Origin of the sequence: Halobaculum sp. D14 (genome assembly GCF_051195135.1) — an archaeon.
In the GTDB taxonomy this organism is placed as follows: domain Archaea; phylum Halobacteriota; class Halobacteria; order Halobacteriales; family Haloferacaceae; genus JBNTKA01.
This window is the reverse complement of record NZ_JBNTKA010000004.1, coordinates 54,562-154,152: the sequence shown is the minus strand read 5'-3', so window position 1 is coordinate 154,152 and position 99,591 is coordinate 54,562. Positions and strand designations below refer to the sequence as shown.

General features: G+C 69.7%; 95 protein-coding genes, 3 tRNA genes, 1 other RNA gene and 2 pseudogenes (1 of these 101 only partly in view). 64 read left to right on the top strand and 37 right to left on the bottom strand.

The window, feature by feature from the left end; translation table 11 throughout:
* Positions 1–330: 330 nt before the first annotated feature.
* Both ACQUST_RS13870 and ACQUST_RS13865 read right to left on the bottom strand, forming a co-directional pair.
* Complete coding sequence (locus ACQUST_RS13870; RefSeq protein ID WP_435129781.1) at positions 331–1,428, bottom strand: tyrosine-type recombinase/integrase; 1,098 nt, start codon at positions 1,426–1,428, stop codon at positions 331–333.
* 61 nt (positions 1,429–1,489) lie between these two features.
* Positions 1,490–1,572, bottom strand: a tRNA-Leu gene (locus ACQUST_RS13865).
* 83 nt (positions 1,573–1,655) lie between these two features.
* Between ACQUST_RS13865 and ACQUST_RS13860 the strand changes: the two genes are divergently transcribed.
* On the top strand, positions 1,656–1,964 hold the full coding sequence (locus ACQUST_RS13860; RefSeq protein WP_435129778.1) for a transcription initiation factor IIB family protein: 309 nt from the start codon (positions 1,656–1,658) through the stop codon (positions 1,962–1,964).
* Positions 1,965–2,012: 48 nt separating this feature from the next.
* Here ACQUST_RS13860 and ACQUST_RS13855 read toward each other — a convergent pair whose 3' ends face one another.
* From ACQUST_RS13855 to ACQUST_RS13830, 6 genes are all read right to left on the bottom strand, one after another.
* On the bottom strand, positions 2,013–2,243 hold the full coding sequence (locus ACQUST_RS13855; protein ID WP_435129775.1) for a hypothetical protein: 231 nt from the start codon (positions 2,241–2,243) through the stop codon (positions 2,013–2,015).
* A complete protein-coding gene (locus ACQUST_RS13850; RefSeq protein WP_435129773.1) occupies positions 2,244–2,738 on the bottom strand; it encodes a phosphopantetheine adenylyltransferase in 495 nt (164 codons plus the stop codon).
* Positions 2,739–2,812: 74 nt separating this feature from the next.
* On the bottom strand, positions 2,813–3,529 hold the full coding sequence (locus tag ACQUST_RS13845; protein ID WP_435129770.1) for a helix-turn-helix domain-containing protein: 717 nt from the start codon (positions 3,527–3,529) through the stop codon (positions 2,813–2,815).
* Between the two features lie 105 nt (positions 3,530–3,634).
* A complete protein-coding gene (locus tag ACQUST_RS13840; protein ID WP_435129768.1) occupies positions 3,635–4,723 on the bottom strand; it encodes a glutamate--cysteine ligase in 1,089 nt (362 codons plus the stop codon).
* A gap of 63 nt (positions 4,724–4,786) precedes the next feature.
* Entirely contained in the window at positions 4,787–5,446 is a 660-nt protein-coding gene (locus ACQUST_RS13835; protein ID WP_435129765.1) for a fibrillarin-like rRNA/tRNA 2'-O-methyltransferase, read from the bottom strand.
* The gene (locus ACQUST_RS13830; RefSeq protein ID WP_435129762.1) at positions 5,443–6,405 is read right to left on the bottom strand and encodes an NOP5/NOP56 family protein; all 963 of its coding nucleotides are present in this window, start codon (positions 6,403–6,405) and stop codon (positions 5,443–5,445) included. The genes ACQUST_RS13835 and ACQUST_RS13830 overlap by 4 nt, the downstream gene beginning before the upstream one ends.
* Positions 6,406–6,516: 111 nt before the next feature.
* Between ACQUST_RS13830 and ACQUST_RS13825 the strand changes: the two genes are divergently transcribed.
* Positions 6,517–7,695, top strand: a complete 1,179-nt coding sequence (locus ACQUST_RS13825; protein WP_435129759.1) for a pyridoxal-phosphate-dependent aminotransferase family protein — start codon at positions 6,517–6,519, stop codon at positions 7,693–7,695.
* Between the two features lie 147 nt (positions 7,696–7,842).
* A complete protein-coding gene (locus ACQUST_RS13820; protein WP_435129756.1) occupies positions 7,843–8,313 on the top strand; it encodes a universal stress protein in 471 nt (156 codons plus the stop codon).
* 52 nt (positions 8,314–8,365) lie between these two features.
* On the opposite strand, the gene ACQUST_RS13815 is transcribed toward ACQUST_RS13820, so the two are convergent.
* Entirely contained in the window at positions 8,366–9,631 is a 1,266-nt protein-coding gene (locus ACQUST_RS13815; protein ID WP_435129753.1) for an MFS transporter, read from the bottom strand.
* A 257-nt stretch (positions 9,632–9,888) separates the two neighbouring features.
* Here ACQUST_RS13815 and ACQUST_RS13810 point away from each other — a divergent pair, with 257 nt between their 5' ends.
* Positions 9,889–10,185 carry a hypothetical protein gene (locus ACQUST_RS13810; RefSeq protein ID WP_435129750.1) on the top strand — a complete coding sequence of 99 codons (297 nt, stop codon included), beginning with the start codon at positions 9,889–9,891 and terminating at the stop codon, positions 10,183–10,185.
* 114 nt (positions 10,186–10,299) lie between these two features.
* On the opposite strand, the gene ACQUST_RS13805 is transcribed toward ACQUST_RS13810, so the two are convergent.
* Positions 10,300–10,373: transfer RNA gene (locus ACQUST_RS13805), tRNA-Lys, on the bottom strand.
* 123 nt (positions 10,374–10,496) lie between these two features.
* On the opposite strand from ACQUST_RS13805, the gene ACQUST_RS13800 reads away from it, so the two are divergent.
* Positions 10,497–11,960, top strand: a complete 1,464-nt coding sequence (locus tag ACQUST_RS13800) for a DHH family phosphoesterase (protein ID WP_435129747.1) — start codon at positions 10,497–10,499, stop codon at positions 11,958–11,960.
* Positions 11,961–12,707: 747 nt separating this feature from the next.
* On the opposite strand, the gene ACQUST_RS13795 is transcribed toward ACQUST_RS13800, so the two are convergent.
* Entirely contained in the window at positions 12,708–13,004 is a 297-nt protein-coding gene (locus ACQUST_RS13795) for a PRC-barrel domain-containing protein (protein ID WP_435129744.1), read from the bottom strand.
* 216 nt (positions 13,005–13,220) lie between these two features.
* Here ACQUST_RS13795 and ACQUST_RS13790 point away from each other — a divergent pair, with 216 nt between their 5' ends.
* From ACQUST_RS13790 to ACQUST_RS13770, 5 genes are all read left to right on the top strand, one after another.
* Positions 13,221–16,301, top strand: coding sequence for an FAD-binding and (Fe-S)-binding domain-containing protein (locus ACQUST_RS13790; RefSeq protein WP_435129742.1), 3,081 nt, complete (start codon positions 13,221–13,223; stop codon positions 16,299–16,301).
* A gap of 197 nt (positions 16,302–16,498) precedes the next feature.
* Positions 16,499–17,206, top strand: coding sequence for a fumarylacetoacetate hydrolase family protein (locus ACQUST_RS13785; protein WP_435129739.1), 708 nt, complete (start codon positions 16,499–16,501; stop codon positions 17,204–17,206).
* Positions 17,207–17,265: 59 nt separating this feature from the next.
* Entirely contained in the window at positions 17,266–18,153 is an 888-nt protein-coding gene (locus ACQUST_RS13780; protein WP_435129736.1) for a GAF domain-containing protein, read from the top strand.
* An 81-nt stretch (positions 18,154–18,234) separates the two neighbouring features.
* Entirely contained in the window at positions 18,235–19,185 is a 951-nt protein-coding gene (locus ACQUST_RS13775) for a D-2-hydroxyacid dehydrogenase (RefSeq protein WP_435129733.1), read from the top strand.
* A gap of 98 nt (positions 19,186–19,283) precedes the next feature.
* Positions 19,284–20,978 carry a histidine kinase N-terminal 7TM domain-containing protein gene (locus tag ACQUST_RS13770; RefSeq protein ID WP_435129730.1) on the top strand — a complete coding sequence of 565 codons (1,695 nt, stop codon included), beginning with the start codon at positions 19,284–19,286 and terminating at the stop codon, positions 20,976–20,978.
* Between the two features lie 407 nt (positions 20,979–21,385).
* On the opposite strand, the gene ACQUST_RS13765 is transcribed toward ACQUST_RS13770, so the two are convergent.
* A complete protein-coding gene (locus tag ACQUST_RS13765; RefSeq protein ID WP_435129727.1) occupies positions 21,386–21,874 on the bottom strand; it encodes a GNAT family N-acetyltransferase in 489 nt (162 codons plus the stop codon).
* A gap of 174 nt (positions 21,875–22,048) precedes the next feature.
* On the opposite strand from ACQUST_RS13765, the gene ACQUST_RS13760 reads away from it, so the two are divergent.
* The 3 genes from ACQUST_RS13760 to ACQUST_RS13750 all read left to right on the top strand — a co-directional run bounded on the left by ACQUST_RS13760 (position 22,049) and on the right by ACQUST_RS13750 (position 25,390).
* Positions 22,049–23,344, top strand: coding sequence for a DUF502 domain-containing protein (locus ACQUST_RS13760; RefSeq protein ID WP_435129725.1), 1,296 nt, complete (start codon positions 22,049–22,051; stop codon positions 23,342–23,344).
* A complete protein-coding gene (locus tag ACQUST_RS13755; RefSeq protein ID WP_435129723.1) occupies positions 23,341–23,772 on the top strand; it encodes an archease in 432 nt (143 codons plus the stop codon). Before ACQUST_RS13760 ends, ACQUST_RS13755 begins: the two co-directional genes overlap by 4 nt.
* Positions 23,773–23,926: 154 nt before the next feature.
* Positions 23,927–25,390 carry an RtcB family protein gene (locus ACQUST_RS13750; protein ID WP_435129721.1) on the top strand — a complete coding sequence of 488 codons (1,464 nt, stop codon included), beginning with the start codon at positions 23,927–23,929 and terminating at the stop codon, positions 25,388–25,390.
* Between the two features lie 46 nt (positions 25,391–25,436).
* On the opposite strand, the gene ACQUST_RS13745 is transcribed toward ACQUST_RS13750, so the two are convergent.
* On the bottom strand, positions 25,437–26,210 hold the full coding sequence (locus ACQUST_RS13745; RefSeq protein WP_435129718.1) for a hypothetical protein: 774 nt from the start codon (positions 26,208–26,210) through the stop codon (positions 25,437–25,439).
* 230 nt (positions 26,211–26,440) lie between these two features.
* On the opposite strand from ACQUST_RS13745, the gene ACQUST_RS13740 reads away from it, so the two are divergent.
* From ACQUST_RS13740 to ACQUST_RS13730, 3 genes are all read left to right on the top strand, one after another.
* Complete coding sequence (locus tag ACQUST_RS13740) at positions 26,441–26,854, top strand: DUF7548 family protein (protein ID WP_435129715.1); 414 nt, start codon at positions 26,441–26,443, stop codon at positions 26,852–26,854.
* A 130-nt stretch (positions 26,855–26,984) separates the two neighbouring features.
* An RNA gene (gene ffs, locus ACQUST_RS13735) (signal recognition particle sRNA) lies at positions 26,985–27,298 on the top strand.
* A 116-nt stretch (positions 27,299–27,414) separates the two neighbouring features.
* Positions 27,415–27,684, top strand: a complete 270-nt coding sequence (locus ACQUST_RS13730; protein WP_435129712.1) for a DUF7111 family protein — start codon at positions 27,415–27,417, stop codon at positions 27,682–27,684.
* Positions 27,685–27,757: 73 nt separating this feature from the next.
* On the opposite strand, the gene ACQUST_RS13725 is transcribed toward ACQUST_RS13730, so the two are convergent.
* Entirely contained in the window at positions 27,758–29,152 is a 1,395-nt protein-coding gene (locus ACQUST_RS13725) for an NAD(P)/FAD-dependent oxidoreductase (protein WP_435129709.1), read from the bottom strand.
* A gap of 185 nt (positions 29,153–29,337) precedes the next feature.
* On the opposite strand from ACQUST_RS13725, the gene ACQUST_RS13720 reads away from it, so the two are divergent.
* Positions 29,338–30,297: a zinc-dependent metalloprotease gene (locus tag ACQUST_RS13720; protein ID WP_435129707.1), complete on the top strand. Its 960-nt coding sequence runs from the start codon at positions 29,338–29,340 to the stop codon at positions 30,295–30,297.
* Between the two features lie 39 nt (positions 30,298–30,336).
* Here ACQUST_RS13720 and ACQUST_RS13715 read toward each other — a convergent pair whose 3' ends face one another.
* The 3 genes from ACQUST_RS13715 to ACQUST_RS13705 all read right to left on the bottom strand — a co-directional run bounded on the left by ACQUST_RS13715 (position 30,337) and on the right by ACQUST_RS13705 (position 35,424).
* On the bottom strand, positions 30,337–33,564 hold the full coding sequence (locus tag ACQUST_RS13715) for a glucodextranase DOMON-like domain-containing protein (protein WP_435129704.1): 3,228 nt from the start codon (positions 33,562–33,564) through the stop codon (positions 30,337–30,339).
* A gap of 72 nt (positions 33,565–33,636) precedes the next feature.
* Positions 33,637–33,885: a hypothetical protein gene (locus ACQUST_RS13710; RefSeq protein WP_435129701.1), complete on the bottom strand. Its 249-nt coding sequence runs from the start codon at positions 33,883–33,885 to the stop codon at positions 33,637–33,639.
* A 438-nt stretch (positions 33,886–34,323) separates the two neighbouring features.
* Positions 34,324–35,424 (bottom strand): NADH:flavin oxidoreductase/NADH oxidase, encoded by a 1,101-nt coding sequence (locus ACQUST_RS13705; protein WP_435129698.1) that lies wholly within the window; start codon positions 35,422–35,424, stop codon positions 34,324–34,326.
* Positions 35,425–35,589: 165 nt separating this feature from the next.
* Between ACQUST_RS13705 and ACQUST_RS13700 the strand changes: the two genes are divergently transcribed.
* Entirely contained in the window at positions 35,590–35,763 is a 174-nt protein-coding gene (locus tag ACQUST_RS13700; RefSeq protein WP_435129695.1) for a hypothetical protein, read from the top strand.
* Between the two features lie 209 nt (positions 35,764–35,972).
* Here ACQUST_RS13700 and dpsA read toward each other — a convergent pair whose 3' ends face one another.
* Entirely contained in the window at positions 35,973–36,521 is a 549-nt protein-coding gene (dpsA, locus tag ACQUST_RS13695) for a DNA starvation/stationary phase protection protein DpsA (protein WP_435129692.1), read from the bottom strand.
* Positions 36,522–36,720: 199 nt separating this feature from the next.
* Here dpsA and ACQUST_RS13690 point away from each other — a divergent pair, with 199 nt between their 5' ends.
* Positions 36,721–38,034, top strand: coding sequence for a HEAT repeat domain-containing protein (locus tag ACQUST_RS13690; RefSeq protein ID WP_435129689.1), 1,314 nt, complete (start codon positions 36,721–36,723; stop codon positions 38,032–38,034).
* A gap of 179 nt (positions 38,035–38,213) precedes the next feature.
* On the opposite strand, the gene ACQUST_RS13685 is transcribed toward ACQUST_RS13690, so the two are convergent.
* Complete coding sequence (locus tag ACQUST_RS13685) at positions 38,214–38,453, bottom strand: hypothetical protein (RefSeq protein ID WP_435129686.1); 240 nt, start codon at positions 38,451–38,453, stop codon at positions 38,214–38,216.
* 80 nt (positions 38,454–38,533) lie between these two features.
* Here ACQUST_RS13685 and ACQUST_RS13680 point away from each other — a divergent pair, with 80 nt between their 5' ends.
* Positions 38,534–40,465: a phospholipase D-like domain-containing protein gene (locus ACQUST_RS13680; RefSeq protein WP_435129684.1), complete on the top strand. Its 1,932-nt coding sequence runs from the start codon at positions 38,534–38,536 to the stop codon at positions 40,463–40,465.
* Between the two features lie 33 nt (positions 40,466–40,498).
* Here ACQUST_RS13680 and ACQUST_RS13675 read toward each other — a convergent pair whose 3' ends face one another.
* Complete coding sequence (locus ACQUST_RS13675) at positions 40,499–42,406, bottom strand: DHH family phosphoesterase (RefSeq protein WP_435129681.1); 1,908 nt, start codon at positions 42,404–42,406, stop codon at positions 40,499–40,501.
* A 307-nt stretch (positions 42,407–42,713) separates the two neighbouring features.
* On the opposite strand from ACQUST_RS13675, the gene ACQUST_RS13670 reads away from it, so the two are divergent.
* Entirely contained in the window at positions 42,714–43,199 is a 486-nt protein-coding gene (locus ACQUST_RS13670) for a Mov34/MPN/PAD-1 family protein (protein WP_435129679.1), read from the top strand.
* Positions 43,196–43,690 (top strand): adenylyltransferase/cytidyltransferase family protein, encoded by a 495-nt coding sequence (locus ACQUST_RS13665; RefSeq protein ID WP_435129677.1) that lies wholly within the window; start codon positions 43,196–43,198, stop codon positions 43,688–43,690. The genes ACQUST_RS13670 and ACQUST_RS13665 overlap by 4 nt, the downstream gene beginning before the upstream one ends.
* Before the next feature lie 61 nt (positions 43,691–43,751).
* Here ACQUST_RS13665 and ACQUST_RS13660 read toward each other — a convergent pair whose 3' ends face one another.
* Positions 43,752–44,150 carry a DUF7528 family protein gene (locus tag ACQUST_RS13660; protein WP_435129790.1) on the bottom strand — a complete coding sequence of 133 codons (399 nt, stop codon included), beginning with the start codon at positions 44,148–44,150 and terminating at the stop codon, positions 43,752–43,754.
* Between the two features lie 270 nt (positions 44,151–44,420).
* Here ACQUST_RS13660 and ACQUST_RS13655 point away from each other — a divergent pair, with 270 nt between their 5' ends.
* The 5 genes from ACQUST_RS13655 to ACQUST_RS13635 all read left to right on the top strand — a co-directional run bounded on the left by ACQUST_RS13655 (position 44,421) and on the right by ACQUST_RS13635 (position 49,845).
* Positions 44,421–45,170 carry a DUF7117 family protein gene (locus tag ACQUST_RS13655; RefSeq protein ID WP_435129674.1) on the top strand — a complete coding sequence of 250 codons (750 nt, stop codon included), beginning with the start codon at positions 44,421–44,423 and terminating at the stop codon, positions 45,168–45,170.
* A gap of 249 nt (positions 45,171–45,419) precedes the next feature.
* A complete protein-coding gene (locus tag ACQUST_RS13650) occupies positions 45,420–46,802 on the top strand; it encodes an ABC transporter substrate-binding protein (RefSeq protein ID WP_435129671.1) in 1,383 nt (460 codons plus the stop codon).
* 33 nt (positions 46,803–46,835) lie between these two features.
* The gene (locus ACQUST_RS13645) at positions 46,836–47,726 is read left to right on the top strand and encodes a carbohydrate ABC transporter permease (RefSeq protein ID WP_435129668.1); all 891 of its coding nucleotides are present in this window, start codon (positions 46,836–46,838) and stop codon (positions 47,724–47,726) included.
* A gap of 125 nt (positions 47,727–47,851) precedes the next feature.
* Positions 47,852–48,613 carry a carbohydrate ABC transporter permease gene (locus tag ACQUST_RS13640; protein WP_435129787.1) on the top strand — a complete coding sequence of 254 codons (762 nt, stop codon included), beginning with the start codon at positions 47,852–47,854 and terminating at the stop codon, positions 48,611–48,613.
* Entirely contained in the window at positions 48,610–49,845 is a 1,236-nt protein-coding gene (locus ACQUST_RS13635; RefSeq protein WP_435129665.1) for an ABC transporter ATP-binding protein, read from the top strand. The genes ACQUST_RS13640 and ACQUST_RS13635 overlap by 4 nt, the downstream gene beginning before the upstream one ends.
* A 75-nt stretch (positions 49,846–49,920) precedes the next feature.
* On the opposite strand, the pseudogene ACQUST_RS13630 reads toward ACQUST_RS13635, so the two are convergent.
* Positions 49,921–50,181, bottom strand: a pseudogene (locus ACQUST_RS13630) (aldehyde dehydrogenase family protein); the annotation flags it as partial.
* A gap of 42 nt (positions 50,182–50,223) precedes the next feature.
* On the opposite strand from ACQUST_RS13630, the gene ACQUST_RS13625 reads away from it, so the two are divergent.
* Positions 50,224–50,928: a DMT family transporter gene (locus ACQUST_RS13625; RefSeq protein WP_435129662.1), complete on the top strand. Its 705-nt coding sequence runs from the start codon at positions 50,224–50,226 to the stop codon at positions 50,926–50,928.
* A 72-nt stretch (positions 50,929–51,000) separates the two neighbouring features.
* Here ACQUST_RS13625 and ACQUST_RS13620 read toward each other — a convergent pair whose 3' ends face one another.
* Entirely contained in the window at positions 51,001–51,888 is an 888-nt protein-coding gene (locus tag ACQUST_RS13620; protein WP_435129659.1) for a tetrahydrofolate dehydrogenase/cyclohydrolase catalytic domain-containing protein, read from the bottom strand.
* Positions 51,889–52,167: 279 nt separating this feature from the next.
* Entirely contained in the window at positions 52,168–53,415 is a 1,248-nt protein-coding gene (glyA, locus tag ACQUST_RS13615; protein WP_435129656.1) for a serine hydroxymethyltransferase, read from the bottom strand.
* Positions 53,416–53,515: 100 nt separating this feature from the next.
* Between glyA and ACQUST_RS13610 the strand changes: the two genes are divergently transcribed.
* Positions 53,516–55,597, top strand: a complete 2,082-nt coding sequence (locus ACQUST_RS13610; protein ID WP_435129653.1) for a hypothetical protein — start codon at positions 53,516–53,518, stop codon at positions 55,595–55,597.
* Positions 55,598–55,601: 4 nt separating this feature from the next.
* Here the strand turns inward: ACQUST_RS13610 and ACQUST_RS13605 are convergent, their stop codons facing one another.
* The gene (locus ACQUST_RS13605) at positions 55,602–55,784 is read right to left on the bottom strand and encodes a hypothetical protein (RefSeq protein ID WP_435129650.1); all 183 of its coding nucleotides are present in this window, start codon (positions 55,782–55,784) and stop codon (positions 55,602–55,604) included.
* A gap of 179 nt (positions 55,785–55,963) precedes the next feature.
* Here ACQUST_RS13605 and tbsP point away from each other — a divergent pair, with 179 nt between their 5' ends.
* The 5 genes from tbsP to ACQUST_RS13580 all read left to right on the top strand — a co-directional run bounded on the left by tbsP (position 55,964) and on the right by ACQUST_RS13580 (position 61,767).
* Complete coding sequence (gene tbsP / locus ACQUST_RS13600; protein ID WP_435129647.1) at positions 55,964–56,788, top strand: transcriptional regulator TbsP; 825 nt, start codon at positions 55,964–55,966, stop codon at positions 56,786–56,788.
* A 111-nt stretch (positions 56,789–56,899) separates the two neighbouring features.
* Entirely contained in the window at positions 56,900–58,591 is a 1,692-nt protein-coding gene (locus ACQUST_RS13595; protein WP_435129644.1) for a YcaO-like family protein, read from the top strand.
* Positions 58,592–58,761: 170 nt separating this feature from the next.
* Positions 58,762–60,270, top strand: coding sequence for a bifunctional metallophosphatase/5'-nucleotidase (locus ACQUST_RS13590; protein ID WP_435129641.1), 1,509 nt, complete (start codon positions 58,762–58,764; stop codon positions 60,268–60,270).
* Between the two features lie 79 nt (positions 60,271–60,349).
* Positions 60,350–60,769 (top strand): universal stress protein, encoded by a 420-nt coding sequence (locus ACQUST_RS13585; RefSeq protein WP_435129638.1) that lies wholly within the window; start codon positions 60,350–60,352, stop codon positions 60,767–60,769.
* Complete coding sequence (locus ACQUST_RS13580; protein WP_435129635.1) at positions 60,766–61,767, top strand: biotin--[acetyl-CoA-carboxylase] ligase; 1,002 nt, start codon at positions 60,766–60,768, stop codon at positions 61,765–61,767. Before ACQUST_RS13585 ends, ACQUST_RS13580 begins: the two co-directional genes overlap by 4 nt.
* A gap of 50 nt (positions 61,768–61,817) precedes the next feature.
* Here the strand turns inward: ACQUST_RS13580 and ACQUST_RS13575 are convergent, their stop codons facing one another.
* A complete protein-coding gene (locus ACQUST_RS13575) occupies positions 61,818–62,264 on the bottom strand; it encodes a universal stress protein (RefSeq protein ID WP_435129632.1) in 447 nt (148 codons plus the stop codon).
* A gap of 183 nt (positions 62,265–62,447) precedes the next feature.
* Between ACQUST_RS13575 and ACQUST_RS13570 the strand changes: the two genes are divergently transcribed.
* The 9 genes and pseudogenes from ACQUST_RS13570 (at position 62,448) to ACQUST_RS13530 (ending at position 69,291) form a co-directional block, all read left to right on the top strand.
* Positions 62,448–62,936 carry a 50S ribosomal protein L11 gene (locus ACQUST_RS13570; protein WP_435129629.1) on the top strand — a complete coding sequence of 163 codons (489 nt, stop codon included), beginning with the start codon at positions 62,448–62,450 and terminating at the stop codon, positions 62,934–62,936.
* A 222-nt stretch (positions 62,937–63,158) separates the two neighbouring features.
* Positions 63,159–63,797, top strand: a complete 639-nt coding sequence (locus tag ACQUST_RS13565; RefSeq protein ID WP_435129626.1) for a 50S ribosomal protein L1 — start codon at positions 63,159–63,161, stop codon at positions 63,795–63,797.
* Positions 63,797–64,843 carry a 50S ribosomal protein L10 gene (locus ACQUST_RS13560; RefSeq protein WP_435129623.1) on the top strand — a complete coding sequence of 349 codons (1,047 nt, stop codon included), beginning with the start codon at positions 63,797–63,799 and terminating at the stop codon, positions 64,841–64,843. The genes ACQUST_RS13565 and ACQUST_RS13560 overlap by 1 nt, the downstream gene beginning before the upstream one ends.
* Positions 64,844–64,864: 21 nt before the next feature.
* A complete protein-coding gene (gene rpl12p, locus ACQUST_RS13555) occupies positions 64,865–65,200 on the top strand; it encodes a 50S ribosomal protein P1 (RefSeq protein WP_435129620.1) in 336 nt (111 codons plus the stop codon).
* Between the two features lie 110 nt (positions 65,201–65,310).
* Positions 65,311–66,564: a tripartite tricarboxylate transporter permease gene (locus tag ACQUST_RS13550; RefSeq protein WP_435129617.1), complete on the top strand. Its 1,254-nt coding sequence runs from the start codon at positions 65,311–65,313 to the stop codon at positions 66,562–66,564.
* A 39-nt stretch (positions 66,565–66,603) separates the two neighbouring features.
* Complete coding sequence (locus ACQUST_RS13545) at positions 66,604–66,783, top strand: HVO_2753 family zinc finger protein (protein WP_435129614.1); 180 nt, start codon at positions 66,604–66,606, stop codon at positions 66,781–66,783.
* 2 nt (positions 66,784–66,785) lie between these two features.
* Positions 66,786–67,052, top strand: a complete 267-nt coding sequence (locus tag ACQUST_RS13540; protein ID WP_435129612.1) for an elongation factor 1-beta — start codon at positions 66,786–66,788, stop codon at positions 67,050–67,052.
* A 123-nt stretch (positions 67,053–67,175) separates the two neighbouring features.
* The gene (locus ACQUST_RS13535; RefSeq protein WP_435129609.1) at positions 67,176–68,153 is read left to right on the top strand and encodes an aldo/keto reductase; all 978 of its coding nucleotides are present in this window, start codon (positions 67,176–67,178) and stop codon (positions 68,151–68,153) included.
* Positions 68,154–68,238: 85 nt separating this feature from the next.
* A pseudogene (locus tag ACQUST_RS13530) lies at positions 68,239–69,291 on the top strand (hemolysin family protein).
* A 24-nt stretch (positions 69,292–69,315) separates the two neighbouring features.
* Here ACQUST_RS13530 and ACQUST_RS13525 read toward each other — a convergent pair.
* A complete protein-coding gene (locus ACQUST_RS13525; RefSeq protein ID WP_435129606.1) occupies positions 69,316–70,164 on the bottom strand; it encodes a translation initiation factor eIF-2B in 849 nt (282 codons plus the stop codon).
* Between the two features lie 185 nt (positions 70,165–70,349).
* Between ACQUST_RS13525 and priS the strand changes: the two genes are divergently transcribed.
* The 3 genes from priS to bcp are packed head-to-tail and all read left to right on the top strand — an operon-like array spanning position 70,350 to position 73,019.
* Positions 70,350–71,516 carry a DNA primase small subunit PriS gene (gene priS, locus ACQUST_RS13520; RefSeq protein WP_435129603.1) on the top strand — a complete coding sequence of 389 codons (1,167 nt, stop codon included), beginning with the start codon at positions 70,350–70,352 and terminating at the stop codon, positions 71,514–71,516.
* A gap of 3 nt (positions 71,517–71,519) precedes the next feature.
* Positions 71,520–72,497 (top strand): DNA replication complex subunit Gins51, encoded by a 978-nt coding sequence (locus ACQUST_RS13515; protein WP_435129600.1) that lies wholly within the window; start codon positions 71,520–71,522, stop codon positions 72,495–72,497.
* 54 nt (positions 72,498–72,551) lie between these two features.
* Positions 72,552–73,019, top strand: a complete 468-nt coding sequence (gene bcp / locus ACQUST_RS13510) for a thioredoxin-dependent thiol peroxidase (RefSeq protein ID WP_435129597.1) — start codon at positions 72,552–72,554, stop codon at positions 73,017–73,019.
* Here the strand turns inward: bcp and ACQUST_RS13505 are convergent.
* The 3 genes from ACQUST_RS13505 to ACQUST_RS13495 form a co-directional block, all read right to left on the bottom strand.
* A complete protein-coding gene (locus ACQUST_RS13505) occupies positions 73,010–73,918 on the bottom strand; it encodes a DMT family transporter (RefSeq protein ID WP_435129594.1) in 909 nt (302 codons plus the stop codon). The genes bcp and ACQUST_RS13505 overlap by 10 nt on opposite strands.
* 219 nt (positions 73,919–74,137) lie before the next feature.
* Positions 74,138–75,184 carry a geranylfarnesyl diphosphate synthase gene (gene idsA3 / locus ACQUST_RS13500; RefSeq protein WP_435129591.1) on the bottom strand — a complete coding sequence of 349 codons (1,047 nt, stop codon included), beginning with the start codon at positions 75,182–75,184 and terminating at the stop codon, positions 74,138–74,140.
* 1 nt (position 75,185) lies between these two features.
* Complete coding sequence (locus tag ACQUST_RS13495) at positions 75,186–76,538, bottom strand: RNase J family beta-CASP ribonuclease (protein WP_435129588.1); 1,353 nt, start codon at positions 76,536–76,538, stop codon at positions 75,186–75,188.
* Between the two features lie 461 nt (positions 76,539–76,999).
* Between ACQUST_RS13495 and ACQUST_RS13490 the strand changes: the two genes are divergently transcribed.
* From ACQUST_RS13490 to purF, 3 genes are all read left to right on the top strand, one after another.
* On the top strand, positions 77,000–77,221 hold the full coding sequence (locus tag ACQUST_RS13490) for an LSM domain-containing protein (RefSeq protein ID WP_435129585.1): 222 nt from the start codon (positions 77,000–77,002) through the stop codon (positions 77,219–77,221).
* The gene (locus ACQUST_RS13485; RefSeq protein ID WP_435129583.1) at positions 77,218–77,394 is read left to right on the top strand and encodes a 50S ribosomal protein L37e; all 177 of its coding nucleotides are present in this window, start codon (positions 77,218–77,220) and stop codon (positions 77,392–77,394) included. The genes ACQUST_RS13490 and ACQUST_RS13485 overlap by 4 nt, the downstream gene beginning before the upstream one ends.
* A 223-nt stretch (positions 77,395–77,617) precedes the next feature.
* Complete coding sequence (gene purF, locus ACQUST_RS13480; protein WP_435129580.1) at positions 77,618–79,168, top strand: amidophosphoribosyltransferase; 1,551 nt, start codon at positions 77,618–77,620, stop codon at positions 79,166–79,168.
* Between the two features lie 99 nt (positions 79,169–79,267).
* Here the strand turns inward: purF and ACQUST_RS13475 are convergent, their stop codons facing one another.
* On the bottom strand, positions 79,268–79,867 hold the full coding sequence (locus ACQUST_RS13475; RefSeq protein ID WP_435129577.1) for a DUF420 domain-containing protein: 600 nt from the start codon (positions 79,865–79,867) through the stop codon (positions 79,268–79,270).
* Between the two features lie 173 nt (positions 79,868–80,040).
* Between ACQUST_RS13475 and ACQUST_RS13470 the strand changes: the two genes are divergently transcribed.
* The 7 genes from ACQUST_RS13470 (at position 80,041) to ACQUST_RS13440 (ending at position 88,712) form a co-directional block, all read left to right on the top strand.
* A tRNA-Leu gene (locus ACQUST_RS13470) sits at positions 80,041–80,125 on the top strand.
* Positions 80,126–80,306: 181 nt separating this feature from the next.
* Positions 80,307–80,894, top strand: coding sequence for a thymidine kinase (locus tag ACQUST_RS13465; protein ID WP_435129575.1), 588 nt, complete (start codon positions 80,307–80,309; stop codon positions 80,892–80,894).
* 87 nt (positions 80,895–80,981) lie between these two features.
* Positions 80,982–81,617 carry a YIP1 family protein gene (locus ACQUST_RS13460; protein WP_435129572.1) on the top strand — a complete coding sequence of 212 codons (636 nt, stop codon included), beginning with the start codon at positions 80,982–80,984 and terminating at the stop codon, positions 81,615–81,617.
* Between the two features lie 77 nt (positions 81,618–81,694).
* Positions 81,695–83,875 carry a DHH family phosphoesterase gene (locus ACQUST_RS13455; RefSeq protein WP_435129569.1) on the top strand — a complete coding sequence of 727 codons (2,181 nt, stop codon included), beginning with the start codon at positions 81,695–81,697 and terminating at the stop codon, positions 83,873–83,875.
* Positions 83,876–84,058: 183 nt separating this feature from the next.
* The gene (locus ACQUST_RS13450; protein ID WP_435129566.1) at positions 84,059–85,693 is read left to right on the top strand and encodes an ATP-binding protein; all 1,635 of its coding nucleotides are present in this window, start codon (positions 84,059–84,061) and stop codon (positions 85,691–85,693) included.
* 96 nt (positions 85,694–85,789) lie between these two features.
* Positions 85,790–87,508, top strand: coding sequence for a tRNA uridine(34) 5-carboxymethylaminomethyl modification radical SAM/GNAT enzyme Elp3 (locus tag ACQUST_RS13445; RefSeq protein ID WP_435129563.1), 1,719 nt, complete (start codon positions 85,790–85,792; stop codon positions 87,506–87,508).
* 364 nt (positions 87,509–87,872) lie between these two features.
* Positions 87,873–88,712, top strand: coding sequence for a ZIP family metal transporter (locus ACQUST_RS13440; protein ID WP_435129560.1), 840 nt, complete (start codon positions 87,873–87,875; stop codon positions 88,710–88,712).
* Positions 88,713–88,741: 29 nt separating this feature from the next.
* Here the strand turns inward: ACQUST_RS13440 and ACQUST_RS13435 are convergent, their stop codons facing one another.
* A complete protein-coding gene (locus ACQUST_RS13435; RefSeq protein WP_435129558.1) occupies positions 88,742–90,016 on the bottom strand; it encodes a M20 family metallo-hydrolase in 1,275 nt (424 codons plus the stop codon).
* A 117-nt stretch (positions 90,017–90,133) separates the two neighbouring features.
* On the opposite strand from ACQUST_RS13435, the gene ACQUST_RS13430 reads away from it, so the two are divergent.
* The 3 genes from ACQUST_RS13430 to ACQUST_RS13420 all read left to right on the top strand — a co-directional run bounded on the left by ACQUST_RS13430 (position 90,134) and on the right by ACQUST_RS13420 (position 92,023).
* Entirely contained in the window at positions 90,134–90,727 is a 594-nt protein-coding gene (locus tag ACQUST_RS13430; RefSeq protein WP_435129555.1) for an SRPBCC family protein, read from the top strand.
* A gap of 97 nt (positions 90,728–90,824) precedes the next feature.
* Positions 90,825–91,052 carry a hypothetical protein gene (locus ACQUST_RS13425; RefSeq protein ID WP_435129552.1) on the top strand — a complete coding sequence of 76 codons (228 nt, stop codon included), beginning with the start codon at positions 90,825–90,827 and terminating at the stop codon, positions 91,050–91,052.
* A 50-nt stretch (positions 91,053–91,102) separates the two neighbouring features.
* Positions 91,103–92,023 (top strand): DNA-3-methyladenine glycosylase family protein, encoded by a 921-nt coding sequence (locus ACQUST_RS13420; RefSeq protein WP_435129549.1) that lies wholly within the window; start codon positions 91,103–91,105, stop codon positions 92,021–92,023.
* Positions 92,024–92,071: 48 nt separating this feature from the next.
* Here the strand turns inward: ACQUST_RS13420 and ACQUST_RS13415 are convergent, their stop codons facing one another.
* Positions 92,072–93,001: a sulfide-dependent adenosine diphosphate thiazole synthase gene (locus ACQUST_RS13415; protein ID WP_435129546.1), complete on the bottom strand. Its 930-nt coding sequence runs from the start codon at positions 92,999–93,001 to the stop codon at positions 92,072–92,074.
* 92 nt (positions 93,002–93,093) lie between these two features.
* On the opposite strand from ACQUST_RS13415, the gene ACQUST_RS13410 reads away from it, so the two are divergent.
* Positions 93,094–93,618 carry a DUF555 domain-containing protein gene (locus tag ACQUST_RS13410; RefSeq protein WP_435129543.1) on the top strand — a complete coding sequence of 175 codons (525 nt, stop codon included), beginning with the start codon at positions 93,094–93,096 and terminating at the stop codon, positions 93,616–93,618.
* A 126-nt stretch (positions 93,619–93,744) separates the two neighbouring features.
* Here ACQUST_RS13410 and ACQUST_RS13405 read toward each other — a convergent pair whose 3' ends face one another.
* Positions 93,745–93,978, bottom strand: coding sequence for a UPF0058 family protein (locus ACQUST_RS13405; protein ID WP_435129540.1), 234 nt, complete (start codon positions 93,976–93,978; stop codon positions 93,745–93,747).
* 165 nt (positions 93,979–94,143) lie between these two features.
* Here ACQUST_RS13405 and ACQUST_RS13400 point away from each other — a divergent pair, with 165 nt between their 5' ends.
* Positions 94,144–94,548, top strand: coding sequence for a translation initiation factor IF-2 subunit beta (locus ACQUST_RS13400; RefSeq protein WP_435129537.1), 405 nt, complete (start codon positions 94,144–94,146; stop codon positions 94,546–94,548).
* 14 nt (positions 94,549–94,562) lie between these two features.
* Here the strand turns inward: ACQUST_RS13400 and ACQUST_RS13395 are convergent, their stop codons facing one another.
* Positions 94,563–94,742, bottom strand: a complete 180-nt coding sequence (locus ACQUST_RS13395) for a hypothetical protein (RefSeq protein ID WP_435129534.1) — start codon at positions 94,740–94,742, stop codon at positions 94,563–94,565.
* 188 nt (positions 94,743–94,930) lie between these two features.
* Entirely contained in the window at positions 94,931–95,914 is a 984-nt protein-coding gene (locus ACQUST_RS13390; RefSeq protein ID WP_435129531.1) for a transcription initiation factor IIB, read from the bottom strand.
* Between the two features lie 298 nt (positions 95,915–96,212).
* On the opposite strand from ACQUST_RS13390, the gene ACQUST_RS13385 reads away from it, so the two are divergent.
* Together ACQUST_RS13385 and ACQUST_RS13380 are read left to right on the top strand one after the other, a co-directional pair.
* Positions 96,213–96,839, top strand: a complete 627-nt coding sequence (locus tag ACQUST_RS13385) for a DUF6517 family protein (RefSeq protein WP_435129528.1) — start codon at positions 96,213–96,215, stop codon at positions 96,837–96,839.
* 51 nt (positions 96,840–96,890) lie between these two features.
* Positions 96,891–97,085 carry a cold-shock protein gene (locus ACQUST_RS13380; RefSeq protein ID WP_435129525.1) on the top strand — a complete coding sequence of 65 codons (195 nt, stop codon included), beginning with the start codon at positions 96,891–96,893 and terminating at the stop codon, positions 97,083–97,085.
* Positions 97,086–97,493: 408 nt separating this feature from the next.
* Here the strand turns inward: ACQUST_RS13380 and thrS are convergent, their stop codons facing one another.
* Complete coding sequence (gene thrS / locus ACQUST_RS13375) at positions 97,494–99,422, bottom strand: threonine--tRNA ligase (protein WP_435129522.1); 1,929 nt, start codon at positions 99,420–99,422, stop codon at positions 97,494–97,496.
* Between the two features lie 113 nt (positions 99,423–99,535).
* Here thrS and ACQUST_RS13370 point away from each other — a divergent pair, with 113 nt between their 5' ends.
* On the top strand, positions 99,536–99,591 hold the beginning of the coding sequence (locus ACQUST_RS13370; protein ID WP_435129519.1) for a DEAD/DEAH box helicase. Its footprint extends 1,888 nt past the window's final position; only the first 56 of its 1,944 coding nucleotides appear in the window; its start codon is at positions 99,536–99,538; its stop codon lies beyond the right edge, outside the window.

Here is a 99,591-nt window from a genome sequence, read left to right as displayed (position 1 = left end):
CCGATTAGATCGCTATTCAACACAGCAGTCTGTGAGCCACTCTAATCGTGACTTAGCATCTATTCAACACGGCAGAACCAACTGATTGATACACCGTATTATAGAAAGCCGAACGAATCGGAGCGAGATGAGGTACTCATAGCCAGTATACAGATTGCTGCGGAGGCTATCAATCTGGCACATTATGGGATGCCGAGGTTGGCTTTCGTATATGAGGTACTCTCTTACAGCATTAACTTCCGGGCCCATGGACAATAACCCATATTAATAAATAGTTGCCTCAGTCAATATTATTGCAAGACATCTTGGTATACTGCCCTTCACGCTGTGTCAGCCCATCCGGTCAAGTGCGTCTCGCCGGTCTTCGACGGGAACTTGGTCGTACTTCATCGTAGTCTGTGCATTCCGGTGACGGAGTTGGGCTTTCGCCGCGGCCAAATCCCGTTCCTTCGTCATGTACGTCCCGACAGAGTGCCGAATCGTGTACCACGACATACTCCGGTTTTCTGTGTCAATCCCTGCCTGTTCACACAGTCTATGAAGTAGTTGGCGTAGTGCCTTCGCGCTGTACGGGTTCCCTCGTCGCGTTAACCACAGACGGTCCGACTCTTCGTACCGGGGATGGGTTTCTCGCTCTCGTATCCACCGCTCAAGTCCGGTCGAGGTTCGGTCCGTTAGCCCGACGGTCCAGTTTCCCTCGTTCTTTGCCGAGTCTTCCCGGGGGATGCGAAGAACCCCGTTTTCCGTATCAACCCAACTACACCGTGCCCGACGTACTTCGACGGGGCGAAGTCCGGCATCGAGGCTGGTCCAAACGAGGGATGTGACTTTCCAGCTACCGTCTTCGAAGTCGGTGTCCTCCAGTGACTCAACGCCGTGTTTCGGGCTTCCTTCTGCGTTGAGTGCTGCCTGCCGAATCTGTCGACGTTCACGAACAGATAAGAAATCGCGGGGCTGATTGTTTCCGCCGCCGCTTTTGAACTTCCACGCGAACTCCCATTCGTCTTCTCCGTGGTAGTCCTGAAGCCACCCCGAATACCGTCGGAGTGCTTCGAGCTTCTTGCCTTTCGTGGAGTCCGCAACGTCGGAGAGAGCGACTTCTTCCATGAACCCGGTGACGTCTGCCTGTGTGGGAGGAACGTCGTAGCGGCCGTTCTGCTTCCATGACCAGAGGTCGAATTCGGCTGTTCGGTAGCCGGTGTTGTATACGGTATATGGGGAGTAGCCCTTTGCTCGCTGCTTGTTCTTGCCGAAGTTGAGTAACCACGTGAGGAACGCCTTCCGGTGTTCGTAGTAGTCGACGGCCTGTTTTTCGGTGAGATACTGCTGGTGGGATTGTGGGACGATGATGATGTGTCGGCCGTTGTCCCATTCGTGGTCTCGGAATATGGTACAGCGCGATAGCCGATTTGGTCCGTTTAGAGACATGTTGTGAGTTGCGTTCTGTTGGCAAACCCACGAGAATAATGCGACGGGGCCGGGTTCGAGATGCGCGGGACAGGATTCGAACCTGCGGACCCCTATGGGACAGCGTCCTAAGCGCTGCGCCGTTGGCCACTTGGCTACCCGCGCGCACCTCCGTATAACGAAATTCGCGGTAAGTAGCTGTCGGACGCGGCCGATGACTTATGTGCGGTGGCGACGAAGCCAGCGGTGTGTACCGGGCGAGCGACGAGGTGCAAAACGAGGAGTGGCTCGGCGAGCTTCGCCGCGCGGCGGAGTCGCTGGAGCTGTCCGGCGAGGCGCGGTCGAACGCCACCGACCTGTTTCTGTCGCACGTCCCGGAGTCGGAGCGGTCGAAGCCGGCGATGGCGGCGGCGGCGCTGTACGCCGGCGCGCTCATCGCGGGCGACGAGCGCAGCCAGACGGCGGTCGCCGAGGCGATGGACGTGACGCGGCTGTCGGTGCAGCAACACTGGAAGGACGTCCTCGAAGACGCCGGGTTCAGGCCGCCGACGTGGTAGCGGGCGCAGGGAGTCCGCTGTCGACGCAGCCGGGACCTGACCGTCGCGTCACTCAGCGAGGAGCAGCCACGCGACGCCGACCGCGCCGGCGACGACGCCGAGTTGGCCGACGAGCAGCAGCGCGGCGCCGACGTACGCGACGAGGCTTCCGGGGTCGCGGCTGCCGAGTTCGACGAACTGGTAGCCGGCGATAGCGGCGGCGGCGCCGCCGAGCAGGAGGCGCGTCGCGAGCGACCGCCGGGCGAGCCACGCTGCGGCGGCGTCGACGGCGTTCGGCATCTACTCGGGTCGCGTCGGGCCGCGTCCCTCCCGTTTGGGCGTGAGGTTGCCGTGCTCGTCGATTTCGCCGTTGACGATGCGGGTCGACGAGATGCGGTTTCCGTCCTCGGCTTCGACGTGGTCGACGACTTCGATGCGGAGCGGGTCGAGCCCGCGCTCCTCGCGGATGTCGTTGATGCGTTCGGCGCCGGCGCGGGTCTCCGGCGAGACGACCAGCGCGTCGAACTCCGGCTCGACGGCGATGCCGGTCGGCTCGTCGAGCCTCCGAATCTCGTAGTCGCGGTCGTACTCGTCGGCGAGTTCGGACAGCACCGATTCGAGGTCATCCTTCCGGTCCTCGTACGACCGGACGTACCGTTCGGTGTGTCTGGTCTCCGGTGCGAGGTCGTCGGAGGTGAGCCCGACCGTGACGTCCCCGAGCTCGAACGCGCGGCGGAACAGCGCGCGGTGCCCGTCGTGGACCGGGTCGAATGTCCCGCCAAGCGCGACGTTCATACCCGTGCGTCGGGACCGCCGAACGTAAAAGCGACGTTACTCCTCGTTCGTGACGGACCGCCGAAGCGACGCGGCTACGCCGACTCGTCGCCGTCTCCGTCGGCGTCTCTACCGTCGGCTCCGGCGTCGGCCTCGCCGCCGTCGACGTCGTCGCCGTCGGACCCGGATTCGGCGTCGTCGCCGCCGGTTTCAGCGTCGTCGTCTGCGGGTGCGCCCTGCCCTGATTCGACGGTGATGGTGACCGGCTCCGCGGTGTCGCCGTCGGCGTCGCCGCCGCGGCCGAGCAGGTCGTCGAGGTTGAACACGGTGTTCAGTTCGGCCTGCACCTGCTCGACGACGCCCTCGACGAGTTCGGAGGGCGCGATGGCGTCGTACTCGTAGGGGTTGTTGCCGGCGCCGACGGACTCGCGTTTGTCGCGCGTCACGTGGCCCTCCTCGTGGAGTTCCGCGAGCGCCTCCCGGACCGTGCTCGGGTACAGCCCGGTGCCTTCGGCGACCTCTTCGCTCGTGGACTCCGGGTGTTCCCGGAGGAAGACGTAGATGCGGGCGCGGGTCTCGGTGTCGAGCAGCCACGACAGCAGGTCGACGAGGCGCTCGTCGAAGCCCTCGGCGACGTCGCTCGCCTCCGCTTCGAGGCGGGCCCTGGCGCTGTCGAACTCCTCGCGCGCCGACCCGGCGTCCGCGTCGGCGCCGTCCGGTCCGCCGTCGGTGGCGTCGCCGGCGCCGTCCGGTCCGCCGTCGGTGGCGTCGCCGGCGTCGTCCGCGTCGTCGGTGGCGTCGTCGGAAGCCATGTGTCCTGCTCCGCAGGTCAGAACTCCGCGCGTAAAACGTCGTCGCCGCTGACTGTCTCGGCCCGCGCCGACCCGCCGCGAGCGGCGCCGACCGACGACGCCGGTCTACGCCGACAGCAGCAGGTCCGTACACAGCGCGTCCAGCCCGTCCCGCTGCCGGATGCGTCGCTGGCGTTCCGCGCCGGACTCCCGGTCGAGGACGTCGCGCAGGCCGTCGACGCCGACGCGGTCGCAGACGCGGTCGACGGCGTCAGCGAGCGACACGACCGAGTCGCCGTCCCGGTCGACGAACGACGCGTCGTGGCCGTGCCGCATCGCCCGCCACTTGTTCTCGTCGAGCGTCTCCCGCCGCAGCGCCGTCGACGTCGGCGCCGCCTCGTCCTCGTACCGCTCGGCGAGGTCGACGACCAGCGCGTGGACGAACTCGACGAACGCGCAGACGACGTCCGGGTCGGACTGGCCGTCGGGCGTCCGCACCTCGACGGTGCCGTGGCCGGTGTGCGGCCGGACGTCGTACCAGAGTTCGCCGCGGTCCTCGATGGAGCCGAGCTCCACCATTCGGCGCTCGAACGACTGGTACGCCTCGAAGCTCTCGAACGACCCGGGCATCCCGGTGTTCGGCAGCGCCTCAAACACCTTCGCGCGCGCCGACGCGAGGCCGGTGTCGAAGCCGTTCCAGAACGGCGAGTTCGCCGACAGCGCCAGCAGCGGCGGGAGGTACCACCGGAGTTCGTTCGCGACCCACGTCGCCTTGTCGGGGTCGTCGACGCCGACGTGGACGTGCAGCCCCGCGGTCGTGTTCCGGTGCTGCGGGTACTGGATTCGGTCGAGCTGCGACCGGTACCGCGGCTTCTCGGCGTGGTCGAGTTCGCGCCACTTCGCCGCCGGATGCAGCCCAGCGGCGGCGACGCGGTAGCCGTACGAATCGGCGTGGTCGACGAGCGCGTCGCGGGCCGCCGTGACGTGGTCGCGGACGTCGGCGGGCGACTCGATGAGCGGCGTCTGCGTCTCGACCGTGCACTTGAACAGTTCGTGGTCGACGCGGTCGACGAGCGGCTCGGGCGGCTCGCGGTCGCCGTACACCAGGTCGTCGGTCCCCGAGACGGGGCGTCCCTCGTCGTCGACGACGTAGAACTCCTCTTCGACTCCGAGAGTACCCATCCGCGCGAACGACTCCGGCGAGCCTGTCTCCATCGAACCGGGGTTGGGTGTGCGGTGATTTATATTTCGGGAAAGCGGCGCCGGCGGCCGGCCGCGCTACCTGCTCGGCGTCGCGACGATGCCGAGGTGGTCCGTGTGGTACCGGTCGAGCCGCCGCGTCTCGAGGACGTCGTACTGCTCGGCGAGTTCGGCGCGGACGTCGTCGAACACCGACGCCGGGTCGGCGGCGACGTCCTCAGAGCGCGCCTTCACGGCGAGCAGCAGCCGGCCGTCGTCCGCGAGGAACTGCGCGTTCCGGTTCGCCACCGCGGCCTGCCCGCGCGTCGCGACGTCCTGCACGACGACGTCACAGCCGGACTCGACGACGTGCGCGTACGTCTCCGGCTTCCGCGCGTCCTTCAAAAGCGGGAACAGGTTCGGCCGCGGGTCGCAGGCGTCGAGCAGGTCGCGGACCGGACGCGCCGCGAACTCGACGGCGTACGTCGGGCCGGCGAAGTCGGCGACGTGGCTCACCGTCGTCCCGTTCGCCGCGCCGAGGTACAGCACCGTCTCGCCGCCGTCCAGCCCGGTGTCCATCCCGAGTTCGAGCATCGCGCCGAGCTTCGACCGGCCGGCGTCCCAGACGCGCCAGTCGCCGTCGGTCGGCTCGCCGTACACCGGCTCGCCCCGGGTCGACAGCCGCTCCTCGCCCGCGATGGGTCGCCGCTGGACGCCCGCGGGAAGCCCGTCGCCGCCGCTGTCGTCCGCGCCGCTCATTCGTCCGCCCCCGCGCCGGCAGCGTTGCCTGCGGCGGTCCCGCCGCTCGCGCCGTCGGTGTCGTCGTCGCCGGCGTCTGCCCGCGCCCTGATGGTTCGGATGCGTTCGTCGAGCTCCTCGTCGAGCGCCGGTTTCCGGTCGCCGCTGTAGTAGTCGACGCGGGCGGCGATGGTGAGCTTCCCGGCGAGCGCCCGCGCCGCCGACCCGCGGTCCTCCGGCCGCGTCCCGCGGACGTACTCGTGGGTGTAGATGACGCCGTGTTTCGGCGACGAGGCGTGCCCGCGGAGGTGCGCGAACAGCGCGTCCTCGGCGCCGAGCACCTGCAGCGTCCCCGACGGCTTCTTCGCCAGCGTCTCCAGCCCGCCGGCCAGCGAGATGAGCCGCGCGGCGAGCACCGGCCCCGCCAGCGCGGCGAGGTTCGGCGCCGCCTCCGGCGCTCTCGCCTCGATGAACGCCTCCAGCTGCTCGGACTCGTCGGCCAGGTCGGCGACGCGACGCGCCAGCGACACGACGCGCTCCTCGGTCGGGCCGTCCGGGTCGCGGCCGGCGACCTCCCGGCAGAACTCGACGCCGGAGCCGGACTCGTCGTACAGGCTGCCGGCCCACTCCGCCGCGCGCTCGGCGAGTTCGTTCGCGACGCGGTCGGCGTCGTCCACCGCCCGGACGGCGTGCAGTAACTGCCTGTCGTCGGCGCGTTCGCGCTCTCTGACCTCGGCGCGGGTCGCCGCCACCGTGGCCTCGCGCAGCATCGCGTAGTAGTCGGATTCGTCGTCGGCGACGTCGGCGTCGACCGCGAGCGACGGCCAGTCGGCCGGCTCGGCGGCGGCGCCCTCGCGGATTCGGTCCACGCGTGCCGCCTCGTCGTCGGGCGCGAACCACGCCGACTCCGACGGCGCGCCGCCGGCGCTGTCCGCGCCGTCCGCGTCGCCGCCGGCGTCGCCGGCGTCAGTGTTGGTCATGGCTCCAGTTTCCCGGTCGGCGCCCCTAAGCGTTCCCCGTCGCGGCCGGCGTCACCGGCCGTACCGCCCGCAACCGAACGGCCTTTGACGGCAGCGGCGACACCGGACGGCATGGACAGACCTGACGTCGGCGAACTCACGCCGCCGGACCGAACGCTGATGGGGCCAGGGCCGAGCGACGTCCACCCGCGCGTCCTCCGCGCGATGGCGACGCCGCTCGTCGGCCACCTCGACCCGTCGTTCGTCGAGATCATGGACGAGACGCAGGAGCTGCTCCGGTACGCCTTCCGCACCGACAACGAGTGGACGATTCCGGTGTCCGGCACCGGCTCCGCGTCGATGGAGGCCGCCATCGGGAACCTCGTCGAGCCCGGCGAGACGATGCTCGTCCCGACGAACGGCTACTTCGGCGGCCGGATGGCCGAGATGGCACGCCGCGCCGGCGGCGACGTCGTCACCGTCGACGCGCCGTGGGGCGAACCGCTCGACCCGGCGGACGTCGCGGACGCGTTCGCGACCCACCAGCCCGACGTGTTCGGCTTCGTCCACGCCGAAACGTCCACCGGGGCGCTCCAGCAGAACGTCCGCGACCTCACGAGCATCGCGCACGAACACGACGCCTACGTCGTCGCCGACTGCGTCACGTCGCTCGGCGGCGTCGAACTCAAGGTGGACGACTGGGGCATCGACGTCGCCTACAGCGGCCCGCAGAAGTGCCTGTCGTGCCCGCCGGGCGCCTCCCCGCTCACCCTGAACGACCGCGCGATGGACAAGGTGCTCTCCCGCGAGGAGTCGCCGCGGTCGTGGTACCTCGACCTGTCGCTGCTCGAAGGCTACTGGGGCGACGAGCGCGCGTACCACCACACCGCGCCGGTCACGAACGTCTACGCGCTCCGCGAGGCGCTGCGGCTCGTCGCCGAGGAGGGAATCACGGACCGGTGGCGCCGCCACCGCGAGGTCGCCGGCGCGCTCAAGGCCGGCGTCGAAGCGATGGGGCTCGAACTGAACCCGACGGACGACTACTGGCTCCCGAGCCTGAACGCCGTCCGCGTCCCGGACGCCGTCGACGACGACGCGGTCATCTCGGCGCTGCTCGACGAGTACGACCTCGAAATCGCGTCGGGGCTCGGCGACCTCGCCGGCGACATCTTCCGAATCGGCTGCATGGGCTACTCCGCGTCCCCCCGCAACGTCTCGTTCCTCGTCTCCGCGCTCGGCGACACGCTCGCCGAGCAGGGCGCCGACGTCGACGTCGCCGCTGGCACCGCCGCCGTCGCCGAACGGCTGTAGCGCCCCGCGCGCGATTCGGCGGGAAGTCAGCGGTCCCGGACCGACCCCTTTCCATCCGCACTGCCGGCCGACCGGCTTCCGGTCCGCGTCGCTCGGTGAGAAGAGGCCCGTTCCTTTTTCATCGCGTCCGGCGAACCACCGACCGACATGTACGACGACATTCTCATCGCCACCAACGGCGGCGTCGCCTCCGAGCGCGCCGTCGGGCACGCGATCGACCTCGCCGCCGAACGCGACGCGACGCTGCACGCGCTGTTCGTCGTCGACGAGGACGCCTACTCGGCGTACAGCGGCGACGAGTACGTCGACGGCCACGAGGGCCCGGAGTACGGCTTCCAGGAACTCGGCGAGGACACGCTCGCCGAGGTGAAGCGCCGCTGCGCCGACGCCGGCGTCGACTTCGAGAGCCACCTCGTCCACGGCGTCCCGTACGAAACCATCGTCGACGTCGCCGACGACCTCTCGGTCGACCTCGTCATCGCGGGCAGCAAGCGCCGCCCGGACGCCTACCGGAGCCTGCTCGGCAGCGTCACCGAGCGCGTCGTCCGGCTCATCGACCGCCCGGTGATGGTCGTGAAGACCCCGGTCGACGAGGAAGGCGAGCCGCTCGACGCCTGACCGGCCGCAGAACCGAACCCGCGTTTTCGTCACCGCAGCCGAAGCCGCGCCGTCACCACTCGGTGAGGGCGCCGGCGCCGTGGAAACGCCACAGCACGCCGAGGAACGTCACGGCGCCGAGGACCGCGAAGCCGCCGCCGACGTAGAACACGGCGGCCATGCCGACGCTGCCCATGAGCCAGCCGCCGAACACCGGCGCGACGACGGAGCCGGGCCGCCAGACGAGTTCGCGGACGCCGAAACTGGACGCGACGCCGGCACCGTCGCTGCCCTCGTCGGCGAACAGCGCCATGCTCGCCGGCTCGCGGAAGCTGTCGGCGACGCCGAGCGCGCCGTTCAGCGCGAGCAGCGGCAGGAACGCCGCGGAGACGTCACCGACCACCGGGTAGGTCTCCGGGAGGCCGAGCGCGGCGCCGACGGCCGGCGTGAACGGGACCGCGACGGCGACGAGGCCGTACGCGCCGCCGCCGGCGAAGACGAACAGGCTCCGCCCGGCGGCGTCCGAAAGCCGCCCGGTGAACGGCTGCAGCAGCATGTTGGTGAACTTCTCGGACACGGTCACGACGGCGATGGCGAGGCCGCCGTAGCCGAGGCCGGCCGACGCGCCGCCGGTGGCTGCGACGCCGGCGAACAGCGGCACCCACGACCGGACGAGCGTGACCGCGACGGCGTACTGCGCCCGGAACGACGTGAGCGTGAGGATGCGGCGGTTCACCGCGAGGTCTGAGAACGGGAACCCGGAGATGCGGGTGTCGTCGGGGTCGAGAAGCAGCGCGGTCGCGCCGAGCGAGACGACGAACAGCCCGGTGATGAGCGTGAACACCTCGTCGAAGCCGTCGAAGTAGTCGTACATCGCGCCGGCGGAGAGACCGCCGAGGATGGAGGCGGCGAACCGCGCCGCGTTCGATTTCCCGATGGCGTTCGCGCGGGTGCCGCGGGTCGCCAGTTCGCCGACGAGCGACAGCGACATCAGGCCCATCCCGGTCGCGACGACGCCCTGCAGCGCCCGGACCGCCATCAACTGGTTCCCGGAGCCGACGGAGCCGAACGCGGCGTACGTCACGACGCCGAGGCCGAGACAGCCGAGCAGCACGACCCGCTTGTCGTACCGGTCGCCCGCCCACGACAGCGGGACGACCGCCGCGGTCTGCGCGGCCGTGAACGCCGTGTACAGCAGGCCGACGCGGATGCCGGTGATGCCGAACGTGTTGACGTACTTCGCGAGCAGCGTCGTCAGCGTGATGAGCCCGAAGCCGCCGGCGAACCGGACGAGATAGAGCGTCCAAAACTGGAGCCGAGGAGACGAGTCGCTGGTCACGACTCGGAATACCGCCTCCCGGTGATATGGGCGTCGAATCCGTCCGCGCCGACTCAGACCGGGTCGGGCCGCCGCCGGGTCGGCACGCCTCCTGGTCTGTCCGCCACTCGGTCGGTTTCACCACCGGGTCGACAGGGCCGGCAGCGGCGGTCCGAACGCGCCGGAGTCGACGGAGCGTCGCTGTCCGGCGACGGAACGGTGAAACCATGATTTCAGTTTACTCAGCAGTTTAGGCGTTCGAGACGGACACTGGATACATGTCTAGCTCCACGACCACGATACGGATGACCGACAGACGCGAATCGGTGTACGACGCGCTCAAGGACGCCACCGGCGAGACGACGAAGTCCGGCGCCCTCGACGTCGCCGCCGAGTACTACATCCGGATGCGCGGCGAGAACCGACTCCAGCCCGGAACCGGCCGCGTCCAGCGACTCCTCACCCGCGCCGTCGAACAGGGCAGCCTCACCGCCCCCGAAATCGCCGAACTGCTCGACTGCGAGGAGTTCGCGGTCGACTGCGACGTCGACATCTCCTGCGGCAACGACGAGTAGCGACCGCTCCGTCACTGTGCCGAAAGAATCGAGCCTCGGCCGCTGCGCTCCGCTCTCCTCGCTGCTTCGTCTCCCGCTGCGCTCTCCGGCGGTTTCACTGCTCGGTTGAGAACACGGGCCGGGAGGGAATTGAACCCCCGACCGACGGATTAAGAGTCCGTCGCTCTGCCTGACTGAGCTACCGGCCCGCTACATCCAACCGAAGCGGAGGCGCCCTAAAAGGCCTTCCGTTTCCCGGCCACGGAGCCGGGGGTCGCTTCGGATGAACGAACATCACCGCTTAAGTGTCGCGCAACCCGAGTCGTCACGTAATGAGTACTGGGGTTACGGTCTCCTCGATGTCGACCTACGCGATTCTCGGCTGTGGCAGCGTCGGCCACGCCGTCGCGGACGAACTCACCGAGGAGGGGAAAGACGTCCTCATCCTCGACAAGGACGAGTCGCGGGTGGAGGCGCTCCGCGACCAGGACCTGAACGCGCAGGTCCAAGACATCGCGGAGGAGGGCGTCGCCGACGCAGTCGCCGAACGCGACGTCATCCTGATTCTGTCCTCGGACGTCGACGCGAACAAGGCGGCCGTCCGCGCGATTCGGGAGTCCGGCCACGAACAGTACGTCGTCGTCCGCGCCTCCGACCCGGTGAGCGAGGACGAACTCGTCGAACTCGGCGCCGACGTCGTCATCAATCCGTCGACGGTCATCGCCGACTCGGCGCTGCGCGCGCTCGAATCCGGCGAACTGGAGTACAAGGCGCGCCAGCTCGCGGACATTCTCCGGTCCGCCGACGGGAAGCTCGCGGTGCTCGCTCACGACAACCCGGACCCGGACTCCATCGCGTCGGCCGTCGCGCTGCGCGCCATCGCCGAGGAGTTCGACGTCGACGCGGACATCATCTACGACGGCGAAATCGGGCATCAGGAGAACCGCGCGTTCGTGAATACGCTCGGCATCGACCTGCACGCGCGCGACGAGGTGCAGCCGTTGTCGGAGTACGGCGCGGTCGCGCTCATCCACTACGGCGACTCCGGCGGCATGGACCTCGGCGTCGACGTCGACATCTACATCGACCACGAGGAGGCCGACGAGGAGCTGGAAGCCGACTTCGTCGACATCCGGAAGAACGTCTCCGCGACGTCGACGATCCTCACGAAGTACATCCAGGAGTTCGACCTGTCACCGAGCGACACCGTCGCGACCGCGCTGCTGTACGGCATCCGCGCGGAGACCGTCGACTTCAAGCGCGATACGACCCCCGCGGACCTGACCGCGGCCGCCTACCTCCACCCGTTCGCCGACCACGACAAACTGGAGGAGGTGGAGTCGCCGAGCATGAGCCCGGAGACGCTGGACGTGCTCGCGGAGGCGATTCAGAACCGGGAGGTGCAGGGGAGCCACCTGCTGTCGAACGCCGGGTTCGTCCGCGACCGCGAGGCGCTGGCGCAGGCCGCCCAGCAGCTCCTCGACCTGGAGGGCATCACGACCTCCACCGTGTTCGGCATCGCCGACGACAACATCTACCTCGCCGCCCGGTCGAAGGACATCCGCATCAACATCGGGAGCGTCCTCCACGACGCCTTCTCCGACATCGGCGAGGCGGCCGGTCACTCGACGCAGGGGAACGCCGAGATTCCGCTCGGCCTGTTCACCGGCATCGAGACGAGCGAGGAGAACCGCGATACGCTCCGGCAGCTCTCCGAGGAGGCGGTTCGGAAGAAGCTGTTCGACGCGATGGGCGTCGAAAGCTCCAGCGGAAGCGAGTCCGGGAACGGCACCTGAGCACTCGGGCAGACGCCGCCTGTCCGACAGGCTCCGCACGCTGCCCGAGCGCGCCTCGACCCGTAACTGACGCTGTCGCTTCTCTCACGGCTATTTGACCACGTCCAGTCGCTGGTTTCCCGGCCGCTTGCCACTCCGGCCAGTCTCACCGAAACGTACAAGTGTGGTGTGCTACAACGTAGCATACGAGGTGGTTTCCGTCACAGGCTATCGACCGACCCCACGCGGCAGACGCGGCGCACCGACGTGACCCGCACGTGAACGCTCTCGGCCGACTTCAGCCGGAACGAAACCACGAAATCGCGAATCGACACGAGACACCACGCATCGACCACGAACACGGCGGAACCGACCGACGAATCACTCGCTCACACGGAATCGGCGCGAAACCGAGAATCGGCACGCGAACTGGACCGAACGGACGACCGGAACCGCACGAACCAACAGAATCGCACGAACGACCGGTGTCGGGCGGGACACGGACCCGGCGCTTCGACGCGCACCGACTCACGACCACGAATCGTCGCGGGAAACCGCGAACCGTCGCGGAACAGGGCGGCGACCGCCTGCATCGTCACGACGAATCCGTACCGCCGGACGACCACCCGACACCTCGTCGGGCTTCATTCCTGAGGGAGCATCGACGTCGACGCCGAACAGCGGTCCGTCCGTCTCACACGGGCCGCCGAACGCGGTGGCTCGGCGGGCGGCGAGGACCGCGAACTGATTCGGCGGGAAAACGGGCGGTTACGCGAGCGCTTCTTCCTGGTCGGAGTCGTCTTTCAGGCGCTCGACGACGTCGTTGATGAGGATGACGTCGCCGACGGCGCGGACCCACCGGTAGGGGACCAAGACGCCCTTTCCGGGGTCGACCCGGCCGGTGAACAGGTCGTGGTTCAGTTCCGCGAGTGCGAGCCCCGTCACGGTCTCGGCGTCGAGGTCGAGTCTGACGTCTTCGACCTCGCCGACGAAGACCCCGTTGTTGGAGTACACCTCCCGCCCGACGAGCGTCGTGATCTCCTGGGGTGTCCCGTCTGCGTTCATACCGCTGGAGAGGGACGGATGGGTCTTAAAAGCGTCCCCCGGCGCCGACGTCCGTCTGACGAAGCCGCGCGTCCGCGACGCGACGGGTCGAACGCCTGACGTGACAGGGGGCGAATCCGACTCTGTCTTGACGTTTTCCGGTCTCGGCTGGGCCGCACGTCCTGTCGAAGCCCACGCGTTTATGTGACGCCACGACACAGTCGCACACACTACTGCATGTCCTCAGACGCGCCTCATTCGCGGCACGGCGACCCGGATCTTCCGGGCGCCGACTTCGACTTCACGTCCGACGACGTCGCCCGCCCCGGACTCGTCTCCGACCTCGACGACCTCGTCGACGGCGACGTCCGGTTCGACAGCTACAGCCGGCAGCTGTACGCCACCGACGCCTCCGCCTTTCAGGAGACCCCTATCGGCGTCGTCCTCCCGAAATCCACCGACGACGTCGCCGCCGTCATGTCCTACTGCGCGGACCGCGAGATTCCGGTGCTGCCGCGCGGCGGCGGCACATCCCTCGCCGGTCAGACCGTCAACGAGGCGGTCGTCCTCGACTTCACCCGGTACATGGACGGCATCGTCGACCTCGACCCGGAGGCTGCCGAAGCAACCGTCGACGCGGGCTGTATCGTCGGCGACCTGAACGCCGCCGCGGCCGACCACGGCCTCAAGTTCGCGCCCGACCCGGCGTGGCGCGACAAGTCCGCCGTCGCCGGCGCCATCGGCAACAACTCCACCGGCGCGCACTCGCTCAAGTACGGGAAGACGGACGCCTACGTCGAGTCCTGCGAAGTGGTGCTCGCCGACGGCAGCGTCGAGACGTTCGGCGACGTCGAAGTCGACACGCTCCGGGAGGAGGCCGACCCGGAGGGGGACCTGCTCGAACGCATCTACGCCGAGGTCGTCCGGGTCCTCGACGAGGACGCCGACGAGGTGACCGAGCGCTACCCGGACCTGAAGCGGAACGTCTCCGGGTACAACCTCGACGTGCTCGTCGAGGAGGCGCGCGGCGAGTGGGCGGACGGCCCCGGCACCGGCGAACCCGGCACCGTGAACCTCGCGCGCCTGCTCGCGGGCAGCGAAGGGACGCTCGCGACCGTCACCGAGGCGACCGTCTCGCTCGTCGACATCCCGGAGACGAAGGCGGTCGCGCTGTTCACCTACGACGACATCGTCTCCGCGATGGAGGACGTCGGCCCGATACTCGAACACGACCCGGCGGCCGTCGAGGTGATGGACGACACGCTCCTCGACCTCGCGCGGGACACCCCGGAGTTCAGCGAGGTCGTCGGCATGCTGCCCGACGGCACGAACTCGGTGCTGCTCGTCGAGTTCTACGCCGACAGCGACGAGGAGGGCCAAGAGAAGGTCGCAGACATCATCGCGGACCGCTGTCCGAACACGGAGACCGTCGCGGCGCCGACCGACGGGCGCGTCCGGACCGACGAGCCGATTCACGCCGCCGCCGCGATGGAGGCGCACGACGAGGAGCGCCGCGCGAAGTTCTGGAAGATGCGGAAGTCCGGCCTCCCCATCCTGCTCGGCCGCACCACCGACGAGAAACACATCTCGTTCATCGAAGACTGCGCCGTGCCGCCGGAGCACCTCGCCGACTACGTCTCCGAGTTCCAGGACCTGCTCGACGAGACCGGGGCGTTCGCGTCCGTGTACGCGCACGCCGGCCCCGGCGTCCTCCACATCCGGCCGCTCGTCAACACGAAGACCATCGACGGCCTCGAACAGATGGAGGCCATCGCCGAGGGCGTCACCGACCTCGTCGTGAAGTACGGCGGCTCCGTCTCCGGCGAGCACGGCGACGGCCGCGCCCGAACCCAGTGGAACCGGAAGCTGTACGGCGACGACCTCTGGCAGACGTTCCGCGACCTCAAGACCGCGTTCGACCCCGACTGGCTGTTGAACCCGGGGAACGTCTGCGGCGATCACTCGCTCACCGAGCACCTCCGGTTCGACCCGGAGTACGCGTTCGACGCCGGCTTCGACCCCGAACTGAACTGGGACAACGAAAACGGGATGCAGGGCATGGTCGAGCTGTGTCACGGCTGCGGCGGCTGCCGCGGCAAACAGGAGACGACCGGCGGCGTCATGTGCCCGACGTTCCGCGCCGCCGAAGAGGAAATCCAGTCCACGCGCGGCCGCGCGAACCTGCTCCGCGGCGCCATGTCCGGCGACCTCCCTGCGGACCCGACGGAGGAGGAGTTCGCCGACGAGGTGCTCGACCTCTGTGTCGGCTGTAAGGGCTGTAAGGTGGACTGCCCGAGCGGCGTCGACATGGCGAAGCTGAAAGCCGAGGTCACCCACGAGCGCCACCAGGAAGCCGGCGCGAGCCTCCGCGACAAACTGTTCGCGGACGTGAACCTCGTGAGCCGGCTCGGCTCGACGTTCGCGCCGGTGTCGAACTGGGCGGCGAAGCTCCCCGGCGCCCGGTTCGTCGGCGAGAAGGTGCTCGGCATCGCCGCCGACCGCGACCTGCCGACGTTCCACCGCGAGACGCTCCGCGACTGGTACGGCGACCGCGGCGGCTCCATCCCGGATGCCGACGCCGACCGCGTCGCCGTTCTGGTCCCGGACACCTACACGAACTACAACCACCCGGACGCCGGGAAGGCCGCGGTCCGCGCGCTCGAAGCAGCCGGCGTCCGCGTCGAACTCGCGGACGTCGAAGACACCGGCCGGCCCGCCCACAGCATGGGCTTTCTCGACCGCGCGCGGAGCCGGAGCCGCGCCGCCGTCGACGACCTCGCGCCGCGCATCCGCGAGGACCGCGACGTCGTCGTCGTCGAGCCGAGCGAGGCCGTGATGCTCCAGTCGGACCTGCTGGACTTCCACGACGACGAGGACGCCGCGCTGGTCGCCGCGAACAGCTACGGCGTCCTGGAGTACGTCGACACGTTCCGGCTCGACGACGACATGTCGTTCCGCGACGCCGACGCCGCCGGCGGCGACGCCGACGACTTCCGGCCGCTCACCTACCACGGCCACTGCCACCAGAAGGCGACGAAGAAGGACCACCACGCGGTCGGCGTGCTGCGCCGCGCCGGCTACGAGGTCGACCCGCTCGACTCGACGTGCTGCGGCATGGCGGGGAGCTTCGGCTACGAGGCCGAACACCACTCGCTCAGCAAGTCCATCGCCAGCATCCTCTACGACCAGGTGGACGAGAGCCGCGGCGAGGAGGTCGTCGCGCCGGGCGCCTCCTGCCGGTCGCAGCTCGGCGACCGCGACGGCGAAACCGAGGAGCCGCCCCACCCGGTCGAGAAACTGGCCGCCGCACTCGACTGAGGCCCGCTCGCTACTCTCCGTTCGCGGTTCGCTGGTCGCGGTTCGCGGTTCGCGGTTCGCTGGTCGCGGTTCGCGGTTCGCGGTTCGCGGTTCGCCGCTCCCGTTCGTCGCTCGCCGTTCGTCGATGCGGAGCCGGTCGGCACGGTCGGCCGTGTAGAACCGTGAACTACTTGCGGTCGCCGCCACGTCTCCTCCGCATGCGACTGGCACGCGCGGCGACGCCGGACGGGGTCCGGGCCGGCGAGTACCGAGACGGGACGCTCGTCGCCGACGACGCCGAGTACGACGTCGACGAGTCGGAGCTGTTGGCTCCGTGCGACCCGGACGCGGTGTTCTGCGTCGGCCGGAACTTCGCGGCGACGCTCGACCAGATGGAGTACGAGCGGCCCGACGAGCCGGACTTCTTCATCAAGCCGCCGCACAGCGTCGTCGGGCACCGCGACCCGATTCCGTACCCGGAGTGGACGGACGAACTCACGTACGCCGGCGAGCTCGTCGCCGTCATCGACGAGGCCTGCGAGGACGTCCCGGCCGCCGACGTCCCGGACGTCGTCCGCGGCTACACCGTCATGAACGACGTCGACGCGCTCGACCAGCAGGGACGGACGGCGCGGAAGGCGTTCACGGCGTCCGGGCCGCTCGGGCCGTGGCTCGAAACCGACGTCGACCCGACCGGCATCGACATGCACACCGACGTCGCCGGCGAGCGCCGACAGGAGTCGAACACCGAACTGATGCTGTTCGACCCGCACGAAATCGTGTCGTACCTCTCGCGTCGCTTCCGGCTGCGCGCCGGCGACGCCGTCGCGTTCGGGTCGCCCGCGAACCCCGGGCTGGTCGAGCGCGGCGACACCGTCGAAATCACGTACGAAGGCGTCGGCACCCTCGTCAATCAGGTCGTCTGACACCGGCGACGATTCCCCGAGCCCGAACTCCTATCTGACTGGATTCATTTACAGGAGCCATGCGACTCTCGGCCGGTGACGCACTCGTCGTCTCGGACGACGACGCGTGGAGTCGACGGTTCACGGCCGCGGCCGACTTCGAGGTGACCCGAACCGACTCCGTCTCCGAGGCCGTTCAGGCGGCGAGCGACGCCGACGGCTACGTGAACTGCGTCGTCGTCGACTCCGCCGGCACCTGGGCGGACCCGTCGCTCGTGTTCGCCGCCGTCACCGCCCGCTTCCCGGACGCGGCCTGCATCGTCGCCGGCACCGACCACCCAGTCGACCCGCCCGCCTGCGAGGACATCCGCGTCGAAGTCGCCGCCGACCGCGACTCGCCGGGGCTGGTCGCGGCGGCCGCCGAACGCGCCGTCGAGTCCGGCCGGCACCTCCGCTACCCGGTCCCGGACGGCGAGGCGGACCGCGCCGCCGCGGTCCGCGCGTGCAACGTCGACGGACTCGCCGCCGGGGACGACCTCGACGCCGTCGTCGCGGAAGTCGCGGACGCGCTCGCCGTCGACGTCGCGTTCGTCGGCCTCGTCGACACGCACGTCGAACACTTCGTCGCGACGCACGGCTGGGACCCGCCCGCGAACCTCGACCGCTCCGCCGTCGTCTGCGCACACACCGTCCTCGACGAGGGGCCGTTCGTCGTCCCGGACCTCGCCGCCGACCCCGAGTTCGCCGACGCCCCGAGCATCGAGCCGCGAGCGTATCCGTCCTACGCCGGCGTCCCGGTCCACGCGGACGGGCACCGCGTCGGGTCGCTGTGCGTCCGACACGGCGAACCCCGCTCGTACAGCGCCGAGGAACTGGAGACCCTGAAGCGGTACAGCGCCGCCGTCGACGACCTACTGGAAGCCGCTGCGGCGACGGCCGACGACGACCAGCCGTCGGCCGCCGACTGACGGCGACGGCGGTGGCGTGGTGGAACCGCGCCGGACGTCGTCGTCGCGGCGACTAAGTAGGGGGCAGTCGACGCGGTAGGTATGCGAATCGTCGTGACGCGACAGAAGATTCACGGCCTCCCGGCCGGCGACCTCGCCGCGGAGCTACGCGACCGCCTCCCCGACCACGACGTCGTGCTCGCGGAGACGCCGGCCGCCGAACGCGACGTGATTCCGTCGGCGGACGTCGTCGTCGGGCCGGGCCACTCCATCAGCGACCTGCTGGACCGCGCCGAGGAGCTGTCGCTGTTCGCCGGCGTCTACGCCGGCACCGGCCACCTCGACCTCGACGCGTTCCGCGACCGCGGCGTCGCCGTGACGAACGCGGCCGGCGTCCACGCGCCCAACATCTCCGAGTACGTCGTCGGCGCGCTCGTGTCGATGACCCGGGGATTCCGCCGCGCCACCCGTCAGCAGGACCGCCGCGAGTGGCGTCCGTACCCGACCGAGGAGCTGTACGACTCGACCGTCACGATCGTCGGGCTCGGCGCTATCGGCACCGCCATCGCAGAGCGGCTGGAGCCGTTCGGCGTCCACACCATCGGCGTCCGGTACACGCCGGAGAAGGGCGGCCCAACCGACGAAGTGCTGGGGTTCGACGACCTGCCCGAGCCGCTGGCCCGCACCGACCACCTCGTGTTGGCGTGCCCGCTCACCGACGAGACCGAGCGGCTCATCGACACCGAGGCGTTCCGGACGCTGCCGCCCCAGGCGACGCTCGTCAACATCGCGCGCGGCAAAGTCGTCGACACCGACGCGCTCCTCCGGTCGCTCCGCCGCGGCGACCTCCGCGGGGCGTTCCTCGACGTCACCGACCCCGAGCCGCTCCCGCAGGACCACCCGCTGTGGCGGTTCGACGACGTCCACGTCACGCCGCACAACGCCGGGAACACGCCGCGGTACTTCGAGCGCGTCGTCGACATCCTCTCGGAGAACGTCGACCGGCTCGCCGAGGACGGGGCCGACGCGGACCTGAAGAATCAGGTCGTCTGAGTCGGCCGCCGGCCAACCGACGGACGCCTCGCCAGCCGCCGTCGTCTCGCGCGTCGGCGTCAGCGCCTTTTTACACCGGAGCGCCGTGTGACGGTAGTATGTCTTCGGCCGTTCCGTGGCTGGCGGTCGGGTCGCTGCTGTCCGGCGCCATCTCCGTCGGATTCGTTCGGTACCTCTGGCCGTACCGCGGGAAGCTCGGCAGCCGGTTTTTCATCGCGACCATCGCCTGCGAGGCGCTGTGGTCGCTGTCGTACGGCGCGGCGCTGCTCGTGTTCGACCCGGCGCTCAGGCGGCTGTTCGAACTGCCGATCTGGTTCGCGATAAACTTCATCGGCGTGTTCTTCCTGGCGTTCGCGCTCGAGTACACGGGCCGCGGTCGGCTGCTGCGCTCGAAGCTCATGGGCGGTGTCGTCCTGCTGCAGACGGCGCACACGCTCGTCGTCGCCACGAACCCGCTGCACCACGTCGCGTGGAGCAACTACCACATCGAACCGGTGTACGGCGTCGCCACGGTCGCGTACACCCATCAGCCGTGGCTGTTCGTCAACGCCGCCGGCTTCATCCTCATGATCGCCGCCGCGTCGTTCCTGCTCGTGGACACTGTCATCAGCTACGGGCCGCTCTACCGCACGCAGGCCGCCGCAATCGCTGTTTCCCCCATCTTCCCCGGGCTCCCGTTCCTCCTCTGGCTCGTCCAGGTCGGCGGGTCGCCGCCGCTCAACCTCACGCCGCTCGTCTTCCCGGTTCACCTCGCGTTCGACATGTACGCGTTCTTCTCGCGGGACATGTTCGAACTGGTGCCGGCGTCCCGCCGAGTCGCGGACCGCGCCGCCATCGAGAACCTCGGGTCGCCGGTCGTCATCGTCGACGACGGCGGGCGAATCATCGAGTTCAACGGCGAGGCGAGACGCGTTCTCGGACTCGACTCGGGCTCTGCGCTGGGCCGCCCGCTCGACGACGTCCTCCCCGAGGTCGACCTCCGGGGCGACGACCAGACCGTGACGCGAGTCGTCGACGGCCGCAGACGCGTGTACGCGGTCACGACGGCGTCGCTGAACGACTCCTCGGGCGCCGCGGTCGGCGACACCGTCGTGCTGCAGGACATCACCGCCGAGCGTCGGCGCGAACAGCGGCTCTCCGTGCTCAACCGCGTCCTCAGACACAACCTCCGGAACGACCTGAACGTCGTGAGCGGCAACGTCCAGCTCGCCGCCGACCGCGTCGACGACGAGGAGACCCGGCGGTTTCTGGAGACCGCCGAGTCGAAGACGGCGGACCTGATGGCGCTCGGCGAGAAGGCGCGGCGCATCGAGCAGGTCGTCGCCGCCGACGGCGAACCGCCCACGGCGGTCTCGATTCGCGAGACGGCCGAGCGAATCCGCGACGACCTGTCCGAGCAGTACCCCGCGGCGTCCATCGACGTCGACGTCCCGGAGGACCGCGAAGTCTTGGCGGACAGCGAGCTTCTCGACCAACTGTTCCGGAACCTCGTCGAGAACGCACTGGAACACAATCCCGCGGACCGTCCGTCCGTCCAGGTGGAACTGGTGGCCGACGACGAATCGACGCTCACCGTCGCGGTCCGCGACGACGGCGCCGGCATCCCCGAGCACGAACTCGCGGTGCTCGACACCGAGACGGAGTCCGCGCTCGAACACGGCAGCGGCCTCGGCCTCTGGCTCGTGAAGTGGGGCGTCACCTCACTCGGCGGGTCGGTCCGGTTCGAACCGTCCGGGGAGGGAACCACGGTCTACGTGGAGTTACCGGCGGCCGATGATGACCAGGAAGCGTGAGGCTGCACAGAGGGACCCGTCACGGTGTTTCTGCCGCTGAACAAATCGAGTGTCGCGTCAGAAGGCGCCGCGATACCGGCGATACCGGTGCGGCGGGTGCGTGAGTCAGTCGTCCGTAACCGAATCGACGCGGCGGTCACAGCGGCGGCTGGCGGCGCGTGAAATGTCGCCCGGAACACTAACGAACCGGCGTCATCCCGTGGCGGTGTGCCGCGTCGGCCGGTAAACCCTCGTGCCGGGCAGGCGGGGTGACGTGCCGCCGGTCGGGTCGCGTCTGCGACCGGTGTCGCGCGCCTGGGTTCTCCGAGCCGTCATCGCACCCTGGTGGGTGTACTGGGCCGGGGACTAGGGCGCGCGCTTCGGCGTTGGCGCCGGCGACACATACGGCTACCGGATGCGTCGTGCGACTACCGGAGGAACTCGGAGAGCCGTTCGGCGAACCCTTTGCCGTCGCCGAGTTTCAGGTAGTAGGCGTCGCCACCGTCTTCGTAGTAGTTGTCGATGCGGCGGACGCGCTCGAAGCCGATGTGTTCGTAGAAGTCGAGCGCCTGCCGGTTCGTGGTTCGGGCGTGACACGTCACCGACCGGTTGTCGTCGGCGACTTTCGCGACGAGCCGCTTCCCGTGGCCGTGGCCGCGGGCGTCCGGCGAGACGGCGAGAAACAGGACGTAGCCGTCGCGGCGGGCCGAGGCGAACGCGACGAGTTCGTCGTCGCCGTCGGCGGTCTCCTCGAACAGTAGGTAGCAGGTCGCGCGGCGGTACGCGTCCATGAAGAAGCCGCGTCGCTGCTTGAGGACGCCTTCGTCCTCGCGGATGCGCTCTTTCAGCGCCCAGGCGGTCTCCGCGTGGGTCGCATCGCCCGGCCGGTCCACGCGGCAGTCGACGTTGACGCTCACTGACGTAGAGTACGTCTGTCCCCGGATTTAACTCCACCGTCGGCGGCGGCCCCTGCACGGTCGAGCGGAGTGCGGCCGCAGCCGATGGCGGGACCGATGGCAGAATTGTTTTCACGTCCCTGCACGTCTCATGGAGTAATGCCGGACCTGTCGCCGCGGAGTGTCGGAGTCTCCATGCGGCAGCTCATCCGCGGCGCGTTCATCACCGGGCTCGCCGTCATCGTCCCGCTTCTCATCACGGTCATCGTCCTCGCGATCGCCGTCCAGTACGTCTACCGGTACCTCGACGCGTTCTCCACGCTCGTGTTGGACTTCTCCGCGGCGACCCGGTTCACCATCCCGGGCGTCGGCGTCGTCGGCAAAGAGCAGCTCATCGAACTCATCGCGCCGGTGGTGCTGCTGTACCTGATTTTCGTCGTCGGGCTGTTCGTGAACTCGACGCGGTTCGGCTCCATCGCCATCGACTACTTCGACTCCGCCATCGCGACCGTCCCGGGCGTCGGCTCGGTGTACGAGTCGTTCAGGCAGATGTCCGACGTCATGCTGGAGGAGGACGCACAGAACTTCCGCGAAGTGAAACTCGTCGAGTTCCCGCACGAAGGCGCGTACACGCTCGGCTTCCTGACGACGGAGACGCCGGACGCGCTCCGCGAGCCGACCGGTCACGCGGAGATGCAGACGCTGTTCCTGCCGCTCGCGCCGAACCCGGTGATGGGCGGCCACCTCGTCCACATGCCCGCCGAGAAAGTGATGGACGTCGACATGACCGTCGAGGAGGGGATTCGGGCGGTCGTGACGAGCGGCGTCGCCGTCTCCGGCGGGACCGGCGGCGCCGGCGGCGTCTCCGAGGAGACGCTCCGCGAACTCGCGAGCGTCGAACACGCTGACCAGCAGTTCGACCCGTCGGCCGACTCGCCGTCCGTCCGCCGCGCCGACGACGTCGACGTGGAGCGCGACGACGAGTGGGACCGCCAGGTCGCCCCCGAGCGGTCGAAGACGCCGACCGACATCGCCCGCCGGACGCGCGCCCAGCGCGACACCTTCGAGGACCAGTCGTCGGCGCTCGACGACGAGCAGCCGTACTCGCTGTACGGCCAGCGGGAGTCGACGGTGACGCCGGCGACGGAGGCCGGCCGGTACGAGCCCGAGACCGCCGACACCGACGAGCGGCCGGCGGAGAAGGCCGACCGGCCGAAAGCCGAACGGACGACCGAGAAGGAACGGCCCGCGGAGAAGGCGGACCGCGACCCGTCGCTCCGCGAGGACACCGACACGCGGCCCGAGGAGGCGGGCGACCGCCCCGGCGCGAAGCGCGAACACACCGACGGCCGGCCGGCCGAGGTTCACGACCAGAGCGAACTGACCGCGGACCCGGACGAATCCGGGACCGACCCGGCTGCCGACACGGCAGCGGACGCGGCGGACCGCGGCGGTGCGGACGGCGACGACTCGGAGGAGGGCGACCGGTGACCGCGGCCGACGCCCCCGAGTTCGCGCTCCGAGAGCACACCGCCGACGTCGCGGTCGAGGCGACCGCGCCGACGATTTCCGGCGTGTTCGCCGCGGTCGCCGACGGACTCGCCGCGGCGATGTGCGACGACGTCCCGGAGACGGGCGGCGACCGGTTCTCGGTGGACGTGACGGCGGAGGGCGCCGAAGCCGCGCTGTTCGACTACCTCGACGAACTCATCTACGAGCGGGACGTCCGCGGCGTCCTCCCGGTCGACAACGACGCGACCGTCACCGAATCCGGCGGCGAGTGGACGGTCTCCGCGTCCGCCCGCGGCGTCCCGCTCGCCGACGTCGTCGCCCGCGACGTGAAAGCCGTGACGTACTCCGAGATGGACCTCACGGAGACGGACGACGGCTGGCACGCCTACGTCGTCTTCGACGTGTAGCCGAGTTCGCGGAGGTGTCAGGCCGCCCGTCACCGGACGGACCGCCGCCGCGACGCGGCCCGCACAGCGGGGCTCTTCCGTTCGACAGCGACGTGGACGGGCGGTCGCCGCGGGGAACGTAACCGTATTCCGTCGGGGGAGCGGAGGGACGCACATGACCGAGACCCGCGAATACGACGGAATCCGGCTGAAGCGGGTGCGAGAGCACGTCTGGGAAATCCCGAAGGAGGGCGACATGAACGTCCCGGCGCGCGTCCTCGCGAGCGAGCCGCTGCTCGAACAGATTTCGGACGACGACACGCTCCAGCAGCTCAAGAACGCGACGCACCTCCCCGGCATGACGAAGCACGCGCTCTGCATGCCCGACGGCCACCAGGGGTACGGCTTCCCGGTCGGCGGCGTCGGCGCGACGGACGCCGAATCCGGCTGCATCTCGCCGGGCGCCGTCGGCTACGACATCAACTGCGGCGTCCGCATGATGAAGACGAACCTCACCTACGACGACGTCGCGGGCCACGAGGAGGAGCTCGTCGAGTCGCTGTTCGCGAACGTCCCGTCCGGGCTCGGCGGCGGCGGCGTCGTCTCCGGCGACAGCGACACCATCGAAGCCGTCCTGGAGCGCGGCATGGACTGGGCGCTCGAGGAGGGGTACGCCACCGAAGCCGACCTTCGCCACTGCGAGGACGAGGGCCGCCGGCCGGACGCCGAGCCGTCGTTCGTCTCCCAGAAGGCGAAAGACCGCGGGAAGAACCAGCTCGGCAGCCTCGGCTCGGGCAACCACTTCCTCGAAGTCCAGCGCGTCACCGACACCTACGACGACGACGTCGCCGCCGCGTTCGGGCTCGAAGAGGACCAAATCGTCGTCCTCATCCACTGCGGGTCGCGCGGCCTCGGCCACCAGGTGTGCTCGGACTACCTCCGCCGCATCGAGTCGAATCACGGCGACCTCCTCGACCGGCTTCCGGACAAGGAGCTGGCCGCCGCGCCGGCCGGGTCGGCGCTCGCCGAGGAGTACTACGGCGCCATGTGCGCCGCCATCAACTTCGCGTGGGTGAACCGGCAGCTCATCATGCACCGGACCCGCCGCGTGTTCGAGCGGGTGTTCGGCGCCGACCACGACGACCTCGGCATGGAGCTGCTGTACGACGTCGCCCACAACATCGCGAAGCGGGAGACCCACGACGTCGACGGCGAACAGCGCGACCTGTTCGTCCACCGGAAGGGCGCCACGCGGGCGTTCCCGGCCGGCCGGTCGGAGGTGCCGGCGGCGTACCGCGACGTCGGCCAGCCCGTCATCATTCCGGGCAGCATGGGCGCCGGCAGCTACGTCCTCGTCGGCGGCGAGCGGTCGCTCTCGGAGACGTTCGGGTCGACGGCGCACGGCGCCGGCCGCGTCATGTCGCGGACGCAGGCGAAACAGGAGTACTGGGGCGAGACCGTCCGGGACGAGCTCCGCGACCAGGAGAAGATTTACGTGAAAGCGCAGTCGGGCGCCACGGTCGCCGAGGAGGCGCCGGGCGTCTACAAGGACGTCGACGAGGTCGTCCGCGTCAGCGACGAACTCGGTATCGGCGACAAGGTCGCCCGAACCTTCCCGGTCTGCAACATCAAGGGGTAGGGCGGCGCACCGCAGTTCCACGCCGAGCCGCTCGATTTCGACTGTTCTACTCTGCCGGGCCGTCGCGACCTCCACCGTTCCCGTCGATCCCGCCGTCCCCGCCGTCTCCACCGCGCCCACCGTCTCCGACATCCGCGTCGGCGACCCGGTGCACCTGCACCTGCACCGTCTCGCCCGCGTCGAGTCCGAGGACGGACCGCTCCGGTTCGGGGACCGACACGCTGCCGTCCTCCCGGAGCGTCGCTTTGAACACCGCCTCGGATTCGTGGTCGACGCCGGCGACACCCGGCGACGTATCGGTCTCACCGCCGCCCCGACGGTGCCGCCTCGGCGCCGACGCTCCGCGCGGCCGCCCGCCCGCGGCTTCGTCGCCTCCGGCGGAGGCTGGTCGCCCGTGGCTTCCCGACGCGGCCGCCTCTGACTCCGCCGCCGGCGCAGATTCGGGCCTGACGGCGCGGTGGAGCGGCTCGGTCGGACCGGGCGGTGACTCGTCGACCGGGCCGTCCGACAGCGGCGATTCCGCGGTCCTGTCGTCGACCGGTGGCGCGTCGAGCGCCGACGCCGGGTCGTCGGTCGGGGCCTCCGCGTCGAGGGTGGGTGCGTCGCGCGTCCGGTCCGTGAGTTCGGCCGCGAGCGCCTCCCGCGCAGCGGTCTCGGTGAGCGCGCTGCGGAGCGCGACCGCTCGCGCGACCGCCTCGATTTCGTCGCCGGTGACGTCCGACAGGTCCACCTCGGCGTCGTCGCCGGATTCGAGCGCGTCCGCGAGCGCCGACAGCTCCGACCCGGTGAGCGGGACGTCGTCCGCTGGGCTCGTCTCCATGTCCGGCCGATTGTCCCGGCCGACTGAAAAGCGGTCGGCCGAGCGGCAACGCACAGCGCAGCAGGACGCGGGCTGTCCGCAGCCTCCGCCGGGTCGCTTCCCCCGCGTTGCCTCCGCGTCGCCCCTGGGTCACCTCTGCGCCGCCTCTGCCCGTCGTCTCTGGCGCGTCGCCTCCGGCGCTCCGCCGCAACGAGAACCGATTAAGTGCCCGCCGGCCCGACACCCGGAACATGGACCGTGTTGACGCTGCGTTGACCGCGGGGATGGTCGGCTGTCTCGCCGTGCTGGCTGCGCTCGCCGCGCCGTTCGCGCTCATCTCGGAGCCCGGAACCGGCCTCGGCGTCTACTACGCGTCCGGCCCGGTCGGCGTCGGCGCCGTCGTCTTCCTGGCCGTCCTGCTGCTCGTCGTGTTCCTCTCCGGGCGGCAGTCGCACACCGACGACGTGATGGTCGCCGGCGTCGCCGTCGTCGCCGCCGTCGCGCTGCTCGCCGCCGCCGCCGGCTGGGCGCTCGCGGTCGACCAGCAGAACCTGTTTTCGTTCCCGGCGTCGGCGCAGTGGATTACGATGCACCGCTGGGTCGTCGTCGCCCTCGCGGCGACCGTGCCCGTGAGCGCCGCGGCCTACGCGTCGGAGGCGCTGTAACCGGGCGTCGCAGCCGCGTCGGCGCCGCGTCTGTGCCGCGTGACCGTCGCGCGACCGCCGCGTCGACCCGGCGGTTTCGCGTGACTGCGTCGGGACCGCAAGGCCCTTAAGTCGGAGTCGCCTACCGAAGTCGTGGACTAGGCCGGGCAGTTAGGCCCTGCTCGAAACCCGCGATAGAGTCTTTAGCGGGGGCCGAACGTCGGCGGCGTCCGGGACACCCGTCGTGGGCCCCGGAAGCCGACGTCGAAGCCTCGTCCGCCGGGGACAGCGGTCCGCCGGGACGCACCCGCAGGGGTGCGGTTCCGGGGTTCGTCGGCGGCACTGGGTCAGGCGCGGAAGCGAGCAGCCCACCGCCGGACGTATGTCGCTCGTCGGGTCGCGGGGCGGAGGAGGCGACCGGGATTCCCCACGGCGGACTCCCGGGCAACGCCGACCCGTCCGCTATTCATACCGACTTCACCTTCGCAAGCCGCGGCGCCGTCCGGCGCGTTCGACCCGGCTCGGCGCCGGGGCGACTCGCCACCGGAACCGTCGAATACCGGGCGGCCGAACGGCCACGCATGAGCGACGCGGACGGAGTCGACGTCGAGGCGACGTACAGAGAGACCGACACGGAGCGGCTGCTGGAGTTCGACGCGGACGGCCGCACCGCCGCCATCGCCCAGAACACGGAGGGGTACGCGATGTTGAAGGTTCGGCGGTCGGCCGACGGCGACGAACTGGAGCGGTACTACGGCTTCGACATGGCGCTCGACCACGCCGCCGAACTGCTCGGCGTCGCGCCGACGGACCTCCCGATTCCCGACGAGGCGGCCGACATGGGGATGTGAACGGCCTTCGAGAACGAGCGGGACGGAACCAGAGATTCGCGCCGAGGAGCCGAAGGGGACGCGGCCCAGCGGGTCAGTAGACGTACTCGTCTTCGGTGAGCTGAACGTAGCCGCGGTTCCGGAACCCCCACTTGTGCCAGCGGTACTGCAACAGGAGCTTCGCGGCGCCGAAGCCGGCGGCGAACCGCTGGTCGAACATTTCGTAGCCGTCGGCGTCAGCCAGCATCTTCCGGCCGGTTCGGAACGCGCTGTCCCAGTCGCTCGGCCCGTAGTTCCGGCACATCTTCGCCATCGTCACGTTCCGCAGCACCTCGTCGCCGATGGCGTCGTGCCAGCGGTCGTTGTAGTCGGTCATGTCGCCGCGCGCTGCGAGTTCGCCGGCGATGGCGCCGGTCCGGACCGCGACGTGGTCGCCGCCCTCGTGGAACGCTGAGGTCGCGCCCATCGCGCCGCCGGCGACGGCGATGCCGGCCCGAGCCGGGGACTCGATGGGGCGCGTCGACGAAATCGGGTACGTCTCGGTGCCCTTCGACTTCCCGGCGTCCTCCACGACCGGGAAGTCCTCCTCGACGTCGTACTCGTCGCCGTATTCGCGTTCGAGGAGCCGCCTGACGTACTCCTTGCCGGACGGGATTCGGTCGTCGTCCTCGCGGATGAGCGCGTACGCCTCGCGGTCGTCGACGTCGTCGAGGTCCATCCCGATGGGCATCGTGAGCCCGACGCGGCAGACGCGGTCCGCGTTCGGGAACACCCACGGGTAGGCGGTGTGGCCCGGCATCACTCCCCACCAGAACGTGATGCCGCCCGACACCTCCTCGTACACCTCCTCGGGGAACCGCCGGTACTCCTGGTAGGCGATGTGGTTGTTCTTCGTGGACGCGAGGCGGTCGGAGGCGGCCTGGTCGTCGGGAAGCAGCCCGTCGAGCACCCGGTTCGTGACTGTGCGCTGCGGGCCGTCGGCGAGCACCAGGAAGTCGGCGCCGATTTCGTCGCCGCCGCCGACCTTCAGGAGGTGCCGCGGCTGGTCGCCGCCGACGCCGGCGTCCAGCGCCGTCTCGACGTCCTTGACGGAGGCGCCGGTGCGGTACCCGGCGCCCGCCTGCTCCGCGCGGTCGCGCATGAAGTCGTCGAAGCGGGCGCGGTGCATCGTGAAGCCGAAGCTGTCGTAACTGGAGTCGATACCGGTCGACCGGAGCGTGCACGACTCGGTCGGCCCGACGAACTCGGCGCGGTCGAGCCGCTGCTGAAAGACGCCCTCCGGGAAGTCGTCCGGGTGTATCCCCATGATGTCGACCCAGTAGTCGAGGATGCCGGCGGCGTCCGTGGAGTCCGGTCCGAGGCGGTCGCGGTCCGCGCGCGGAACACCCTTCTCCAGGACGAGCGCGTCCGCGTCGCGGGAGGCCGCCGCGTGCGCCGCCGCCGACCCGGCCGGGCCGCCGCCGACGACGGCGACGTCGACTCGTTCCATGCTTCCAACGGCGGCCGCAGTCGATATTAAACCCCCCGAACTGCGCGCCCGGCCACGGACTGCACCGCTCCGAGTGCGGACTGCACCGCCCAGGCCGCACCCCCGTCGCGCCGCGGACGCGTCGCTCTGACTGCGCGGAGCCGGCGCCGCAGAAGACCTATCCCGGCTCCACCCCGAGGGCCGGTATGGATATCTCACGGAGCGTCCGCGCGCTGGCGGGCGCCGCCGACGAGCCGGACGGCGTCATCGACTGGGACGCCGTCGCGGAGGCCGCGAAAGGCGGCTGCGAGCCGGGCGACCTGTCGATGGGCGAGGCGGAGCTGAACGGCTACGCCGACGACGTCCGGGCGGCCCGCGACGGCCTCCGGTCGGCGAGCGGCGTCGACTTCGACCTCCCGGACTCCGTCGAGGTGCAGAGCCGGCACCACTGGATCGACGCGAACGTCGAGACGTTCGAGCGCGTCCTCCGACCGCTCGAATCGCAGCGCTCGTCGGTCCTCCCCGGGGTCGCGCGGTCGGTGAACAGCGGGACGATGGCGGTGACGCTCGCGTTCCTCGCGCGGAACGTCCTCGGCCAGTACGACCCGCTGCTGCTCGCCGACGGCGCCGACGACCACGGCCTCTACTTCGTCCGGCCGAACATCCGGGCGGCGGCCGTCGAACTCGGTGTCGGCTATCCGCGGTTCCGGCGCTGGATCGCGTTCCACGAGGTGGCGCACGCCGCCGAGTTCGGCGCGGCGCCGTGGCTGTCGGACTACCTGGAGGCGCGCGTCGAGGAGGGCGTCGAAGACCTCGCGAACGGGACGCTGAGCCGGGCGTCGTTCGACGACCTCAACACGGCGATGACGGCGGTCGAGGGGTACGCGGAGCTGCTGATGGACCGCGCGTTCGACGAGGAGTACGCCGACCTCCGCGAGAAACTCGACGAGCGGCGCGGCGGCGGCGACCCGCTGACGCGGCTCATCAAGCGGCTGCTCGGCCTCGACGTCAAGCGACAGCAGTACGAGCGCGGCGCCGACTTCTTCGCGGCCGTCGCCGACAGAACCGACCTCGCAACGGCGTCGCTCGTCTGGGAGCGCCCCGAGAACCTCCCGCGCGAAGCCGAACTGGACGACCCGGAGCGCTGGCTCAGCCGGGTCGGGTGAGCGGCGGGCCGCGTCCGTGGCTGCGGCCCGGACCCCGATTCACAGCGAGACGTACGGGATGGTCGCCTGGCGGTCGGCCGTGTAGCTGAGCGCGTCGGCGTTGTCGACGCCGTCCGGCGTCACGAGGTCGATGACGTTCGGGTCCGCGGTGTCGTCGCGGCCGCCGCCGAACGCGTAGCCGCCGTTGTCGGCGTAGACGTGCCGAATCCGCCCCGTGTTGTAGCCGTCCTGACCGAGCAGCAGCGGCGAGAACTCCGCGGCCGTCACGTCCGGCACGGCGGTCTTCGGCACCGCGATTTTCACCGCGTCGACCGCGCCGTACCCGGTGACTTCGACGTCCGTCGTCACCGTCGTTCCGTCGGCGGCCTCGACTCGGGGCTGGACGAATCCCTCGACGACGACGCGCCGGTGGTACGGCGCCTCGAAGTCCGCGTAGACGCCTTCGCGGGCGGCGGTCGCCCCGCCCGACTGCTCCGGGTTCCGCAGGTAGACGTGGAAGGTCTGGAGGCTCACCTGGTCGCCGCCCCACGGGTTCGTGAGCGGCCCGGCGAGCCGATAGAGGAACTGCCACTCGTCGTCCGTCTCGTAGACGTCGAACGACTCGATGTCGAAGACGCCGTCTCGGAACACGGACGCGGTCGGGTAGGTGTAGCCGCCGGGGCCGGCGTCGTCGCCGACCGGGTCCGCGAACGACCCGACGGCGTCGCCGACGTCGATGCCGGTGACGGTCTCTCTGGCGACCGTGGTTCCGAGCGACGAGACGTCGCCGCCGGTGCCGGCGACCACCGTGACGTCGAGCGCGCCGTCGGGCACCGAGACGTCGACGGAGAACTCGCCGCCGCCGTCGACGTACTGCGTGCCGTCGGCGGTCTTCACGACGACCTCCTCGCCGTCGGTCCGCCCGGAGACGGTCGCCGTCCCGGCCGCCGTCACGTCCGCCGGGAACTGGACGTCGAGCGACGGCCCGTCCGGCACCGCGCCCTCGGCGTAGCGGCTCCGAGTGATTCCGGGGGTCTCGACCGGCTCGCCGGCGTCGACGCCGTGTGCGAGCCGGACGTACTGCGCCATCGACCACGAGAGCGGCGTGGCGCTCCCGGTGCCTTCACCGAACGTCCACCCGTAGTCGGTCGGCTCGGGCCGGTCCCACACCTGCTCGGGAATCATGCGGCCGTCGTTGGCGAACGACGACATGGCGTCGAGCAGCGCGGCCGCGTCGCCGCCGGCGAGCAGTTCGTACTCGCCGCGTTCTCCGGTGAAGATGGGCCAGAGGCGGCCGCGGCCCGCGTTGTCGCCGTCGGCGCCCCACGGCGCTCCTGCGGGCAGGCTATCGCTCTCGTCGCGGCCCTGTTCGCCGTAGCCGTCCCCCGTGTACCGGTAGAACGCCGGGCCGTTCGGCGTCTCCACGCGGATTTGGTCGTCGACGACGTCGACGGAGTTCTCCACGACGGCGTCGTCTGCGGGGAGCACTCCGAGCCGGACGAGTTCGAGGAACCCGGCGTCGACGATTGCGCGTTCGTCGAGCGTCGGCCCGCCGTTCGCGAGGCCGCGCTGGGCGCCGTCGTCCGGGTCCGCGTCGTCGCTGATACGGACGAAGTACGGGTCGTCCGACAGCGAGCCGGTGGTCGTGGCGGTCCAGTCGGTGACGCCGGCCCGCCACTCGTCGGCGACGCCGAGGTACGCCAGCACGTCGCCGCGCTCCCCCTCGTCGTCGGCGAGCGCGGCGGCGCAGGCGAGCCCGGCGATTTCGGCGGCGATGGTCGACGGCGAGTAGCCGGACTCCTCCTCCCAGCGTTCCTGCCCGGACTCGGGGCCGTTCGCGGCGACGTAGTCCGCGGACCGGGCGACGTCGTCGTAGCCGAACGACAGGTCGTCGAATCCGACGCCGGCCTCGGCGAGCGCGTACGTCATGACCGCCGGGAACGAGATGTTGTCCATCTGCTCGCCGCCCCACCGCGTCCGGCCGTCCACGTACGTGTTCTGCGGGATGAACCCGGAGTCGTCCTGCTGTCTCTCGTAGATGTACTCGACGGCCTCGCGGGCGCTGTGCCGGTCACCCGCGCCGAGCATCGCCGTGAACGCCTGGTACAGGTCGCGCGCCCAGACGAAGTTGTAGCCGTAGTCAGACGGCCGGTTCGCCGCCGTCGCGTCGCCCCACGGCACCGACGGGCTGGCGAGTCCGGCGCCCGGGAACTGCTTGGAGTCCGCCGCCTTCAGCGTCATCGCCGCGGCGTCGTACTGGGCGTCGTCGCCGACGCTGTCGGGCCGGTCGAGCGTCCGGAGGTAGTCGCGCCACGACTTCCGGTACTTCGCGCGGACGCCGCCGAAGCCGCGGTCGAGCGCCGCAGCGGCCGTCTCGGCCGCGGCGTCGTCGTCGCCCTCCTCGGCGAAGCCGACGGCGACGGTGTCCGAGAGCCGTCGGGTGTCGGCTCCGAGTCGCCCCACGAGCGCGACGTTGCCTTCGGCGGCGTCGTATCGCGCGTCGGCGGCGCCGTCGACGAGGAGCGGCGAGAGCGCGTCGCCGCCGACCACGTCTGCGGTCGCCCACTCGAAGCCGCGGTCGGCGACGGCGGCGAGCGCCACGGTGTACGGCTCACCGTCGTCGTGAAGCACGACCGCCTCGTCGTCGAACGCGCCGGTGTCGAACGCCCGAAGCTCGAAGCCGCGCGCACCCCTCCCGTGCGCCTTGCCGTTCCCGGTCGGCTCCGACCCGGCGACGCGGGCCGCGTCGCCGCGGGCGGACATCGAACACGCCGGGTCTACTACGGTGTAGACGTCGTAGCGGCCGCCGTCGGACTCGAACGTCACGTCCGCGAGAACCGCGTCGCCGTCGGGGTCGGCGGCGTACTCGGCGGTCAGCGTCCAGGCGCGCTCGTCCGCGGTCTCGGTGACCACGTGCCGGAACAGCAGCGCGTCGTCGGCCGTCGGCTCCACGCGTCGGCGCACCGTGTCCTCGTCGTCGTCGGTCCGGCTGACGTTGTGCGTCCGCGCCGCGTAGCCCGTGTCGGGGTCCGCGACGAGGAAGTCCACCGTCCGAACGTTGATGAGGTCGATTCGAGGGAAGCGGAGACCGGCCAGCGCGCCCTCGGTGAGCGCGAACCACGCCCGCGAGTCCGGGTCGTCGTGGTCGGCGACGGTCCCCACACCGTACTGTTCGCCGGTCGTCCACGTCGCGTCGCTCCCCCCTGACGGCGCGCCCGCCGCCGGTGCCGCACCAAGCGACACCACGCCGGCCGCGCCGATTCCTTTCATGAAGGTTCGTCGTCGCACGGAGAGGTGGAACGGCCGAACCTCAATGATTGTTTTGGGATGTTAATTCGGTTACGAGTACCTGTACGTCCGTCACCGCTCTCGCCGTCTCCGGTCGCGGCTCCGGTCCGGGGTCAGTTCGCCGAGGGTCCGGAGGGTGAACCACAGCAGGAACAGGCCGGCGACGAGGCCGACAGCGACGCTCGCCGCGATTTCGGTGGCCGAGCCGCCCGCCTGGAACGCGACCAGGCCGGTCGACCCGCCGACGAACAGGACGGAGAGCGCCTTGATGCGCCGGTTCGCGTCGCGCTGCTCGTCGTCCGAGATGCTCGGGCCGACCATCACTCCGCCACCGACACGTGCATCCCGGCGACTCGCCAGCCGTCGTCGGTGTCGGCGAGCGTCCCGCCCACCGGGTGTCGTGGGCGTGCTCCTCGAACGACTCGGTGTCGTACCACTCCAGTCGGACGTCGTCGCTGAACGCCGCGAACCCGTCGCGGTCGACGGTCCGAAGGTCGCGGCTCTCGACCACCCAGTCGTCGGTCGTCCGCGTCTGTTCGCGCAGCCCGCGGGCGATTTCCGCGTAGCCGACGAGCCGCTCGGTGACGCCGACTTTCACGACGGTCGGCGATTCCAGGAAGAACGGTGCGAGCGCCTCGCCCGCCCGGAGCGCGTCGTAGTACGCACGGACCGCCTCTGCAGGAGTCATGCGTCACGGCAGGGCCGCGGAGGGCTTCAAGACGGCGCTTCTCCGCACGCGGCCGAGTAACCGACCGGCGATTACCGCGGCTTCGCGCGGCGGTACTGCACCGGCCACTCGACGTCCTCGCCGAGTTCGCGGGCGGCGTGCAGCGGCCAGTACGGCGACCGCAGGAACTCGCGGGCCATCAGCACGGCGTCGGCGCGCTCGTTCGCGACGATGGCCTCCGCCTGCTCGGGGCTGGTGATGCCGCCGACGGACGCGACCGCGATGTCGGCGCCCTCGTCGTGGACGTGTTCACGGATGGTCTCGGCGAACGGGAGCTGGTAGTTCGGCCCGGTGTACGTGATGTTCTGCGCCGGCGAGATGCCGCCGGAGCTGACGTCGACGAGGTCGGCGCCGGCGTCGGCGAGCAGCGGGGCGAGCCGCGCGGACTGCTCGACGTCCCACGACGCCTCCTCGTCCAGCCAGTCGGTCGCGGAGATGCGGACGAACACGGGCTCGTCGTCGGGCCACGCCGCCCTGACCGCGCCGACGACTTCCCGGAGCAGCCGGGTCCGGTTCTCGAAGCTGCCGCCGTAGTCGTCGTCGCGGTCGTTCGCGACCGGCGAGAGGAACTCGTGGAGCAGGTAGCCGTGTGCGGCGTGCACCTCGACGACCTCGAAGCCGGCGTCGGACGCGCGCTCGGCGGCGGCGGCGAAGTCGTCGACGACGCCGGCGATTTCGTCCGTCGAGAGTCGCCGCGTCGGATGCTCGTCGCCGTCGCGCGGATACGGCTTCTCGCTCGGAGCCACGACCTCCCAGCCGCCCTCGTCGAGCGGCACCGGGTCGCCGCCCTCCCACGGCTGCGCGGTCGACGCTTTCCGGCCGGCGTGTGCGAGCTGAATCCCGGGGACGGACCCCTGTGACCGCACGAACTCCGTCACGCGGGACCAGGCGTCACGCTGTTCGTCCGTCCAGATGCCGACGTCGTTCGGCGTGATTCGGCCCTCGGGGGAGACGGCGGTCGCCTCCGAGAGCACGAGCCCGGCGCCGCCGACGGCGCGGCTGCCGAGGTGGACCAGGTGCCAGTCGTTCGGCATGCCGTCCGTCGCGGAGTACTGGCACATCGGCGAGACGAACACGCGGTTCGGAATCTCGGTGCCCCGGAGCGTCAGCGGTGAGAACAGGCGCTCGACCATGCCGCCGGTTCGGCCGCCGGGTTGAAACTGCTGCCGGCGACAGACGGGCTTGCCGCCACCCCGGAGCCGAAACCGTCCCTCGGTGGCGCCGGCCGGGCCGCGGCCGCGCCGAGGGATTTAGGCAGACCAAAATGTATATGTCCGTCCGGCTGCGACGGGGAGGTAATGGGAGCACGCGAGCCGGAGCACCTCGCTGAAGACGCCGAGCAGACGCCGGAAGCGGACGAATCAGGTGCCGTCTCGGCACACCAGTCCAGCCCGGACAGAACCGTGTTCACCGAGGACGGGAACCGCGACGGCTGGATTTCGACCGACTTCACCGTTCAGGCGCGTCGCTGACGCGGCGCCTCGCCGACTGCACGGACCCCGATCACGGAACGGCTCAGCGACCACGGGTCGGCCGTCGGTCGGTTCGACGGAGTCGTCTGCCACTGACGAGGGATCGACAGCCGCGCCGGTCTCGTGGCGGCGGATGCGTCGAGCGCGAAAAACGGACTCTTCGGAGAGAATAGGACAAAAGCGGCGTTTCGGCCGGTTCGTCGGCGCGGTTACTTGGTGGCGCCGTCGAGGACCAGCGTGTCGTCTTCGAGGTAGTGTTCGATGTGGTGGGCGGCGTCTTCGACGTCCACGAGGTTCTCGCGGAGCAGTTCCGCGGTCGTCGGGTCGCCGAGGTTCTCGGCGAGTTCGACGTGTTCGCGGAGCGTCTCGATGATGTCGCCGTACATCTCCATGTCGTGTTCGAGCGACGTCCGGATGTCGTAGACGTCCTCGTCTTCGGGGGTCACGGGCGCCTTCTCTTCGAGCGTCGCGCCGGAGGCGTGCGGGACGCCGCCGAGCGCCTGCGCCCGCTCTGCGAGTTCGTCCGCGAACTCCTCGGCCTCCTCGGCGGCCTCGCCGAGGAACAGGTGGAGGTCGCGGAACTCCGCGCCCTCGACGTTCCAGTGGTGCTTTTTGAGCTGGTGGTACAGGACGTACGTCGCCGCGAGGTCGGTGTTCAGCGCGTCGACGAGCTGAGACGCGCGGTCGGCGTCGACTCGGAGGGCCTCGGAGCCGGTCACTTCGCCTTCGGATTTCACGACGTTCTTCTGGGTGCTCATTGCACTCCCTACTTCCATCTGAATCCACATAAAGATTCACTTCCGGAAACAGAGGTTTGTGAATCAAAAACATCGGTTGCCGGTCGCGCGGATTCGGGATAGTTCCCTGACGGCTTCGGCGCCGCCGCGGCCCGAGGCGGGGCGGCTCCCAGCGGCGGGAAGGGAAACGCCCTTGTAGCCGTCACGCCGACCCACGAGTATGAGTGACGACGAGTCCGCCGAGGAGCAGTCCGAGGAGGCGGGGGAGGACGTCCCGGCACCCGACGTGTCCGCCGAGGACCTCGACGCGCGGCTCGACGAGGCCGCCGACGCGCTCGAGGCAGCCGAAACCGAGGCAGACCTCGACGACGTCGAGGAAACGCTCGACGACGTCGAAGCCGACCTCGAAGCCGCGTCCCTCCCCGAACCGGACGAGGAGGACGAGGACGCGGAGGACCCGCGCGAGCAACTGGAGTCGCGGCTGTCGGACCTGCGCGACGACGTCGACGCCCAGCGCGGCCCGTACGCCGAAGACGTCGTCTCCGCCATCGAGGACGCGCAGTCGACGCTGCGGGACACGCGGTGGACCGAGGACGGCGAGGCCGACCTGCCCAGCGTCGTCTCCGAGTTCGCCGACGCCGCCGGCGACGCGCTCGACGCCGACCTCACCGTCGCCCCCGGGACGACCGACTCCGACGAACTGGCCGAGAGCCTCGACGCGGCCGTCGACGCCGTCGAAGACGCCGGCCTGGACGCCGACGACGACGCCGACACCATCGCGGCGCTCATCGAGGCGACCGACGCGCTCGCCGACGGGCTGGAGGCCGCCGAGGAGTGGGACGACCTCGAAACGCACGAGCAGCTCCGCGCACAGGGCTTTTACGACCCGCTCGGCCACTACAAGGACTTCCCGGTCGAGCTCGCTGCGCTGAAAGAGTGGGAGACGCGCGGGAACGTCGAGATGGTGCTGCTCGCGCTCGACTCCCTCCAGTCGGAGTTCATGGAGGAGCACTGCCTGAACGCGCTCATCCGGATGAACGACGACGACGCGTTCGAGGCGATGCACGAGCGTGCCCAGAAGCGCGACCAGCCCGCAATCGAAGCGCTCGGAACGATGGCGGCGGACGACGCCGTCGAGACGCTCGTCGAGTACGTCGACTCCGACTCGAACCCGCAGCTCCAGAAAGTCGTGTTCAAGGCGCTCGGCCGAATCGGCCACTCCGACGCCGTCCAGCCGCTCGCGAACAAGCTCGTCATGGAGAACGACGAGGTCCGGCCGTTCGCCGCCCGCGCGCTCGGCCTCATCGGCGACACCCGCGCCGTCGACCCGCTCGCCGACGCCGCCGCTGACGACGACAGCGACTCGGTCCGCGCGGCCGCGCTGTGGGCGCTCAGACAGATCGGTACCGAGGCGGCGCTCGAAGCCGCCGCGGAGTACACCGACGAGTCCGTGTTCATCGTCCAGACCGAGGCGCAGAAGGCCTGCGACGCCCTCGACGCCGGCTCCGACGCCGAGCCCGAAGCAGCAGCGTAACGCTCCTCGCCCCGTTCGCGTCCCCTTCCGGCTCGGTCGCTCCGACCGGTTCTCGTTTTCAGTTCCGTCGCTGGGCCCTTACCGCCGGTTCGGCTACAGGCACGGGTGGACGACGGTCACGAAAACGGCGCAGAACCGGCGCGGAACCGGCCGAAGCCGCCACCAGATTCGCCTTCGTGTCAGGCGAGTTCGCCGAGGAACAGCAGCGTGAAGCCGACGGAGATGAGCAGCGCGCCGGCGCGGCCGAGGTTCGTGTGTTCGGTGAGTTCGTTCGGCGCGATGTCGATGTCGTAGCTGCCGAACTCCTCGTTGTACCGGACGTACGACGGCACCTGAAACAGTTCGAGAAACAGGAGCGTACCGCCGACCGCGCCCAGCGCGGCGCCGGCGAGCCGCAGCACTTCGGCGAGCGTGACCATGCAGGAACGGCGCGGCCGCGACGCAAAAACGCTCCGGAGGTCGGCGAAGATTCAAACCAGAAGGCGCGGCCAGACCGACCGTGTCATCCGCGTCAGTCTCCGCGGCCGAGTCCGTCGTCGCCGTCGCGGTGCTACTCGTCGCCGTCTGCGGTCCCGGAGCCGTTGCCGCCTCGGGACCCCCCGCGACCGCAGGAACAGCCGCGACGCAACCCTCCACGGATGCCAGCGCGGCCGCGGTGCGGCCGCGAATCATCGAGCTGTACCCGAACCCGGTGGCCGACGGCGACGCCGGCGAATACGTGCTCGTCCGCCTGCCGCCGGGGAACTGGAGCGTCACCGACGGAGAGACGACGGCGACCGTCACCACGGAGACGGCCGAGGCCGTGGTTCTCACCGCGAACCGGAGTAGCCTCCTCGGCGCCCCGGACGGCAGAGTCGTCGACGGCGGGCTGGACCTGTCGAACAGCGGCGAACGAATCACGGTGCGTCGGCAGACGAACCGCTCCCGCGACAGCGGGCCGAGCGGAGCGAAGTCAGCGGCCGTCGACGCGGTTCGGTACCGCGACGCCCCGGAGGGAGAGCGGTGGCTCCGGAGCGGCAAACGTCACTGGCGACCGGTCGGCCTCGACCACCGCGCCCCCGCCGTCGTCGGTCGAGCGGACGCGACCGCGTTCGTTCTGCCGGACGCGCCGTCCGCCGCGGTCGACTCGCTCCGCGGCGCCGACGACCGGCTGCTGCTGGCCGCGTACACCTTCGAATCCGAGCGGACGGCCGCCGTGCTCGCGGACGCCGCCGAACGCGGAGCGACCGTCCGGGTGCTGGTCGAGGGCGCCCCGGTCGGCGGCGTAACGAAGACGCAGGCGCGGCTGCTCGACGACCTCGTCGCCGCCGGCGTCGACGTGCGGGCCGTCTCCGGCCCGTACGCGCGGGTCCGGTTCCACCACGCGAAGTACGCCGTCGCCGACGACACCGCTGTCGTCCTCACCGAGAACTGGAAGCCGGCCGGCGTCGGCGGCCGCAGCAGCCGCGGCTGGGGAGTGCGGCTCGACTCCGCCGCGGCCGCCGACGAACTCGCCGCGGTGTTCGCCGCCGACGCAGAGTGGCGCGACGCGGTTCCGTGGCGGCAATACCGTCGCGGACGGACGTTCAGCGACGCCGACGCCGCCACCGGTCGGTTCCCGGCTCGGTTCGAGCCCTCCCGCGTCGGGCGGCCGAACGCCACGGTGTTGACTGCGCCGGGGAACGCCGAGGCGGCGGTCGTGAACGTCGTCGACGACGCCGACAGCCGGGTCGACGTGATTCAGCCGACCGTCGAGCCGGGGCCGCTGCTCGCCGCCTGTCGACGCGCCGCGGGGCGCGGCGTCCGCGTCAGGCTCCTGCTGTCGAGCGCGTGGTACGTCCAGGAGACGAACGCGGCGCTCGTCGACCAACTAAACCGGTGGGCAGACCGGGCCGGCGTCCCGTTCGAGGCGCGCCTCGCGTCGCCAGCGGGCCGGTACCAGAAGGTGCACGCGAAAGGCGTCGTCGCCGACGACGTCGCCGTCGTCGGGTCGCTCAACTGGAACCCGACGAGCGCTCGCGAGAACAGGGAGGTGCTCGTCTCGCTTCGCGGCGAGGCCGCCGCGGCCTACTACCGGCAGGTGTTCACCGCTGACTGGACGGCGAGCGCCGACGGCGGCGTCGGTGGCTGGACGGCCGGCCGGCCCGTTCCGCCGCTGCTCGTCGTCGTGGCGGTCGCCGCGGTCGCCGGCGCCGTGCTGTACGCCCGCCGCCGAATCGAACTCGGCGGCCGAGACCGTCGGTCAGGCGTGGAATCGGAACTGGCCGCGGATGACCCGGGGTGGACCGGTGGACGGTCCGGCACCAGCCAGCCCGGCACCGGCCAATCCGACACCGGCCGGTCAGGATTCGGGGTTGACGCCGACGGCGCCGTCGGCACCAACAGCGCTGGCGACGCTGACGGTGGACGTGCCGGTCCGAATCGGGAGAGAAGTGGAGGCGAAACGGACTGAGTTTACCGCACGGCTCGTCGCGCGGCTCGCGGGTCAGTCCAGCGTCGCGGTGCTCGACAGCTCCTCGTCGAGTTCCGCTTCGCCCATCTTCTCGACGAGCGCGTCGATGACGTCCTCGCGGCGGCCCTTCACGAACTTGATGGAGCCGACGACGAGGTGGCCGCCGCCGGAGACGCCGCCGCCCGTGACCTCCTCGTTCAGTTCGGTCACCATCTGCGGGATGTCGAGCCGGACGCCGTCACTGCGGAGCACGGCGAAGTCCGGGCCGTAGCCGATGGTGATGACCGGTTCGCCGTGCTCGCGGACCTTCCGGTCGTGGAGTTCGCCGGTCGTGTTCCCCGGCGCCGGGTACGTGAACCGCTGCGCGAAGTTCTCCAGGTCGGCGGTGTACAGGTGCGCGCCGGACTCGAGCGTCTCGTGTTCGACGTGCGGCTCGACCATTTCGAGCTGCTCGTTGACGTCGCGGGCGGCGCGCGTCGCGAGGAACTCCACGAGTTCGTGGTGACGGCTCTCGTCGTCGCAGCCGACGTTCAACACGTCGTTCACGAGCGTCTTCCCCTCGCTGTAGCGGAGCCAGTGGGCGGCGTAGTCGAGCGCTTCGCCGATGTCGCCGAGTTCGTCGCGGTCGTAGCCCGCGGTGCCGGCGAGCTCGACGAACTCGTCCATCACCTCGGCTTTCGACCGGTCCGAGAGCCCGGCGACCGCCGGGACGTGCCGGAGTTCGTCGGTGAGGCCCGGGTCGATCATCCGGGCGAGTTCGACGCACATCATCCCGGTCGTGATGCGGTAGTCCTCGCCGTGCAGGTACGGATTGACGTGGGCGTCGAGCAGGTCGTTCACCGCTTCCGGGTCCGGGTGGTGGTGGTCGACGACGGCGATGGGGACGTCGTAGTGCGTGAGGTTCTTGTACGCCGGAACGTCCTCCTCCGTGGAGCCGTTGTCGAGCATCAGGAGGAACGGGAGCTTCTGGCCGTGGCGGGCGCGCCCCTCCAGCGCGAAGTTCAGGTCGCGGGTGACGTCCTCCATCTCGTAGAACGGCGCCTTGCTCGGCAGCCGCTTCAGGTGGTGCCGCGCGGCGTCGTCGTCCGCGTGCACCTCGTCGATGAAGTTCTCCAGGGCGAGCTGTACCGGAATCGACGCGCACATCCCGTCGCCGTCGGCGTGGTGCCGAATCCGAATCGGTCGGCCCTCGAGCACGGTGCGTCGGAGCAGCCGCGCGACCTCCGCGAGCTCCTCGCGCAGCGACTCGAACGCCTCCCACTCCACGTGCGGCTCCACCGACGCCGGCTCTGCGCGCTCGGCCGTCGCTTCGTCCAGCCGCTCGCGGGCGGTCGCGGCCGTGTCGCCTTCGAGCACCGTGATGCCCTCGACTTCGAGCTGCGTCTCGCCTTCGTGCTCCTCGACGGTCCCGTTCAGCCGGACGAGGTCGCCGACCTCGACGGCGGGGTACGCGCGGACGCCGGCCTCCTCGAACGCCGCGGCGCCGATGATGCCGGTCTCGTCGGCGACGTGGAAGATGGTCGGGCCGCCGGTCTGCTTGATCTGCGTGATTTCGCCCTCGACGGTGACGGTTTCGCCGACGCGGGCGTCGTCGACCGCCGTGATTTCCGGCTCGTGTTCGACGTCGAGCGTCCGGTAGTCGTCGACGTCGGCGAGCGCGAACGACACGTCGCCGTTCTCCTTGATCTCCTCGAGTTTCACGACGACGTCGTCGCCGACGTCGTACTCCTCGCCGTTCAGGTTCGACTCGTGGAGCAGCCCCGAAACGTTCTCGGAGAGGTCGACGAACACGCCGTACTCCACGACGCCGTTCACGGTCGCGTGGTAGCGCGCGCCGACGTCGACGTCGGTCAGCGTGCAGTCGGGCGCGAGGTCGTAGACGATGGGACGCGAATCCGCGTCCCCCGCATCGCCGGAATCCCCGGCGGATGAGTCAGTCATAGCTACCGGTAGGGCGACGAGCCGTGAAAAGGTTGTTAATCGTCCGCGCCGCCGACTGGCGGTGTTCTGTTTCGCTCGATTCACGTGCCGGCTCGGCCCAGAGACCTCACCGGCGACCGTCGATGCCTCGCTCCGCTCGGTTCAAGTGCCGCCTCGGCCCAGAGACCTCACCGGCGACCGTCGATGCCTCGCTCCGCTCGGTTCAAGTGCCGCCTCGGCCCCGGGACCTCGCCGGCGACCGTCGATGCCTCGCTTCGCTCGGCATCGCAGTCGACACGCTTAGAAGGCGACCGACCGGAGTACGGGTATGCGATTGTTCCGGTCGGACCAGGTGCTCGGCATCGCAGCCGACACCCTGGAGTTCGCGCTGGAAGCGTCCCGCGAGACGCACCCGAACGAGTACATGGGCTTCCTGCGCGGGACGAACGCGGCCGACCTCGGGCTCGACCGGGACGGCGTCGTCGTCACCGACGTCCTCGTCATCCCGGGGACGTCGTCGACGCCGGAGAGCGCGACGGTCCAAGAGCAGCTGATTCCGAACGGCGCGAAAGCCGTCGGGTCGATTCACTCCCACCCGAACGGCGTCCTCCAGCCGTCCAGCGCCGACCTCGCGACGTTCCACGCCGGCGACGTCCACATCATCGTCGGCGCGCCGTACGAGCGGGAGACGTGGCGGGCGTTCGACGCCGACGGCGAGCCGCGCGACCTCGACGTCATCGACGTGGCGCTCCCCGACGAGGACGAGTTCTTCGACTTCACGCAGGACGACATCGACGCGGAGCTCCGAGAATGACCGGCGACGACACAGCGGCCGGAGCGGACGACGCCGCGGACGAGTCGGCACCGACGAAGGCGCTGGCGCAGGGGACGTTCGACCTGCTGCACCCCGGCCACCTCCACTACCTCTCGGAGGCCGCTTCCCGCGCCGACGAACTCCACGTCATCGTCGCCCGCGACCGCAACGTCACCCACAAGCCGTCGCCGGTGTGCCCGGACCGCCAGCGCCGCGACATGGTCGCGGCGCTCGAAGTCGTCGATGAGGCCCACCTCGGCCACGAGGAGGACTTCTTCGTCCCGGTCCGCGAAATCGACCCGGACGTCGTCGTACTCGGCTTCGACCAGCACCACGACGTCGACGACATCCGGCGGTCGCTGCGCGCCAACGACATCGGCGCCGAGGTCGTGCGCGCCTCCGGCCGCGAACCGCGGTACGACGGCGAACTGCTCTCCACGAACCGGATTATCGACAAGCTCATCGAGGAGCGCGTCGACGCCGACGACTGAGCCGCAGCCCTCCCGATTACTCTCGACCGCTCTCTCCGCTCGGTAGCCGGCGGTTCCTGGATTAGTCTCCCTCCTCGTCGCCTTCGGCGGGCCGGTCGCGTTTCCGCACGGTGAGCGGCTGGCGCGAGACGAGTTCGCAGTCGAACGCGGGGTGCTCCGCGAGGTGCCGAACCACGAGGTGTCGCCGGCCGCCGGTCAGCCCGGTGCGTCCGACGTCCTCCGCCGTGAACGCGTCCGGGAGTCTGCCGTACAGCCGTTCGAGCGCGTCGTACCGCTCGAACACCTTGCTGTGGCCGGCGGAGTCCGCGCCGCGCCGCTCCACGACGTAGCTGCCGTCCTCGCGGTGCGTCCCGGCGGTGTACAGGAACTCCCGGCGCTGCGTCAGCGCGTCGCCCAGCGAATCCCTGAGCCGCCGCGCCTCCGCTCTGGAGAGCCGGTGCTCGTCGCCGTCGAGTTCCAGGAGAACGCCGCGTCCGTCGTCGCTGCCAGCGGCTGTGAGCGTGTTACCGTCCGATTTCACAGCCAGCCGCCTTGCGGCGACTTCGTCTATCCTCGTCGAGGGTCGGATGAACCGACATAGTGACCGATAGTTCGAGCCGGCCTGGATAAATCAGGCGGTCGTACAGATGCCCGGTGCGACCCGGCACGACCCGGTGCCGCCGGCGCGTTCGGCCGTCGGTGCGTCGCGCCGTGCGAGCCCTTTTTCTCTCGCGCCGACCAACGACGCGCCATGGAGGTTCGCGGCGAGCGCGAGTGCACGGACTGCGGCGCCCGGTGGTCGTACTTCGAGACGGGCAGCGTCGCCTGCCCGGAGTGCGGCAGCATGCACAGCGTCGGCACCGGCGAACGGAAACGCCACACCGACGCGCCCGCCGAACTGAATCTGGACCCGATTCTCTCCCGCCTCGACGACGCGCCGCTCGCGGACCTGACCGACGACGTCAAATCCGCGTGCAGAGCCTACCTGCGGAAGCGCGGATTCATCCGCGGCGGCGACCTCCTCCCGCTGGACGACGCCTACCTCGTCGCCGCCGAACTCGTCCACGCCGCCGACGTCTACGCGCGGCTCGGCGACCGCACCGACGACGAGGAGTGGTACGTGACCGCGCTGCTCCGCGCCGCCGACACCGGCGACCGGCCCGCCGCTGACGAGGTTCCCCCGCGGATGCGGGAGGCGCGCGGACTCGCGGCCGCACAGGCCACCCTGGAGTACCGCCGCGACGCCGCGACCTCCCTCGACGACGCAGGCGACGCTGACGACGACTCCGGCACCGGCTCCGCCGGCGACCCCGACGGCGAGGCGCGGACGACGCTCGGCGCGCTCCGCGACCGCGCGAAACAGCTCGAAGCCGTCCACGGCGACGTCGACCCGGCGGTGGCGGACGCGCTCGTCGAGGCGACGCGGGCGCTCGGCCGCTACCTCGTCACCGGCGACGACGACTCGCTGGACGCGGCCCGCGACCGCATCGACACGGTCTGACAGTCGTCGCAGAACATCCGAAATTCGAGCGACAGCCAAACCGGCGCCCGTTGGCTCTTCACGCCGATCAGTCGTCGTCGAGCGACGCGAGGAGTCGCCGTCTCAGACTCATCCGGTTGCTGCTACTATCACTATATATTCCTCAGAGTGTGGCGTACTGAACCGGAGAGGAAGTCACTAGATATACTACAGCATACCAAAAATATCAATTTACTATACCCCTCGCGGGGTCGACCCAGACGAGTTTCAATGGATCGGATCAACTCTCGACGGACGTTTCTGAAGAGCGCAGGTGTGGGAGCGGTCGCTGGACTTGCCGGCTGTTCAGGGCAGAACTCCCAGGGCGATAGCGGTGGAACGGCGGGCACCACCGTCGGGTCTGCTTCCGAAAACGCGGTCAGCATCAAGTTCTGGCACGCGATGGGCGGCGACCTGGGGAAACTGGTCGACTCGCTCGTCAGCGACTTCGTGAGCCAGGCTGACGGGATCGAGATGACCGCGACGCAGAAAGGGAGCTACCGCGAGACGCTGAACGCAACGACTTCGGCGGTGCAGGCGGGGAATCCGCCCGCGATCGCGCAGATCTTCGAGATCGGGACGCAACTGGCGATCGACAGCGGAGTGTTCACGCCGGTCGAGAACATCGTCCCTGACTCTGTCAACTTCGACAACTACCTCGATTCGGTGATGAGCTACTACCGGATCGACGGAAAGCTCCACTCGATGCCGTTCAACTCCTCGAACGCGATCTTCTACTACAACAAGAACGCCTTCGAGGAGGCAGGTCTCGACCCGGAGAACCCGCCGACGACGTTCCAGGGGATCACTGACGCGGCGAACACCCTCACCGACGCGGGCGTCGTCGACAAGGGGACGACCTGGCCGAACCACTCCTGGCTCGTCGAGCAGTGGTTCGCGGAGCAGGGCGAGGTGTTCGTCAACCACGAGAACGGCCGCGCAGACCGCGCCACCGAGCTCTTCTTGCAGAGCGACGCCTCGAAGAAGATCTTCAACTGGTGGGTGGACCTCTACGAACAGGGGCAGTACCTGAACCCCGGCATCGAGGCGTGGTCGGAGGCGCAGCAGGCATTCTTGACCCAGAAAACAGGGATTCTCGGCTACTCGACGTCGAGTATCGCGCCGATGAAGCAGGGCGCGAAACAGAACGGGTTCGAGCTCGGGACGATGCGGCTTCCGACGCCCGGCGGCGTCCGGAACGGCGTCGTCATCGGCGGGGCGTCGCTGTGGACGCCCGCGAGCCTCTCAGACGCGAAAAAGGAGGCCGCAGGAGAGTTCCTGGCGTGGCTGACGAAGCCGGCACAGCAGAAGCGGTGGCACAAAGGGACGGGCTACTTCCCCGTCCGCGAGGAGGCCATCTCTCAGCTGAAGAGCGAGGGATTCTACGAGCAGAACCCCAACTTCCTGACGGCGATCGAACAACTCCGAGCGACGGAGGACATGCCGGCGACGCGCGGTGCTCTGATGGGGCCGTTCACGGAGGTCCGGACCATCGTCGAGGAGGGGTACGTGAGCATGATCCAGAACGAGAACCAGAACGTCACCGAAGTGCTCAAGAAAGTCGACAGCGACGCCGAGAGCGCGCTCAAGTCGTACAATCAGAAGGCGACCTGACGCGGCCTCCAAGCACACAGAAGTTCCTATCCGATGGCCGAATTCACGAAACCGTACGATTCGACGCTGCAGGCCGGACTGCTCCTCCTCCCCACAGCCGTGGTGCTCGTCGCGTTCCTCTACTACCCCGCACTCCAGACAGTGCGGCTGAGCTTCTTCCAGACGCTGCTGCTCGGGACGAAACAGACGTTCGTCGGGCTGGAGAACTACGTCACGCTCGCGACCTCGGAGGCGTACCGGACCAGCGTCGTGGTCAGCTTCGCCTTCGCCGCCGTCGTCGTGGTCGGGACGCTCGCCGCATCGCTGTTCGTCTCGTACCTGCTCTTCGAGGTCGAGGCCGGCGAGTCCAGCTACCTCCTGATCGCGATCTGGCCGTACGCGCTCCCGACGGCAGTGGCTGCGACGATTCTGATGTTCATGCTTCATCCGAATCTGGGCGTCATCACCAGCGCCGTCGAGTCGACGACCGGGCTGTCGGTCGACTGGTTCACGAGCGGTCCGCAGGCGTTTTTCGTCGTCTCGATCGTCGCGATCTGGAAGCAACTCGGCTACAACATCATCTTCTTGACCGCGGCGCTGAACAACGTCCCCGAGACGCTCACCGAGTCCGCGAAGATCGACGGAGTCGGTCGACTACGGATGCTCTACCGCGTGTACGTTCCGCTGATCTCGCCGACGCTCGTCTTCTTGGTCGTGATGAACACGATCTACGCGTTCTTCAGTACGTTCCCGATTGTGGACCTGATGACGAGCGGCGGCCCGAACAACGCCACGAACCTCCTCATCTTCAAACTGTACCGCGACGCGTTCGCCTACAGTAGCCTCGGGAAGGCGTCGGCCGAGTCGGTCGTACTGTTCGCGATCGTCTCGATCCTGATGTACCTCCAGCTTCGGTACACCGACAATCACACCCACTACGCCTAACGATGTCAACGGAATCCACGCGGACGGCCGACGCGAACGACGCGACGACGACGCGGATCGGCGTCACGAATCTCTTCGACGACCAGCTGTTCATCCACCTCGGACTTCTCGTCTCGGTGTTCCTGATGGCGCTCCCGCTCATCCTGGCAATCTTCATGAGCACGCAGACGCCGACGGAAGTGTACGACATCTCGAAGATCGGTTTCGGTAGCGCCGGACTCTCGAACTACCGAACCGCCCTCACCGACTACAACTTGATGCGGTACATGGTGAACTCGTTCGTGATGTCGGCGGTGATCGTCGTCGGTAAGGTGACGCTGTCGCTGCTCGCCGCGCTCGCACTCGTCTACTACCGGCTGCCGTACGAACGAGCGATCTTCATGTTCATCCTGCTCACGCTTCTCATCCCGGTTCCGGTTCGGATCGTCCCGCTGTTTCAGTTGATGGCCGACCTCGGCTGGGCGAACACGTTGCTGGCCATCACCGGCCCGTACATCGCGAGTGCGACCGCGGTGTTCCTGTTCAGACAGCACTTCCTCTCGATTCCGGAGTCGCTGGTCGAAAACGCTCGACTCGACGGCGTCGGGCCGCTCAGCTTTCTCGTTCGCGTCCTCATCCCGATGTCGAAGGGGATGATCGCGGGCGTGTCCGTCATCACGTTCATCTACGCGTGGAACCAGTATCTCTGGCCGCTCATCGTCATCAGCGCCCAGAAGAAGCAGGTGATTCAGGTCGGCATCAAGTACCTGCAGGGCGCGAGCCAGTCCGGACTGACTCAGTGGGGGCTCATAATGGCCGGCGCGGTCATCGCGCTGCTTCCGCCGCTGTTCGTCCTGTACGCCCTGCACCGCCCGCTGCTCGAAACATTCGCGATTCAACAAAAATGACACACATCCAGCTGAACGACCTCACGAAGCGCTTCGGATCGGTCACGGCCGTGAACGGGATCGACCTGACCATCGAGGAGGGCGAGTTCCTCGTGCTGGTCGGGCCGTCAGGCTGCGGGAAGTCCACGACGCTCCGGACGATCGCCGGTCTCGAAGACGTCACCGACGGGACGATCGAGATCGGCGGACGCGTCGTCAACGACGTTCCGCCGAAGGGCCGGGAGATCGCGATGGTCTTCCAGAACTACGCGCTGTACCCGCACATGACCGCGGCGGAGAACATGAAGTTCGGGATGCGCTCGGTCAGCGACTACACGCGCGACCAGATCGACGACCGCGTCGTCGACGCCGCCGAGACGCTCGACATCGAGGAGCTACTCGAACGGAAGCCCAAGAACCTCTCGGGCGGCGAGCGACAGCGCGTCGCGATCGGTCGGGCGCTCGTCCGCGAACCGCAGGTGTTCCTGCTGGACGAGCCGCTGTCGAACCTCGACGCGAAACTCCGGGTGCAGATGCGCGCAGAACTGCTCAAACTCCACCGGACGCTGGAGACGACGACGGTGTACGTGACGCACGACCAGACGGAGGCGATGACGCTCGGCGACCGCGTCGCCGTCCTGAACGACGGCGAGCTCCAGCAGATCGCCGCGCCGCAGACGCTGTACGACTTCCCCCGAAACCGTTTCGTCGCCGAGTTCATCGGTGAGCCGGCGATGAACGTTCTCCCGGTCGAGGTGCAGCGCGACGGCGAGGGGGCCACTGCCGTCCACGACGGATTCGCCGTGGCGCTCCCGGGCGTCGACCGCGCAGCCGCCGACTTCGACGTCGACTCCGACATGCAGGCGTTCTTCGGCGTCCGCCCCGAGGACGTCGGCCTCGCGTCGAAACTCCCCGACGGAACCGGCGCGTTCCACGCCGAAGTGACCGTGACAGAACCACTCGGCGAGCAGTTACTGCTCCACTGCCGGGTCGGCGGCGACGAACTCCAGGTGAAGGTCGAGCCCCGCAGCGACATCTCGGTCGGCGAGTCGGTGACGTTGGGGTTCGATCCCGACCGACTCCACCTGTTCGACCGATCTTCGGGGGCGGCAGTGTACCACTCCACGACCCGAGACGACGAAGGCCGCCCGCCGACCGACGCTGCGCCACCCGTCGAATCCGACGCGGACGCGAGCACTTACTCCGACCGCGACAGCGGAGCCGCGGTGAACGCTCCGTCGGAGCAGCGATGACTGGCGAGTAGTGCCGCGCAACGGTCTGCTGCCCACCCGAACGTCCGTGAGAGCGGCGGGCGGGGGTCGTCCGCCTCAGTCGTATTCAGTGAGGATGTCTGCGGAGAGCCCCTGTGCCATCTGGATGTCCTTGTCGTTGTTGACCCTCCAGGCGGTGCGGTCCGTGACGGCCTCGATGATCTCGCGGGCCGAGGGGTAGCCGTTCCCGGATTTCTTCACGCCGCCGGAGGGCAACTGGACTTCCGCGCCGATGCAGGGGAGGTTCGCGTACGCCAGTCCGAGTTCCGCGTGGTCGCGGTAGTAGTTGATCTGCCGGTAGTCCTCTGAGACGACGGCGACGTCCACAGGGGAATCGACCGGCAGGACTGGCCGGCGTTCGTGGTGCTCGGCGCCTGGGTGGCCGTCACCATCGCCACGCAGTTCCTCGGGACCGAGCTCACGAACGCCAGTCAGGGCTCGCTGCTGACGGTGCTGACGCCGATCTTCGCGGTGGTGCTCGGCGCGAGCGTGCTCGGCGAGCGCGTCACGCGGGCCAAGGCGGCGGGAGTCGTCCTCGCGGCGGTCGGAACCGTCGTCGTCTTCGCCGGCCAGTACGACCTGACCGGCATCGCAGCGGGCAACGCCGCCGGCGTCGCTCTGCTCGTCCTCGCTAGTCTCGCCTGGGCGGGCTACACCGTCTGGGGCGTGGCGGTCGTCCGGAAGTACGGGGCGCTGACCGCCGCAACCTACTCCGCCATCGCGGCCACGCCGATGCTGTTCGTGTTGGCGGTCGTCGAACTCGCCGTCGTCGGCCGGGGTGTCGGCTCCATCCCGCTGTCGGCCGGGTTCCTCTTCGCCGTCGCGTATCTCGGGCTCGCTTCGACCGCCGCGGCGTGGTATCTCTGGTACAAGGGCCTGGAGCACGTTCCCGCCGGAACCGTCGCGGTCTTCTTCTTCTTCCTCCACCCGGTCGTCGGCATATCGCTCGGCTCGGTGCTGCTCGGCGAACAGGTCGGCTCCGCGTTCGCCGTCGGGAGCCTCATCATCGGAGTCGGCGTCTGGATCGTCAGCCGAGAACGCGCCGGTGACGCCGGGAGCAACTGACCACGTACGAACGGAGCCGGGCCGCTGCTGTGCCGCTCGACGTCGACGGTTCCGGTTTCCGTGCCGCCGAGTTCAGGGGAGTGGGACGTCGACGTCGGCTTTCTCGGCGGCGGATTTCACTGTGTTGTACAGCAGCATGGCGCGGGTCATCGGGCCGACGCCGCCGGGGACGGGCGTGATGGCGCCGGCGACGTCTTTCGCGGAGTCGTAGTCGACGTCGCCGACGAGGACGGAGTCGCCGTCGCGTTCGACGCGGTTGATGCCGACGTCGATGACGGTGGCGCCCTCCCGGAGCATGTCGCCGGTGATGAACTCGGGGATGCCGGCGGCGGCGACGACGATGTCGGCGCGGCCGAGGTGGGATTCGAGGTTGTCGGTGTGCGAGTGGCACACCGTGGTGGTCGCGTTGCCGCCGTCGCCGCGGCCGAACAGGAGGTTCGCCATCGGTTTGCCGACGATGTCGGAGCGGCCGACGACGACGGCTTCGGCGCCGTCGGTGTCGACGCCGGCCGACTCGAGGAGCCGCTGGACGCCGTGGGGCGTGCAGGGCTTGAACCGGGGGTTGCCGGCGACGAGCCGCCCGACGTTTTCGGGGTGGAAGCCGTCGACGTCCTTCTCGGGGGCGACGGTGCGGAGGACCCGCCGCGTGTCGACGTGGTCGACGAGCGGCATCTGGACGAGGATGCCGTGGACGTCGTCGTCGTCGTTCAGTTCCTCGATGGTGTCGTACAGTTCGTCGGCGGGCGCGTCGTTGTCGACGTCGACGTGGACGCCGTCGATGCCGACCTCCTCGCAGTCGCGCTGCTTCATCGAGACGTACGTTTCGCTCGCCGGGTCGTCGCTCATCAGCACGGTCGCGAGCCCGGGCCGTTCGCCGGCCTCGGCGAGTCGGTCGACGCAGTCGGCGACGCCGTCGCGGATGTCTGCGGCCACCGCGTTGCCGTCGATGACGTCTGTCATGGCTGAAGGCGATGCGGCGAGCCGTAAGTATCCTCGGATTCGTGCATATCGAGGAGGAGAACCCCAGCGAAGTATGCAGATACGTGTCTCATCAACGGTTCGAGTCGGCCGCCGCAGAAACCAGGTCGACCGCAGTCGCAGAAGTCGCAGTCGGGTCGTCCGCAGCAGCGGTCGAGCCGTCCACGAGAAGTCGTCCGCGGCGTGGGTCACTGGCCTCCGGAGTCGGGCCGGGACTGCCCGGCGTGACTCCCGGTCGACTGTCGGGTGACTCCCAGCCGACTATTCGTACAGCGGGTGGGCGTCGGTGAGTTCGTCGACGCGGTCGGAGACGTCGCTGAGCACGGCGTCGTCGTCGGGCGCGTCGACGACGCGGCAGATGAGGTCGCCGACCTCGCGGAGGTCGTCCTCGTCGAAGCCGCGGGTGGTGAGCGCCGGGGTGCCGGCGCGGACGCCGGACGGCTCGAACGGCGACCGCGTCTCGCCCGGCACCGTGTTCGCGTTCAGGACGATGCCGGCGTCTTCGAGCGCCTCCTCCACCTGCTTCCCGGTGGTGTCCGGGTGGCTCGGCCGCAGGTCGGCGAGCACGAGGTGCGTGTCGGTGCCGCCGGAGACGAGGTCGAGGCCGTGGTCGGTCATCGTCTCGGCGAGCGCCTCGGCGTTCGAGACGACCCGCTGTGCGTACGTCTCGAACTCCGGCTGGAGCGCCTCCTTGAACCCGACCGCCTTCCCGGCGATGTTGTGCATCAGCGGGCCGCCCTGCATGCCGGGGATGACGGCTTTGTCGACGGCGGCGGCGAACTCCTCGTCGCACATGATCATGCCGCCGCGGCCGGCGCGAATCGTCTTGTGGGTCGACCCGGTGACGAAGTCGGCGACGCCGACCGGTGACTCGTGGACGCCGGCGGCGACGAGCCCCGTGATGTGGGCGATGTCCGCGAGGTGGTAGGCGTCGACGGCTTCGGCGGCCGCCTGGATGCGCTCCCACTCGACCTCGCGGGGGTACGCCGAGTAGCCCGAGACGACCATGTCGGGGTCGAACGACTCGGCCTTCTCGCGCAGCCCCTCGTAGTCGATGTAGCCGGTGTCGGCGTCCACCTCGTAGTGTTCGACCTCGAAGTGCTCGCCGACGAAGTTCGCGGAGTGGCCGTGGCTGAGGTGGCCGCCGTGGGTGAGGTCGAGGCTGAGGATGCGGTCGCCGGGGTCGAGCGCGGCGATGTAGACGCCCATGTTGGCCTGCGAGCCGCTGTGCGGCTGGACGTTGACGTGGTCCGCGCCCCACAGCTCCTTCGCGCGGTCGATCGCGAGCTGTTCGACGTCGTCGGCGAACTCGCAGCCGCCGTAGTAGCGCTTGCCCGGGTAGCCCTCAGCGTACTTGTTGGTGAGCGCGCTCCCCTGCGCTTCGAGGACCGCCTCCGAGACGTGGTTCTCGGAGGCGATCATCGCGAGCGTGTCGCGCTGCCTGTCGACTTCGCCGACGAGGGCGTCGGCCAGCTCCGGATCCGTGTCGCGAACCTCGGGGTACTCCATACCGCCGCTGCGACGAGCGGACACAAAAACCCAGGTAGTCCCGGCGCGTTCGGGCTTCGCCGACAGGAATAAAAAGGGGTGATTGCGTAGGAGCGTCTAGATGAACGTCGAGACGACTGACGACGGCCTCCGCGCGGTCGACGCCGCCAAGAACGCGCTCACCGTCGAAACCGACGGCTGGGAGGCCGCCGGAGGCGCGCCGTCAGTGCTCGACGCGGTCGACGCGGTCGACGTCGCCGGCAGCCGGCAGCCGGACACCGTCGTCTCGGGCGAGACGCGGCAGCTCCGATTCCCGCCGGTGTTCGCGACGGTCACGGACGTCGACACCGGCGAGACGTTCAGCCTCGACGGCGACGAGGGGCCGGTGTCGCTGCCCGCCGGCAACTACCTGCTCAAGGTCGACAGCCGCGTCGTCGCGTACGTCCGGTTCAGCGGCGCCGTCACGCTGAGCTGTCCCGGCTACGAGCGCCTCCAGTTGGACTTCCCGACGGCGACGACGGCGTCGGTCGGATTCGTCACGACGGTGCTGGAGTCGACGGACCGCATCCGAGTCCCGGAGTCGCCGGCCGGGGTCGCCGCGGCGCTCTCGGCGTTCTCCGCCGGCGGCCGAACGACCACGCCGGACCGGTCGTTCGCGACGATGCGCGGCCACCCGCCGCACGTCGAGTTCGACGACGACGTCGCTGCCGACGGCGCCATCCCGGCGTCCATCCGGGAACGCACCGACGACGCCGACGTCGAACTGACGGTGCCGCCGGAGCTCCGCTACCTGTTCCCGCTCGCGCCGCTCGCGTACTACACCGGCGCGGCCGTCCAGGTCGACCCGGACGCGACGCCGACGCTGACGATTCCGGGCCGCGAGGAGGAACTCGACGCCCTCCCGGCGTTCCAGCGCACCGTCGGGTCGCTGCTCGAACGCGTCTTCTACCTGGACTGTCTCGTCCGGACGGCCGGCCCGCACGGCTCGTCGCTGTCGCGGCGCCCCGTGCTCGACGAACTCGGGCTCGACGCGGACGACCTGTACCGGGAGCCGATGGCGCGGCGGCTCGACGCCTACCTCTCGGTCCCGTTCGACGACGTCCGCGACCGGTTCCCGGAGTGGCACCTGGCGATGGCGGTCGAACCGACGTACGAGCACGTGCGGACGCTGCCGCACCTCGTCGCGAACGTCCCGCACGTGACGCTGCCGGAGGCGACGCGGCTCGACGAGGACGAGTGGCTCGACCGGTCGCTCGGCGACTTCTACCGCGGCGCGGCCGGCGACGTCGCGTCCGTCGAACTCGTCCGGCCGACGGTCGGCCCGGGACGGACGCAGGGGTGGCTCGCAGACGGCGTCCCCATCGACGCGTTCAAAACCGTCCCGGAGGCGTACGAGAACCGCGCCGACTACCTGGACGACGCCGACGAACCGACGTCTATCGTCGCCATCCTCAACGACAGCGGCATGGCCGAAGAGCACGCGCAGGTGGCCGCACACTACCGGCAGCGCGCCGAGGAACTCACCCTCGACATCACCGTCGAAGAACACCTCACCGCCGACGAACTCGCCGACGTGTTCGAGTCCCGGCACGACCTCGTCCACTACATCGGCCACTGCGAGGCCGACGGGCTGCGGTGCGCCGACGGCTACCTGTCCGTGTCGAGCATCGACGAGTCGAACGCCCAGACGTTCTTCCTGAACGCCTGCGGGTCGTACCACGAGGGCATCGAACTCATCCGGAAAGGCAGCGTCGCCGGCGGCGTCACGTTCAACTCCGTGCTCGACAGCCACGCGGCGACGGTCGGCACGATGTTCGCGCGGCTGATGGTGAACGGCTACTCCATCGAGCGCGCGCTCGACAAGTCGCGGCGCCGCATCATGACCGGGAAGGACTACGCGGTCGTCGGCGACGGGACGCACGTCCTGACGCAGTCGGTCGACCTCATCGGGACCGACGTCGAAATCCGGGAGACGGGCGACGGCACCTACGGCGTCGACGTGTTCGCCGGAACCCCGGAGTCGACGGGCGGCTACTTCCGGCCGTACCTCCAGGAGGGCGAGGCGACGCACCTGTTCGGCACGGACTGCCACTTCGAGGTGTCACGGCGGGAACTGGAGACGTTCCTGTCGTACGCCGACAGCGCCGTCCTGTACGAGGGAGAACTGCAGTGGTCGGACGCGGTCCTCGACCGGCTCGGCTAGCCGGTCAGGGGCCCTTCGTCGCCTCGATGACGTTCTGCGCCGCGTAGCCGGGCTCGGCCGCCGCCGAGCCGGCCGTCGCGAGGAACGCGACCAGCAGCACCGCCGTCAGCACGGCCTTCGGGTGCGCCGCCGCGTAGCTAGCTGCACTCGACGCCACTGACCGGTTCGGGAGGGTACCTCGAACCATGTCTATACACTCCGATGGGAGATGGAAAAAAGTTTGCGCGGGGTCGGCCGTGCAGGCGGCACCGGGCGGACGTCGGCGACCCGACACCGGCGAGTCTTCCCCTACGATTCGGGGGGTAGCGGGCTTGATTCCCAGGAATTCCCGTTAGTATTAAATACTTACCTGACCGTTGTCTAACCATGTCGAACACCTCGAATTTACTGGAGCGGAACACGGAAGACGTGCTTGCCGGCGTGCTCGAACGGACCGACAACGACCTCGTCGTCGTCGACCCGTCCGCGCAGGTCGTCCGGGCGCTCATCGACATCGCCGCCGACCGCGACGGCGACCTGCCGACGCTCGACGTCGTCGCCGACGAACGGCTCCTGAAGGACGTCATGGACGACTTCCTCGTCGCCGCCGACGCCGCGGACCTCGTCGACGCCGGCGACCTCACCCTCCAGAACCTCGACGAGGACGCCGACAACACCATCCTCGTCGGCGAGGACGAACTGTACGCGCTCGTCACGGCCGGCGACTACGTCGCCGCGCTCGCTGCTGACGACGACTCGTTCATCGCGGACGCCCACGAGACGTACCGCGACGTCTGGGCGGACGCCGACCAGTTCAACCTCCGGACGCCGGCGCTCTCCCGCGTCCGCGAGACGCTCTCCGACGAGATCAGCGACGAGGTCCGCGCCGACTTCGACGGCGTCCTCCAGTCGCTCGAAGCCGCCCGCGGCGACGGCGACGGCCTCGACGAAGTCACGATTTCGCTGCTCGTCGCCGCGAAGAACGACGTGCTGCTGTACGACATCAGCAAGTGGGGCGAGGACGCCGGCATCGCGTCGAAGGCGACGTTCTCCCGCACCAAGACCCGGCTCGAAGACATGGGGCTCATCGACACCGAGAAGGTCCCCATCGACGTCGGCCGGCCGCGCCTCCGCCTCAAACTCGGCGACGACCGGCTCCGCGGCGCCGACGCCGGCGAGCTCGCGAGCGTCGCCCAGAGCATGCTGAACTGAGCCGCCGGCGACTCCGCCACCGCCCCCGCTACCGTTCCCGTCACCGCCCCCGCCACCGTTCGCGCCAGCGCACTACACACCTTTTTGCCGGCGTCGGTCCACGGACCGCGCATGGACATCGCCATCGTCGGACCCGAGCCGGCAGCTGCCGCGCTCCGCGACGCCTTCTCCGACATCGACGCGAACGTCATGGAGGTCGGCGTCGACCTCCTCGACGGCTTCGACTTCGCCGCCGTCGTCGGCACCGCCGGCGACGACGTCTTCGCCGGCGCGAACCGGCTCGTCGACGACTGGGTCGCCGTCGAAATCGGCGGCGTCGGCGGCCGCGCCGTCGAGGGCGTCAACGCCGCGGTCTCGCTGTTCACCGCCGACTCTGGCTGCTACGAGTGTCTCGTCGACCGCGTCGACGCGAACCTCCCGGAGACGGACGCGGCGCCGAAGGGGACGAAGAGCGCGGTGCGGTACGCGGGCGCGCTCGCCGGCCGACGCGCAATCCAGCAGTTCAGCGGCGACGACGTCGGCGGCACCGTCGTGCAGGTTCCCGGGACGGAGCGGTCGTTCCTCCCGTCGCCCGACTGCCGCTGTGGCGGCCACCCGGCCGGCTTCGAACTGAGCTACCGCGAGTCCCCGCTGGAGGACGCCGTCGACCGGATGGACCGCGCCGTCGACGACCAGTTCGGCCTCGTCACGGAGGTCGGCGAGCGGGAGTCGTTCCCGGCGCCGTACTACATCGCGCGGACCACCGACACGTCGGCGTTCGCGGACGCCCGGTGTGCGGAGTTCGCCGCCGGCGTCGCCGCCGACTGGGACGCCGCCTACGCCAAGGCGGTCGGCGAGGCGCTCGAACGCTACTGCGCGGGGACGTACCGCGAGTCGAACTTCAGGCCGGCGCCGACCGAAGGCGTCGTCGACGCGGTCCCGGTCGACCGGTTCGTCCGCCCCGACGACGCGCCGACGCCGGACCCCGACGAGCGCATCCCGTGGACGGGCGGCGTCGACCTGCACACCGGCGACTCCGCGTCGCTGCCGGCCGAGTTCGTCGCGTTCCCGCCGCCGCAAGAGCGGTTCGCGCCCGCCATCACGACCGGGCTCGGACTCGGCGGGTCGACGGTCGACGCGGTGCTGTCGGGGCTGTACGAGGCCGTCGAGCGGGACGCATCGATGCTGGCGTGGTACTCGACGTACGAGCCGATGGGGCTGGACGTCGACGACGACCGCTACCGCGAACTGGTGAAGCGCGCCCGCGCCGAAGGGCTGACGGCGACGCCGCTGCTGCTCACGCAGGACGTCGACGTCCCGGTGGTCGGCGTCGCGGTCCACCGCGACGGCGACTGGCCGAAGTTCGCGATGGGGTCCGCCGCGGACCTCGACGCCGGCGACGCCGCGGCGTCGGCGCTCGCCGAGGCGCTCCAGAACTGGATGGAGCTGCGCGCGATGGGGCCGGAACAGGCGGACGACGAGGAGGGCGCCATCGGCGCGTACGCCGACTTCCCCGAGCGCGTCCGCGGGTTCGTCGAGCCGGACGTCACGGTCCCGGCGGCCGACCTGGCCGAGTCCGCGTCGGGGCAGGCGGAACTGGACGCGCTGCTCGGCCACGTCGCCGACGCGGACCTCGACGCGTACGCCGCCCGGCTCACGACGCGCGACGTCGCCGACCTCGGCTTCGAGGCCGTCCGGGTGCTCGTCCCGGCGGCGCAGCCGCTGTTCACCGGCGACGCCTACTTCGGCGACCGGCTCCGCGACGTCCCCGAGTCGATGGGGTTCGAGCCGGCGCCCGACCGCGCGTACCACCCGTTCCCCTGACCGGCGCCGTGCGGCGTGGCCCGCGGAAGCGACGCGGTTCGCCGCGGAAGCAACGGGGGTCGCCGGGAAAGCGCCGTGACGTGACTCGCATCGGAAGCGACGACCCGGCGGCCGAACCCGACGCGTTCTTACGCCAGCGGGGGCTCGGAACCGTCACTAGCTGACACTCTATGCCGCGGTTCATCCACTACTCCGACGTCGAGAACGTCTACGACGACCCCGAGCGCGCCGGCCGTCTGGCCGCGTGCATCAGCGAACTGGACGGCCCGGACGCCCTCGTCGTCGGCACCGGTGACAACACCGCCCCGGGCGTCCTCGCGACCGTGTCGCGCGGCCGCGGCGCCATCGACTTCTTCGAGGCCATCGGGGCCGACGTGGAGACGTTCGGCAACCACGACTTCGACTTCGGCGCGGACGCGACCCGCGACATCGTCGCGTCGTCGCCGCAGACGTGGGTGTCCGCGAACGTCCGCGACGAGAACGGCGAGCCGTTCGGGCGCGCCGAAGGCGTCGTTCCGTGGACTGTCGAGTCGGTCGACGGCGCCCGAGTCGGCGTGTTCGGCGTCACCGACCCGGCGACGGACTCGCTGAACCCGATGGCGGCCGACCTCGGCTTCACCGACCCGTACGAGGCCGCCGAAGCCGCCGTCGCCGACCTCGGGGGCGAAGGCGTCGATTACGTCGTCGCCGCGTCCCATCTCGGCGGCGGCGACGACGACCTCGCACGCGTCGACGGCGTCGACCTCGTCCTCGGCGGACACGTCCACTCCGAGCGCGCCGAGACCGTCGACGGCGTGCTCTGCACCCGCCCCGGCGTCAACGGCGAAGTCGTGCTCGAAGTCGAACTCACCGCCGACGGCGCGTCGGTCACGCGGCACGAACCAGCGCCGCTCTCCGGCGACGGAGACGACGGCCGCGGCGACGAGGACGGCCGCGGCGGCGACGACGGCCGACCCGGCTCGGTCAACGAACGGCTCGTCGCGTCGCTCCGCGAACGCCTCGCGTCGGCCGGACTCGACGACGTCGTCGGCACCGTCGACGACCCAATCGAGCGGACGGAGGCGGCGATTCACGGCGGCGAGTCCCGCGTCGGGAACCTCGTCGCCGACGCGTACCGGCGGGAGGCTGACGCCGACGTCGGCCTGCAGAACGCCGGCGGCATCAGGCGCGGCCACGCGCTCGCCGGCGACGTGACCCTCGCCGACCTCATCTCCATCGTCCCGTTCGAAGAGCCGGTCGTGACGGTAGAACTGACCGGCGCGGAGCTACTGGACGCCTTCCGGGAGATGTCGGCGTCGGTCGCGGACTTCGGCGAGCCCGACTGGTGGCACGGCCACGTCAGCGGCGCCGAAATCGTCTGGGACGACGACGCAGCCGCGCTCGTCTCCGCCACCGTCGGCGGCGACCCGGTCGACCCGGACGCCGTCTACGAGGTGGCGCTCCCCGAGTACCTGCTGCACTCCGACCACGAGTTCCCGACCATCGAGCAGCGCCACCGCGCCGCGGAACACGGCATCCAGCACGACGCAATCGCCGACTACGTCCGGGAGGCCGGGCTGTCAGTCGCGGTCGAAGGCCGGATTCGGCGCGTGAACCGCGGCGGCGACGTCGATGACGCGGACGCCGCGGACGACGCCGATGACACCGGCGACATCGACGACACCGGCGGCTCGCAGTGACGTCGAGTCTGGCCCGACGCGGATTCGGCGGGCGGCGGAGAGAGGTAGGGTTTAGTTCGCGGCGGGCGACGACCGGACGATGACGCTCGTGGTCGTCCCCGTCCGGTATCCGCTGTCGAAACACTCGAAGGCGACGCTGTCGGAGGCCGTCCGCATCGCCGACGAGCGGGACGCCGACCTCACGATTCTCCACGTCGACCTGTATCAGGACTCCCGCGACGTCACCAGGGCCGACCTGCGGCGGGCGGTCCAGCGGGAACTCGGCGCCATCGACAACGCCCGGTACGTCGTCCGCAAGGGGTTCCTCGTGGAGGAGACCATCCTCGACGAGGTCGCCGCCGAGCGCGCCGACGTCGTCGTCATCGGCGCGAAGCAGGCGAGCCGGTGGCGCCGCACCTTCCGGAAGCTGCTGTCCGACCCGGACATCGAGTCGTACCTGCGCGGGAAACTGGACGCGACGGTCATCACCGTCGGCGCCGCCGACGCCACGGAACAGTGACCGGGCTCCCCGAGACGCGGCGCGCGCTGGTCGACGCGCTCGGCGACGGCCCCGTCACCGGTCCGGCGCTCGCCGACCGGCTCGGCGTCTCCCGCGCCGCCGTCTGGAAACACGTCGAGGCGCTCCGGGACGCCGGCGTCGAGGTCGCGTCGACCGACGACGGCTACGTCGTCGGCGACGTCACCGGCTACTCGGCCGAGGCGCTCGCGTACGGGCTGGACGCCCGGTACGCCGTCGAGTTCCACGACAGCATCGGCTCCACGAACGACCGCGCGCGCGAACTCGCACAGGACGGCGCCGCCGACGTCGCGGTCGTCGCGGACGAACAGACCGCCTCGCGCGGCCGACTCGACCGCGACTGGTCGTCGCCGCCGGGCGGCGTCTGGTTCTCCGTCGTCCTCCGGCCGGACGTCCCGCCGGCGCACGCGCCGGCGTTCACGCTCGCGATGGCCGTCGCCGTCGCGGACGCCTGCCGCGAGGTCGGCGTCGACGCCCGAATCAAGTGGCCGAACGACGTTATCGTCGGCGACGAGGCGGATGCAGGCGGCGACGCGGACGCCGAGGAGACCCCCGTCGCCGGCGGTCGCGGCGGTCGGAAGCTCTGCGGCGTTCTCACCGAGATGGAGGGCGAGGCGGACCGGGTGTCGTGGCTCGTCGTCGGCGTCGGGCTGAACGCGAACGTCGACCCGGACGACCTCCCGGCGGACGCGGACGCGACGAGTCTCGCCGCCGAACGCGGCGGCGAGGTGAACCGGCGCGTCCTCGTTCAGCGCGTCCTCGAACGGTTCGAGGAACTGCGCGGCGACCTCCGCGGGGCCGTCGATGCGTGGCGCGACCGGAGCGACACGCTCGGCCGGCGCGTCCGCGTCGACACGCCGGGCGGCGTCGTCGAAGGCGAGGCGGTCGGCGTCGCGTTCCCCGGCGCGCTCGTCGTCGACACCGGCGACGAGCAGGTGCAGGTGACGGCCGGCGACTGCGAACACCTCCGGTCGGCGTGAGAATCGGGGCCGCGTCGCCGCCGCCGCTGGTGGTGGGTCGCCGCCGGCGGTCAGTCGTCGCCGGCGACCCGGACCGTGAGCACCGGAACCGACGAGCCGCGGACCACTTTTTCGGCGACGCTGCCGAGCAGCAGCCGGTCGATGCCGCCCCGCCCGTGCGTCCCCATCACGACGAGGTCGCAGTCGTGCTCCTCGGCGTACCGGACGATTTCCTTGCTCGGTGACCCGTCGACGATGGCGGACTCGACGGGGATCTCGTAGTCGTCCGCGACGGCCTCCACCATCGCGATGGCGTCCTCCGCGTCCGACCGCAGCATCTCGTCGATGCCCTCCCACGCGGACTCCATCGGCATCCCGGCGTAACTGGCGGAGTTCACGACGTACAGCGCGTGCAGGGTCGCGCCGTGCTGGACGGCTAAATCGACGGCGTGCCGGACGGCGCGCTCGACGCCTTCCGAACCGTCAGTCGGGACGAGAATCCGCTCGTACATCCCCATGTGAACGTCTGTCGGACCCTATTCGCCCTGCGGCTTAATGGTTCGCCTCGGAACGAGCGGCGAGCGCGGAGCGCGAAGCGAGCCGTCGCGTGGCCGGCCGGGACGTTGTGCTGCGGTATCCGTCCGCACGGTTTTCGGCTCCGGAAGGCAACCCTTAAACGCCGCGCGGCGGACAATTGACCTATGGCTGGATCCATCGAAGTACTCGTCCCCGGTGGCCAGGCGAACCCTGGCCCGCCGCTCGGGCCGGAGCTCGGCCCGACCCCGGTGGACGTGCAGGCGGTCGTTCAGGAGATCAACGACCAGACCGAGGCGTTCGACGGCATGGAAGTCCCCGTCACCGTCGACTACGAAGACGACGGCTCGTTCGAAATCGAAGTCGGCGTCCCGCCGACGGCGGAGCTCATCAAGGACGAAGCCGGCTTCGACACCGGCTCCGGCGAGCCGCAGGAGAACTTCGTCGCCGACCTGAGCGTCGAACAGCTCAAGAAGGTCGCCGAGCAGAAACACTCCGACCTGCTCGCGTACGACGTGAAGAACGCCGCGAAGGAGGTCGCCGGGACGTGCGTGACGCTCGGCGTCACCATCGAGGGCGAGGACGCGCGCACCTTCAAGCAGCGCGTCGACTCCGGCGAGTACGACGACGTGCTCGCGGAAGAAGCGGCCGCGTAAGCCGCCCGGCGGCTCCCTCTCTCTTTCCGTCGACGCAGTCGCCCGGAGTGCAGACTGCGTCGCGCGTCGACCCGTCGCCCTTCGGCGGGACCGTGTGAGCCCGTTACGCGGCCCCAGCGCTTCGGAGCCCTTAAGTGGCTCATGACCGTTCCCCGATGTGAGACAGGCGTACGCCTGTTTCACTGACCCGTAGGAGCATACCGCGTACTACGGAGGTGAAAAATGGCAGATACGATTGAAGAGGCTGTATCCCAAGCGCTAGATGAGGCCCCCGCTCGCAACTTCCGCGAGACCGTGGACCTGGCCATTAATCTACGCGACTTAGACCTTAACGACCCGTCGAATCGAGTCGACGACGAGGTTGTCCTGCCGAGCGGAACCGGTCAGGAGACCCAAATCGTCGTAATCGCGGAGGGCGAGACCGCCCTGCGCGCGGAAGACGTCGCCGACGAAGTGCTGTCGGGCGACGACCTGCAGGACCTCGCCGACGAAGAAGGCGAGGCCAAGGATCTCGCCGATGAAACGGACTTCTTCATCGCCGAGGCCGACATGATGCAGAACGTCGCGTCCGCCCTCGGGCGGATCCTGGGGCCGCGCGGCAAGATGCCGACGCCGCTCCAGCCCGACGACGACGTCGTCGAGACCGTCAACCGCATGAAAAACACCGTCCAGCTGCGGTCCCGTGACCGTCGGACGTTCCACACGCGCGTCGGCGCGGAGGACATGTCCCCCGACGAGATTTCGGACAACATCGACGTCATCATCCGCCGGCTGGAAGCGGACCTCGAGAAGGGGCCGCTGAACCTCGACGGCATCTACGTCAAGACGACGATGGGGCCGTCCGTGGAGGTGCCCGTCTGATGAGTTCGAGCGAGGCACGCAAAACCGAGACCATCCCCGAGTGGAAACGTGACGAGGTCGACGAGCTCGTCGACTTCCTCGACAGCTACGCCTCGGTCGGTATCGTCGGCGTCACCGGCATTCCGAGCCGGCAGCTCCAGGCGATGCGCCGTGACCTGCACGGCAGCGCCGAGCTCCGGATGAGCCGGAACACGCTCGTCGTTCGGGCGCTCGAAGACGTCGACGACGGCCTCGAACAGCTCACGGAGTACGTGAGCGGCGAGGTCGGCCTCATCGGCACGAACGACAACCCGTTCGGGCTGTACAAGCAGCTCGAGGCGTCGAAGACGCCGGCCCCGATCAGCGCCGGCGAGGTCGCCCCGAACGACATCGTCATCCCCGAGGGCGACACCGGCGTCGACCCGGGTCCGTTCGTCGGCGAACTCCAGCAGGTCGGCGCTGACGCGCGCATCCAGGAAGGGTCGATTCAGGTGCTTTCGGACTCGACGGTGCTCGAAGCCGGCGAGGAAGTGTCCGCGGACCTCGCGGGCGTCCTCGACCAGCTCGGCATCGAGCCGAAGGAGGTCGGGCTCGACCTCCGCGGCGTCTACTCCGAGGGCGTCCTGTTCGAGCCGGACGAACTCGCCATCGACGTGGACGAGTACCGCGCGGACATCCAGTCCGCCGCGGCCGCCGCACGCAACCTCTCGGTCAACAGCAGCTACCCGACGGCGCAGACCGCCGGGACGCTGCTGGCGAAGGCCGCCGGCAACGCGAAGTCCGTCGGTCTCTACGCCGCCATCGAGGACGAAGAGCTGATGCCGGACCTCGTGTCGAAGGCCGACGCGCAGCTGCGCGCGCTCGCCGCCGCCATCGACGACGAGGAGGCGCTCCCGGAGGAGCTCCGCGGCGTCGAAGCCGCTGCGCCGGCCGCCGAGGCCGAGGCCACCGAGGAAGAATCGAGCGACGAAGACACCGAGTCCGCTGAGGACGCCGACGACGCCGACGAGTCCGACGAGGACGACGACGGCGACGCAGGCGACGGCCTCGGCGCGATGTTCGGATAACCACTCACAAACTTCAGACCAATGGAATACGTTTACGCTGCACTCATCCTGAACGAAACGGGCGAAGAGATCAACGAGGACAACGTCACGGCCGTGCTCGAAGCGGCCGGCGTCGACGTCGAGGAGTCCCGCGTCAAGGCGCTCGTCGCCGCGCTGGAAGACGTCGACATCGAGGAGGCCATCGAGACGGCCGCCGCTGCCCCCGCTGCGGGCGCGGCCGGCGGCGCCGCCGCTGGCGGCGAGGCCGAAGCGGAGGAGTCCGAGGAAGCCGAAGCGGAGGAAGCCGAAGCGGAGGAAGCCGAAGAAGAAGAGGAAGACGGCGACGAAGGCGAAGGGCTCGGCGAGCTCTTCGGCTAACTCGGCGACGCTCCGCAGTCCACACCGCTTCTTTCGACGCTCCGCGCGACAGCGCCAGCGCCGCGTCTGCGGCGAACGTCTAAGTACGGGAACGCGGCCACTCCGCGTCGATGCTCGTGGCGCCACCCCCCGCAGCCCAACTTCCGCTCGTCGTGCCGGCCGCAGCGGCGACGCTCGTGGCGTACACCGTCGCGGGCTGTGCGCTCGGCTGCCTGAGCGGGCTGCTCCCGGGGCTCCACGCCAACAACTTCGCGATGCTGCTCGCCGCCGTCGCCCCCGCCGTCGACGCGCCCCCGCTCCCGCTCGGCTGCGCGATGCTGTCGGCGGGCGTCGTCCACACCTTCCTCGACGTCGTCCCGTCGCTCGCGCTCGGCGTCCCCGACGCCGCGATGGCGGTGTCGGCGTTGCCGGGCCACCGGCTGGTCATCGAGGGCCGCGGCCGTGAGGCGCTCCGGCTGTCCGCGCTCGGTAGCGGCGGCGCGATACTGCTCGCCGTCCCGGCGGCGGTCCCGCTCACGGCCGCGATGCGAGCGGCGTACGGGGAACTGCGGGCCGCCCTTCCGCTGCTCCTGCTCGGCGTCGTCGTCGCGCTCGTCGCCTCCGAGCCGACGTGGAGACGGCGAGTCGGCGGCGCCGTCGCCTTCCTCCTCGCCGCGTCGCTCGGGCACGCGGCGCTCTCGCTCCCGGTCCGTGGGGCGCTCGGCGCGGGCGGCGTGTTGACGCCGCTGTTCGCCGGGCTGTTCGGCGCGCCCGTGCTGCTGGACGCACTCGACGGCGACGGCGTGCCGGCGCAGGCGGACGCGCGGCTCGCACTCGGCCGACGCGACGTCGCCGCGACGACGGCCGCCGGCACCGCCGCGGGGGCCGCCGTCGGCTACCTCCCCGGCGTTTCGGCGGGCGTCGCGTCCACGCTGGCGCTGCCGCTCACCCGCGGCCGCGACCCGGCCCGCGAGTACGTCGTCGCGACGAGCGGCGCGAACACGGCGACCGCGGTGTTCGCGCTGTTCGCGTTCACCGCGCTCGACGCGCCGCGCTCCGGGGTGCTGGTCGCGATGCGCGACGCCGGCGTCCCGGCCGCGTTGCCGACGTTCGTCCCGGTCGTCGTCGTCGCCGCGGCGGTCGGCTTTCTCGCCGTGCTGGTGGTCGGCGACGCGGCGTTCCGCATCGTCGGCGCGGTGAATCAGCGGCGGCTCGTCGGCTCGGTGCTGGCGCTGCTCGTCGCGCTGTCGTGGCTGTTCGCCGGCGCCGCCGGCGTCGTGGTGCTGGCCGCGGCGGCGGTGGTCGGACTCGTCCCGCCGCGGCTCGGCTGCCGACGCGTCCACCTGATGGGCGTGTTGCTCGGCCCGCTCGTCGTCGGCGGCTGAAAGACAACCGTTAAAAGCCGCGCGGCGGTTCGTACAGGTATGAGCGAAGCAGAGCAGCGGACCGAGCGACGCTGCGTCTCCTGCGGCATCAACGTCGCGGGAACGGCGGCGGCCACGTTCAAGTGCCCCGACTGCGGGACGCAGATCAGCCGGTGTGCGAAGTGCCGGAAGCAGAGCAACCTCTACGAGTGTCCTGACTGCGGCTTCCGGGGGCCCTAACGATGGGGAAGGTCGCAGCCAAGATGAAGGTCATGCCGCAGAGCCCCGACATCGACCTCGACGAACTCCAGGAGCGACTCGAGGAGTCGCTGCCGGAGGGCGCCGAGATTCGCGGCGTCGAACGTGACGACGTCGCCTTCGGCCTCGTCGCGCTGCTGCCGACGGTCATCGTCCCCGATGACGCCGGCGGCACGGAAGCCGTCGAGGAGTCGTTCTCCGACGTCGACGGCGTCGAGTCCGTCTCCGTCGAGAACGTCGGCCGCATCTAACGACCGGACGCGCCTTTTCGACGTTTTCAGGTCGCCAGCCGCGGGCTCGGCGTCCGTGTGAATCCGTGTCGCGGCGGCGACGGTTTCCCCAGGGTTATCACCGCCGACGAAGCAAATATTGCCATGGCGGAGATGCAGTACACGACGCTCGGCTCGACCGGCCTGGAGGTGTCGCGGTTCTGTCTCGGCTGCATGAACTTCGGCACCGAGCAGCCGTGGATGCTGAACGACCACGACGACAGCGTCGACCTCATCCACGAGGCGCTCGACGCCGGCATCAACTTCCTCGACACAGCGAACGTCTACTCCACCGGCGAGTCCGAGGAGATCGTCGGCGACGCCGTCGCCTCCGCGAACCGCGACGAACTGGTGCTCGCCACCAAGGTGTTCGGCGAGATGCGCGACGGCCCGAACGGCTCCGGGCTCTCGCGGAAACACATCATCGACCAGTGCGAGGCGAGCCTCGACCGACTCGGCGTCGACTACGTCGACCTCTACCAGATTCACCGCTGGGACGACGACACCCCCATCGAGGAGACGCTCGCCGCGCTCGACCACCTCGTCGAAACCGGCCGCGTCCGCTACGTCGGCGCGTCGACGATGACGGCCTACCAGTTCACGAAGGCGCTGTACACGAGCGACATCGAAGACTACAGCCGGTTCGTCTCGATGCAGCCCGAGTACTCCGCGGTGGCGCGCTACGAGGAGCCGAACGTGCTCGACGTCTGCGACGGCGAGGACGTCGGCGTCATCCCGTGGTCGCCGCTCGCCGGCGGCTTCCTCACCGGCAAGTACGACCGCGACGCGGAGCCGCCCGCCGGGACGCGCGGCGCCGCCTCCGAGTCCGTCCGCAGCTACTTCAGCGAGGAGAACTGGGCCGTCCTCGACGCGGTGCGCGCCGTCGCCGCCGAGGAGAACGCGACCCCCGCCCAGGTCGCGCTCGCGTGGCTCCTCCACCGGGACGTCGTCACCGCGCCCATCATCGGGCCGAAATCGGCCGACCACCTCCACGAGAACCTCGGGGCGCTCGACGTGTCGCTGAGCCCCGAACAGCTGAGCCGCATCGCCGAGCCGAAAACCCCGCGGTACCCGCAGGCCTGACCGCGGCGCGGCGACTCGGCCGTGCGCAGAGAGCCGGAGGGCGTCGGGCACACCACTTTTGCCGCGGACGAACGAACCGGCGACGATGACTCCTGTCGAGCTCGCCGCACGGCTGGCCGCCGGTGTCGCTCTCATCCTGGCGAACGGCTTCTTCGTCGCCATCGAGTTCGCGATGACCCGGGTCCGGCAGTTCGAGGAGGCCGAGTTCGACACCGCCGGGCTGCGCCGGGCGTGAGAGATGACCGACGACCTCGAAATCTACCTCACCAGCTGCCAGGTCGGCATCACGGCGTCGAGCATCGCCGTCGGTATCGTCGCAGAGCCGGCGCTCGCCGCCGTCGTCGAGCCGGTGTTCGAGGGGTCCGCGGTCGCCGGCGTCGGACTCGGCGCCGTCGTCGCGTTCGTCATCATCAACCTCGTCCACTTGACTCACGGCGAGCAGACGCCGACGTACCTGGGCGTCGAACGCACCAAGACCGTCTGCCGGTACGGCGCCCGGCCGCTGTACTGGTTCACGCGGCTCACCCGGCCGATAATCGCCGTCGGCGACACGGTGGCGAAGTGGACGCTGAAGCTGTTCGGCGTCGAGATGACGGGCGCGTGGCTGGAGGCCGAACAGGAGGCGATCGAGACGCGGGCCGACCTCCGGCAGAAACTGAGTTCGACGCTCGCCGCCGGCGACCTCCCGGAGGACCGCCGCGAGGAGGTCGTGAACGCGCTCCGGGTCGGCGAACAGCCGGTCGCCGACATCATGGTGCCGCGCGACGACGTCGTGTCGCTGTCGGTGTCGGCGTCGACGGCGTCCAACCTCGCTGTGATGGAGGAGCACCCGCACACTCGGTTCCCGCTGGTCGGCGACACCCTCGAGGAGTTCCGCGGCATCGTCTACATGCCGGCGTTCGTCAAGCACCTGCGGGAGTTCGCCGACGACGAACTCGACTTCGAAGCCGTCGCGTCGCCGCCGATGACGCTCTCGCCCGAGACGACGGTGAGCGACGCCATCGACCGGTTCCAGATGGAGGGGCAAGAGCTCGCGCTGGTCGTCGGCGACGGGGAGGTCCGCGGACTGCTCACCGCGACCGACGCGTTCGAGGCCGTCGTCGGCGACATCGAGGACCCGCTCGACGCCGAGAAGTGAGGTCGCTCGCGGCCGGCAGACCGACTACTGCTCCGCGCGGCCGTCGTCGGTGATGACCTCGTCGACGAGCCGCATCGGCGTCGCGTCGTACGCCGGGTTCTCGACGTCGATGCCCTCCGTCGGTTCGAGCAGCACCTCGCTGGGCGCGCGGAACTCGTTTTCGAACTGGAAGCCGTCCTCGATGACTTTGGCGCCGGAGCCGACGACGACGACCGGGACGCCGAGTTCGTCGGCCGCGGCGGCGATGGGGAACGTCCCGACGCGGTTGTACAGGGTGTCGCCGACGATGCAGTCCATGCCGAGGACGACGCGGTCGCACTCGCGGAGGAACTCGCCGGCCGCGCTGTCGACGCCGAGGTGCGGTTCGATGCGGTCGATGCCGGCGAGCGTCCGCGCGGTCTTCCGGCCGAGGTAGCGCGGCCGCGCCTCCGTAACGTACGCGGTCAGGTGCGCGCCGCCGGCCGCCGCCGACTCGATCGCCTCCAGCACGGTGGACGAGTAGTCGTGCGTCAGGAACGTTTCGCCGTCCGAGAACGTCTCGGCGGCGTTGACGGCGGCTTCGCGCTTCCCGGATTCGACGCGTTCGGCCACCTGTTCGACCGCCGTGTCGAGCAGCTTCTTCGCGCCCTCCACGGTTTCGGCGTTCCCGATGACGTCGTCGACGACGTCCCGCATCGCCTGGTGGAGCGTCGCGTGCGACGGGTTCGCACGGCGGAGCGCGCCGGCGTTGTGGTCGAGGTCGCGCTCGAACTCGTCGAGCGTCGCGTACTCGCGCCCGAGCAGGTCGCGGAGCGCGCGAGCGGCCTTCACGGCGACCACCGACGAGGAGTGCGTCTGCATCTCCCGGATCTCGGCGACGGTCTCGTCGATCATGGCTCACCCGTCGGGGAGTCGCCGGATAGGTGTTCCGGGAATCCGCGTTCGCCTCTCACGTGTTCGTCCGCAGCAGTCCACGCGTCCGGGCGACGGAGCAGCGGAGCGGTTGAGCGGCTCGCCGGGCACGGCTGGCCGGAGACGACAACACTCTTGGCGTCACCGCGGCTACGGACGGAGAGCGAATGAATCGGCGCACGCGCGACTACCTCGAGGGGCGCTTCGGCGACTACTACCGGAGCGCGGACGTCTCGCCGCCGCCGGCGGCCAACGAGCGCGAGTGGGGCCACATCCCGTTCACGGCCGGCGACGGGACGACGATGGTCCGTCACCAGTCGCTGCTCGACATCGGCGGCGTCGGCGAGTTCCTCGCGCGCGAAGCGCCGCGGCACGCCTACTTCTCGGCCGCGCGGTACACCGACCCCGGCAACCGGAAGATGAGCGAGAAGGGGTGGCGCTCTGCGGACCTCGTCTTCGACCTGGACGCCGACCACCTCCCGGGCGTCGACCCGGAGAAGACGGGCTACGCCGACATGCTCGCCGCCTGCAAGGAGGAACTGCTGAACCTGCTGGACTTCCTCGAAGCCGACTTCGGCTTCGGCGACGACGACCTGACGGTCGTGTTCTCGGGCGGCCGCGGCTACCACGTCCACGTCCGCGACCCGGCGATGCGACGGCTCGACTCCGCGGCGCGGCGCGAAATCGTCGACTACGTCCGCGCCGTCGACCTGAACTACGACGGGCTCATCGAGCGCCGGCCGAACGAGCGCGGCGCGCTCCAGAAGCGGCTCCGCGCCGAGGGCGGCTGGGGGCGTCGCGTCCACGAGGCGCTCGTCGAGTACGCCGAGCGGCTGCGCGAGATGGACGAGGAGGCGGCGCTCGCCGAACTGCAGGAACTCGACGGCGTCGGCGAGAAGACGGCGTCGACCATCTACGGCGTCCTCGAACGGAACCCGGAGGGCGTCAAGTCCGGGAACGTCGAACTCGGCCCGGGCGCGTCGACGCTGGTTCGCGCCATCGCTTCCGAGGTCGTCGCCGAGCAGACCGCGCCCATCGACGAGCCGGTGACGACGGACCTCCGGCGGCTCATCCGGCTGCCGCGCTCCATCCACGGCGGCAGCGGGCTCGTCGTGACGCCGCTCGAACGCGGCGACATCGACGGCTTCGAGCCGCTTCGGGACGCCGTCCCCGGCCGGTTCACGGACCGGGACATCCTCGTCGACGTGGTCGACCCGGGCCGGGTCGAGGTCGGCGACGATAGAGATAAGGTGTCGGAGGGAGTCGTCTCCGTTCCAGAGTACGTCGGCGTGTTCCTGATGGCGCGCGGACGCGCGGAGAAGGCGAAGGAGTAACCCATGGACCTCGACGAACTGCGCACGGTACAGTCGAAAGAGCGGAGGAAGGACAGCCTCCAGCACCTGCGCGACTCGTTTTACGAGGACGTCGCCGACTACATCGGCGACCGGAAGCGACAGCGCGACGAGCGCGCGTCGTCCGTCGACGACCCCTTCTCCGACTCGGACGTCAGGAAGCTCTCGGACGAAATCGAGACGGCCGAGGAGGTCATCGAGTCGCTGTACGAGCGCCGCGTCGGCAAGGTCGTGAAGCTCGCGTCGTTCGCCGCGGCGGGCGCCCCGACGGACACGGAGGGGATGACGCGGCAGGAGCGCGACCTGTTCGAGGACCTCGTCGCCCGCATCGAGCAGAACAAAGACGCCGTCCTCGACGTGCTCGCCGGCGGCTCCGACGTCGACATCGGGGTCGACGACGCCACCGCGGTCGCGGAGACGGCCGCCGGGGAAGCGCCGACGGGGAGCGTCGACGCGGCGGAGTCGGCTGCTGACGCCGGTCCGCCCGACGAGACGTTCGAAGCCGGCGCGGACCACGCGGACGACGCGTCCGGCGGCGTGCTCGCGGACGCCATGGGCGGCGACGCGGGCGAGGACACCGGCGGCGCCGACGGGGACGCCGACGCTGCGGCTCCCCGCGCCGCCGACGACCGGACGGGCGAGGCCGAGGCGGTGACGGACCAGCCCCCGGCGAATGACGCTGGCGCCGCTGGCGACGACGAGCCGGTTCCGCCGGAAGCGAACGGCGAACCCCCGGGAGCCGTCGACGGCTCCGGCGGGCAACAGACCGCGGACGCCGGCGACGAATCCGGGGACAGCGACGCCACCGGCGACAGACAGACGGTCCGCATCACGCGGGACGTCGGCGAGATTCTCGGCGTCGACGAGCGCGAGTACAGCCTCGCCGCCGAGGACGTCGTGTCGCTGCCGGCGGCGAACGCGGAGCCGCTGGTGGAGCGCGACGCCGCCGAGCCGCTGGAGTGACGCCGCCGGTGCCGCGATAGGAACGACTTTTCGGGTGGCGTTCACAGTCCCGGTATGCTCGAGCCAGGCGACGACGCACCCGACTTCGAACTGCCGAACCAGAACGGCGAGCCGGTGTCGCTGTCGGCGCACGACGACCAGTACGTCGTCGTGTACTTCTATCCGCGCGCCGACACGCCGGGCTGTACGACCGAGGCGTGCAGCTTCCGCGACTCGTGGGACGAGTTCGCCGACCGCGACGTCCCCGTCTTCGGCGTCAGCGACGACCCGGTCGACGACCTCGCGGACTTCGCCGAGAAGTACGACCTGCCGTTCGACCTGCTCTCTGACGAGGACGGCTCCGTGTCGGCCGCATACGACTCCTACGGCGAGAAGAACGTCTTCGGGAACGAGGTGACCGGGGTGTTCCGGAACACGTACGTCGTCGCGCCCGACGGCACCATCGCGAAGGCGTACGAGGGCGTCGACCCGGAGGAGCACGCCGACCAGATTCTCGCGGACCTCGACGACCTTCAGGCGTAACCGCCGACCAGCCGCGCGAGCGCGCGGCGCTTCAACAGGGTGAACCCGGCGACGACGAGGAGGAATCCGGCGACGGTGAGCGGCGTCACCGGCTCTTCGAGCAGCGCGGCGCCGAGCACCGTCGCGACCACCGGCACGACGTACGAGACCAGGTTCGTCTCGAAGGCGCCGACGCTGTCGAGCAGCGTGAAGTAACAGCCGTACGCGACCGCGCTCGCGAAGACGCCCATGAACAGCAGCGCGGCCACGACCCGCGGCGTGAACGCCGCGGCGGCGGGGACCGGTTCGCCGAGCAGCGCCGACGCGACGTGCAACTGGACCGCGCCGACCGCCATCGCCCACGCGGTCCGGGTGAGCGCGGGCGCCGACGGATTCAGCCGGCGCGTCAACACGCCGCCGAGCGAGACGGAGACCGCCGCGACGAACACCAGCGCGACCCCGACGGTTGTCTCGCCGGCGAGCGCCGACGGCGACGGGTTCGCGACGACCGCGACGCCGGCGACGCCGAGCAGGACGCCGACGTAGCCGCGGGCGTCCAGGCCCTCGTCGGCGAGCAGCAGCCCGGCGAACGCCGTCGTCAGAATCGGGTTCAGGCTGTAGACGATGGAGGCGACGCCGCCAGTCGTGTACCGCTGGCCGACGAACAGGAAGGCGGCGTTGACGCTGACGAGCAGCGTCGCGCCGACGAGCACCGCCCAGCCGTCGTCGCGGGTCCGCGGGAGCGGGTCGTCGAGAGCGACCAGGACGTACCCGAGCGCGACGACCGCGCCGACGTCGAACCGGAGCGCGCCGAGCAGCACCGGCTTCACCGCGTTCAGCGCCACCTCGACGGCCGGGAACGTCCCGCCCCAGCAGAGCCCGAGCACGGCGAACAGCGCGGCGTCGCGAGTCCGTACCACACCGGGGCGACGGCGCCGACGCCCTTCGGCGTTTCCGTCCCGGCACGCGCCGTACCGACCCGCGGCCGCGGGAAGCCCCGCGGCGGCGGGTCGATCGGCGGAGTCGTCACTGCGACTGTAGCCGCAGCCGTGGTCGATTACCGGCGCGGAAAACGGGTCCTCGACGGCGCCGTCGGCGGCAGTGCGTTTAGGTCGCGCCGTGACGGCTCTTCGGGGCGGTCAGTAGCCGCGGCTGATGAGGTAGTCCGCGAGGTCGCACAGCAGGTCGTGCGCCTCGTTGTCCGGGAGGACGTCGAGGCGCTCTTTGCTGCGCTCCGTGAGCTCTTCGGCTTTCTCGCGGGCGTACTCGATGCTGCCGGCGGCTTCGAGCGTCGCCACGGCGTCGTCGATGGCGGCCTCCGTGACGTTCTCGGGGTCGTCGGCGTCGACGAGGCCGTCGACGTCGACGCCCTGCTGACGGGCGTGCAGCGTGATGAGCGTCTCCTTGTCCTCGACGAGGTCGGAGCCGCGCTGCTTTCCGAGTTCGTCGGAGGGCACGGTCAGGTCGAGCACGTCGTCTTGAATCTGGAAGGCGCGGCCCGAGTCGACGCCGTACCGGTAGAGCGCGTCGACGACGTCGTCGTCGGCGCCCATCAGTATCGCCGGGATGGACGCGGAGGCGCCGTACAGCACCGCGGTCTTCAGTTCGACCATGTCCAGGTACTCGTCGGGCGTCACGTCGTCGCGGCCCTCGAACTCGACGTCGAGCGTCTGCCCCTCGCAGATGCGGGTGCAGGTGGACGCGAGCGTGTGGACCGCGCGCAGCCCCGCCGACGGGTCCGCACCGGTGTCCGACAGCAGCTCGAACGCCTTGGCGTACAGCGTGTCGCCGGCGAGGATCGCGGTTTCGGTGTCGTACTCGCGGTGGACGGCCGGGACGCCGCGACGGAGGTCGTCCTCGTCCATGATGTCGTCGTGGATGAGCGTGAACGACTGGATGACCTCGACGCTCACGGCGGCGCGCAGCAGGTCGAACGGCTCGCCGTCGAGCGCCGGGAACGTCCGGTACGGCGTCGACAGCGGCTCGACGTCGGCGAGCGACTCCGCGGCGAGCAGCAGCACCGTCGGCCGCAGCCGCTTCCCGCCCGCTTCGAGGATGTACCGCGAGGCCTCGTACAGCCGTTCCGGCTCCGCCATCGGGAGGTCCTCGTCGAGCGCCTCGTTGACGAGGTCGCGTCGCTCGCCGACCGCGGCGAGTACCCGCTCCTCCGTCGCGTCCTGGCTCATCTCACTCGGTCAGCTGAATCATGTTGCCGTTCTGCGTCACGTGGAGGTCGCGCCCGAGCGTGTACCCCATGCTGCTGGCGAGGTCCACGTACGGCGCGAACCCTTTCATGTCCTGGTGGGCCGGGATGACGTGCTGCGGCTGGAGCGCGTCGAGCATCTGGTAGTGGCCCTCCTCGCGGAGGTGGCCGGAGACGTGAATCTCGTCGTAGATGCGGGCGCCCTGCATCTTCAGGAGGCGCTCGGACTGGTAGCGCTGCCCCTCGTTGGTCGGCTCCGGGATGACCCGGGCGCTGAAGATGACCTTGTCGCCGTCGTCCAGTTCGTACGGCGTCTCGCCGCGGCCCATCCGGGTGAGCATCGCGCGCGGCTCCCCCTGGTGGCCAGTGACGATGGGCAGGTAGTTCTCCTTGCCCTCCTGCATGATCCGTTTGAACGTCCGGTCGACGGACTTCCGGTGACCGTACATGCCGAGGTCGTCCGGGAAGTCGACGTAGTTCAGGCGTTCGGCGGTGCCGCTATACTTCTCCATCGACCGGCCGAGCAGCACCGGCTCGCGGCCGATGTCCTTCGCGAACTCGACGAGCGACGACACGCGCGAGATGTGGCTGGAGAACGTCGTCGCGACGATGCCGCCGTCGTAGTCCTCGACGGACTCCATCACGTCCCGCAGGTGGCGGCGCGCGACCGACTCCGACGGCGTCCGGCCCTTCCGGCCGGCGTTCGTGCAGTCTTCGATGTAACAGAGGACGCCTTCGCCCTCGCGGCCGATTTCGCGGAACCGCTCCATGTCGATGGGGTCTTCGAGGACCGGCGAGTGGTCCATGCGCTTGTCGAGCCCGTAGACGACCGCGCCTTCGGGCGTGTGCAGAACCGGGTTGATGGCGTCGATGATGGAGTGGGTGACGTGGACGAACTCCAGGTCGACCTTGCCGGAGTCACCGATGCTCATCGTCTCGCCGGCCTCCATCTTGACGAGGTCGTTGTCGACGTTGAACTTGTTCTCGCCTTTGATCTGCTGTTTCACCAGTTCGATGGTGAACGGCGACGCCACGACCGGCGCGTCGTACCGGTGGGCGAGCTTCGAGATGGCGCCGATGTGGTCGAGGTGGCCGTGCGTCGGCACGATGGCCTGCACGTCGCCCTCGAGGTCGGACATGACGCGGTCGTCCGGAATGGCCCCCATGTCGATGAGGTCCAGGCTGTGCATCTTCTCTGTCTCGACGTTGTCGTGGACGAGGACCTGACTCAGGTTGAGGCCCATGTCGAACACGACGATGTCGCTCCCTGCGCGGACTGCCGTCATCTGGCGGCCGACTTCCTCGTAGCCGCCGATAGTTGCGATTTCGACTTCCATTGGTTTCGATTGTCTGTTGCGAGCGTTTGAAACCGCCCTCGCTCGGAGGGCGGGCAGGCTCGTACGGAAAGCCCCGGAACACGGGTCGCTGTGGACCCCGGCGTCTTACAGCACGTCGGTCCGCAATCCCGCTATACGCCCCACGTCGACGCGCCGTCGACCGGACGTACTTACCCGCGGGCTCTGTTGGCTGGACGTACACCGGCCGCTCTTAAAACTGCTCGGGTTCGGGGGAGCGCATGCGCGGTGGCCAACTCCACCGAGCGACGGTCCGGCTTCACCGAGAGGCCGTCGGGTGCCCTCACAGAAGGTGAGTCCCGGTCGAATGGGCGCCGACCGTCGCCGTTCCAGTCAGCCACCGAACACCATCGCGGCGTCACCAGCCGGTTTCCGGGGCGGGCGACGCCGATTCGTCGGCGCCTCCCGGTATATTTAAACCTCGCTCGGCCGACGGCCGGTGTATGAGTGGCAGACCGCTCGACGTACTGGAGGAGGCGCTCGAGACCCCGGTTACCGTCCATCTCAAGGACGGAACCGCACACTTCGGCGTGCTCGCCGGCTACGACCAGCACATGAACGTCGTGCTCGACGCGACGGACGTCCCGGTCGAGGAGTCGGCGGCCAGCGAAGTCGAAGACACAACGATTATCCGTGGCGACAACGTCGTTTCGATCAACGTATGACCGGTGCAGGTACCCCGACTCAGGGCAAAAAGAACACCACGACGCACGTGAAGTGCCGTCGCTGTGGCGAGAAGTCGTACCACGTGAAAAAGAAGGAGTGCTCGAGCTGCGGCTTCGGGAAGTCCGCGAAGCGCCGGAGCTACGAGTGGCAGTCGAAGGCCGGCGACAACTGACGTTCCTCCTCTCCCCGTTCTCGACGTCTCGGTAGCGACGCTGCACGGCGCCGCGTCGCGGTCCACGTCCACCCTGAGCACCGCGAATCCTCGCCGGTCCGCTGCGGCGGCAGCAGGACCCACGACTGCCTCCTATCCATCCTTGTGCATACTTGTTGACTTTCCCGCGAGTCGATGGGCACGATAGCGGGGGTTTTTGTGGGCTGGGGACACAGATTCGTCCATGCAGAACGGGGATTCCGGCGGCGACGACGCGCCACGGTCCGGCACCTCGATTACCTCGACGACACCGCCGCTCGCGGACGACTCCGCGGGCGGCGAGGTCGGCGGCGGCCCGACGGAGAAGTGCGGCGTCGTCGGCGTCTCGCTCACCGACCGCGCGGCCGCACGGCCGCTGTACTACTCGCTGTACGCACTCCAGCACCGCGGACAGGACTCCGCCGGAATCGTCACGCACGACGGCTTCCAGCAGCACAGCCACGTCGAGATGGGCCTGGTCGGCGACGCCTTCGACGGCGCCGACCTCGACGGCCTGAACGGCTCGGCCGGCATCGGCCACGTCCGATACCCGACCGCCGGCGGCGTCAACGACTGCTGCGCGCAGCCGTTTTCGGTGTCGTTCAAGTCCGGCGCGCTCGGACTCGCACACAACGGGAACCTCATCAACGCCGACGAGATTCGCGACGAACTGGAGTCGCTCGGCCACGCGTTCACGTCGAACGGCGACACCGAAGTCATCGCGCACGACCTCGCGCGGAACCTCCTCGAAGCCGACCTCGTCCGCGCCGTCAAGCGGACCATGGGCCGCATCCACGGCTCGTACTCGCTGACCGTGATGCACGACGACACCGTCCTCGGGGTCCGCGACCCGCTCGGCAACCGGCCGCTGTGCATCGGCGAACTCGACGACGGCTACGTGCTCGCCTCCGAGTCCGCCGCGATCGACACCCTCGACGGCGAACTCGTCCGGGACGTCGAACCCGGCGAACTCGTCGTCCTCGACGCCGACGGCAGCGGCTTCGACTCCTACCAGCTGTACGACGAGGAGCACTCGGCGCACTGCTTTTTCGAGCACGTCTACTTCGCCCGACCCGACTCCGTCATCGACGACACGCTCGTGTACGAGGCGCGCCGCGACCTCGGCCGGGCGCTGTGGGACGAGTCCGGCATCGACACCGACGTCGTGATGCCGGTGCCCGACTCGGGCCGCGCGTTCGCCTCCGGCTACGCCGACGCGGCGAGCGAGGCCGGCGCGGACGTCGAGTTCGCGGAGGGGCTGATGAAGAACCGCTACGTCGGTCGCACCTTCATCATGCCGACGCAGGACGAACGCGAACGCGCCGTCCGCCTCAAACTGAACCCCATCAAGTCGACCGTCGAGGGGAAGACCGTGACGCTCATCGACGACTCCATCGTCCGCGGCACCACCTCGACCCAGCTCGTCGAACTGCTGTACGACGCCGGCGCCGAAGCGGTTCACGTCCGCATCGGCGCGCCGCCCATCATCGCGCCCTGCTACATGGGCATCAACATGGCGACCCGCGAGGAACTCATCGCTGGCGACCAGTCCGTCGACGACATCCGCGACACTATCGGCGCCGACTCGCTGTCGTATCTCTCCATCGACGCCGTCGCCGACGCGCTCTCGGAGCGCCGCGACGACCTCTGTCTCGGCTGCGTCACCGGCGAATACCCGTACGACATCGACGGCGAGGAGACCGACCGCGAGGTCACGCCGCCGACCCGCGACAGCGAAGCCGTCGCCGACGACTGACCCACGACTACCCCCGCACCGGACGCCGCGGAACAGCCTCCTCCTCCGCTTTTGGGGTTCGTCGCGCCCTCATCGACGGCTCAGTCGCCCGGGCGCACGTCAGAACACGACGTACAGCAGCAGGTAGACGACGACGCCGAGCGCGAACGAGACGACCCACAGCACCGCAGCGACCCTCCCGACTCGTGCGTGCGGCGTCTCGGCGAGTGCCGACACCGGCCGCGTCGTCGCCAGCGTCAGCGCGTACACGACCAGCGGCACGCAGACGACGGCGAGCGAGACGTGGACGGCGAGCAGCGGGAGGTAGACGGTCGTGTACAGCGACTGCGGGCCGGGGAACGGCGTCGTTCCGACGACGGCGACGCGGTAGAGGTACAGCACGAGGAACGTCGCGAACAGCGCCGTCGACGCGCCCATTAGGCGCCTGTGCCGCTGGTAGTCCCCGCGCCGTGCGGCCGCGACGCCCGCGGCGATGGTGCCGATTGCGACGACCGAGACGGCGGCGTTGACCGTGGGAATCGCGTGGAGGACGGCGGTCGGCGCCCGCGGCAGCAGCGACGCCGGGACGAAGCCGAGCGCGACCGCGAACACCAGCGCGACCGCCGCCGTCGACACCGTCCCCGCGACGCCGACGGTGTGGTCGCGGGCGAACGCTCGGACTCCCCCGTCCTCGTCTTCGCCCGCCGGGTCCGTGGACATACCCGAGGCGTCGGCGCGGAACCGTAAAGCGGTTTCCGAGACGGCGCGGAACCGGCACCCGGGAGCAGCGGCTCCGAGTCCGCCGCCGTCTGCGAGTGCGTGTCGGGGAGCGAAAAGATGGAAAGCCCTTTATCCCTCTCCCGGCTACGAATCAGTGCACACTGACGCACGGTGCGTGGGTAGCCAAGCCAGGCCAACGGCGCAGCGTTGAGGGCGCTGTCCTGTAGAGGTCCGCCGGTTCAAATCCGGTCCCACGCATCCACCAGGATGCAGGTGCTGTGCGTCCCTTCGGGGACGCCCTACAGACAGCACCCACGCACAATCCTTCCGGAACCAACGTTCGACAGCGACGCCGCAGCCCCGCGGTTTTCGCGGCAGTGCGGCCGGGCGTGGACCGAGAGGACAACCGTTTTGAGCGCAGGGAGCGCCCCCACGTGATATGCACGCCATCACCGGCTCCGGGTGGATCGAGGTGATTTCGGGGTCGATGTTCTCCGGGAAAACCGAGGAGCTCCTCCGGCGGCTCCGCCGCGCCGAAATCGCGGGCCAGGAGGTCGCGGTGTTCACGCCGGCGCTCGACGACCGGTACGGCGAGACCAGCATCGGTTCGCACAACGGCCGGGAGTGGGAGGCGACCGTCGTCGAAAACGAGGGCGACGGGCCGTGGGAGATTCTCGACCACCTGAACGGCGAGAAGGTGGTCGCGGTCGACGAGGCGAACTTCTTCTCCGGCGAACTGCTCGACGTCTGCCACCGGCTCGCCGAGGACGACCGGCGCGTCATCGTCTCCGGCACCGACCAGACGTTCCGCGGCGAACCGTTCCATCCGCTCCCGGAGCTGATGGCGGTCGCGGAGTACGTCGACAAACTGCAGGCCATCTGCTCGGTGTGCGGCGAGCCGGCGACCCGGAACCAGCGGCTCATCGAGGGCGACCCGGCGCACGTCGACGACCCGACCATCATGGTCGGCGCAGAGGAGAGCTACGAGGCGCGCTGCCGGAGCTGTCACACCGTCCGGAGCGACTGACCAGGCTCGGCCTCGGCTTGGCCAGTCGGTCCGGTTGCCTATCCCGCGACCACAACCGTGATAGCGGCCGCCTCGAAACGTCGGGGCGTGACGACGTGGGTCGACAATCCGGAGGGCGGTCGTGCGCGCGGGCCGCGCGGCGTCGCTCGCGCGTGGGTCGAAGTGATGGTCCGGCCGACGCGCTTTTTCGGGAACGGCGTCTCGCCCGGCGACCAGGCGCCCGGCCTGGTGTTCGCGTCGACGGTCGCGACCTGCTTTCTGGTCGGCCGGTTCCTCACGGCGCCGGAGACGGTGCCGACGACGCTCGGCGGCCCCGCGCTGTCGTCGCTGGTCGCGCTGGTCGCGGTCGCGGTGTTCGTCGCGCCCGCCGCGCTCCACCTCACGGCGGCGGTGCAGACTGTGCTGCTCGTCGTCGCGTCCCTGGATTTCGACCGCGAGCGAGGGCTGTACCAGCGGGAGCGAGCCGGCATCAGTCAGACCGTCCAGGTGGTCGCGTACGCGGCCGCGCCGTGCGCGCTCGCCGGTCCCGCGGTTCCGTCGCTCCGCGCGGCCTGCGCGCTGTACGCGACCGCGCTGTTGGCGCTCGGCGTCCGCACCGTCCACGGGACGACGACCGGCCGGGCGGTCGCGGCGACCGCGATTCCGGCGGCGATGGCGTTCGGCGTCGGATTCGGCGGGTTCGAGGCGGTCGCGACGCTGCTGGCGCGCTGGTACATCATCTGAGTCGCGCGGCCGCCGAGCGGGCGGTCACGCCAACGTTTCGACAACCGTTTTAGGCAGGGGATACTGGTTCTGCTCAAATGGGTAAGTGTATCATCTGTGGGACGCCCGTGGACGGGCACATCTGCGACTCCCACGAGGAGGACGTCGTCTTCGATTTCCGTGGGAACGACCCGAACCAGCTCGTCAGCGGCCGCTTCTACCGCGGCGTCGTCGACGGCTACGCCGACTTCGGCGTCTTCGTCGACCTGTCGTCGAACGTCACCGGCCTGCTGCACCGCTCGGAACTCGACCAGCGGCTCGAATCGCTCGACTGGGAGGCCGGCGACGAGGTGTTCGTTCAGGTGAAGAACGTCCGCGACAACGGCGACGTCGACCTCTCGTGGTCGATTCGCCAGGAGGAGCGTGACTTCCGCGGGTCGCTCGTGCAGGAAGGCACCGAAGAGCGCAAGGCGGAGCCGGAGTCAGAAGCCGAAGAGAAGTCAGGACCGGTAAAGGTCACACCGACGTCCAGCCCCGCCGGAACCACGACGAGCGAACAGCGCAGCGAGACGACGACGCCGGAGCCGACCGAGGAGGCAGAGGCGGAGGCCGAAGCGGAAGCGGCGGCCGAAGCCGCCGAGGAGGCCGAGTCCGGATTCGAGTTCGAAGAGGAAGCCGAGGCGGAGGCCAAGTCGGAACCGGAGGCCGCTGAAGCCGCCGAGTCGGACGTCGAAGCCGCCCGCGAGGCCGAGCAGGCGGAGCCGACCGGCGAACTCGAACACGTCGGCATCGGGTCGCTCGAGAACCGCGTCGGCGACGAGGTCCGCATCGAGGGCGAGGTCGTCGGCGTCCGGCAGACCGGCGGGCCGACCGTGTTCGAACTCCGCGACGAGACCGGCGTGGTCGACTGCGCCGCGTTCGTCGAGGCCGGCGTCCGCGCGTACCCGGAGATCGAGGTCGGCGACGTGGTTCGGCTCGACGGCGAAGCCGAGGTTCGCCGCAACGAGATTCAGGTGGAGACCGAGGCGCTCGTGGCGCTCGAAGGCGACGACGCCGAGGCGGTCGAGCGCCGACTCGCAGATGCGCTGACCGACGAAGCGCGGCCGGACGACGTCGAGACGCTCGCGCCGCACGACGCCGTCGACGCGGTGAGCGACGACCTGCTCGACGCCGCGGAGGCGATTCGCCGCGCCGTCCTCGAATCGCGGCCCATCGTGGTTCGGCACGCCGCGACCGCCGACGGCTACGTCGCGGGCGCCGCCGTCGAACGCGCCGTGCTGCCGCTGATTCGCGACGAGCACGCCAAGAGCGACGCCGAGTACCACTACTTCACGCGTCGCCCGCTCGACGAGGCGGTGTACGGGATGGACGCCGCGACGAACGACGTCACGCAGATGCTCCAGGACCGCGACCGGCACGACGAGAAGCTGCCGCTGGTGCTGCTGCTGGGCACCGGCTCCACCGTCGAATCCGAGGACGGCCTCGGCCTGCTCGACGTCTACGGCGCCCGGCGCGTCGTCGTCGACGCCGCCGCGGCCGACCCGGAAATCGCGGACGCGGTCGACACGCTCGTCAACCCCGAACTCGCCGGCGTCGCCGCCGCGGACCTGTCGACCGGCGTGCTCGCGTCGACGCTCGCGGCGACCGTCAACGGCGACGTCGCCGACGACGTCGCCCACCTGCCCGCGGTGAGTTACTGGGAGGACACCCCGGACGCCTACGTCGACCTGGCCGCAGACGCCGGCTTCGACGAGGAACTGGTCGCGGAGCTCCGCGAAGCGGTCGCGCTCGAAGCGTTCTACCAGAGCTACCAGGACAAGCGCGAACTCATCAAGGACATCCTGTTCGGCGCGGACGGAAGCGACCTCGCGGGCCACATCGCGGGCCAGTTCCGCGAGAAGCTCGAAACCGAACTCGACACGGCGGTCGCGAACCTCGAAACGCGGGAGACCGACGGCGTCGACTTCGCGGTGCTTGACGCCGACGCGTACGCGCACCGCTACGACTTCCCGCCGACGGCGCTGCTCGCCGACGAACTCCACCGGAACCAGCGCGACGACGGCCCGTTCGCGACGCTGGTGCTCGACACCGACGACCTGTACGTCCGCGCGACCGGCGACGTGGACGTCCGGCAGGTCGCCGCCGACGTCGCCGCCGACGTCGAGGACGCTGGCGTCACGGCCGAAGGCGTTCGGCAGGGGCGCATCGAGTTCCTCGCGGGCCGCCGCGACGCCGTGCTCGACGCCGCCGTCGACGCTGTCGCCGCACAGCTCGACTGACCCGGACCGATATTTTCGTCGGGTCGCCGTTCGACCGTTCGTCTGCTCGGTCTGTTCTCCGCCGCCTGGATTCTCTCACAGCGGCCGTGCTGACGCGCCGTCAGACGTTCACCGCAAGGGACTCGAAGGGGAAAGTATATGGTTGCGGCATGCTGACACGCTTGCAACACAGGTGATAGCTGAATGAAACGAACCGAGGCGGGCGACGACGCGGCCTCGGTCGGCGAGCCGTTCGCGCGCCTCCGCCGAACGGTGGTCGACCTGACCGACTGCGGGTCCAAGCGCGCCGTCCACGAGGCCGTCGTCGACGCCGCCTCGGACTGCCTCGAGTTCGAGGCCGCGGTGTTCCAGCGGGAGGGGGACCGCTACCGCCCGGTGACGCGCACCGCGAAGTTCGACCGCGGTGACGTGCCGGCGACGCTGTCGCCCGACGAGCCGCCGCTGGCGGGCGGCGTCGGGGAGCCGGACGGCGGCGCCGAGCCGACCGTCACCGAGTGGCCCGACGGCACCGGGTCGGAGTGCTGCGTCACGCCGCTGAACGGCGACGGCGCGCTCGTCCTCCGAACCGAGCCCGGCGCCGCCGTCTCCTCTGCCGACCTCGCGGCGGTGTCGCTGCTCGCCGGCGGCGCCGAAACGGCGCTCGGCTCGCTGGAGGGCGGCCCGACGCGGAGCGCAGACGTCGCCGACGCGGGCGTCGCCGATGCGGGTGTCCCCGACGCGGGCGCTGGTTCTTCCGCGGACTCCGGCTCCGCCCCCGTCTGTGAGTCCGCGGTGGAAGCCGGTGCGACTCCGGAGCGAGTCCTCGACGCGCTCTCGCGGGCGTTCCCCGACTACGCGTACGTTCTGGACGAGGACGGCACGTACCTCGACGTGCTGCTCGGAGCGGAGCGCGACGAGCCCCACCGCCGCGACCACCTGACCGGCCGGCGCGTCGACGACGTCTTGAACCCGGACGCTGCAGGCACGGTCCGGGAGGCCGTCCGGGCGGCCATCGACTCGGCGTCCGTCCAGCACGTCGAGTACGCCGTCGAATCGGGCGGCGAGACGTACCGCTACGACGGCCGCGTCGTCCCGGTGTCGGAGGGGGCCGGCGGTGACGAACGCCGGACGGTCGAGCCGTCGACCGTCGTGCTGGTCGCGCGCGACGTCACCGAGCGGTACGAGCGTGAGCAGGCGCTCCGCCGCGAGAACGAGCGGCTCGACGAGTTCGCGTCGGTGGTGAGCCACGACCTGCGGAACCCGCTGAGCACCGCGACCGGCTACCTCGAACTGGTCCGAGAGGACGTCGACGACCCACGGCTCGACCGTGTCGCGGCCGCACACGACCGCATCGGGACGCTCATCGAGGACCTGCTGGCGCTCGCCCGCGAAGGCCGGCACGTCACCGACGCCGACGCGGTTCGGCTCGACCACGTCGCCGTCGAGACGTGGCAGACCGTCGGCAGCGACGGCGACCTGGCGGTGGAGACCGACGCGGCGATCCGCGCCGACCGGAGCCGGCTGCTGCAGGTGTTCGAGAACCTGTTCCGGAACGCGGTCGAACACGCCGGACCCGCGCCGTCCGTGGCGGTCGGCGAACTCGACGACGGCGAGGGCTTCTTCGTCGCCGACGACGGTCCCGGTATCGAGGCGGACAGCGCCGACGCCGTCTTCGACCCCGGCTACACCTCCACGGCGGAGGGGAGCGGCCTCGGGCTCGCCATCGTCCGCCGCATCGCGGAGGCCCACGGCTGGCGCGTCGACGTGGCCGACGCCGAATCCGGACTCGGCGGTGCCCGCTTCGAGTTCCGCGGCGTCGAACCCGCTTCCGACGCCTGACCGACCGGTGGACTCGGCGGTCCGCAAGGCGACTGAGCCGGAACCGGATACCGGCGAACGAAACGCTTACCCGGCGATGCCGTCCAGATTCAGGTGATGAGCGGCACCGCCGAGCAGTCGGACGCCGAGGGGACAGCCGACAGCGACACCTTCGAACGGGTGTGCGAGGAGCTGGTCGACCGCATCCTCGCCGGCGACGTCGACCGCGACAACCTCGAAGCCGCCAAACGCGACGTCTGCTCGTCGTTCTCGGCAGCGTCGGTGCCGCAGAACACGGAACTGCTCCAGTACGCTCCGGCGGACCGCCGCGAGGAGGTGAAAGAGGTCGTGCGGCGCAAGCCGGTCCGGACCGCCTCCGGCGTCTCGCCCATCGCGATCATGACGTCGCCGGAGCTGTGCCCGCACGGCAAGTGCCTGTACTGCCCCGGCGGCCCGGCCTCCGAGTTCTCGTCGGCGCAGAGCTACACCGGACACGAGCCCGCCGCCGCGCGCGGCAAGCAGAACGACTACGACCCGTACGGCCAGGTGACGCTGCGGCTCGAACAGCTCCGGCACATCGGCCACCCGGTCGAGAAGGCGGAGCTCATCGTGATGGGGGGGACGATGACGGCGCGCAGCCACGACTACCAGGAGTGGTTCGTGAAGCGCGCGCTCCAGGCGATGAACGACTACGACGTCGACAGCGAGCCGAACCCGGCGGAGGGCCGCAGCTTCGCGCAAGACCCCGACGACTACGAGTTCGAGTACCTGGAGGACGTGAAAGCGCGGAACGAGTCGGCCGACGTCCGCTGTGTCAGCATGACGTTCGAGACGAAGCCGGACTGGTGTGACCCCGAGCAGGTCGACCGGATGTTGAACCTCGGCGGCACCAAAGTCGAGGTCGGCGTCCAGACGACCTACGAGCGCGTGAACCGCGAGATGCACCGGGGCCACGGCACCGCGGCGTCGAAGGATGCGAACAGGCGGCTCCGCGACGCCGCGTTCAAGGTCGGCTTCCACATGATGCCGGGCCAGCCCGGGATGACCGCCGAGATGTGCCGCGAGGACTTCCGGCAGCTGTTCGACAGCCCGGACTGGCGCCCGGACTACCTGAAGATATACCCGACGCTCGTCGTCCGCGGCACCCGCGTGTACGACCGGTGGCACAACGGCGACTTCGAGCCGCTGGACAACGAGCAGGCCGCAGACCTCGTCGCGGACGCGATGAACGAGATTCCGAAGTACTGCCGGCTCCAGCGCGTCCAGCGCGACATCCCGGCTGACTTCATCGACGGCGGCGTCTGGAAGTCGAACCTCCGGCAGCTCGCCGAGCAGCGCGCCGACGAGAAGGGGTACACGCTGAACGACATCCGGGCGCGGGAGGTCGGCCACAACGACGCCGACCCGAATCCGAGCGACGTCGAACTCGACGTGATGCAGTACGAGGCCGGCGGCGGCGTCGAACACTTCATCAGCTTCGAGGACACCGAACAGGACCTCCTCGTCGGCTTCTGCCGGCTTCGCTTCCCGTCGTACTCGCACGCCGCACCCGGGACGCCGGCCGCCGCTGACGACCCGGTGCGCCGCGAACTCGGCGACGCCGCGCTGCTCCGCGAACTCCACGTGTACGGGTCGCCGGCGACGTTCGACGGCGAAGACGAGGGCGACTGGCAACACCGCGGGTACGGCCGCCGCCTGCTCCGCACCGCAGAGGACCTCGCCGCGGACGCCGGGTTCGACAAGCTCTCGGTCATCTCCGGCATCGGCGTCCGCGGCTACTACCGCGACAAGTTCGGGTACCACCAGGACGGGCCGTACGTCAGCAAACGGCTCTGACCCCGACCAGATTCTCCGCTCCCGCCGACCGATGCACCCGCAGCTCGGCGGTTTTGCCGACGCTCGACGGCTTCCGGCGGCTGCCCGACGCCGACGCTCTCCGGTACTGTGTGACGCTGCGACCCGAAAGCCGCGGCTCGCGAGTAGTAGAGAAGACGGGGTAGGTCATTCAGCGGTGACACGCGTGGAAACCACGCGTGCTGAAAGGGTGCTGCCTGACCGTGCCGTCCGAATTAGATTCGGGGCCGTCGCCGCAAAAGGCCTCCGGTCCGCGCGCCGGAACCGTTCGGTCTGACTGCTGGACCGGACAGTTTTAGACGAGTCTAATCAGAAACTTTGATACGACGTACTACGTGGGTCGGGTATGCTCGAACAGCTGTTCGTCGACCTCGTCGGGACGAACCCGGTGGTGCAGGGGCTCGCCGGCGGCGTCGTCATCGCCTCGCTCAACATGCTCGGGGCGCTCTTGATTCTCGTCTTCCGCGACCCGACCGAGCGCGCGCTCGACGGCGCGCTCGGCTTCGCCGCGGGCGTCATGCTCGCCGCGTCGTTCACCAGCCTCATCGTCCCCGGCATCGACGCGACCTCGGTGGTCGTCCCGGGCGTCGCCGCCACGGGGCTGTTGAAGCCGCTGCCGGTCCTCGTCGGCATCGCCGTCGGCGTCCTGCTGCTCGACCAGGCGGACCACTGGGTGCCGCACGTCCACGTCCTCATCACGGGCCGGAAGCGCGCCGACCAGACCGTGAGTCAGGCCAAGGTCGCCTCCGTCATCCTGTTCATCGTCGCCATCACCATCCACAACATGCCCGAGGGGCTCGCTGTCGGCGTCGCGTTCGGCTCCGGCGACATCGAGAACGCGATGGCGCTGATGCTCGCTATCGGCCTCCAGAACATCCCGGAGGGGCTCGCCGTGTCGGTCGCCGCCGTCAACGCCGGCTTCGACCGCACCCGGTACGCCGTCCTGACCGGCGTCCGCTCCGGGCTCGTCGAGATTCCGCTGACCGTTCTCGGCGCCTACGCCGTCGCCGTCGCAGCCCCGATTCTGCCGTACGCGATGGGGTTCGCCGCCGGCGGCATGCTGTTCGTCATCTCGGACGAGATCGTCCCGGAAACGCACGCCCGCGGCAACGAGCGGCTCGCCACCGCCGGCACGATGCTCGGCGTCTGCGTCATGCTGTACCTCGACGTCGCCCTCGCGGCCTGACTGTCGCGGTCCGGCCGCCCGAAGCCGTTCTACGGTTCGCCGGTGTCGACTGCGCCGGCCGCGTCGGCGAGCGCTCCCGCGAGCACCGTCGTCGCCGCCGCGCAGTCCGCCCAGTCCGTCCACTCGCGGGGGTTGTGGCTGACGCCGTCGCGGCTCGGCGCGAACAGCAGCGCGGCGTCGGTCACGTCCGCGACGTGCATCGTGTCGTGGGCGGCGCCGCTGTGCATGTCCATGGTGTCGACGCCGGCGGCGACGCCGGCGCGGTGGGCGGCGTCCCGGAGCCGTTCGGAGAGCGGCGTCGGCGCCAGGTCGAACGGCCGCGCCAACGACGTTTCGACGCCCCGCTCGCGCTCCAGGCGGTCGAGCGTCTCCCGGACCGCCCCGACGATCGTCTGCATCGACTCGTACTCCACGTCGCGGACGTCGACGCCGGCGTCGACGCGGCCGGGCACCACGTTCGTCGCGTTTGGCGAGACGGTCAGCGACCCGACGGTCCCCACCGCGGAGTCGCTCGTCGTCGCGACGACGTCGTTCGCGGCGCTCTCCACGTCCAACACCAGTTCGGCCGCGGCCGCCAGCGCGTCGGTCCGCTCGTCCATCGGCGTCGCGCCGGCGTGGTTCGCCTCGCCTTCGATTGCGACCTCACAGTGCGTGATTCCGGTGATGGTGTCGACGACGCCGACCGGGACGCCGGCGGCTTCGAGCCGCGTGTCCTGCTCGACGTGGAGTTCGTACCAGGCGTCCCACGCCGACGCGTCGAGCCGGCCGTCGCCGCGGAACCCGATGTCGTCGAGCGCCGCCGCGAGCGTGATTCCGTCGTCGTCGGTCAGTTCGAGCGCGTCGTCGACGCTGCGGTCTCCGACGGCGACCGACGACCCGAGCAGGCCGTCCGCGAACCGCTGCCCCTCCTCCTCCGTGAACGACACGACGACGACGGGCCGGTCCGGTTCGGCGCCGGCCGCCTGCATCGCCCGGACGGCTTCGAGCGCCGCGTAGACGCCGAGCGGCCCGTCGAAGATGCCGCCCTCCGGCACCGAATCCAGGTGGCTCCCGGCGGCGACCGGCGCCGCGTCCGCGTCCGCCGACTCCGGCGCCCACGTCCCCGCGACGTTGCCGACGGCGTCGACCGCGACGTCGAGCCCGGCGTCCTCCATCCGGTCGACGAGCCGCGACCGCGCCGCCCGGTTCGGTTCCGTTCCGCACAGCACCGTCCGGCCGCGTCCCTCCGCGGCGTCGACGTCGCCGAACGCCCCGTTCGCCTCGATGTCGGCTCGGAGCCGGTCCTCGTCGGCTGTGATGTCCATGCGTCGTCTCCGGCTGGCGGACGCTTGGGCCTTTCCGCACCGGCGGCGACGACCGGTGTCGGCCGCCCGGGAGGCGGTGGGAACCGTGAAGTAGCCGGCCGACCGACTTCCCGGCAGATGGACGCCGTCAGCATGAGCACGGTCGTGTTCGCCGACCGGGAAGCGGTGTTCGAGTTCCTGCGGGACTTCGAGGGGTACGGGAAGTACTCAGAGCACGTCCGCGACGTCGACGTGAACGGCGACGGCGACGTCGGCACCGAGTACGCCATCACGTTCGGCTGGTGGAAGCTCACGTACACGGCGCGGTCGCGCGTCGTCGACGTCGACCCGCCGTCGAGCATCCGCTGGGAGATCGTGAAAGACGTCGACGCGCACGGCCAGTGGCGGCTGGAGGCGCTGGACCTCGACGCCGACCGCGACGAAATCGACGACCCGGTCCCGTCGGACGCGACGGCGGCGACGCGGGTCAGCATCGACGTCTCGTTTGACGCCGGGTCGGTCGGCTCCGACGCGCTGGACCTGCCGCTGTTCGTCTCGCTCGACTGGGTGCTCGAACGGGCGAAGCCGCTCGTCGCCCAGCAGGCCGGGCAGGTGCTGCGGCGCGTCGTCGCCGACCTGGAGGGCCGCGAGCGCACGCCGGCGCTGCACGTCCACGAGACGCCCGACTCGGTCGACGTCGACCGGGACGACCTCGACGTCAGCGGGAACTGACTCGGCCGCGGCCCGAGTCGAACCGGCGCGTCGTCCGCGCGGCGCGGCCACAGCACCGAAGAGGGACGCGCGCAAACGGGTCGTCGGTGACTTCCTGATGGACGAAGTGCTCGAAGCGGCGGAACTCGTCGCGGACTCGGGATTCGAAGGCGCGGTCGTCTGGCTGCTCCGCATCGTCGGCGCGCTGCTGGTGCTCGGCGGCCTCGGGCTGTGGCTGCTCACGGAGGCCGGGCTGCTGTGGGTGCCTGCCGTCCTCATCGTCGCCGGCGTGATTCTCGCCGTGGTCCCGCAGCTGCTGCTGTCGCTCGCGGAACTCACCGGCTGAGCCGACCCGAACCGTAAACCGGAACCCCGCGCGGCGACTCCGGTTCGGTGATGGAGACGGGCGCGATTCCGCTGGCGGACGTCGGTGCGTTCGACCTGCAGTCGACCGTCGAGAGCGGCCAGTCGTACCTCTGGGACCGCGCCGACGGCGGCATGTACGAGACCGCGGCCGCCTACGGCGGCGACCACTGGTACGAAACCGTCGTGCCGCCGCTCGACGGCGTCAGCGACGAGCGCACCGTCGTCCGGGTGCGGCAGACCGACGGCCGGCTTGAGTGGGAGTCGACGACCGACGCCGTCCCGATTCTGACGCACCTGCTCAGGCTCGACGACGACCTCGACGCGATTCTCGACGCCGCCCCGGACGACCCGGTCATCGAGCGCGCGATCGAGGAGTTCCGCGGGATGCGGCTCGTCAGAGACCCGCCGTTCGCCTGCCTCGTCTCGTTCATCTGTTCGGCGCAGATGCGCGTCTCGCGCATCCACCGGATGCAGCGCGCGATGGCGGACGCCTACGGCGACACCGTGACGATGAACGGCGACGAGTACGAGGCGTTCCCGACGCCGGCACAGCTCGCGGCGACCACCGAGTCGGACCTCCGCGGCCTCTCGCTCGGCTACCGGGCGCCGTACGTCCGGCGCACCGCGGAGATGGTCGCTGACGGCGACGCGGACCCGGCGGCCGCCGCGACGCTCCCCTACGAGGACGCGCGCGACTACCTGACCCGGTTCGTCGGCGTCGGCGACAAGGTCTCGGACTGCGTCCTGCTGTTCTCGCTCGGCTTCCTCGAAGCCGTCCCGCTCGACACCTGGATTCGGTCCGCCATCGCCGACCACTTCCCCGACTGCGACCGCGGCGCCTACGCCGAGACGTCCCGCGCGATTCGAGCGCGACTCGGCGGCGACTACGCCGGCTACACGCAGACGTATCTCTTCCACTATCTCCGCACCGTCGGCGAAGACGGCGAGTGAGAGCCGGGAACGGAGCCGCTGAACCGCTGGATCTTCGACGCCGCCGACTCAGTCGTCGGCCGAGGTGGGCTGCGGCCCGCGGAGTTCGACCGGGGAGGCGTCGACGCCGAGTTCGTCGAGCGCGACCTCCGCGGCGCGCTTCCCGGAGACCAGCATCGCGCCGAACGTCGGCCCCATCCGGGTGAGCCCGTGGGTGGTGGCGGTCGCGAGCCCGGTGGCGATGAGGCCGTCGTGGACGACGCCGGTCTCCTCGACGACGCGGTCCTCGCTGTCGGACACCCACATCGAGTCGTGGCCGGGCGAGTCGTGGCCGGGCGCGCCGTACTGGTCGCCGGCCGTCGCGTCCATACCGGCGTCGTGCGTCTCGGCGTGTTCGACGCCGGGAGCGTCGACGACGCCGCGTTCGTGCAGTTTGGAGACGACGACCGCTTCGTGGCCCGTCGCGTCGATGACGAGGTCGGCCTCCACGGCGACCGGGTCGACGCAGGTGAGTTCGCGCGGCAGCGCGTGCACCGGCGTCCAGTTCAGGACGACGCCGGCGACGCGGTGGTTCTCGCGGACCACGACGTCCGTGAACTCCGTCATGTTCTGGAGGCGGACGCCGGCGGCGCAGGCGGCCTCGATGAGCGCGGACGCCGCGTGCGGCGCGTCGGCCACCTGCAGCCCGTCGACCTCGTCGCTCTCCTCGTAGGGGACGCCGAGTTCGTCGAGGATGCGGTGGGCCGGCTCCCTGACGGTGAGCTTGTTCATCAGGAAGCCGCCGAGCCAGAAGCCGCCGCCGGGGTAGTTGTTCTTCTCGACGACGGTGACGTCGACGCCGCGGTCCGCGAGCTCTTTCGCGGCCGTGAGCCCGGACGGTCCCCCGCCGACCACGATGACGTCCGTCTCGGTGCCGGCCATGAACTCGTCGTGCCACGAGTCGGCGATTGCGCGGGTGACCTGTGCCTCGCTCGCGTCGCTGAATCCGTCGAAACGCATGCGAATACCTAGTAATATTACTAAATTATAAGCGTTGCTCTCCCGGGGTGGCCGGCCGAACCTTCATACAGCCGGCCATGCTACTTGTGCGCATGGATCGGAGGGTGGTCGTCGAGGCCGCAGTCCCCGTCTACGACGTCGACACGGCCGACGAGGCGCTCCGAATCGCCGTCTCGAAGACGGGCGAGATGCTGAATCCGGACCTCAACTACGTCGAGATCTCGATGGGCAGCCGGGAGTCGCCGTCCGGCGAGGAGCTGCCGCCCGCGTTCGTCGCGGCGGACGAGGCGCTCGTCGCGCTGGAGCTGTCGATGACCGTGTTCAACGTCGAACGCGACGAACACGCCTCCCGAATCGCCCGCAAGGAAATCGGCCAGCGACTCGAGAACATCCCGCTGTCCGTCCTCCGCGTCGAGGACGTCCCCGACGACGAGGACGCGTCCGAGAAGCCCGACGAGACGGACCGGGCGAACGAAGCGGAGGACGGAGACGAAGCGAGACGCGACGAAGTCGGGGGAAGAGACGAAATGGGGAACGACGAGGAATCGGCGAACGGCGACGACACGGACGGGGACGACCTCCTGCCGGAGTTCGAAGAGATGGTCGACGACGGCTAGCGGCCGCGACAGTCACTCATCCCGAGCCGGAGACGAGTCTGTGCCGGGACACGCGGTGGTCGGAACCGGCCGAGCGCCGTGGCCGTGGCTCCCGAAGTTGGCTGCAGCGAGGAGTAGAGAGTTGGTTCAGTCAGCCTGCGCAGCGACGCGCTCGGTCTGGTCGTCTTCCATCGACGATGTGATTCCTTTCGCGAGTTTAAACACGGCCGCCTTGTGGTCCGTCTTCGACCGGTGAATCGAGGTCGGCTTCACGCCGAGTTCCTCGTATTCGGAGAGGTCGAGTTCGGTGTCCCAGTTTGCACATTCGCTTCGTACTTCACTGAGGAGGCCGTGCAGGTGGATGAGTTCCTGCTTCTTCATGGACGAATTCGGGTTGCGACCGTAGGGTTAAAGACTTATCTTGAGGGTCGTTAGCATGCTGCCCGACAGGCTTTCATACGCGGCGTTCAGGATAGGCTAGCGGCTTCTCGAATCGGTCCGCCGAATGCCACGAACGTTTTATGGACGCGGCCCGGACGCGGTCGTATGCAGTACGACGAGATGCTCGATCGCGCCATCGAGGAGTCGCCCGACATCGAGAACGGCGAGTCGCGGTTCGAAGTCCCCGACCCGGACGTCCGCCCCGAGGGCAACGTCACGGTGTTCGAGAACTTCCAGGACGTCGTCGACCGACTCGACCGCGACGAGTCGGACCTGCTCAAGTTCCTGCAGGACGAACTGGGGACGGCCGCTCACATCGACGAGCGGGGCCGCGCGCGACTCACCGGCGACTTCAAGCAGCGCCGCGTCGGCGACGCGGTCGAGGCGTTCACCGACACCTACGTCATCTGTCCGGAGTGCGGCCTGCCGGACACGCGGATCGTGGACGAACGCGGCACGGAGATGCTGAAGTGCGACGCCTGCGGCGCGCTGTCGGCCATCGAAGAGTAACGACGCCTCGCCCGCTACTGGAACTGTTTCAGCGTGTCGAGATCGCGCTCGGTCCGCATGAACTCCGCCATCCGGCGCTCCTCCCCGCACGACGGGCACGTGAACTCGTCGCGGTGCTCGGGAAGCTCGGTGGGGTTCTCCTCCCAGTCTTTCGAACACTCGGGGCACACCAGTCGAACGAATGCGTCGACCATGCTGCACTCGGGTACTCCGGCCACCCAATAAAGCGTTGTGCGAAAACGACTAAGTAGCTGACCGCGGGGGCGTCCCCGCAGCGCCGGCCGCCGGTCCGCCCGAGAGTTCGGGCGACCTCTGGTCGGCATTCCGCCCGCGTCGATCCGTCCGTCCGGGAGCCACGTCCCGAATCAGTCCTCGTCCCGGCTCAGGCATCCGCGTCCTGATCCCCGACGGATTCGGCGGCATCGAGCAGCTCCTTGTACCGGTTCCGGATTGTGACTTCGCTGATACCGGCGACTGCACCGACCTGGCTCTGCGTGAGCTGCTCGTTCGTGAGCAGCGACGCGGCGTACACCGCGGCGGCCGCGAGGCCGACCGGCGACTTCCCGCTGGTCACGCCGGCCTCCTGCGCCGACTTGATGAGGTCGCGCGCCCGCCACTCGCCCTCGTCAGAGAGCCCGAGTTCGGAGGCGAACCGCCCGACGTACTGCGACGGATCCGCCGGCGCGACTTCGAGTTTCAGTTCGCGGACGACGTAGCGGTACGTCCGGGTGAGTTCCATGCGGTCGACCCGGGACACCGCGGTCAACTCGTCGAGGCTCCGCGGCGTGTTCCCCTGTCGGGCCGCGGCGTACAGCGACGCCGACGCGACGCCTTCGATGCTGCGTCCGGGGAGGAGGTCCTCGTCGAGCGCGCGGCGGTAGATGACGGAGGCGGTCTCGCGGACGTTGTCCGGGAGGCCGAGGGCGGACGCCATCCGGTCGATTTCGCCGAGCGCCTGCTTCAGGTTCCGCTCTTTCGAGTCGCGCGTCCGGAAGCGTTCGTGCCACGTCCGCAGCCGCTGCATCTGCCGACGCCGCTCCGAGGAGAGGGCGTTGCCGTAGGCGTCTTTGTCCTGCCAGCCGATGTTCGTCGACAGCCCCTTGTCGTGCATCATGTTCGTCGCCGGGGCGCCGACCCGCGACTTGTCGCCGCGGCTGTCGTTGAACGACCGCCACTCCGGCCCGTGGTCGATGGCGTCGGCTTCGACGACCAGTCCGCAGTCCGCACAGACGGTTTCGCCGTGCTCCTCGTCGGTGCGGAGGGTCCCGCCGCACTCCGGGCAGACGAGTTCGGACTCGCGTCCGGCGGCCTCCGTCTCCTCCCGCTCTGTCCCGTAGCTCCTGATTGTGGTTTCGGTCTCGGTCATGGTGGCTCCGGACTGACGACGCGGTCCCGCGCTCGACGGCGGCCGACGTAGACTGTCCTTACCTACTGTAATCGTCGAAAGTATTTAAACCTTTCTTCCGATGGGGTGCCTGAATTGTCTCATGTGGTTGAATATCGCCGATTATCGCGGCTTTCGCCGTCGCCGCCGGGAGCCGGTCAGGCCCGTCACACAATATAAATGTTTGTCCACGCTTGGAAGTACCGGTGCTTAGTCGTGGATGAACGTCTCTCGGGGACCGGCCACGTCGTTTATGCGGCCGTGTCCGGAAGCCGTCCGTATGCGACGTCGAACGTTGCTGGCGACGGTCGGGAGCGCGTCGGTCGCCGCACTGGCAGGGTGTAGCGGGGCGACGACGTTTCGGGCGAAACCGGCGGGCGTCGAGCAGTCCGCCGTCAACGAGACCGGCTACGAGAAGAAGGGGACGAACGACCGGACCATCTCGCGGACGTTCGCGGGCCAGAAAGTGAAGGTCGTGAACAAGGTGACGACGTACGAGAAGACCATCGACACGATTCTCGGGTCGGTTCGGGCGGGCGTGTTCGCGACGGTGTCGACGCCGGCCGTCGAACTCGCGGGGCAGACGTTCAACCCTGTCGAGTCGTACGGCACGAAGAAGCTCGTCGGCCTCCTCGCCAGCCAGTACGAGTCGATACAGAACCCGACGAAAGCCGGTGAGACGGAGGTCACGATTCTCGGGAGCAGCCACACGGTCGCGCGGTACGAGGCGACGGCGACGTTCCAGGGCCAGGAACTCGACGTCTACATCCACGTCGCCCCGGCCATCGAGGACGGCTCGGACTTCGTCGTCCCCATCGGCGTCTACCCCAAGCAGAACGCCGAGCAGGAGCGGCCGAACACGATGACGCTGCTGAAGAACGTCGTTCACCCGCTCGGCTCGAACTGACCCACAATTATTTACGTGGGTGCTCCGTTACCAAAATCGAGGTTAGTGCGAATGGCGACAGGAACGGTTGCATTCTTCAACGACACGGGCGGATACGGCTTCATCGAAAGTGAGGACGCGGACGAGGACGTCTTCTTCCACATGGAAGACGTCGGCGGCCCCGACCTTGAGGAAGGACAGGAGGTGGAGTTCGAGATCGAGCAGGCCGACAAAGGCCCGCGCGCGAAGAACCTCGAACGGCTGTAATCCACGACACCGCCCCGGTCACCGCGACCAGTGGCACGAACAAGACACTCGGTATTTTTCGGCGACGACGCGGCTCGTGAGTTGCAACTCCGAGAAGGCGCCTGCGTCTTCAGGCGTGAACTGCCGTCGCGAGCGGGCCGCCGCAGTCCGGACAGGTGGCTCTGTACGACAGGACGCTGACCGGCTCGCCGCACTCGTCACAGACGAACGAACGTCTCACCATCCGGTCGGAGAATCGCACCCGGATGTGTTAAATGTTACCACGGGTAGGGGTGGTGCCGCCCGACGCTGCCGCCGCTGAACGCGAGCCATCGCTGACGGCGACCGCCGGAGAGAACCGACGCGCTGTCGAGTCCCGCCCTCTACTCCAGGAATCGCGAGAAAAGCGCGGGCCGTGTGGTTCGGACGCTACTCGGCGTCGATGAAGTCCGGCTCGGTGCGCTTTTCGGCGCGCTCGGACTCCAGGTGTTCGCGGAACGCGGCGGGGTCGACGTCGTCCGCCTCGTTTTCGAACCGGTCGCGGACCGAGATGGTGCCGCTCTCCTCCTCGTCGCCGCCGACGATGACCATATACGGGACGCGGTCGTCGTGGGCGGCCCGAATCTTGCGGCCGACGGTCATGTCACGGTCTTCGACCTCGACGCGGAAGTCGCCGAGCTCGTTCTTGATGCGGTGGGCGTACCCGAGGTTGTCGTCTGAAATCGGGAGGATGCGGACCTGTTCGGGGGCGAGCCACAGCGGGAACCGCCCGGCGAAGTGCTCGATGAGCACCATGAAGAACCGCTCGTAGCTGCCGTACAGCGCGCGGTGAATCATCACCGGGCGGTGGTCGTCGTTGTCCTCGCCGGTGTAGGTGAGGTCGAACCGCTCGGGCATGTTGAAGTCGAGCTGGACCGTCGGGCCGTCCCACGACCGGCCGAGCGCGTCCTCGAACGAGAAGTCGATTTTCGGCCCGTAGAAGGCGCCGTCGCCCGGTTCGAGCCCCCACTCCAGGCTGGACGATTCGAGCACGGCTTCGAGCTGGCTTTCGGCTTGCTCCCACACCTCGTCGCTGCCGACGGACTTCTCGGGGCGGGTCGCGAGGTCGACGGTGACGTCGAGGTCGAACGTCTCGAGCACCTGCTCGATCATCTGCATGATGTTCCGGACCTCGGCTTCGATCTGGTCCGGCTCGACGAACAGGTGGCCGTCGTCGATGGTGAACGCCCACGTCCGCGACAGCCCGGAGAGCTCGCCGCGCTGCTCTTTCCGGTACACCTTGCCGTGTTCGGCGTACCGGACCGGCAGGTCGCGGTAGCTCCAGCTCCCCTGGTCGAATATCGTGGCGTGCCCCGGGCAGTTCATCGGCTTCAGCCCGTACTCCTCCTCGTTGACGTCGAAGAGGAACATGTCGTCCTCGTAGTTCTCGTAGTGGCCCGACTGTTCCCACAGCTCCGTCCGGAACACGTGCGGCGTCTCGACCTCGCCGTAGCCCGCCTCGTCGTTCAGGTCGTTCACGTAGCCTTCGAGCTCCGAGAGCACCGTCTTCCCCGGCGGGTGGTACAGCGGAAGCCCCGGGCCGGTGACCGTCGGGATGGAGAACAGGTCCATCTCCTGGGCGATCTTGCGGTGGTCGCGCTCTTTCGCCTCCTCGCGCATCTCGAGGAACGACTCCAGTTCGGACTCCGTCTCGAACGCCGTGCCGTACACGCGGGTGAGCTGCTGGTTCTCCTCGTCGCCGCGCCAGTACGCCGACGAGATGTTCAGCAGCTTCACGGCGCCGATTTCGCCGGTCGACTCGACGTGCGGGCCGCGACACAGGTCCCGCCAGTCGTCCTGCTCGTAGAACGACACCGGGTCGTCGCCGGCGGCCTCCTCGTGGAGGATGTCGGTCTTGAACGGGTTGTCCTCGAACGTCTCCAGCGCCTCCTCGCGCGGCACGTCCCGCCGCTCGATGTCGTAGTCCGCCTCGATGATGTCGCGCATCTCCGCCTCGATGGCCGGGAAGTCCGACTCGTCGAGGTCGACGCCGGCGACGTCGTAGTAGAAGCCGTCCTCGGTCGGCGGCCCGATGGCCAGTTTGGCGTCCGGGTAGAGCCGCTGAAGCGCCTGTGCGAACACGTGCGCCGCGGAGTGACGCAGCACCTGCAGGTACTCGTCGGACTGGTCCGTGACGATCTCTATCCGCGCGCCGTCGTGGACCGGCGCCGTCTTGTCGACGAGTTCGCCGTCGACGACGCCCGCAATCGTGTCCGACCCGAGCCCCGGGCCGATTTCGTAGGCGACGTCCTCCACCGTCGCATCCGCCGGAACGGAGAGTTCCGAGCCGTCCGGCAGGATGACCGCGATATCGCTCATACGAACCCCGAGTCGGAGAGCGCGAATAAGTCTTGTCGAACTGCGTGACAGAGCACCAGTGCGGGCTCGCCGGAGCGCGACGCCTTTAGGCCGCCGCGCCGTACGCGGCGGTGATGACTGACGACGCCGATTCGCGCTCCGAACGCGCCGACTCGCTTCCCCGGGACGC

What these genes read in the sequence shown, in the direction of transcription:
- ACQUST_RS13835 (WP_435129765.1), bottom strand. Translation starts at nt 5,446, where the DNA reads ATGAGCGGCGCGGACGACAGCGGCGGCGACGGGCTTCCCGCGGGCGTC.
- ACQUST_RS13560 (WP_435129623.1), top strand. Translation starts at nt 63,797, where the DNA reads ATGAGTTCGAGCGAGGCACGCAAAACCGAGACCATCCCCGAGTGGAAA.
- ACQUST_RS13575 (WP_435129632.1), bottom strand. Translation starts at nt 62,264, where the DNA reads ATGGGGATGTACGAGCGGATTCTCGTCCCGACTGACGGTTCGGAAGGC.
- ACQUST_RS13775 (WP_435129733.1), top strand. Translation starts at nt 18,235, where the DNA reads ATGCGAATCGTCGTGACGCGACAGAAGATTCACGGCCTCCCGGCCGGC.
- ACQUST_RS13830 (WP_435129762.1), bottom strand. Translation starts at nt 6,405, where the DNA reads ATGACCAACACTGACGCCGGCGACGCCGGCGGCGACGCGGACGGCGCG.
- ACQUST_RS13430 (WP_435129555.1), top strand. Translation starts at nt 90,134, where the DNA reads ATGGACGCCGTCAGCATGAGCACGGTCGTGTTCGCCGACCGGGAAGCG.
- ACQUST_RS13435 (WP_435129558.1), bottom strand. Translation starts at nt 90,016, where the DNA reads ATGGACATCACAGCCGACGAGGACCGGCTCCGAGCCGACATCGAGGCG.
- ACQUST_RS13665 (WP_435129677.1), top strand. Translation starts at nt 43,196, where the DNA reads ATGACCGGCGACGACACAGCGGCCGGAGCGGACGACGCCGCGGACGAG.
- ACQUST_RS13405 (WP_435129540.1), bottom strand. Translation starts at nt 93,978, where the DNA reads ATGAAGAAGCAGGAACTCATCCACCTGCACGGCCTCCTCAGTGAAGTA.
- ACQUST_RS13455 (WP_435129569.1), top strand. Translation starts at nt 81,695, where the DNA reads ATGGGTAAGTGTATCATCTGTGGGACGCCCGTGGACGGGCACATCTGC.
- priS (WP_435129603.1), top strand. Translation starts at nt 70,350, where the DNA reads ATGAATCGGCGCACGCGCGACTACCTCGAGGGGCGCTTCGGCGACTAC.
- thrS (WP_435129522.1), bottom strand. Translation starts at nt 99,422, where the DNA reads ATGAGCGATATCGCGGTCATCCTGCCGGACGGCTCGGAACTCTCCGTT.
- ACQUST_RS13670 (WP_435129679.1), top strand. Translation starts at nt 42,714, where the DNA reads ATGCGATTGTTCCGGTCGGACCAGGTGCTCGGCATCGCAGCCGACACC.
- ACQUST_RS13750 (WP_435129721.1), top strand. Translation starts at nt 23,927, where the DNA reads ATGACCGAGACCCGCGAATACGACGGAATCCGGCTGAAGCGGGTGCGA.
- ACQUST_RS13790 (WP_435129742.1), top strand. Translation starts at nt 13,221, where the DNA reads ATGTCCTCAGACGCGCCTCATTCGCGGCACGGCGACCCGGATCTTCCG.
- ACQUST_RS13535 (WP_435129609.1), top strand. Translation starts at nt 67,176, where the DNA reads ATGGCGGAGATGCAGTACACGACGCTCGGCTCGACCGGCCTGGAGGTG.
- ACQUST_RS13780 (WP_435129736.1), top strand. Translation starts at nt 17,266, where the DNA reads ATGCGACTCTCGGCCGGTGACGCACTCGTCGTCTCGGACGACGACGCG.
- ACQUST_RS13550 (WP_435129617.1), top strand. Translation starts at nt 65,311, where the DNA reads ATGCTCGTGGCGCCACCCCCCGCAGCCCAACTTCCGCTCGTCGTGCCG.
- ACQUST_RS13645 (WP_435129668.1), top strand. Translation starts at nt 46,836, where the DNA reads ATGGCCGAATTCACGAAACCGTACGATTCGACGCTGCAGGCCGGACTG.
- ACQUST_RS13440 (WP_435129560.1), top strand. Translation starts at nt 87,873, where the DNA reads ATGCTCGAACAGCTGTTCGTCGACCTCGTCGGGACGAACCCGGTGGTG.
- ACQUST_RS13605 (WP_435129650.1), bottom strand. Translation starts at nt 55,784, where the DNA reads ATGGTTCGAGGTACCCTCCCGAACCGGTCAGTGGCGTCGAGTGCAGCT.
- ACQUST_RS13740 (WP_435129715.1), top strand. Translation starts at nt 26,441, where the DNA reads ATGGACCGTGTTGACGCTGCGTTGACCGCGGGGATGGTCGGCTGTCTC.
- ACQUST_RS13390 (WP_435129531.1), bottom strand. Translation starts at nt 95,914, where the DNA reads ATGACCGAGACCGAAACCACAATCAGGAGCTACGGGACAGAGCGGGAG.
- ACQUST_RS13465 (WP_435129575.1), top strand. Translation starts at nt 80,307, where the DNA reads ATGCACGCCATCACCGGCTCCGGGTGGATCGAGGTGATTTCGGGGTCG.
- rpl12p (WP_435129620.1), top strand. Translation starts at nt 64,865, where the DNA reads ATGGAATACGTTTACGCTGCACTCATCCTGAACGAAACGGGCGAAGAG.
- ACQUST_RS13870 (WP_435129781.1), bottom strand. Translation starts at nt 1,428, where the DNA reads ATGTCTCTAAACGGACCAAATCGGCTATCGCGCTGTACCATATTCCGA.
- ACQUST_RS13745 (WP_435129718.1), bottom strand. Translation starts at nt 26,210, where the DNA reads ATGGAGACGAGCCCAGCGGACGACGTCCCGCTCACCGGGTCGGAGCTG.
- ACQUST_RS13690 (WP_435129689.1), top strand. Translation starts at nt 36,721, where the DNA reads ATGAGTGACGACGAGTCCGCCGAGGAGCAGTCCGAGGAGGCGGGGGAG.
- ACQUST_RS13760 (WP_435129725.1), top strand. Translation starts at nt 22,049, where the DNA reads ATGCGGCAGCTCATCCGCGGCGCGTTCATCACCGGGCTCGCCGTCATC.
- ACQUST_RS13595 (WP_435129644.1), top strand. Translation starts at nt 56,900, where the DNA reads ATGGACATCGCCATCGTCGGACCCGAGCCGGCAGCTGCCGCGCTCCGC.
- ACQUST_RS13495 (WP_435129588.1), bottom strand. Translation starts at nt 76,538, where the DNA reads ATGGAAGTCGAAATCGCAACTATCGGCGGCTACGAGGAAGTCGGCCGC.
- ACQUST_RS13485 (WP_435129583.1), top strand. Translation starts at nt 77,218, where the DNA reads ATGACCGGTGCAGGTACCCCGACTCAGGGCAAAAAGAACACCACGACG.
- ACQUST_RS13570 (WP_435129629.1), top strand. Translation starts at nt 62,448, where the DNA reads ATGGCTGGATCCATCGAAGTACTCGTCCCCGGTGGCCAGGCGAACCCT.
- ACQUST_RS13610 (WP_435129653.1), top strand. Translation starts at nt 53,516, where the DNA reads ATGAACGTCGAGACGACTGACGACGGCCTCCGCGCGGTCGACGCCGCC.
- ACQUST_RS13705 (WP_435129698.1), bottom strand. Translation starts at nt 35,424, where the DNA reads ATGGTCGAGCGCCTGTTCTCACCGCTGACGCTCCGGGGCACCGAGATT.
- ACQUST_RS13490 (WP_435129585.1), top strand. Translation starts at nt 77,000, where the DNA reads ATGAGTGGCAGACCGCTCGACGTACTGGAGGAGGCGCTCGAGACCCCG.
- ACQUST_RS13820 (WP_435129756.1), top strand. Translation starts at nt 7,843, where the DNA reads ATGTACGACGACATTCTCATCGCCACCAACGGCGGCGTCGCCTCCGAG.
- ACQUST_RS13515 (WP_435129600.1), top strand. Translation starts at nt 71,520, where the DNA reads ATGGACCTCGACGAACTGCGCACGGTACAGTCGAAAGAGCGGAGGAAG.
- ACQUST_RS13720 (WP_435129707.1), top strand. Translation starts at nt 29,338, where the DNA reads ATGGATATCTCACGGAGCGTCCGCGCGCTGGCGGGCGCCGCCGACGAG.
- ACQUST_RS13855 (WP_435129775.1), bottom strand. Translation starts at nt 2,243, where the DNA reads ATGCCGAACGCCGTCGACGCCGCCGCAGCGTGGCTCGCCCGGCGGTCG.
- ACQUST_RS13675 (WP_435129681.1), bottom strand. Translation starts at nt 42,406, where the DNA reads ATGACTGACTCATCCGCCGGGGATTCCGGCGATGCGGGGGACGCGGAT.
- ACQUST_RS13825 (WP_435129759.1), top strand. Translation starts at nt 6,517, where the DNA reads ATGGACAGACCTGACGTCGGCGAACTCACGCCGCCGGACCGAACGCTG.
- ACQUST_RS13420 (WP_435129549.1), top strand. Translation starts at nt 91,103, where the DNA reads ATGGAGACGGGCGCGATTCCGCTGGCGGACGTCGGTGCGTTCGACCTG.
- ACQUST_RS13415 (WP_435129546.1), bottom strand. Translation starts at nt 93,001, where the DNA reads ATGCGTTTCGACGGATTCAGCGACGCGAGCGAGGCACAGGTCACCCGC.
- ACQUST_RS13725 (WP_435129709.1), bottom strand. Translation starts at nt 29,152, where the DNA reads ATGGAACGAGTCGACGTCGCCGTCGTCGGCGGCGGCCCGGCCGGGTCG.
- ACQUST_RS13380 (WP_435129525.1), top strand. Translation starts at nt 96,891, where the DNA reads ATGGCGACAGGAACGGTTGCATTCTTCAACGACACGGGCGGATACGGC.
- ACQUST_RS13640 (WP_435129787.1), top strand. Translation starts at nt 47,852, where the DNA reads ATGGCGCTCCCGCTCATCCTGGCAATCTTCATGAGCACGCAGACGCCG.
- ACQUST_RS13590 (WP_435129641.1), top strand. Translation starts at nt 58,762, where the DNA reads ATGCCGCGGTTCATCCACTACTCCGACGTCGAGAACGTCTACGACGAC.
- glyA (WP_435129656.1), bottom strand. Translation starts at nt 53,415, where the DNA reads ATGGAGTACCCCGAGGTTCGCGACACGGATCCGGAGCTGGCCGACGCC.
- ACQUST_RS13685 (WP_435129686.1), bottom strand. Translation starts at nt 38,453, where the DNA reads ATGGTCACGCTCGCCGAAGTGCTGCGGCTCGCCGGCGCCGCGCTGGGC.
- ACQUST_RS13800 (WP_435129747.1), top strand. Translation starts at nt 10,497, where the DNA reads ATGAGTACTGGGGTTACGGTCTCCTCGATGTCGACCTACGCGATTCTC.
- ACQUST_RS13475 (WP_435129577.1), bottom strand. Translation starts at nt 79,867, where the DNA reads ATGTCCACGGACCCGGCGGGCGAAGACGAGGACGGGGGAGTCCGAGCG.
- ACQUST_RS13850 (WP_435129773.1), bottom strand. Translation starts at nt 2,738, where the DNA reads ATGAACGTCGCGCTTGGCGGGACATTCGACCCGGTCCACGACGGGCAC.
- ACQUST_RS13525 (WP_435129606.1), bottom strand. Translation starts at nt 70,164, where the DNA reads ATGATCGACGAGACCGTCGCCGAGATCCGGGAGATGCAGACGCACTCC.
- ACQUST_RS13795 (WP_435129744.1), bottom strand. Translation starts at nt 13,004, where the DNA reads ATGAACGCAGACGGGACACCCCAGGAGATCACGACGCTCGTCGGGCGG.
- ACQUST_RS13585 (WP_435129638.1), top strand. Translation starts at nt 60,350, where the DNA reads ATGACGCTCGTGGTCGTCCCCGTCCGGTATCCGCTGTCGAAACACTCG.
- ACQUST_RS13565 (WP_435129626.1), top strand. Translation starts at nt 63,159, where the DNA reads ATGGCAGATACGATTGAAGAGGCTGTATCCCAAGCGCTAGATGAGGCC.
- ACQUST_RS13770 (WP_435129730.1), top strand. Translation starts at nt 19,284, where the DNA reads ATGTCTTCGGCCGTTCCGTGGCTGGCGGTCGGGTCGCTGCTGTCCGGC.
- ACQUST_RS13650 (WP_435129671.1), top strand. Translation starts at nt 45,420, where the DNA reads ATGGATCGGATCAACTCTCGACGGACGTTTCTGAAGAGCGCAGGTGTG.
- ACQUST_RS13385 (WP_435129528.1), top strand. Translation starts at nt 96,213, where the DNA reads ATGCGACGTCGAACGTTGCTGGCGACGGTCGGGAGCGCGTCGGTCGCC.
- ACQUST_RS13730 (WP_435129712.1), top strand. Translation starts at nt 27,415, where the DNA reads ATGAGCGACGCGGACGGAGTCGACGTCGAGGCGACGTACAGAGAGACC.
- ACQUST_RS13620 (WP_435129659.1), bottom strand. Translation starts at nt 51,888, where the DNA reads ATGACAGACGTCATCGACGGCAACGCGGTGGCCGCAGACATCCGCGAC.
- ACQUST_RS13810 (WP_435129750.1), top strand. Translation starts at nt 9,889, where the DNA reads ATGTCTAGCTCCACGACCACGATACGGATGACCGACAGACGCGAATCG.
- ACQUST_RS13785 (WP_435129739.1), top strand. Translation starts at nt 16,499, where the DNA reads ATGCGACTGGCACGCGCGGCGACGCCGGACGGGGTCCGGGCCGGCGAG.
- ACQUST_RS13700 (WP_435129695.1), top strand. Translation starts at nt 35,590, where the DNA reads ATGGGAGCACGCGAGCCGGAGCACCTCGCTGAAGACGCCGAGCAGACG.
- ACQUST_RS13540 (WP_435129612.1), top strand. Translation starts at nt 66,786, where the DNA reads ATGGGGAAGGTCGCAGCCAAGATGAAGGTCATGCCGCAGAGCCCCGAC.
- ACQUST_RS13400 (WP_435129537.1), top strand. Translation starts at nt 94,144, where the DNA reads ATGCAGTACGACGAGATGCTCGATCGCGCCATCGAGGAGTCGCCCGAC.
- ACQUST_RS13710 (WP_435129701.1), bottom strand. Translation starts at nt 33,885, where the DNA reads ATGGTCGGCCCGAGCATCTCGGACGACGAGCAGCGCGACGCGAACCGG.
- ACQUST_RS13635 (WP_435129665.1), top strand. Translation starts at nt 48,610, where the DNA reads ATGACACACATCCAGCTGAACGACCTCACGAAGCGCTTCGGATCGGTC.
- idsA3 (WP_435129591.1), bottom strand. Translation starts at nt 75,184, where the DNA reads ATGAGCCAGGACGCGACGGAGGAGCGGGTACTCGCCGCGGTCGGCGAG.
- ACQUST_RS13395 (WP_435129534.1), bottom strand. Translation starts at nt 94,742, where the DNA reads ATGGTCGACGCATTCGTTCGACTGGTGTGCCCCGAGTGTTCGAAAGAC.
- ACQUST_RS13655 (WP_435129674.1), top strand. Translation starts at nt 44,421, where the DNA reads ATGGAGGTTCGCGGCGAGCGCGAGTGCACGGACTGCGGCGCCCGGTGG.
- ACQUST_RS13410 (WP_435129543.1), top strand. Translation starts at nt 93,094, where the DNA reads ATGGATCGGAGGGTGGTCGTCGAGGCCGCAGTCCCCGTCTACGACGTC.
- ACQUST_RS13450 (WP_435129566.1), top strand. Translation starts at nt 84,059, where the DNA reads ATGAAACGAACCGAGGCGGGCGACGACGCGGCCTCGGTCGGCGAGCCG.
- bcp (WP_435129597.1), top strand. Translation starts at nt 72,552, where the DNA reads ATGCTCGAGCCAGGCGACGACGCACCCGACTTCGAACTGCCGAACCAG.
- ACQUST_RS13425 (WP_435129552.1), top strand. Translation starts at nt 90,825, where the DNA reads ATGGACGAAGTGCTCGAAGCGGCGGAACTCGTCGCGGACTCGGGATTC.
- ACQUST_RS13545 (WP_435129614.1), top strand. Translation starts at nt 66,604, where the DNA reads ATGAGCGAAGCAGAGCAGCGGACCGAGCGACGCTGCGTCTCCTGCGGC.
- dpsA (WP_435129692.1), bottom strand. Translation starts at nt 36,521, where the DNA reads ATGAGCACCCAGAAGAACGTCGTGAAATCCGAAGGCGAAGTGACCGGC.
- ACQUST_RS13840 (WP_435129768.1), bottom strand. Translation starts at nt 4,723, where the DNA reads ATGGAGACAGGCTCGCCGGAGTCGTTCGCGCGGATGGGTACTCTCGGA.
- ACQUST_RS13445 (WP_435129563.1), top strand. Translation starts at nt 85,790, where the DNA reads ATGAGCGGCACCGCCGAGCAGTCGGACGCCGAGGGGACAGCCGACAGC.
- purF (WP_435129580.1), top strand. Translation starts at nt 77,618, where the DNA reads ATGCAGAACGGGGATTCCGGCGGCGACGACGCGCCACGGTCCGGCACC.
- tbsP (WP_435129647.1), top strand. Translation starts at nt 55,964, where the DNA reads ATGTCGAACACCTCGAATTTACTGGAGCGGAACACGGAAGACGTGCTT.
- ACQUST_RS13845 (WP_435129770.1), bottom strand. Translation starts at nt 3,529, where the DNA reads ATGGCTTCCGACGACGCCACCGACGACGCGGACGACGCCGGCGACGCC.